At 66.5% G+C, this 109634-nt stretch carries 108 protein-coding genes and 1 riboswitch (1 of these 109 running past the window's edge); of the genes, 61 read left to right on the top strand and 47 right to left on the bottom strand.

The window, feature by feature from the left end:
• Positions 1-16, top strand: partial view of a hypothetical protein gene (locus tag ACUXVH_RS27320; protein ID WP_065363527.1) — the end only. 992 nt of this gene lie to the left of the window's left edge; the window shows 16 of its 1008 coding nt (coding positions 993-1008); its start codon lies beyond the left edge, outside the window; it ends in the stop codon at positions 14-16.
• A gap of 258 nt (positions 17-274) precedes the next feature.
• Here the strand turns inward: ACUXVH_RS27320 and ACUXVH_RS27315 are convergent, their stop codons facing one another.
• From ACUXVH_RS27315 to ACUXVH_RS27290, 6 genes are all read right to left on the bottom strand, one after another.
• Positions 275-1075 carry an amino acid ABC transporter ATP-binding protein gene (locus ACUXVH_RS27315; protein ID WP_065363528.1) on the bottom strand — a complete coding sequence of 267 codons (801 nt, stop codon included), beginning with the start codon at positions 1073-1075 and terminating at the stop codon, positions 275-277.
• Between the two features lie 16 nt (positions 1076-1091).
• The gene (locus ACUXVH_RS27310) at positions 1092-2333 is read right to left on the bottom strand and encodes an NAD(P)/FAD-dependent oxidoreductase (protein ID WP_065363529.1); all 1242 of its coding nucleotides are present in this window, start codon (positions 2331-2333) and stop codon (positions 1092-1094) included.
• Positions 2334-2379: 46 nt separating this feature from the next.
• Positions 2380-3090, bottom strand: coding sequence for an ABC transporter permease (locus ACUXVH_RS27305; RefSeq protein WP_065363530.1), 711 nt, complete (start codon positions 3088-3090; stop codon positions 2380-2382).
• Positions 3087-3806 carry an ABC transporter permease gene (locus ACUXVH_RS27300; protein ID WP_011060497.1) on the bottom strand — a complete coding sequence of 240 codons (720 nt, stop codon included), beginning with the start codon at positions 3804-3806 and terminating at the stop codon, positions 3087-3089. The genes ACUXVH_RS27305 and ACUXVH_RS27300 overlap by 4 nt, the downstream gene beginning before the upstream one ends.
• 86 nt (positions 3807-3892) lie before the next feature.
• Positions 3893-4645: a transporter substrate-binding domain-containing protein gene (locus ACUXVH_RS27295; RefSeq protein ID WP_065363531.1), complete on the bottom strand. Its 753-nt coding sequence runs from the start codon at positions 4643-4645 to the stop codon at positions 3893-3895.
• A 16-nt stretch (positions 4646-4661) separates the two neighbouring features.
• Positions 4662-5537 (bottom strand): MurR/RpiR family transcriptional regulator, encoded by an 876-nt coding sequence (locus ACUXVH_RS27290; protein ID WP_047285528.1) that lies wholly within the window; start codon positions 5535-5537, stop codon positions 4662-4664.
• 131 nt (positions 5538-5668) lie between these two features.
• Between ACUXVH_RS27290 and ACUXVH_RS27285 the strand changes: the two genes are divergently transcribed.
• The 4 genes from ACUXVH_RS27285 (at position 5669) to nahK (ending at position 12122) form a co-directional block, all read left to right on the top strand.
• Positions 5669-6715, top strand: a complete 1047-nt coding sequence (locus tag ACUXVH_RS27285) for an Ldh family oxidoreductase (RefSeq protein WP_065363532.1) — start codon at positions 5669-5671, stop codon at positions 6713-6715.
• A gap of 224 nt (positions 6716-6939) precedes the next feature.
• Positions 6940-8124: a porin gene (locus ACUXVH_RS27280; protein ID WP_123397573.1), complete on the top strand. Its 1185-nt coding sequence runs from the start codon at positions 6940-6942 to the stop codon at positions 8122-8124.
• A gap of 262 nt (positions 8125-8386) precedes the next feature.
• Positions 8387-9550 (top strand): nitric oxide-sensing protein NosP, encoded by a 1164-nt coding sequence (gene nosP / locus ACUXVH_RS27275; protein WP_065363534.1) that lies wholly within the window; start codon positions 8387-8389, stop codon positions 9548-9550.
• Positions 9480-12122: a hybrid sensor histidine kinase/response regulator NahK/ErcS' gene (nahK, locus tag ACUXVH_RS27270; protein ID WP_065363535.1), complete on the top strand. Its 2643-nt coding sequence runs from the start codon at positions 9480-9482 to the stop codon at positions 12120-12122. The genes nosP and nahK overlap by 71 nt, the downstream gene beginning before the upstream one ends.
• A 185-nt stretch (positions 12123-12307) precedes the next feature.
• Here the strand turns inward: nahK and ACUXVH_RS27265 are convergent, their stop codons facing one another.
• From ACUXVH_RS27265 to ACUXVH_RS27240, 6 genes are all read right to left on the bottom strand, one after another.
• Entirely contained in the window at positions 12308-12973 is a 666-nt protein-coding gene (locus ACUXVH_RS27265) for a response regulator transcription factor (RefSeq protein WP_011060504.1), read from the bottom strand.
• 54 nt (positions 12974-13027) lie between these two features.
• Positions 13028-13570 carry a PQQ-dependent catabolism-associated CXXCW motif protein gene (locus ACUXVH_RS27260; RefSeq protein WP_015635004.1) on the bottom strand — a complete coding sequence of 181 codons (543 nt, stop codon included), beginning with the start codon at positions 13568-13570 and terminating at the stop codon, positions 13028-13030.
• A gap of 232 nt (positions 13571-13802) precedes the next feature.
• The gene (locus ACUXVH_RS27255) at positions 13803-14594 is read right to left on the bottom strand and encodes an ABC transporter permease (protein WP_065363536.1); all 792 of its coding nucleotides are present in this window, start codon (positions 14592-14594) and stop codon (positions 13803-13805) included.
• Complete coding sequence (locus ACUXVH_RS27250; RefSeq protein ID WP_016962686.1) at positions 14591-15349, bottom strand: ABC transporter ATP-binding protein; 759 nt, start codon at positions 15347-15349, stop codon at positions 14591-14593. The genes ACUXVH_RS27255 and ACUXVH_RS27250 overlap by 4 nt, the downstream gene beginning before the upstream one ends.
• Positions 15346-16320: a YVTN family beta-propeller repeat protein gene (locus ACUXVH_RS27245; RefSeq protein ID WP_065363537.1), complete on the bottom strand. Its 975-nt coding sequence runs from the start codon at positions 16318-16320 to the stop codon at positions 15346-15348. The genes ACUXVH_RS27250 and ACUXVH_RS27245 overlap by 4 nt, the downstream gene beginning before the upstream one ends.
• Positions 16321-16350: 30 nt before the next feature.
• A complete protein-coding gene (locus ACUXVH_RS27240; RefSeq protein ID WP_065363538.1) occupies positions 16351-17535 on the bottom strand; it encodes an ABC transporter substrate-binding protein in 1185 nt (394 codons plus the stop codon).
• 119 nt (positions 17536-17654) lie between these two features.
• Here ACUXVH_RS27240 and ACUXVH_RS27235 point away from each other — a divergent pair, with 119 nt between their 5' ends.
• From ACUXVH_RS27235 to ACUXVH_RS27215, 5 genes are all read left to right on the top strand, one after another.
• Positions 17655-17813 carry a hypothetical protein gene (locus ACUXVH_RS27235; RefSeq protein WP_015635009.1) on the top strand — a complete coding sequence of 53 codons (159 nt, stop codon included), beginning with the start codon at positions 17655-17657 and terminating at the stop codon, positions 17811-17813.
• 2 nt (positions 17814-17815) lie between these two features.
• Positions 17816-19087: a sensor histidine kinase gene (locus ACUXVH_RS27230; RefSeq protein WP_065363539.1), complete on the top strand. Its 1272-nt coding sequence runs from the start codon at positions 17816-17818 to the stop codon at positions 19085-19087.
• Complete coding sequence (locus ACUXVH_RS27225; RefSeq protein WP_065363540.1) at positions 19087-19725, top strand: response regulator; 639 nt, start codon at positions 19087-19089, stop codon at positions 19723-19725. Before ACUXVH_RS27230 ends, ACUXVH_RS27225 begins: the two co-directional genes overlap by 1 nt.
• A 42-nt stretch (positions 19726-19767) precedes the next feature.
• Positions 19768-20004, top strand: coding sequence for a ribbon-helix-helix domain-containing protein (locus tag ACUXVH_RS27220; protein WP_041752124.1), 237 nt, complete (start codon positions 19768-19770; stop codon positions 20002-20004).
• 101 nt (positions 20005-20105) lie between these two features.
• On the top strand, positions 20106-20330 hold the full coding sequence (locus ACUXVH_RS27215) for a type II toxin-antitoxin system RelE/ParE family toxin (RefSeq protein WP_230493603.1): 225 nt from the start codon (positions 20106-20108) through the stop codon (positions 20328-20330).
• A gap of 850 nt (positions 20331-21180) precedes the next feature.
• Here ACUXVH_RS27215 and ACUXVH_RS27210 read toward each other — a convergent pair.
• Positions 21181-21840 (bottom strand): pentapeptide repeat-containing protein, encoded by a 660-nt coding sequence (locus ACUXVH_RS27210; RefSeq protein WP_445496381.1) that lies wholly within the window; start codon positions 21838-21840, stop codon positions 21181-21183.
• Between the two features lie 78 nt (positions 21841-21918).
• Positions 21919-23814 carry a quinoprotein ethanol dehydrogenase gene (exaA, locus tag ACUXVH_RS27205; RefSeq protein WP_019093085.1) on the bottom strand — a complete coding sequence of 632 codons (1896 nt, stop codon included), beginning with the start codon at positions 23812-23814 and terminating at the stop codon, positions 21919-21921.
• A gap of 253 nt (positions 23815-24067) precedes the next feature.
• Between exaA and pedF the strand changes: the two genes are divergently transcribed.
• From pedF to ACUXVH_RS27155, 10 genes are all read left to right on the top strand, one after another.
• Positions 24068-24529 (top strand): cytochrome c-550 PedF, encoded by a 462-nt coding sequence (gene pedF, locus ACUXVH_RS27200; protein WP_011060515.1) that lies wholly within the window; start codon positions 24068-24070, stop codon positions 24527-24529.
• Between the two features lie 5 nt (positions 24530-24534).
• Positions 24535-25410, top strand: a complete 876-nt coding sequence (locus ACUXVH_RS27195; RefSeq protein ID WP_011060516.1) for a substrate-binding periplasmic protein — start codon at positions 24535-24537, stop codon at positions 25408-25410.
• Positions 25411-25418: 8 nt separating this feature from the next.
• On the top strand, positions 25419-26189 hold the full coding sequence (locus ACUXVH_RS27190) for a quinoprotein dehydrogenase-associated SoxYZ-like carrier (protein WP_065363542.1): 771 nt from the start codon (positions 25419-25421) through the stop codon (positions 26187-26189).
• Between the two features lie 35 nt (positions 26190-26224).
• Positions 26225-27154, top strand: coding sequence for a quinoprotein relay system zinc metallohydrolase 1 (locus tag ACUXVH_RS27185; RefSeq protein WP_065363543.1), 930 nt, complete (start codon positions 26225-26227; stop codon positions 27152-27154).
• A 232-nt stretch (positions 27155-27386) separates the two neighbouring features.
• A complete protein-coding gene (pedH, locus tag ACUXVH_RS27180; RefSeq protein WP_011060519.1) occupies positions 27387-29162 on the top strand; it encodes a PQQ-dependent alcohol dehydrogenase PedH in 1776 nt (591 codons plus the stop codon).
• Positions 29163-29478: 316 nt separating this feature from the next.
• Positions 29479-30999 (top strand): acetaldehyde dehydrogenase ExaC, encoded by a 1521-nt coding sequence (exaC, locus tag ACUXVH_RS27175; protein ID WP_015635021.1) that lies wholly within the window; start codon positions 29479-29481, stop codon positions 30997-30999.
• 275 nt (positions 31000-31274) lie between these two features.
• On the top strand, positions 31275-31346 hold the full coding sequence (gene pqqA, locus ACUXVH_RS27170) for a pyrroloquinoline quinone precursor peptide PqqA (RefSeq protein ID WP_011060521.1): 72 nt from the start codon (positions 31275-31277) through the stop codon (positions 31344-31346).
• 61 nt (positions 31347-31407) lie between these two features.
• Complete coding sequence (gene pqqB / locus ACUXVH_RS27165; protein ID WP_065363544.1) at positions 31408-32322, top strand: pyrroloquinoline quinone biosynthesis protein PqqB; 915 nt, start codon at positions 31408-31410, stop codon at positions 32320-32322.
• A 387-nt stretch (positions 32323-32709) separates the two neighbouring features.
• A complete protein-coding gene (gene ercA / locus ACUXVH_RS27160) occupies positions 32710-33873 on the top strand; it encodes an alcohol dehydrogenase-like regulatory protein ErcA (protein ID WP_011060523.1) in 1164 nt (387 codons plus the stop codon).
• Positions 33857-35584 carry a PAS domain-containing hybrid sensor histidine kinase/response regulator gene (locus tag ACUXVH_RS27155; protein WP_065363545.1) on the top strand — a complete coding sequence of 576 codons (1728 nt, stop codon included), beginning with the start codon at positions 33857-33859 and terminating at the stop codon, positions 35582-35584. The genes ercA and ACUXVH_RS27155 overlap by 17 nt, the downstream gene beginning before the upstream one ends.
• 44 nt (positions 35585-35628) lie before the next feature.
• Here the strand turns inward: ACUXVH_RS27155 and ACUXVH_RS27150 are convergent, their stop codons facing one another.
• Complete coding sequence (locus tag ACUXVH_RS27150; protein ID WP_065363546.1) at positions 35629-36177, bottom strand: YniB family protein; 549 nt, start codon at positions 36175-36177, stop codon at positions 35629-35631.
• A 164-nt stretch (positions 36178-36341) separates the two neighbouring features.
• Between ACUXVH_RS27150 and ACUXVH_RS27145 the strand changes: the two genes are divergently transcribed.
• The 4 genes from ACUXVH_RS27145 (at position 36342) to ACUXVH_RS27130 (ending at position 41264) form a co-directional block, all read left to right on the top strand.
• Positions 36342-37010, top strand: a complete 669-nt coding sequence (locus ACUXVH_RS27145) for an ABC transporter ATP-binding protein (protein WP_445496374.1) — start codon at positions 36342-36344, stop codon at positions 37008-37010.
• Between the two features lies 1 nt (position 37011).
• Complete coding sequence (locus tag ACUXVH_RS27140; protein WP_065364700.1) at positions 37012-39492, top strand: ABC transporter permease; 2481 nt, start codon at positions 37012-37014, stop codon at positions 39490-39492.
• Positions 39482-40567 (top strand): lipocalin-like domain-containing protein, encoded by a 1086-nt coding sequence (locus ACUXVH_RS27135; RefSeq protein WP_019093658.1) that lies wholly within the window; start codon positions 39482-39484, stop codon positions 40565-40567. The genes ACUXVH_RS27140 and ACUXVH_RS27135 overlap by 11 nt, the downstream gene beginning before the upstream one ends.
• A gap of 109 nt (positions 40568-40676) precedes the next feature.
• Positions 40677-41264 (top strand): hypothetical protein, encoded by a 588-nt coding sequence (locus ACUXVH_RS27130; protein ID WP_026020035.1) that lies wholly within the window; start codon positions 40677-40679, stop codon positions 41262-41264.
• Between the two features lie 269 nt (positions 41265-41533).
• On the opposite strand, the gene ACUXVH_RS27125 is transcribed toward ACUXVH_RS27130, so the two are convergent.
• Positions 41534-41920 carry a hypothetical protein gene (locus ACUXVH_RS27125; protein WP_065363547.1) on the bottom strand — a complete coding sequence of 129 codons (387 nt, stop codon included), beginning with the start codon at positions 41918-41920 and terminating at the stop codon, positions 41534-41536.
• 184 nt (positions 41921-42104) lie between these two features.
• Here ACUXVH_RS27125 and ACUXVH_RS27120 point away from each other — a divergent pair, with 184 nt between their 5' ends.
• Positions 42105-42470 carry a hypothetical protein gene (locus ACUXVH_RS27120; RefSeq protein ID WP_065363548.1) on the top strand — a complete coding sequence of 122 codons (366 nt, stop codon included), beginning with the start codon at positions 42105-42107 and terminating at the stop codon, positions 42468-42470.
• A gap of 12 nt (positions 42471-42482) precedes the next feature.
• Here ACUXVH_RS27120 and ACUXVH_RS27115 read toward each other — a convergent pair whose 3' ends face one another.
• From ACUXVH_RS27115 to ACUXVH_RS27105, 3 genes are all read right to left on the bottom strand, one after another.
• Entirely contained in the window at positions 42483-43904 is a 1422-nt protein-coding gene (locus ACUXVH_RS27115) for an FAD-binding oxidoreductase (protein WP_065363549.1), read from the bottom strand.
• A 140-nt stretch (positions 43905-44044) separates the two neighbouring features.
• Positions 44045-45439, bottom strand: a complete 1395-nt coding sequence (gene hglS / locus ACUXVH_RS27110; RefSeq protein WP_176707081.1) for a 2-oxoadipate dioxygenase/decarboxylase HglS — start codon at positions 45437-45439, stop codon at positions 44045-44047.
• A 135-nt stretch (positions 45440-45574) separates the two neighbouring features.
• Complete coding sequence (locus ACUXVH_RS27105; RefSeq protein WP_065363551.1) at positions 45575-46501, bottom strand: alpha/beta fold hydrolase; 927 nt, start codon at positions 46499-46501, stop codon at positions 45575-45577.
• A gap of 236 nt (positions 46502-46737) precedes the next feature.
• On the opposite strand from ACUXVH_RS27105, the gene ACUXVH_RS27100 reads away from it, so the two are divergent.
• Entirely contained in the window at positions 46738-47820 is a 1083-nt protein-coding gene (locus ACUXVH_RS27100) for a diguanylate cyclase (protein WP_050783808.1), read from the top strand.
• A 96-nt stretch (positions 47821-47916) separates the two neighbouring features.
• Here the strand turns inward: ACUXVH_RS27100 and ACUXVH_RS27095 are convergent, their stop codons facing one another.
• From ACUXVH_RS27095 to ACUXVH_RS27050, 10 genes are all read right to left on the bottom strand, one after another.
• Positions 47917-48834 carry an ABC transporter substrate-binding protein gene (locus tag ACUXVH_RS27095; protein ID WP_065363552.1) on the bottom strand — a complete coding sequence of 306 codons (918 nt, stop codon included), beginning with the start codon at positions 48832-48834 and terminating at the stop codon, positions 47917-47919.
• Positions 48827-49579: a (2Fe-2S) ferredoxin domain-containing protein gene (locus ACUXVH_RS27090; protein ID WP_065363553.1), complete on the bottom strand. Its 753-nt coding sequence runs from the start codon at positions 49577-49579 to the stop codon at positions 48827-48829. Before ACUXVH_RS27090 ends, ACUXVH_RS27095 begins: the two co-directional genes overlap by 8 nt.
• An 11-nt stretch (positions 49580-49590) precedes the next feature.
• The gene (locus ACUXVH_RS27085; RefSeq protein WP_065363554.1) at positions 49591-51516 is read right to left on the bottom strand and encodes a TonB-dependent receptor plug domain-containing protein; all 1926 of its coding nucleotides are present in this window, start codon (positions 51514-51516) and stop codon (positions 49591-49593) included.
• Positions 51517-51668: 152 nt separating this feature from the next.
• Positions 51669-51872: riboswitch (cobalamin riboswitch) on the bottom strand.
• A gap of 216 nt (positions 51873-52088) precedes the next feature.
• A complete protein-coding gene (locus ACUXVH_RS27080) occupies positions 52089-53162 on the bottom strand; it encodes an arginine N-succinyltransferase (protein WP_011060539.1) in 1074 nt (357 codons plus the stop codon).
• Positions 53163-53211: 49 nt separating this feature from the next.
• A complete protein-coding gene (locus ACUXVH_RS27075; protein ID WP_011060540.1) occupies positions 53212-54228 on the bottom strand; it encodes an arginine N-succinyltransferase in 1017 nt (338 codons plus the stop codon).
• A 172-nt stretch (positions 54229-54400) separates the two neighbouring features.
• Positions 54401-55750, bottom strand: a complete 1350-nt coding sequence (locus ACUXVH_RS27070) for an APC family permease (RefSeq protein WP_011060541.1) — start codon at positions 55748-55750, stop codon at positions 54401-54403.
• A gap of 215 nt (positions 55751-55965) precedes the next feature.
• Positions 55966-56718: an N-formylglutamate amidohydrolase gene (locus tag ACUXVH_RS27065; RefSeq protein WP_011060542.1), complete on the bottom strand. Its 753-nt coding sequence runs from the start codon at positions 56716-56718 to the stop codon at positions 55966-55968.
• Positions 56702-58057 carry a glutamine synthetase family protein gene (locus ACUXVH_RS27060; RefSeq protein WP_015635040.1) on the bottom strand — a complete coding sequence of 452 codons (1356 nt, stop codon included), beginning with the start codon at positions 58055-58057 and terminating at the stop codon, positions 56702-56704. The genes ACUXVH_RS27065 and ACUXVH_RS27060 overlap by 17 nt, the downstream gene beginning before the upstream one ends.
• Positions 58054-58698, bottom strand: a complete 645-nt coding sequence (locus tag ACUXVH_RS27055) for an isochorismatase family cysteine hydrolase (RefSeq protein ID WP_011060544.1) — start codon at positions 58696-58698, stop codon at positions 58054-58056. The genes ACUXVH_RS27060 and ACUXVH_RS27055 overlap by 4 nt, the downstream gene beginning before the upstream one ends.
• A gap of 2 nt (positions 58699-58700) precedes the next feature.
• Positions 58701-59555, bottom strand: coding sequence for a MurR/RpiR family transcriptional regulator (locus tag ACUXVH_RS27050; protein ID WP_011060545.1), 855 nt, complete (start codon positions 59553-59555; stop codon positions 58701-58703).
• 354 nt (positions 59556-59909) lie between these two features.
• Between ACUXVH_RS27050 and ACUXVH_RS27045 the strand changes: the two genes are divergently transcribed.
• Entirely contained in the window at positions 59910-60485 is a 576-nt protein-coding gene (locus tag ACUXVH_RS27045) for a histidine phosphatase family protein (protein ID WP_065363555.1), read from the top strand.
• 191 nt (positions 60486-60676) lie between these two features.
• Entirely contained in the window at positions 60677-61438 is a 762-nt protein-coding gene (gene cobF, locus ACUXVH_RS27040; protein WP_015635042.1) for a precorrin-6A synthase (deacetylating), read from the top strand.
• A gap of 134 nt (positions 61439-61572) precedes the next feature.
• Here cobF and ftrA read toward each other — a convergent pair whose 3' ends face one another.
• Positions 61573-62562 (bottom strand): transcriptional regulator FtrA, encoded by a 990-nt coding sequence (gene ftrA, locus ACUXVH_RS27035; protein WP_065363556.1) that lies wholly within the window; start codon positions 62560-62562, stop codon positions 61573-61575.
• Between the two features lie 103 nt (positions 62563-62665).
• Between ftrA and ACUXVH_RS27030 the strand changes: the two genes are divergently transcribed.
• The 5 genes from ACUXVH_RS27030 to ACUXVH_RS27010 all read left to right on the top strand — a co-directional run bounded on the left by ACUXVH_RS27030 (position 62666) and on the right by ACUXVH_RS27010 (position 66643).
• Positions 62666-63100, top strand: coding sequence for a rhodanese-like domain-containing protein (locus ACUXVH_RS27030; RefSeq protein ID WP_011060549.1), 435 nt, complete (start codon positions 62666-62668; stop codon positions 63098-63100).
• Positions 63101-63375: 275 nt separating this feature from the next.
• Complete coding sequence (locus tag ACUXVH_RS27025) at positions 63376-64155, top strand: ABC transporter substrate-binding protein (protein WP_011060550.1); 780 nt, start codon at positions 63376-63378, stop codon at positions 64153-64155.
• Between the two features lie 103 nt (positions 64156-64258).
• Entirely contained in the window at positions 64259-65371 is a 1113-nt protein-coding gene (locus ACUXVH_RS27020) for a succinylglutamate desuccinylase/aspartoacylase family protein (RefSeq protein ID WP_065363557.1), read from the top strand.
• Positions 65372-65489: 118 nt separating this feature from the next.
• Positions 65490-65864, top strand: coding sequence for a hypothetical protein (locus tag ACUXVH_RS27015; protein WP_026020012.1), 375 nt, complete (start codon positions 65490-65492; stop codon positions 65862-65864).
• Between the two features lie 62 nt (positions 65865-65926).
• Positions 65927-66643, top strand: coding sequence for an alpha/beta hydrolase (locus ACUXVH_RS27010; RefSeq protein WP_053150529.1), 717 nt, complete (start codon positions 65927-65929; stop codon positions 66641-66643).
• Between the two features lie 13 nt (positions 66644-66656).
• On the opposite strand, the gene ACUXVH_RS27005 is transcribed toward ACUXVH_RS27010, so the two are convergent.
• Both ACUXVH_RS27005 and ACUXVH_RS27000 read right to left on the bottom strand, forming a co-directional pair.
• Positions 66657-67235 carry a hypothetical protein gene (locus ACUXVH_RS27005; protein ID WP_065363558.1) on the bottom strand — a complete coding sequence of 193 codons (579 nt, stop codon included), beginning with the start codon at positions 67233-67235 and terminating at the stop codon, positions 66657-66659.
• 154 nt (positions 67236-67389) lie between these two features.
• Positions 67390-68175 (bottom strand): hypothetical protein, encoded by a 786-nt coding sequence (locus tag ACUXVH_RS27000; RefSeq protein WP_065363559.1) that lies wholly within the window; start codon positions 68173-68175, stop codon positions 67390-67392.
• Between the two features lie 422 nt (positions 68176-68597).
• On the opposite strand from ACUXVH_RS27000, the gene folE reads away from it, so the two are divergent.
• From folE to ACUXVH_RS26985, 3 genes are read left to right on the top strand one after another with little or no spacing between them, the layout of a single operon-like run.
• Entirely contained in the window at positions 68598-69158 is a 561-nt protein-coding gene (gene folE, locus ACUXVH_RS26995; RefSeq protein WP_015635048.1) for a GTP cyclohydrolase I FolE, read from the top strand.
• Positions 69159-69686 (top strand): chalcone isomerase family protein, encoded by a 528-nt coding sequence (locus tag ACUXVH_RS26990; protein WP_065363560.1) that lies wholly within the window; start codon positions 69159-69161, stop codon positions 69684-69686.
• A gap of 24 nt (positions 69687-69710) precedes the next feature.
• Positions 69711-70238, top strand: coding sequence for a DUF3833 domain-containing protein (locus ACUXVH_RS26985; RefSeq protein WP_065363561.1), 528 nt, complete (start codon positions 69711-69713; stop codon positions 70236-70238).
• An 18-nt stretch (positions 70239-70256) separates the two neighbouring features.
• On the opposite strand, the gene ACUXVH_RS26980 is transcribed toward ACUXVH_RS26985, so the two are convergent.
• Positions 70257-70712, bottom strand: a complete 456-nt coding sequence (locus ACUXVH_RS26980; RefSeq protein WP_065364701.1) for a thiol-disulfide oxidoreductase DCC family protein — start codon at positions 70710-70712, stop codon at positions 70257-70259.
• Positions 70713-70890: 178 nt separating this feature from the next.
• Here ACUXVH_RS26980 and ACUXVH_RS26975 point away from each other — a divergent pair, with 178 nt between their 5' ends.
• Positions 70891-72189, top strand: a complete 1299-nt coding sequence (locus tag ACUXVH_RS26975) for an Nramp family divalent metal transporter (RefSeq protein ID WP_370505844.1) — start codon at positions 70891-70893, stop codon at positions 72187-72189.
• A gap of 74 nt (positions 72190-72263) precedes the next feature.
• Here the strand turns inward: ACUXVH_RS26975 and ACUXVH_RS26970 are convergent, their stop codons facing one another.
• Positions 72264-73208: a LysR family transcriptional regulator gene (locus ACUXVH_RS26970; protein ID WP_011060561.1), complete on the bottom strand. Its 945-nt coding sequence runs from the start codon at positions 73206-73208 to the stop codon at positions 72264-72266.
• A gap of 113 nt (positions 73209-73321) precedes the next feature.
• Between ACUXVH_RS26970 and ACUXVH_RS26965 the strand changes: the two genes are divergently transcribed.
• Together ACUXVH_RS26965 and ACUXVH_RS26960 are read left to right on the top strand one after the other, a co-directional pair.
• Positions 73322-73825 carry a DMT family transporter gene (locus ACUXVH_RS26965; RefSeq protein ID WP_011060562.1) on the top strand — a complete coding sequence of 168 codons (504 nt, stop codon included), beginning with the start codon at positions 73322-73324 and terminating at the stop codon, positions 73823-73825.
• 2 nt (positions 73826-73827) lie between these two features.
• Positions 73828-74280 (top strand): DMT family transporter, encoded by a 453-nt coding sequence (locus ACUXVH_RS26960; RefSeq protein WP_041117272.1) that lies wholly within the window; start codon positions 73828-73830, stop codon positions 74278-74280.
• A gap of 7 nt (positions 74281-74287) precedes the next feature.
• Here the strand turns inward: ACUXVH_RS26960 and ACUXVH_RS26955 are convergent, their stop codons facing one another.
• The 4 genes from ACUXVH_RS26955 to glcD are packed head-to-tail and all read right to left on the bottom strand — an operon-like array spanning position 74288 to position 78503.
• Positions 74288-74695, bottom strand: coding sequence for a heme-binding protein (locus tag ACUXVH_RS26955; protein WP_065363563.1), 408 nt, complete (start codon positions 74693-74695; stop codon positions 74288-74290).
• Between the two features lie 23 nt (positions 74696-74718).
• Complete coding sequence (gene glcF / locus ACUXVH_RS26950) at positions 74719-75936, bottom strand: glycolate oxidase subunit GlcF (RefSeq protein WP_445496359.1); 1218 nt, start codon at positions 75934-75936, stop codon at positions 74719-74721.
• A 3-nt stretch (positions 75937-75939) separates the two neighbouring features.
• On the bottom strand, positions 75940-77004 hold the full coding sequence (glcE, locus tag ACUXVH_RS26945) for a glycolate oxidase subunit GlcE (protein WP_065363565.1): 1065 nt from the start codon (positions 77002-77004) through the stop codon (positions 75940-75942).
• The gene (gene glcD / locus ACUXVH_RS26940; protein ID WP_065363566.1) at positions 77004-78503 is read right to left on the bottom strand and encodes a glycolate oxidase subunit GlcD; all 1500 of its coding nucleotides are present in this window, start codon (positions 78501-78503) and stop codon (positions 77004-77006) included. The genes glcE and glcD overlap by 1 nt, the downstream gene beginning before the upstream one ends.
• Before the next feature lie 231 nt (positions 78504-78734).
• On the opposite strand from glcD, the gene glcC reads away from it, so the two are divergent.
• Together glcC and ACUXVH_RS26930 are read left to right on the top strand one after the other, a co-directional pair.
• Complete coding sequence (gene glcC / locus ACUXVH_RS26935; RefSeq protein WP_065363567.1) at positions 78735-79502, top strand: transcriptional regulator GlcC; 768 nt, start codon at positions 78735-78737, stop codon at positions 79500-79502.
• A gap of 132 nt (positions 79503-79634) precedes the next feature.
• The gene (locus tag ACUXVH_RS26930; RefSeq protein WP_015635060.1) at positions 79635-79805 is read left to right on the top strand and encodes a hypothetical protein; all 171 of its coding nucleotides are present in this window, start codon (positions 79635-79637) and stop codon (positions 79803-79805) included.
• A 49-nt stretch (positions 79806-79854) separates the two neighbouring features.
• On the opposite strand, the gene ACUXVH_RS26925 is transcribed toward ACUXVH_RS26930, so the two are convergent.
• Entirely contained in the window at positions 79855-80082 is a 228-nt protein-coding gene (locus ACUXVH_RS26925) for a DUF6555 family protein (protein ID WP_011060569.1), read from the bottom strand.
• Between the two features lie 224 nt (positions 80083-80306).
• Between ACUXVH_RS26925 and ACUXVH_RS26920 the strand changes: the two genes are divergently transcribed.
• The 3 genes from ACUXVH_RS26920 to ACUXVH_RS26910 all read left to right on the top strand — a co-directional run bounded on the left by ACUXVH_RS26920 (position 80307) and on the right by ACUXVH_RS26910 (position 82662).
• Positions 80307-81080 carry an AraC family transcriptional regulator gene (locus ACUXVH_RS26920; protein ID WP_041117284.1) on the top strand — a complete coding sequence of 258 codons (774 nt, stop codon included), beginning with the start codon at positions 80307-80309 and terminating at the stop codon, positions 81078-81080.
• A gap of 410 nt (positions 81081-81490) precedes the next feature.
• The gene (locus ACUXVH_RS26915) at positions 81491-81664 is read left to right on the top strand and encodes a DUF1427 family protein (protein WP_015635062.1); all 174 of its coding nucleotides are present in this window, start codon (positions 81491-81493) and stop codon (positions 81662-81664) included.
• A 41-nt stretch (positions 81665-81705) separates the two neighbouring features.
• Positions 81706-82662, top strand: coding sequence for a quinone oxidoreductase family protein (locus ACUXVH_RS26910; RefSeq protein WP_053157584.1), 957 nt, complete (start codon positions 81706-81708; stop codon positions 82660-82662).
• Positions 82663-83039: 377 nt separating this feature from the next.
• Here the strand turns inward: ACUXVH_RS26910 and ACUXVH_RS26905 are convergent, their stop codons facing one another.
• Positions 83040-84068: a purine-nucleoside phosphorylase gene (locus ACUXVH_RS26905; RefSeq protein WP_065363568.1), complete on the bottom strand. Its 1029-nt coding sequence runs from the start codon at positions 84066-84068 to the stop codon at positions 83040-83042.
• An 87-nt stretch (positions 84069-84155) separates the two neighbouring features.
• On the bottom strand, positions 84156-85112 hold the full coding sequence (locus tag ACUXVH_RS26900; protein ID WP_015635066.1) for a nucleoside-specific channel-forming protein Tsx: 957 nt from the start codon (positions 85110-85112) through the stop codon (positions 84156-84158).
• A 262-nt stretch (positions 85113-85374) separates the two neighbouring features.
• Between ACUXVH_RS26900 and ACUXVH_RS26895 the strand changes: the two genes are divergently transcribed.
• Genes ACUXVH_RS26895 through mnmH form a run of 3 tightly spaced genes read left to right on the top strand, consistent with a single transcriptional unit; the run spans position 85375 to position 87948 of the window.
• Positions 85375-85776 carry a nuclear transport factor 2 family protein gene (locus tag ACUXVH_RS26895; RefSeq protein ID WP_225368747.1) on the top strand — a complete coding sequence of 134 codons (402 nt, stop codon included), beginning with the start codon at positions 85375-85377 and terminating at the stop codon, positions 85774-85776.
• Positions 85777-85819: 43 nt separating this feature from the next.
• The gene (gene selD, locus ACUXVH_RS26890; protein WP_065363569.1) at positions 85820-86854 is read left to right on the top strand and encodes a selenide, water dikinase SelD; all 1035 of its coding nucleotides are present in this window, start codon (positions 85820-85822) and stop codon (positions 86852-86854) included.
• Complete coding sequence (gene mnmH / locus ACUXVH_RS26885; protein ID WP_065363570.1) at positions 86854-87948, top strand: tRNA 2-selenouridine(34) synthase MnmH; 1095 nt, start codon at positions 86854-86856, stop codon at positions 87946-87948. The genes selD and mnmH overlap by 1 nt, the downstream gene beginning before the upstream one ends.
• A gap of 168 nt (positions 87949-88116) precedes the next feature.
• Here mnmH and ACUXVH_RS26880 read toward each other — a convergent pair whose 3' ends face one another.
• Both ACUXVH_RS26880 and ACUXVH_RS26875 read right to left on the bottom strand, forming a co-directional pair.
• Positions 88117-89172 carry a permease gene (locus tag ACUXVH_RS26880; RefSeq protein WP_019094201.1) on the bottom strand — a complete coding sequence of 352 codons (1056 nt, stop codon included), beginning with the start codon at positions 89170-89172 and terminating at the stop codon, positions 88117-88119.
• A gap of 367 nt (positions 89173-89539) precedes the next feature.
• Positions 89540-90316: an IclR family transcriptional regulator gene (locus ACUXVH_RS26875; RefSeq protein WP_011060579.1), complete on the bottom strand. Its 777-nt coding sequence runs from the start codon at positions 90314-90316 to the stop codon at positions 89540-89542.
• A 171-nt stretch (positions 90317-90487) separates the two neighbouring features.
• Here ACUXVH_RS26875 and ACUXVH_RS26870 point away from each other — a divergent pair, with 171 nt between their 5' ends.
• Genes ACUXVH_RS26870 through ACUXVH_RS26855 form a run of 4 tightly spaced genes read left to right on the top strand, consistent with a single transcriptional unit; the run spans position 90488 to position 94004 of the window.
• Positions 90488-91258 (top strand): ABC transporter substrate-binding protein, encoded by a 771-nt coding sequence (locus tag ACUXVH_RS26870; protein WP_015635071.1) that lies wholly within the window; start codon positions 90488-90490, stop codon positions 91256-91258.
• A gap of 60 nt (positions 91259-91318) precedes the next feature.
• Positions 91319-91975, top strand: coding sequence for an amino acid ABC transporter permease (locus ACUXVH_RS26865; RefSeq protein WP_011060581.1), 657 nt, complete (start codon positions 91319-91321; stop codon positions 91973-91975).
• Entirely contained in the window at positions 91972-92718 is a 747-nt protein-coding gene (locus ACUXVH_RS26860; protein WP_011060582.1) for an amino acid ABC transporter ATP-binding protein, read from the top strand. The genes ACUXVH_RS26865 and ACUXVH_RS26860 overlap by 4 nt, the downstream gene beginning before the upstream one ends.
• Positions 92715-94004: an NAD(P)/FAD-dependent oxidoreductase gene (locus ACUXVH_RS26855; RefSeq protein WP_065363571.1), complete on the top strand. Its 1290-nt coding sequence runs from the start codon at positions 92715-92717 to the stop codon at positions 94002-94004. The genes ACUXVH_RS26860 and ACUXVH_RS26855 overlap by 4 nt, the downstream gene beginning before the upstream one ends.
• Here the strand turns inward: ACUXVH_RS26855 and ACUXVH_RS26850 are convergent, their stop codons facing one another.
• Positions 94005-94679, bottom strand: coding sequence for a histidine phosphatase family protein (locus tag ACUXVH_RS26850; RefSeq protein ID WP_176707082.1), 675 nt, complete (start codon positions 94677-94679; stop codon positions 94005-94007).
• A gap of 227 nt (positions 94680-94906) precedes the next feature.
• On the opposite strand from ACUXVH_RS26850, the gene ACUXVH_RS26845 reads away from it, so the two are divergent.
• The 7 genes from ACUXVH_RS26845 to ACUXVH_RS26815 all read left to right on the top strand — a co-directional run bounded on the left by ACUXVH_RS26845 (position 94907) and on the right by ACUXVH_RS26815 (position 102762).
• The gene (locus ACUXVH_RS26845; protein WP_011060585.1) at positions 94907-95611 is read left to right on the top strand and encodes a glutathione binding-like protein; all 705 of its coding nucleotides are present in this window, start codon (positions 94907-94909) and stop codon (positions 95609-95611) included.
• Positions 95612-95828: 217 nt separating this feature from the next.
• Positions 95829-96731: a PhzF family phenazine biosynthesis protein gene (locus ACUXVH_RS26840; protein WP_065363573.1), complete on the top strand. Its 903-nt coding sequence runs from the start codon at positions 95829-95831 to the stop codon at positions 96729-96731.
• A complete protein-coding gene (locus tag ACUXVH_RS26835; protein WP_065363574.1) occupies positions 96728-97324 on the top strand; it encodes a hypothetical protein in 597 nt (198 codons plus the stop codon). Before ACUXVH_RS26840 ends, ACUXVH_RS26835 begins: the two co-directional genes overlap by 4 nt.
• A gap of 286 nt (positions 97325-97610) precedes the next feature.
• Positions 97611-98585 carry a porphobilinogen synthase gene (gene hemB / locus ACUXVH_RS26830; protein WP_015635078.1) on the top strand — a complete coding sequence of 325 codons (975 nt, stop codon included), beginning with the start codon at positions 97611-97613 and terminating at the stop codon, positions 98583-98585.
• 110 nt (positions 98586-98695) lie between these two features.
• Positions 98696-99217: a sigma-70 family RNA polymerase sigma factor gene (locus ACUXVH_RS26825; RefSeq protein ID WP_015635079.1), complete on the top strand. Its 522-nt coding sequence runs from the start codon at positions 98696-98698 to the stop codon at positions 99215-99217.
• Positions 99214-100185, top strand: a complete 972-nt coding sequence (locus ACUXVH_RS26820; protein ID WP_065363575.1) for a FecR family protein — start codon at positions 99214-99216, stop codon at positions 100183-100185. The genes ACUXVH_RS26825 and ACUXVH_RS26820 overlap by 4 nt, the downstream gene beginning before the upstream one ends.
• Before the next feature lie 102 nt (positions 100186-100287).
• The gene (locus ACUXVH_RS26815; RefSeq protein ID WP_445496348.1) at positions 100288-102762 is read left to right on the top strand and encodes a TonB-dependent siderophore receptor; all 2475 of its coding nucleotides are present in this window, start codon (positions 100288-100290) and stop codon (positions 102760-102762) included.
• Here the strand turns inward: ACUXVH_RS26815 and ACUXVH_RS26810 are convergent.
• The gene (locus tag ACUXVH_RS26810; protein WP_065363576.1) at positions 102759-103709 is read right to left on the bottom strand and encodes a LysR substrate-binding domain-containing protein; all 951 of its coding nucleotides are present in this window, start codon (positions 103707-103709) and stop codon (positions 102759-102761) included. The genes ACUXVH_RS26815 and ACUXVH_RS26810 overlap by 4 nt on opposite strands.
• Before the next feature lie 161 nt (positions 103710-103870).
• Between ACUXVH_RS26810 and ACUXVH_RS26805 the strand changes: the two genes are divergently transcribed.
• A complete protein-coding gene (locus ACUXVH_RS26805; RefSeq protein WP_065363577.1) occupies positions 103871-104728 on the top strand; it encodes an SDR family NAD(P)-dependent oxidoreductase in 858 nt (285 codons plus the stop codon).
• On the opposite strand, the gene ACUXVH_RS26800 is transcribed toward ACUXVH_RS26805, so the two are convergent.
• Positions 104715-106265 carry an FAD-dependent oxidoreductase gene (locus tag ACUXVH_RS26800; RefSeq protein WP_019094190.1) on the bottom strand — a complete coding sequence of 517 codons (1551 nt, stop codon included), beginning with the start codon at positions 106263-106265 and terminating at the stop codon, positions 104715-104717. The genes ACUXVH_RS26805 and ACUXVH_RS26800 overlap by 14 nt on opposite strands.
• Positions 106266-106316: 51 nt before the next feature.
• Entirely contained in the window at positions 106317-106931 is a 615-nt protein-coding gene (locus ACUXVH_RS26795; protein ID WP_011060595.1) for a LysE family translocator, read from the bottom strand.
• 332 nt (positions 106932-107263) lie between these two features.
• Here ACUXVH_RS26795 and ACUXVH_RS26790 point away from each other — a divergent pair, with 332 nt between their 5' ends.
• Positions 107264-108355, top strand: coding sequence for a DUF1615 domain-containing protein (locus tag ACUXVH_RS26790; protein WP_065363578.1), 1092 nt, complete (start codon positions 107264-107266; stop codon positions 108353-108355).
• Between the two features lie 413 nt (positions 108356-108768).
• Positions 108769-109311 (top strand): ATP phosphoribosyltransferase regulatory subunit, encoded by a 543-nt coding sequence (locus ACUXVH_RS26785; RefSeq protein WP_041117318.1) that lies wholly within the window; start codon positions 108769-108771, stop codon positions 109309-109311.
• Positions 109312-109634 lie beyond the last annotated feature (323 nt).

Raw genomic sequence — 109634 nt, 5'->3', positions numbered from 1 at the left:
GTGCGAGATAATCTAGATTGTCAACGGCTTCAACGCCAATAACACGCGCTAGTCTCTAGAAGTTTAGGTAAGCCAGCCTGAACCTAGCGGCTTGCTGCGTTAATGATTACTTCATGAGAGCCAAATAGCGGGTCTGATTTTTGCTGGAACTGAATCAGTGAAGAGTCCGCTGTTGGTCGATAGTAGCGACTTAACTGAGTCACTATTGCCACAGCAACGAATACCTTCCCCTAAGACTAAACAGGCGCCGAACGATACACGGCGCCTCCCCACCTCAATGCACAATCTGCGCAAGAAACGCCTTAGCCCGCGCACTTTTCGGCGCGCCAAAAAACGCCTCCGGCGGCGCATCTTCCACAATCCGCCCACCATCGAGAAACAACACCCGCTCCGCCACCTGCCGCGCAAACCCCATCTCATGGGTCACACACAACATGGTCATGCCGCTGCCGGCGAGCTTCACCATCACATCCAACACCTCACTCACCATCTCCGGGTCCAGCGCCGAGGTCGGTTCATCGAACAACATGATCTTCGGCTCCATGCACAACGCCCGTGCAATCGCCACGCGCTGTTGCTGTCCGCCTGAAAGCTGGCTCGGGTACTTATCCGCCTGGTTCTCAATCCCCACCTTGGCCAAAAACCCTCGCGCCAGTTCTTCAGCCTTTTTCCGCGACAACCCGCGCACGGTCATCGGTGCCAGGGTGCAGTTGTCCAGCACGCTCATGTGCGGGAACAGGTTGAAGTGCTGGAACACCATGCCCACTTGGCTGCGCACCTGGGCGGCTTCGCGGGTGTTTTGCGAGAGGTCGGTGCGGTCCACCAGGATCCGGCCTTTTTCGGCAATCTCCAGGCGGTTGATGCAGCGGATCAGGGTGGATTTACCCGAGCCGGAAGGCCCGCAGAGGACGATGCGTTCGCCCTGACGCACTTTGAGGTCGATGTCGTGCAGGACGTGGAAGGCGCCGTAGAACTTGTTCAGCCCGGCAATATCGATCACCACTTCACGCGGATCGACGGCGGGGTGAACGGGCGCTTGGGAGGCGGCGGGAAGCGGGGCGGTCTGGGTCTGCATGGCGGTTCTCCGTCGGTCAGTTGAAGCGCTCGGCGCGGTAGGGGGTGGGGTCGGTGAAGGGCGTTTCGCCGGTGACCATCTGCGCCAGCAGGTGGCCGCTCACCGGGCCCAGGGTCAGGCCGTGGTGGGCGTGGCCGAAGTTGAACCACAGGCCGGGGTGGCGCGGGGCCGGGCCGATCACTGGGCACATGTCCGGCAGGCACGGGCGGCGGCCCAGCCAGGGTTCGGCGTCGAGGCGTTCGCCCAGGGGGTAGAAGTTCCGGGCCAGGGCTTCGCAGCGGCGCAGTTGGATTTCGTTGATCGGGTCGTCGCAGTCGGCGAATTCGATGCCGGTGGTCAGGCGGATACCGCCCACCATCGGCGCCAGGACGTAGCCGCCCACCGGGTCGAGGATCGGGTGTTGCAAGCGGGTGCCGGGCAGGGCGGCGTAGTGCATGTGGTAGCCGCGCTTGATCGCCAGGGGAATGCGGTAGCCCAGGGGCTCGAAGATGCCGCTGGCTTGCGGGCCCAGCGCCACCACCACTTCCTGGGCGGTGATGGGGCCGAGTTCGCTGTGCACCTGCCAGCCGCCTTCGATCTGGGTCAGGCTCAGGGCATCACCGATGACGAATTGGCCGCCGCGCTGCTTGAACAGTTCGGCGTAGCCGCGGGTCAGGCCGCCGGGGTCGCTGACGGTCTTTGGGTCGAGCCAGTGCAGGCCGCCCACTACGTCTTGGTGCAGGCCGGGTTCCAGGGCCAGCAGTGCAGTGCGGTCCAGTACCCGGTAGTTGAGCTGGTAGTCGCGCAGGTCGGCGGCGGCGCGTTGGGCGAAGTCGAAGGCCTCCTGGTCGTTGAAGGCTTCGAGCCAGCCGCCGTCGGCGATCAGCTCCAGCATGTTGGCCGGGCGGGCCAGGGCCAGGTGTTCGCTCACGCAACGTTCGATCAGCGGCAGCATGGCGCGGGTGGCGGCGGCCAGGCCCTTGGGCGAGGAGTGGCGCCAGTATTGCAGCAGCCAGGGGCCGGCCTTGGGCAGGTGACGCAGGCTGTAGCGCACGTCCGATTGCTGGTTGAGGCCGTAGCGCACCAGCTTGGTCACCTCCCGGGGGAAGGCGTAGGGAATCACGCTGGCGCGTTCGATCAACCCGGCGTTGCCGTGGCTGGTGCCGTTGCCCGGGGGCTGGCGGTCCAGCAGCACTACTTGGCGGCCGCGGGCCTGCAGGTGCAGGGCGCTGCTGACGCCGACGATTCCGGCGCCCAGAACGAGGGTTTGGCAATGCATGTTTCAGTCCTTATGACAGGGGCCGCGGGGCGGCCCGCTAAAGGGTTCAGTTCAGGTGCCGGCCCAGGCGGCCTTCCAGGTATTTGAGGCTGCGCCGCACCACTTCGACGATCAGCAGGTACAGCACCGCAGCCCACAGGTAGATCTGGAAATCGAAGCTGCGGGAGAAGGCCAGCTTGGTCACCCCCATCAGGTCGTAGATGGTCACCAGGGAGGCGATGGCGCTGGCCTTGATCATCAAAATCAGCTCGTTGCCCAGAGGCCCGATGGCGATCAGCAGCGACTGCGGCAGGATCACTTTGCGAAACGCGGTCCAGCGCGACAGGCTCAGGGCCTTGCAGGCTTCGCGCTGGCCCTGGGCCACGGCCAGCAGGCTGCCGCGCAGGATCTCCGCCTGGTAGGCGGCGGTGTTCAGGGTGAAGGCCAGCAGGGTGCAGAACCACGCGTCGCGGAAGAACCACCACAGGCCCACGTCCTGCCAGAAGCCTTTGAACGAACCCAGGCCGTAATACAGCATGAACAGCTGGGCCAGCAGCGGCGAGCCACGGAAGAAGTACACATAAGCCCCGGTGAGGCGCCGCAGGAAACGATTGCTGGACAGCCGCCCGAGGGCGATCAGCAGGCCGAGCACGGCGCCCAGGCTGAAGGAAATCGCCACCAGCTTGGCGGTCACCAGCAGGCCGTCGATAAAGCGCGGGCCGTAGCGTTCCAGCAGTTCCTGGTTGAGGAACAGGTTCAGCAGGTCATCCAGGTTCATGGCTGCAGGCTCCGTTGCGCACGGTTGAAGCGCCGTTCAAGAAAGCTGAACAGGTGCCCCGACAGCGCCGAGAAGAACAGGTAGCCAAAGCAGGCCACGCTGTAGAACAGCATGGGTTCCTTGGTCACGCTGACCGCGAGGTTGGTCTGGCGCATCAGGTCCACCAGGGAAATGGTCGACACCAGGGAGGTGTCCTTGAGCAGCGACAGCCAGTTGTTGGAAAGCCCCGGCAGAGCGATGCGCGTCAGTTGCGGCAGCAGTACCCGGTTGAAGGTGGTGCGCCGCGACAGGCTCAGGGCGCGGGCGGCTTCGTACTGGCCCTTGGGCAGGGTCTTGAACGCGGCCAGCCAGATCTCGCTGGAGAAGGCGGCGAACACCAGGCTGAAGGCGATCATCGCGGCGACGAAAGTGTTGATCGCCACTTCACCGGGGTAGCCCAGGGCGCCGAGGATTTTCTGCGCGGCAATCTGGCAGCCGTAGTAGATGATCAGCAGGGTCAAGAGCTCCGGCAGGCCGCGAAACACCGTGGAAAAGGTCGTGGCCCAGGCCCGCGCCCAGCGGTTTTTCGAGCGCGCGGCCAGGGCTACGGCCAGGCCCAGGGGCAGGCCGATGGGCACGCAGGCCAGCGCCAGGGCGATGGTCACCAGGGCCCCGGCAAGCAGGGCCGAGCCCCAGCCGCCGCTGGCGAAGGACAGGAGTGACAGCTGTTCGAACATGCGCGAACCCTCTGGAAAAATGAACCGTGCAGGGCGCCGCCGCGCTCAAGGGAACGCGGGGCAAGGGCAGCGGCAAAGGCGGGCGGTCAGTAGATGTCGAAGGCGAAGTAGCGGCTGGAGATCTGCTTGTAGGTGCCGTCGGCAACGATCTCGTCCAGGGCCTTGTTCAGGCGTTCGCGCAGGGCGTTGTCTTCCTTGCGCACGGCGATCGAGGCGTCGGCGGTGGTGCCGTTGACGTCGCCGATGATCTTGCAGCAGTCCTTGCCGGTGCTTTCAGCCCAGGCCAGCAGCGGGAACTTGTCGGCGATCACCCCGTCCACGCGACCGGCGGCCAGGTCGCTGTTGGCTTCGTCCAGGGTCGGGTAGAACTTCACGTCGGCGCCGGCCGGGCCGTAGTGGTCCTCGGCGTAGATGGCCTGGGTCGAGGAGGCCTGGGCGCCCACGGTGCGGCCCTTGAAGTTGGTCTGGGCGTCGGTGATGTCCGAGTCCTTGGGCACCGCCACCGACAGCGGGGTGCGGTAGTAGTGGTTACTGAAGGCGATCTTCTTCTTGCGTTCGTCGGTGGCGATCATCGAGGCCACCACGGCGTCGTATTTCTTCGCCAGCAGCGCCGGGATGATGCCTTCCCAGTCCTGGGCGACGATCTGGCATTCGACCTTCATCTGTTTGCACAGGGCGTTAGCGATGTCCACGTCGAAGCCGTGCAGCTGGTTGTTGGAGTCCACGTAGTTGAAGGGCGGGTAGGCGCCTTCGGTGGCGATCTTCAGGGTTTCGGCCTGGGCCGTGGAGGCGGCGATGACCAGGGCGCAAGCGCCGGCGAAGCGGAGGACGTTGTTCATGGAGCACCTCGGTTATTTATTGTTTTGGTCGGGCGGACGATGTGTAGCCAACAAACTCGTTATGCAGGGCAGCGGTGGCTTCCAGGCGTTTTTCCACCTCGGGTCCCAGGTGCTTGCACACCTCGTTGACCAACAGGTGCACCAGCGACAGCATGGCCGCGGTGGACTCCCAGAACAGGTTGAATTCAGTGGGCACGCGGAACACCTCGTCGGCGTTCTGCTCGGCCCAGTCGCAGAAGGTGTCGGTGACCAGGGTCACCGGAATCCCGGCCTCGCGGGCCTTGTGGCACAGGGTCAGGGCGTGGCGCGAGTAGCGCCGGGCCTCGAACACCACCAGGGCGCAGTCCTCGGCGGGGCTCAGCAGTACGTCGGCGAAATGCCCGGCGGCGCCGTCCACCAGGTGCACGCCATCACGCAGGTATTGCAGCAGGTGGACCATGGAGGCGGCGATGCCGCGCTCGGTCTGGAACCCCGCCACGTACACCCGGCGCCGGCTGGCCAGGCGCTGGACCACGGTCTGCCAGGCCGGGGTCAGGCTGTATTCGTAGACCTTGACCAGCGCCGCCACTTCCAGCTCGAAGCTGCGGGGCAGGCCCTGGGCCGCCGGGTTGGGCTGCTGGCGAAATTCCTGCAGGCGGTCGCCCACCAGCCACGGGCCTTCGCCGAGGTCGTTCTTCAGGTCGTTTTTCAGATCCTTGAAATGGCTGTAGCCGATGGCGCGGCAGAAACGGCCGACGCTGGATTCGCTGACGCCGAGTTTTTCGGCGATGTCGGCGGCGGTCTGGAAGGGCAGTTCATAGAGGTTGGCCAGCATGTAGCTGGCAATCGCCCGGCCCGACGCGGTGGCGCTGGACAGGCTGCTTTCAAGGCGTTGCTTGATGGGTTGGCTCATGGTTGTTTTCATTCTTGTGGGCCGTTGACAATGGAAAATGAATGTTTTCTGTCATGAAGTCAACATTTGACAGTTAACTGGCGTGACGCGATAGTCAGGCACCTTCCAATAACAATTCCAATGGAGCTGCAATGACCGAAGCGAACCAGGCGACCCTGGCGCAGGCACCCGTCGAGTACCTCGACCTGCCTGCCTTGACCGACTTGCTGCAACGCATTTTTCTTCGCCACGGCACCTCTGCCGAAGTGGCCCGGGTGCTGGCCGACAACTGCGCCCGCGCCGAGCGCGACGGTTCCCACAGCCACGGGGTGTTCCGCATTCCCGGTTACCTGTCGTCCCTGGCCAGTGGCTGGGTGAATGGGCAGGCGCTGCCGCAAGTGGAGGATGTGGCCCCCGGCGTGGTGGCGGTGGACGCCGCAGGCGGCTTTGCCCAGCCGGCCCTGGCGGCGGCCCGCGAGCTGCTGCTGAGCAAGGCCCGCAGCGCCGGAATCGCGGTGCTGGCGATTCGCAATTCCCACCATTTCGCCGCCCTGTGGCCGGATGTCGAGCCCTTCGCCGAAGAAGGCCTGGTGGCCCTGAGCCTGGTCAACAGCATGACCTGCGTGGTGCCCCACGGCGCCCAGCGCCCGCTGTTCGGCACCAACCCGATTGCCTTCGCCGCACCCCGCGAAGGCGCCGAGCCCATCGTCTTCGACCTGGCCACCAGCGCCATTGCCCACGGCGATGTGCAGATCGCCAAGCGCCAGGGCCAGCCACTGCCGCCGGGCATGGGGGTGGACCGCGATGGCCAGCCCACTTGCGATCCGGCAGCGATTCTCGACGGTGGCGCCTTGCTGCCCTTTGGCGGGCACAAGGGCTCGGCGCTGTCGATGATGGTGGAGCTGCTGGCGGCGGCGCTGACCGGTGGCAATTTCTCCTTCGAATTCGACTGGTCGCAACACCCCGGGGCGCAGACGCCCTGGACCGGGCAACTGCTGATCGTCATCGACCCCAGCCACCTGGGCGGCGGGCGTTTTGCCCAGCGCAGCGGCGAGCTGGTGCGGCAGATGCAGGCCGTGGGCCTGGAGCGCATGCCCGGCGACCGGCGCTACCGCACCCGGGCCAAGTCCCTGCAAGAAGGCATTCCCCTGGCCGCCGCCGAACTGGCGCGGCTGCGGACCCTGGCGGGCGACGACTGAACGGGCGACGACTAAGGACTTCATCCCTTCGCACCCGGGTCCATGAGCCCTTGGTGCTACTCCCGGTAGTGGGCCCGGTAGCGGGCCGGTCGTGGATCGGATTTGCCGGTCCCTGCCAGCCCCTCCAAAGCATGCTGAATTTGCCCCCAAGGCAGCCTATGGGCGGCCTTGGCGCGTTTCGATAATCGCCTCCGACATTTCGTCCCCCGTTTGCGGAGCGCGCCATGCATAACAATAAGAACTGCCAGTACCCTCTGATTCCGGCCCTGCTTGTCGGCCTGTCGACCCTTGGCCTGGGCTCTGTCGCCGAAGCCGAGATCATGCTGTACGACAAGGACCAGACCACCTTTTCCACCGACGGCTACATCAACGCCTTCTACGTCAACAGCAAGGTCGACCGCGCCGGCGACCAGTACGACCGCCGTCAGGCGCGGGTGAAGATGGGCTTTCTGCCCAACTACCTGGGTTTCAACATGGGCAAGCAGGTGGACGACCTCAAGCTCGGCGCCCGGGCCTCGTTCTGGGTCACCATCAACGACAGCGAGACCAACGGCACCGACACCGCCATCGACGTGCGCCAGTTCTACGGCACCGTGGCCAACCCGGAGTGGGGCGAGGTGCTGATCGGCAAGGACTTCGGCCTGTTCGCCCGTTCCAACATCCTGCTCGATGAAATGCTCGCCGGGTACGGCCAGGTCAGCGACAGCCTGGGGCTGGTGGACGGCGGCGGGGTGTCGTTCGGCAACATCGGCAGCGGTTATCCCTATCCCTTTCCGTCGTCGCAGATCACTTACCGCAGCCCGGTGATGGACGGCCTGCGGGTGGCGGTGGGCATCCTCGATCCGGTGGACACCAACGACAGCAGCGCCCTGGGCAAGGCCTACCAGAAGAACCCGCGCACCGAGAGCGAGGTCACCTACCAGTTCGACCTGGGCGGGGCCAAGTTCTACAGCTGGCTCAACGGCAGCTACCAGACCTCCGACAACACCGACCCCAACGTGCAGTCGGTGACCTCCAAGGGCCTGGGCTATGGCCTGCAGGCCAAGATCGGCGGCCTGTCCCTGACCGGTTCCGGGTTCCAGGCCAAGGGCATCAACCCGTTCTTCACCAACAATGCCGGCGAGGCCACCCTGCGCAATGTCGACAGCAAGGGCTACCTGCTGCAGGGCTCGTACAAGGTGGGCAAGAACCGCCTGGCGCTGTCCTACGGCAAGACAAAGGACGATGGCAACGGCGTGGTCGGCAGCGGCGCCGACTACCAGACCCGGGGCGTGGCGCTGTTCCACGACATCAACGACAACCTCAAGCTGGTGGCCGAGTACAACCAGTTCGAGATCGACGGCCACCACACCACCGCGCAGAACGAAAACACCGACACCTTCGCCGTGGGTGCCGTACTGACCTGGTAACCCCAGCGCCGGCCCTGGCGTGCGCATCGCGCCAAGGCCGGCGCCCCGTATTCCCCACCTGTTTTCCGCATTGGTGCATTTCCCGTAGGAGCCGGCTTGCCGGCGAAGAGGCCCTCAAGCCCTGCACCAGCCAGGCCGACGCCTTCGCTGGCAAGCCAGCGCCTACGCCCATGGAACCGGCTACCCGCTACCCAAGTAGCATTCGTGCCCCGGGGCCGGCTTCGTACACTCATTGCTCAGACAACCCGCGCCGGAGGCGACGATGCAGCAAGCCCAGAGCGAGGGCGTGGTCAGCGCCATGTCCCAGGCCGTCGATCCGCAGCAGGTGGCCCAGGACCTGGCCAGGCAGTTGCTGCATCCGCACCTGGGCTTCGTGCTGTTCTTCTGTTCCGCCGAATACCCCCTGCACACCCTGGGCCCGGCCTTGCAGCAGAGCTTCGGCGGCATCCCCCTGGTGGGCTGCACCAGCGCCGGGGAAATCACCCCCCTGGGCTACGGACGCAATTGCGTGACCGCCATCGGCTTCGATCACCGGCATTTTTCCATCGCCGCCGAACTGATCGACCAGATGGAACACTTCAGCCTGATCGACGCCCAGCAGATGGTCGAACGCCTGGTGGGCCGCTGCCGCAGCAACACCCTGGCGCCGATCAAGGGCAACAGCTTCGCCCTGACCCTGCTGGACGGCCTGTCGAGCCGCGAGGAAATGGTCCTGGCCGCCCTCAGCGCGGCCCTGGGGGACATTCCGCATTTCGGCGGTTCGGCCGGCGATGACAACTACCTGACCCACACCCACGTGTATTACGGCGGCGAGTTCCACAGCGGCGCGGCGGTGGTGGTGCTGGTCAACACCTGGCTGGATTTCGAGGTGTTCACCACCCACCACATCCAGCCCCGGGAAGAAAAACTGGTGGTCACCGGTGCCGACAGTACCTTGCGCCGGGTCTATGAACTGAACGCCGAGCCCGCCGCTGAGGAGTACGCGCGGCTGATCGGCGTGCCCCTGGCGCAGCTCGACCATCGGGTGTTCGCCGCTCACCCGCTGGCGGTGCGGATCAACCAGCACTATTACGTGCGCGCGGTGCAGCAGGTGCACCCGGACCTGAGTCTGAGTTTCTACTGCGCGGTGGAAAACGGCATCGTCCTCACCGCCATGACCCCCGGCCCCTTGCTGCCCAACCTGCAACAGCTGTTCGACGGCTTGCAGCAACGCCTCGGCGGGTTGCTGCTGACCATTGGCTGCGACTGTTTTTTGCGCCGCCTGGAGCTGGAGGGGCAGGGCAGCCTGGAGCAGATCGGGGCCTTTTTGCGGGAACAGCGGGTGATGGGTTTCAACACCTACGGAGAACAGTTCAATGGCATGCACATCAACCAGACCTTCACCGGGGTCGCCATTGCCCGCAGTCGAACTCCGGCCCGCCGCTGAGCTGCAAGCGCAGCTCGATGACCTGCAGCGCGAGAACCGCAAGCTGCGGCGGATCAACAGCGCGCTGATCGAACGGGTCGAGTCCGGCATCACCCGTGGCAACGACCCTTACGCGGCGTTCCAGCATTCGGTGGTGCTGGCCGAGCAGGTGCGCGAACGCACCGACGCCCTGAACCAGGCCATGGCCGAGCTCAAGGCCGGCAACCATTTGCTCAGCGAAGCGCGGCTGCGGGCCGAGACGGCACACCAGCACCTGATCGATGCCATCGAGAGCATTTCCGACGCCTTCGTGCTGTTCGACCAGGAGCAGCGCATCGTCCTGTTCAACAGCCGCTTCCGTGCCTTCTGGAGCCACAGCCGGGTGCGGATCATGGCCGGCATGCGCCTCTCGGAAGTGCGCAGGTTGCTGACCAGCACCGGGTTGTTCAGCGAAGAACCGCGCAGTGGCGGTGACGAGCAGTTGCTGTATCGCCTGCATAACGGCCGTTGGCTGCAGGTCAGCGAGCGGCCGACCCGGGAAGGCGGGCGGGTGATCCTGTTCACCGATATCACCGAGGTCAAGCACAGCGAAACCCTGCGCCGGGAACAGGCGGTGGCGCAAAAGTCCCACCTGCTGCAACGGGCGGTGGACAACCTGTCCCAGGGCGTGGCCATGGTCAGCGCCGAGGGCGTGCTGGAGTTGTGGAACCGGCGCTTCCTGGAACTCAGCGGGCTGGCCCCGGTGGCCGCGCATCGCTTGTTTGCCGAGGTCATCGGCGACAGCGAACTGCGCCTGCTGAGCCCCGACAGCCGCGACGCCAACGGCCGGCCGATCCACGAATGCGAGCAACGCCTGAGCGATGGCCGGGTGCTGGAGATCCGCACCCATCCGCTGCCTACCGGTGGTTTCGTCAACACTTTCACCGACATCACCGAGCGCTACCAGCACGCCGAGGCCCTGAGCGAAAGCGAACGCTGGATCCGCCTGATCACCGACCATGTGCCGGCGCTGATCGCCTACCTCAATGCCGATCTGGTGTATGAGTTCACCAACAAGGTCTACGAGGAATGGTACTGCTGGCCCCGCGGCGTGATGCTCGGCCAGAGCCTGCGCGAGGTGCACAGCGAGCAGCACTACCAGCGCCTGGAAAGCTATGTGGAACGGGCCCTGGCCGGGGAGAGCGTGACCTTCGAATTCGCCGAGACCAACATCAACAATCAGGAGCGCTACATGCTGCGCTCCTACGTGCCCAACCGCCTGGCCAATGGCGAGGTGGTGGGGATCTTCGTGCTGATCCGCGACATCACCGAGCGCCGGCGCACCGCCGAGGCCCTGCATCAGGCCTACCAGAACCTGGAGCTGCGGGTGCGCGAACGCACCGCCGAGCTGACCACCCTCAACCAGCAGCTGCTGCGCGAGATCGAAGAGCGCAGCCGGATGGAATCACGCTTGCGCGAAGCCAAGGCCGAGGCCGAGCGGGCCAACCTGTCGAAGACCAAGTTCCTCGCCGCGGTCAGCCATGACCTGCTGCAACCCCTGAACGCCGCGCGGCTGTTCACCAGCGCCTTGCTGGAGCGCCGCGATCCCCAGGCCAGCAGCGCCCTGGTGCGCAATGTCAGCAACTCCCTGGAAGACGTGGAAAACCTGCTGGGCACCCTGGTGGACATTTCCAAGCTCGATGCCGGGGTGATCAAGGCCGATATCGCGCCCTTTGCCTTGAGCGAACTGCTGGAAAACCTCGCCGCCGAGTACGCCCAGGTGGCCCGCAGCGAAGGCCTGGAACTGCACTTCGTGGCCTGCTCGGCGCTGGTGCGCAGCGACATCCAGCTGCTGGCGCGGATTCTGCGCAACCTGTTGAGCAACGCCATCCGCTACACCCGCCAGGGCCGGGTGGTGCTGGGCTGTCGGCGCCAGGGGCGCTGGCTGTCGATCCAAGTCTGGGACAGCGGCATGGGTATCGCCGCCGAACGCCTGGAGGAAATCTTCCAGGAGTTCAAGCGTGGCGAAGAACAGCGCCCGGACCAGGATCGCGGCCTGGGCCTGGGGCTGGCCATCGTCGAGAAGATTGCCGGGATTCTCGGGCACCGCATTGGCGTGCGCTCCTGGCCGGGGCGTGGTTCGGTGTTCAGCGTGCAGGTGCCGATCAGCGCCAGCGCGCCCTTGCCAGCGCCGCGCCCGGAGCTGGGCGACGCCCTGCTGGAGCGTTTGCAGGGGGCGCGGATCTGGGTGCTGGATAACGACGCGGCGATCTGCGCCGGCATGCGCACCTTGCTTGAAGGCTGGGGCTGCCAGGTGATCACCGCCTTGTCCGAAGAAGACCTGGCGCGCCAGGTGGACGACTACCGTGCCGAGGCAGACCTGCTGATTGCCGACTACCACCTGGACCAGCAACAGAACGGCATCGATGCGGTAGCGCGAATCAACGCCCGTCGCGCCCTGGCGATCCCGGCGATGATGATCACTGCCAACTACAGCAACGAGCTCAAACAGCAACTGCGCGAACTGGGCCACACCCTGATGCACAAACCGGTGCGCCCGATGAAACTCAAGACCGCCATCAGCCACCTGCTGGGCCCAACGCGGCACTCCTGACAACCGTAGGCGCTGGCTTGCCAGCGAAGGGGCCCGCAAGACCGCTTTCGCCGGCAAGCCGGCTCCTACAGGTCCACGCCACAGTCTCTACCAATCGTAGGAGCTGGCTTGCCAGCGAAGGGGCCCGCAAGATCGCCTTCGCCGGCAAGCCGGCTCCTACAGGGTCGGTGCACGATCAGCGCAATTCAACGGCGCAGGTAGGCGCCGAAATCGATGTCCCCGGCACTGAGGATCGCCTGCACCCGGTTGTGCACGTTGAGCTTGCGCAGAATTGCCGAGACGTGGGCCTTCACCGTGGTTTCGGCAATGTCCAGGGTGTAGGCGATCTGCTTGTTGGATTCGCCCTTGGTCATGCGTTCCAGCACCAACAGCTGTTTGCGGGTCAGGGCCTGGAGCAGTTCCGGGGGGAAGCTCGGGGTTTCGCTGCTGCGCCGCCCTGGCTGGCTTTTCTGGGTGCGGATGATGTCCGGCGGCAGGTACACGTTGCCGTTGAGGATCTGTTCGATGGCCTCGGTCATCTGCGAGCGCGCCGAGGATTTGGTGATGAAGCCGACGGCGCCGTAGGTGATGGCCTGGAGCACGATCTGCTTGTCCTGCTCGGCGGAAACGATCACCACCGGAATGGTTGGCGCTTCGTTGCGCAGGGTGATCAGGCCGTTGAGGCCGTGCATGCCGGGCATGTTCAGGTCCAGCAGGATCAGGTCCAGGTCGTCGTGTTCCTGGGTCAGGGCCAGGGCGCTGTCCAGGTCGGCGGTTTCCATCACCTCGCTGCCGGGAAATCCGTCGCTGATGACGTTGTGGATGGCTTCGCGAAACAGTGGGTGATCGTCGGCTATCAGAATTTTATACATGGCCTTTCACCTCGTTATTGTGGTTATGGGGGCGGCAACGCCGTGCTGCGGCGCTCAGGGAAAGGGTTGCGGCCGGGCTGCCTCCACGGGCAGGCCGGCGGCCTCCCAGGCATCCAGGCCGTCGCGGTACCAGTAGATGTTCTTATAGCCCAGGGCTGCCGCGCGTTTTACCGCGTTCCAGCTCAGCCAGCAATCGGCACGGCAATAGAACACCAGGGCGCGCTGCGGGTCGGCGTGGCTCAGCCGTTGCAGGTTGCCGGCGAAATAGGCCTGCCACTCGGGGCTCAGTTCGCCGTCGCCGGTGTTGGCCAGCCAGTGGCTGCCGGGGAGGTTGGCGTGGGGCTCGCTGTCGATGAAGCGGCCTTGCAGCCATTGCCGACGGTAGACGTCGATCAGCAGGGGCGCCGGTTGCTCCTTGAGCAGCTCTTGCAGGCCCGGGGTGTCGATGATCCGGCCCTGGTCGATCTGCAGCGGGGTCGGGCTGCGGTACAGGCTGGTGCGATAGCCCTCGGTGGAAAACAGCGGAGTCTCGGCATGGGCCATTCCCAGAGTCAGGCTCAGGGACAGCAGGGCCAGGGTCTGCAGGGCACGGGGCATAAGGGATTTGTCCTTCTTGTTATAGGCCCATTACATGCCAGGGCAGGGCCTTTTGTGAATGCGACCATCGACAGCAAAAGCAGTACCAAAGTCGTAGATCGCCCATGGGCAAGCGCTGTGTAGGAGCCGGCTTGCCGGCGAAAGGGGCCTGGGGTCTGGCGTTGGGATTGCGGGCCTCTTCGCTGGCAAGCCAGCTCCTACGTTGGGTGGAGGTGGGTGGCAGGATGGTGGCTCAGGTGCTTTTGCGCAGGGCGGCGTGCTGGGGGTTGAAGGTCAGCACCGCCAGCAGGGAGAACACCAGGGTCAGGCCCAGGCACACGGCCAGGGCCAGCAGGTTGAGGCGTTGATACAGGGCGAAGCGCACCAGTTCCACGGCGTGGGTGAAGGGGTTGAGGGCGCACAGCCAGTACAGCCAGGGGCTGGCTTCGAGCATCTTCCACAGCGGGTACAGCGCCGAGGACAGGAAGAACAGCGGGAAGATCACGAAGTTCATCACCCCGGCAAAGTTCTCCAACTGGCGGATGGCGTTGGACAGCAGCAGCCCCAGCGCGCTGAGCATCAGGGCCACCAGGAGCAAGGCAGGTAGGGCGCTGAGCTGCCCCATGGCCGGCGGTTGCACGCCATACAGCCAGGCCACGGCGAGGAAGGCGTAGACCTGCAGCAGCGAGATCAGCGAGGTGGCCAGCAGCTTGCTGGCCAGCAGGAAGGCCCGGGGCAGGGGGCTGGTGAGCAGCACGCGCATGCTGCCCATTTCCCGGTCGTAGACCATCGACAGCGAGCCCTGCATGCCGTTGAACAGCAGGATCATGCAGGCCAGCCCCGGGACGATGTAGACCTCGTAGGGAATGTAGGTGCTGTAGGGCTCGATGATGGCGATGCCCAGGGCCGCGCGAAAGCCGGCGGCGAACACCAGCAGCCACAGTAGCGGGCGCACCAGGGCGCTGAGAAAGCGTGTGCGCTGCAGCACGAAGCGCAGCCATTCGCGCAGCACGATGCCGCGCAGGCATTGCCAGTAGGCGTTCATGCGAGCGGTTCTCCGATCGGGGCCGGGCGTGGCTGGGGATTCTGGGTCAGGCGGGCGAAGGCTGTGCCCAGGTCGCCGCCCTGCTGCTGGCTGATGGTGCCGGCCACGCCACTGGCCACCAGGCGCCCCTGATGCAGGATCAGCAACTGGTCGTCGGCCTGCACCTCATCCAGCAGGTGGGTGGTCCAGAGCACGCTCAGACGCTGTTCCTGGCACAGCTGGCGAATGTGCCGGTTGAGCGCCAGGCGGCTGGCGGGGTCGAGGCCGGCGCTGGCTTCATCGAGCAGCAGCAGGCGCGGTTCATGCAGCAGGGCGCGGGCGATCTCCACCCGTCGGCGGTGGCCGCCATTGAGGGCGCGCACGCTATCCCGGCGCCGTTCGCTCAAGCCCTGGCGCGCCAGTTCGGCGTCGATCCGCGCCTGCCCCTGGCGCCGTGACAGGCCATGCAGCGCGGCGTGGTAGTGCAGGTTCTGCTCCACGCTCAGGTCCAGGTCCAGGGTGCTTTGCTGGAACACCACGCCGAGCTGGCGCAGGGCGGCCCGGGCGGCGTTGCGCAGCGAGCAGCCGCCGACGCGGATGTCGCCCTGCTGCAGGTCGTAGAGCCTTGTGAGCAGGGCGATCAGGGTCGACTTGCCGGCGCCGTTGGGCCCCAGCAGCGCGGCAAAGCGCCCGGGAGCCAGGCTCAGGCTGACCTGATCGAGGGCCTGGCGCGGGCCATAGGCGAAGCTCAGCTGGCTGACCTCCAGGGCGTTCATGGGGTCACCACCACGCCCCAGGGATAGCGCCCGACCTTCACCGACTTGAGCACCTTGAGGCTGTTCACATCGATCACCGAAACATCGCCGCTGACCCCGTTGGTGGCCAGCAACTGGCTCTGGTCCGGGGTGAATGCCAGCTGCCAGACCCGCCGCCCCACCAGCAGGTAGTCGAGGATCTCGTAGGTCTTGGCGTCGATCACCGCCACGTGGTTGGCCGGGCCCAGGGCGACGAAGGCGTACTTGCCGTCGGCGCTGAGCTTGATGCCCACCGGCTGCACCTTGTCCGGGTGCACGCCCTTGATCTTGAAGTTCAGGGTCTTGAGCACCTGGCGCGTGGCCACGTCGAGGATGGTCACGGTGCCGCCGATTTCCGCCGAGGCCCAGAGCCTTGAGCCGTCCTGGTTGAACTCGACGAAGCGCGGGCGCTGGTCCACCAGGGTGCTGTCGGCCAGGGTCTGGGTGCTGGTGTCGATCCAGTGCAGCATGTTGGTGGTTTCACTGGTGTTCACCGCCCACTTGCCGTCGGGGCTCACCGCCATGCCTTCGGGCTCGACCCCGACGTTGATCTGGCCGAGGACCTTGGCGGTCTCGGTGTCGATCACCGTGACCAGCGCATCGTCCTCGTTGGACACGTACAGCCAGCGGTTGTTGGGGTGCAGGGCGAACTGCTCGGGGTCCTTGCCGGACGGCAGCTCCTTGATGATCTTGCGGGTGGCCACGTCCATCACCTGGACCCGGTCCGAATCGCTGGCGCAGATGTACAGCAGCTTATTGTCATGGGACAGCAGCAACCCGCGCGGGCGCTGGCCCACCGGCAGGGTCTGGGTGACTTGCAGGGTCTGCAGGTCGATCAGGCTCAGGCTGTTGTCCTTTTCATTGGAGACCCAGGCCGTGGCGGCCATGGCGTGCCCGGCGGCGAGCAGCAGGGCCGCGCACAGGGCGGAGCGGCAGAGAAGGGGGCGGCGCATGGCGGATTCCTTGTTGTTGTGGTTATCGGATCAGGGGTAGCGGCAGGTCACTTCGGGGCGGTCGTAGCCCAGGCTGTCCATTTCGTTGAAGGGGTGCAGGAAGCCGTCCTGGGGCGAGGTGCTGACCAGGGCCCGGGGCTGCACCAGGGGAATCGGCTGGCGCAGTTCGCCGTTCCATGGCCGGTAGCTGAGCTTGCGGCCCTTGAACCCGTCCAGGGGCAACTGGTCGCTGAGCAGCAGTGCCTGCAGGGCCCTAGGGTCGGCCTGGCGCAGTTTGCTCACCGCGCTGGCGACGCTGCGCACGGCCATCCAGGCGGCGAAGTCGCGGTCGTTCATCCAGCGTCCGGCCTGGGCTTCGAAGCGCTTTTGCAGTTGCGCGGCGCCGAAGGTCTCGACGCTCTTGTGCCAGCCGGTGGGGGTCAGGCCCTGGGTGCCGGCCACCGGGCGCGGGTACCAGGTCTGGTAGGGCAGGTATTCGCCGAAGTCGCCGCGCTCGTCGGCCACCAGCACCACGTCGTATTCGGCGGTCTGGGTGAACAGCGGCATGTCGGCCTGGGCGCTGCGGCGCTGGTCGTTGTCGAAGGTCCAGTCTTTCTCGGCGACCAGCTTCACGCCGAAGCGCTGGGTGGCCCGGCGCAGGGCATCGGCGTAGGCCCGGTCATCCTCAGTCTGGCCGACGACGAGCAAGGCCCGCTGCCATTTGCGCAGCACCATGAACTGCACCAGGGCGTCGGTCAGCATCGCCCGGCCGGGCAGGCTGTGCAGCACGTTGCCCAGGCACTGGCTGCTGCGCAGGCGGTCGTCGGGGCTGCCGGCGTTGAACAAGAGGCTGTCGGGCAGGGCCGCGGACAACTCGCGCAGGCTGGCCGCCGGGGCATTCACCACGAACAGCCGCAGGCCCTGGTCATGCTGGGCCTTGGCGGCTTGCAGCAGCGCCTCGGGGCTGTCGACGCTGGCGCTGTCGAGCTGGAACTGCTGCTTGAGAAAGCGTCCGGTGCTGTTGCTGTCGACAATCGCCAGCTGCGCGCCCTGCAGCCCGGCGTCGGCAGGCTCGGGAATGATGTTGGACAGCAGCGGGCCGGGGTCGGGGCGATAGCCCAGGTAGCCGATGCGCACCTGTAACGGTTCCTCGCCGGCCTGGCTCGCGGCCAGGGGCAACAGGACCGAGGCCAGGGCCAGCAGGCAGGTCGGGATAAGCGAGGCAGGCTGGTGCATAAGGCACTCCACGGCAGGTGGCGCCAGCATAGGAAGAGTACCGGGGCGGGGAAATATGCAGAAAGTAGCGCCCGGGCAGTACCAAGGTAGTAACCCGGCGCGGGTGCGGCGGTCTTAGCATGGTTGCAGCGGCCCCGACCCTGGAGAACACCGTCATGCGCATCCTCAAATTGCTGCTGTTGCCGTTACTGCTGATCCTCAGCCTGATCGGCGTCGACCGTCTGCACGGCCCGCGCCCGGTGCTGCCCCAAGCGCTGCCGTTGGTGCCGGGGCGCTAGGCATGTCGGCACTTTGGCGGATCAACCTGTGGGTCACGGCATTCTTTGCCGTGGTGACCCTGGCCTGCGCCGCCTTGCTGCTGCACCAGGCGGTGGCCGATGTCGAGCGTGAGTTGCAGTCCGCCGAGGCGGTGGTGGAATACCTCAGCGACAGCGCCGCGCGCAACCCGGCGGGCCTGCAACCGCACCTGACCCAGAGCCTGCGCCATGTACGGGTGCACTGGCTGGCGGCGGACGAGGCGGCCCGCATGCCGGAAGAGGCCGGGCTGGACGCCTGGCTCGGCCGCCAGCTGTTCAGCGAGCGCCGCCACAGCGCCCGCGAGCTGGACCTGGGCGACGGCCGCCGAGTGCTGATCGCCGTGGACGCGCGCGATGAGATCGACGAAGTCTGGGATTCCCTGCAACAGCTGTTGAGCCTGTGCGGCCTGGCCCTGTTCCTGAGCCTGCTGACCATCCGCTGGGCGGTGCGCCGTGGCATGGGCCTGCTGGATGACCTGCTGCGGGCCTTGCAGCAGGTGTCCGGCGGGCAACTGGCGGTGCGCCTGCGCGAAGCCGGCCTGCCGGAAGCGCGGCAACTGGCCGGGCACTTCAACCGCATGACCGCGACCCTGGAACAGACCCGCGCCGACAACGCGCAACTGACCCAGGCCTTGCTGGCGGTGCAGGAGCGCGAGCGCACCTACCTGGCGCAGACCCTGCACGACGACCTCGGGCAATACCTGGCGGGCATCCGCGCCCAGGTCTGCCTGCTGCGCATGGTCAGCAACCAGCCCACGGTGGTGGAGCACACGGCCCAGGCCCTGGAGCTCAACTGCGAGCGCTTGCAGCAAGGCTTTCGCGCCCTGGTGCAGGACCTGTACCCGGTGGTGCTGCAGCACCTGCCGCTGGCCGAAGCCTTCGGTTTGCTGGTGAGCCAATGGCAGGACAGCCAGGGCATCGACTGCCAATTGCGGGTCGGCGCCGACCTGCCAGCGTTGCCCAGCGCCAGCAAGACCCACCTCTACCGCCTGCTGCAAGAAGCGCTGACCAATGTCGCCCGGCACGCCGACGCCAGCCAGGTACGGGTGCGCCTGCAACGCAGCGCCCGGGGCCTGCGCCTGCTGGTGCGCGACAACGGTTGCGGCGCGCGCCAGCCCCAGCGCCCCGGCGTCGGCCTGCACTCGATGGCCGAGCGGGCCCGCAGCCTGGGCGGCGAACTGCACATCCTCAGCCGTCCCGGCGCCGGTTGGGCACTGGCCTTGAACATGCCCCTGAACATGCCCATGGAGGCCTGATGAACATCTTGTTGGTGGATGACCACGCCGTGGTCCGCCAGGGTTACGCCAGCCTGCTGCGCGCGGTATTGCCGGCGATGCAGGTGCGCGAAGCGGCCAGCGGCGAAGAGGCCCAGGCCCGGGTCGCCGAAGAAGTGCCGCAGCTGGTGATCATGGATTTCGGCCTGCCGGGCATCAGCGGCCTGGAGACCACCCGCCGCCTGCGCCAGCGCCTGCCGCAGCTGCGGGTGCTGTTTTTCAGCATGCACGACGAACTGCCCCTGGTGCGCCAGGCCCTGGAGGCGGGAGCCTCGGGCTACCTGACCAAGAACTCCGCGCCCCAGGTGCTGATCGAAGCGGTGCACCGTGTGCTGGCCGGGCACGCCTACATCGAACAGCCCCTGGCCACCCAACTGGCCTGCACCCCGGCGCAGAACAGCAGCGACCCGCGTTTGCAGAGCATGACCCAGCGCGAGCTGGAGATCTTCGTGATGCTGGCCAAGGGCACCCCGGCGCGGGTGATTGCCGAGCAGCTGTGCATCAGCGCCAAGACTGTGTCCAACCACCTGACCTTGCTCAAGAGCAAGCTGCAGGTCAGCTCCCATGCGGAGTTGGTGCATTTGGGGATTGATATGGGGGTGGTGCGGGTGGCGGGGTGAGGGGGTATGGTTTGGCAAATTTTGTCAAAAGCGGACAAAGCCATGAGCACCATGAACATCTCCCTGCCGGACGCTCTCAAGTCCTTTGTCGATGATCAAGTCAGCCAGCGCGGCTACAGCACCAGCAGTGAATATGTGTGTGAGCTGATTCGCAAGGATCAGGATCGGCAACATCTGCGTGGCCTGTTGTTGGCCGGTGCTCAATCGGCGCCGGGCACTGCTGTGCAGGGTGACTATTTCGAATCCCTGCGTGCCAGGGTTCACAAGGCGCGAGGATGAAAGCCAAGCCGGTCATGCCACGTGCCCTTGCCAGCCATGACGTGGGAGGCGCTATCAGCGACTAGCTTGACCAACAGGCCGAGCAGGCTGCGCTCGGTTTTATCGATGCTTTGGAAAAGGCCTATCTTCATATCGGCCGCCATCCGGCCTTGGGTATGTCTCGCTACGCCCACGAGCTGGATCTGCCGGGGGTGCTTTGCTTGCCGCTGAAGCGCTGTCCCTATCTGGTGTTCTACGTTGAACGCGATGACTACATCGACGTATGGCGGGTTTTGCATGGTATGCGGGACTTTCCTGAGTGGTTGGCTGAAGGTGTTTTCCGGTAGTGGTGGGGGATGTTGGGGGCTTTTTGTGGTGAGGGGGTGGGGTGTATATCCGTTGCTGTGGGTGTGGCTGCTGGTGGTTTCGTCTTGATGGTTTGGGGTTTGGGTACATATCCATTGCTGCGGTAACGGCCACTTAGGGTTTCGCCCTTACGGCGACTCACTTTTTTCAAACGCCGGAGTGCCGGCCCAGCAAAAAGTAAGCAAAAACGCTTGCCCCTCCATGGGCCCCTCGCTGAGGCTCGGTGTTCCCTCGCTTCGGCATTGCTCCGGGTGGCGGCTAGCTCGGCATCCCTGCCGAGCTGCCCCCTACGCAACGCCTACGCTCGGCCTGCTGGGAAGGGGCCTGAAGATCAAGATCAAGAGCAAAAGCCAAGCGCGTTTTACGCGCTGTTCGTAGGAGCCGGCTTGCCGGCGAAGAGGCCCGTGAGTCATGCAGCGTCTGGGCGGACGTCTTCGCTGGCAAGCCAGCTCCTACAGGAGGTGGTGGGAGGGACGCCCCATTCCATCTTCAGGCCGGCCGCAACGCCGCCGTCAGATTTTGCTTTTGCTTTTGCTTTTGATCTGCTTGCCCCCTTAGACACGATGGCCGAACGCAGGCATTGAGCCGTGGGTAACCCGGCAGGGATGCCGGGTTAGCCGCCACCCGGCCATGGATGGCCGGTGGCGGCGGCCCACGGAGCAATGCCGGAGTGAGGGCATGCCGAGCCTAGGCGAGGCACCGAGTGGAGGGGCAGAAGCGTTTTGCTCACCTTTTGTCTGGGCCGGCATTCCGGATTTTCAAAAGTGAGTCGCTGTAAGAGCGAAACCCTAAGTGGCCGTGACCGCAGCAACGGATATGTACACATCCCCCTCACTTATCCCAACTCCCCGGACACCCCACACACCCCTCCATATTGGCATCCTGAAAATTCCCATAGTGCTGCCGCGCCCCGCGCAGGTCGGCTCCTTCCAGATTGCTCTCGCCAAACTTCGCCTCCTGCAGATTGGCATCGCTCAGATCGGCCCCTTGCAGATCCGCCTTGCTCAACCAGGCCATCTCCAGGTCCGCCGCCCGCAGTTTGGCCTGGTGCAGCTTGGCCCCGGACAGGCGGGCAAATTGCAGGTAGGCCGCGCTGAGGTCGGCTTTTTCGAATTGCGCGCCCTGGGCAAACAGGCCCCAGCCCTGGATCGCCATCAGCTTGGCGTCGGTGAAGTCCGCCAGCCGCAGGTTGCTCTGTTGCAGGCTGGCGCGGGTCAGGTTGGTGCCTTGCAGGCGGGCCTTTTCCAGGTTGGCCAGGTCCAGCTGGGCGTGGCGCAGGTCGGCGCCGGAGAGGTCGGCGCCGGCCAGGTTCATCTTGCGCAGGTCCTGGTTGGCGAGGTTAGCGCCACGCAGGTTGGCGCCGGGGCATTGGCTGGATTCGGCGATCAGGCAGCCGTTGACGGTCAGCGGTACATCGTTGCCGTCGTCGTCGACATTCATTGCCAAGGCGGGGGAGAGGCTCAGCAGCAGGGCCAGTGGCAGGTAGTTCATGGTGCGGTTCTCCAGGCGGGAGTGAAGGCGGGTGTGGCGAGGGAGCGGGCTCCCTCGCCACAGACAAGGCGGGGATGATCAGCGTTGGGCGGTCTTGTTATCCCAGCTCGGGATCTTGAACACCCAGAACGAGCCGCCTTGGGCCACCGGCTTGGTCAGTTCGGCCATGTCGCCGCCCCACAGCGGCACCGCGCCGCCGTAGCCCACGGTCACGCCGATGTACTGCTCGCCATCCTGTTCCCAGGTGATGGGCGGCGAGACGATGCCGCTGCCGGTCTGGAATTTCCACAGCTCCTTGCCGGTCTTGGCGTCGAAGGCCTTGAAGAAGCCGTCGCCGGTGCCGGTGAACACCAGGTTGCCCTTGGTCGCCAGGACGCCAGCCCACAGCGGCAGGTGTTCCTTGTGCTCCCAGACCAGCTTGCCGGTGGTCGGGTCCATGGCGCGCAGGGTGCCGACGTGGTCGTCGTACATGCGCTTGATACGGAACCCCATGCCCAGGTAGGCCGAGCCTTTCTTGTAGTTCACTTCCTCGGTCCAGTACTCCTCCTTCCACTGGTTGCCGGGGATGTAGAACAGCCCGGTGTCCTGGCTGTAGGCCATGGGGTTCCAGTTCTTGCCACCCAGGAACGGCGGCGAGACTTCCACCGGCTTGCCCTTGGTTTCACCCGGCAGCGGCTTGGCCGGACGCTGGCCTTCGTTTTCCACCGGGCGCCCGGTCTTGAGGTCGATGTGGCTGGCCCAGGTGATGTTGTCGACGAAGGGGAACGCGTTCTGCAATTTGCCGTTGTTGCGGTCCACCACGTAGAAGAAGCCGTTGCGGTCGGCGTGGCCGGTGGCCTTGACCACCTTGCCGTCCTTGCCCTTGTAGTCGAACAGCACCAGTTCGTTGTTGCCGGAGAAGTCCCAGGCGTCGTTCGGCGTGTGCTGGTAGAACCATTTCACTTCGCCGGTGCTCGGGTCGACGCCGACCTGGCCCGAGGTGTACAGGCTGTCGTAGTCGTGGGGGTTGCCGTCTTTGGCGGTGCGCGCCCAGGTGTTCCACGGCCCGGGGTTGCCGGCGCCGACGATGATGGTGTTGGTTTCGGCATCGAAGCTGGCGCTCTGCCAAGGGGCGCCGCCGCCGTGGCTCCAGGCTTCGACCTTGCCGGTTTCGGTGGTCTTGTCGTCGGGCCAGGACGGCGCCTTGACGTCGCCGGTGGGGGTGCTGTCCTTGCCGTTCAGGCGGCCCATGTGGCCTTCGACGAAGGGCCGCATCCACACCTCTTCGCCGGTCTCCGGGTCGCGGGCGAACAGCTGGCCGACCACGCCGAATTCATCGCCCGAGCTGCCGTGGATCAGCAGCACCTTGCCGCTGGTCTTGTCCTTGATCAGCACCGGGGCGCCGGTCATGGTGTAGCCGGCGCTGTGGTCGCCGAACTTCTTGTTCCACACCACCTTGCCGGTGTTCTTGTCCAGGGCGATGACCCGGGCATCGAGGGTGCCGAAGTAGATCTTGTCGCCGTAGATCGCCGCGCCGCGGTTGACCACGTCGCAGCATGGGCGAATGTTGTCCGGCAGGCGGTGGTTGTAGGTCCACAGGCGCTTGCCGGTCTTGGCGTCCAGGGCGAACACCCGGGAGTAGGAGCCGGTGACGTAGACCACGCCGTCGCTGACGATGGCCTGGGATTCCTGGCCGCGTTGCTTCTCGTCGCCGAAGGAATAGGACCAGGCCGGGGTCAGCTTGAACACGTTCTTGTCGTTGACCTGGGCCAGGGGGCTCCAGCGCTGGGCGTTGGTGCCCATGCCGTACTGCAGCACGTCCTTGGTGGTCAGGTGGTCGTTGGCGATGTCTTCCCAGGTCACGTTCTTGCTGGCAGGTGCCGCCGGGGCGGTGGCCGCTGTGGCCGCCGCGCCCAGGGACAGGCTGCCGGCCAGCAGCAGGGCCTGGACGGCAAGGCTCAGGGGGGAGAGGGCGGGTAGCGATCTTATTGTCATGGTTGCGGTTCCCAGTGGAGGTTTTGGCCTGACTAGGGTCTGCCGCGCGAGGCGCTTTGAGATACGGAAAAAGTCCCGCCCTTGCCGGGAATAGTTCCCGGGCGGCACCTGATTTAGGCCCGCGCCACAAGCCCTACTACCAAGGGAGTAGGGCGCGGCCACCAAAGCAGCATACGGCCGCCCGCCGGCTGTTTCTAAGATGGCGCCATGGCCTCTGTAGCGAGGTCTTGCGTGCAATCTTGAGGGCATAACAATGACAACAAAACGCAACGCCTTGCTCGCGGTAGGGCTGCTGACCGGTGCCTTGGCCACCGGTGCCGTATGGGCCCATGGCAACGTGGTGCCCCAGGCGGTGGAGACCAAGGGCCTGACGCCGATCAAGGATGCCGGGGTGAGCGTCGATGGTGACGGCTGGGCCGCGGTCAACCCGTACCGCACCTCGCCCGAGCACGACAAGGCGGTGGAAATCGGCGCTTCGGCCTACAACCAGAACTGCGCCGCCTGCCATGGCCTGGAAGCCAAGTCCGGCGGTATCGCTCCAGACCTGCGCATGCTCGACGCCGGCGAAGCCGGGGATGAATGGTTCGTCGAACGGGTGCGCCACGGCGCGGTGCGCGATGGCCGGGTGTACATGCCGAAGATGGCCGACTACCTGAGCCAGGAAGCCCTGTGGGCGGTGCGCACCTACCTGGACAGCGTGCGCGTCGAGGAGTGATCGCCATGGGCCGCTTCGCCCTGTTCCTGGCTGGCCTGCTGCTGTGTTGCGCCACGGCCCAGGCCGAGGTGCGCAACTACGACACGATGATCGCCTCCGGTGAACTGAAGGTGGCGGTGTACCAGGATTTTGCTCCCTACAGCTTCGAGGACCAGGGCCAGCCCCGGGGCGTCGACGTCGAGCTGGCGCAAGCCCTGGCCGAGGCCCTGGGGGTGCGCTTGCAACTGATCTGGGCGCCCCCCGGGGAGAAACTCGACGACGATTTGCGCGACTACATCTGGCGTGGCAGCCCGCTGCGCCACCAGCAGTTGGCCGACCTGATGATGCGCGTGCCCTACGACCACGACTACGCGCAAAAGCGCAACGAACTGGGGGAGCTGGCCAACGATCACGTGGTGATGTTCGGCCCCTATCAGGAGGAGCGCTGGCAGGTGGCATTCGACCGCCGCCGGCTGGATTCGGTGGCCAGTGTCGCGGTGTTCCAGGAGCACCCCATTGGCGTCGAAGTGGACAGCGTGCCGTCGTTCTACCTGACCTCGGTGTTCAACGGCATGCTCAGTGCCAAGACCCACCATTACCCCAGCGTGCAACAGGCGTTCGGCGCCTTGCGGGCCGGGCAGGTGGACGCGGTGATGGCCATGCGCGGCGAGATCGACTGGCAGTTGCATCAGGCCGCTGATCCGCAGTTGGCCCTGGCGGAAAACGCCTACCCGAACATGGGCAAGCAGGTGTGGGAGATCGGCATGGCGGTGCATGAAAGCAACCGCCAGCTGGCCTATGCCGTGGAAGAGGCCCTGGAAGGGCTGATCCGCGACGGTCGCCTGCAGGCGCTGTACGCCCGTTATGGCCTGCGTTACGAGGTCCCACAGATGTATCAATAGGAGCTGCGATGAACTGGCGAGCGACCTGTCTGCTGGCGTGCTGGCTGCCCTTGGCGACCCCGGTGCTGGCCGCCGATCCGCAGGCCCCGGGCCCGGACCCGGTGCCTTCGGTGATGTGGGCCTTCTACCACAAGCAATTGCTGGGGGACGCGGCGTTCGTCTTCGATGACCGGGTCAAGCTGCTGGCGCCGCCCTTTGCCGAGGATGCGCGGCAGGTGCCCCTGGAGATCGACGCCCGGGCCTTTGGAGGCGAGGTGGTACGCATCCTTGCCTGGGCCGAGCTCAACCCCTTGCCGCGCATCGTCGATTTCGAACCGGGGGAGCGAGTGCTGCCCTGGCTGTCGATCCGCATCCGTATCGAGCAGGCCACGCCGCTGCGCGCCGCGGTGCTGACCCGCGATGGCCTGTGGCACGTGGGCTCGACCCTGATCGATGCCGCGGGCGGCGGCTGTACCGCCCCCAGCGTGGTGCGCACCCAGCCCGGCTGGGAAGAGCACATCGGCGAGGTGCTGGGCGGGCGTTATCCCCGTGGGGATGCCAGCCGCCTGCGCCTGCAAATCTCCCACCCGATGGACAACGGCCTGGTCAGCGGCATCCCTGAGTTTTTCCTCAACCACGCCGAACTGCGCGACCAGAACGACCAGCGCCTGGCCAGCCTCGAACTGTTCCCGGCGGTCAGCGAAAACCCCAACCTGGGGTTCGATATCCAGGGGCCGGGGCAGACCCGCTTGCTGTTGCGCGACAACAGCGGCAACCAGTTCGAGGCCAGGCTGCCCTGACCGCATCCTTTGACCCACCCGAGCCGAGGCGCGCCATGCGTTGGATCCTGCTGTTGCTGCTGTGCCTGGGCCTGCCGGCCCGGGCCGACCTGGACTATCCACTCAAGCCCCGGCAGATCGCCGCGGGCACCTGGCTGCTGGAAGGCAGCACCGACAATTTCGCCAAGGCCAATGGCGGCAACATCGTCAACACCGGCTTCATCGTCACCGACAGCGGGGTGGTGGTGATCGACAGCGGGCCGTCGAAACGCTACGGCGAAGCCTTGCGCCGGGCGATTGCCGCCACCACCGACAAACCGGTCATCCAACTGCTGCTGACCCACCATCACCCCGACCATGTGCTGGGCAACCAGGCTTTTGGCGACGTGCCCATCGGCGCCCTGGCCGGCACCGGCGACCTGCTGCGCCAGCAGGGCGAGGCCATGGCCGAGAACATGTACCGCATGGTCGGCGACTGGATGCGCGGCACCGAGGTGGTGCTGCCGACCCAGGTGCTTGAGCCCGGGGTGCTTGAGGTGGGCGGGCATCGCTTGCGCTTGCTGGGCCTGAGTGGGCACACCGGCGCTGATCTGGCGATTCTCGATGAGAACACCGGGGTGCTGTTTGCCGGTGACCTGGTGTTCTACGAGCGCGCGCTGACCACCCCCAACAGCCCGGGGCTCGGGGCCTGGCTCAAGGACCTGGACACCTTGCAGGCCTTGCCGTGGAAACTGATCGTGCCAGGCCATGGCCCGGTGGCCAGCGATACGGCGCCCTTTGCCCAGATGCGGGACTACCTGGGCTGGCTGGACGGGTTGATGCGCGACGGCGCCGCCCAGGGCGACGACATGGCGGAGATGATCCGCCGCCCGATCCCCGAGCGTTTTGCCGGCATCAGCCTGACCCGCTATGAGCTGATCCGCAGCGTCAGCCACCTGTACCCGCGTTACGAACGCCAGCGCCTGCAGCGTATCGACGGCCTGTAGGAGCCGGCTGGCCGTCGAAGGCGGTCTTGCTGGGCCTCTTCGCTGGCAAGCCAGCTCCTACGGTAGGCAGGGAGATCGCGTGGGGCTTTGTAGGCGTCGGCGGCCGCTCCTGTACCAAGGAACTAGAAAACTCCGCACTGCGGGCAATTGTTGGCAGGCAGGCCGGGACCAAGAATTCCCGGCAGACCGGGAAAATTTCCCGGGAACAACAATAACCGCCGAGGTAGCCGTCATGACCCAACCCCCACGTCGTCCCTTTTTCGCCGTGAGCCTGGTGCTCAGCGCCATGCTGCTGTCCAGCGCGGCCCTGGCCGCCGTCACCGATGAAGAGATCCTCCAGGACCCGAAGAACCCGCAGCAGATCGTCACCAACGGCCTGGGCGTCCAGGGCCAGCGCTACAGCCCGCTGGATATCCTCAACGTCGATAACGTCAAGGAGCTGCGGCCGGTCTGGGCCTTCTCCTTCGGCGGCGAGAAGCAGCGCGGCCAGCAGGCCCAGCCGCTGATCAAGGACGGGGTGATGTACATGACCGGTTCCTACTCGCGGGTGTTCGCGGTGGACGCGCGCACCGGCAAGAAGCTCTGGCAGTACGACGCGCGCCTGCCGGACGACATCCGCCCGTGCTGCGACGTGATCAACCGCGGCGTGGCGTTGTACGGCGACCTGGTGTTCTTCGGCACCCTGGACGCCAAGCTGGTGGCCCTGAACAAGGACACCGGCAAGGTGGTGTGGAGCAAGAAGGTCGCCGATCACAAAGAGGGTTACTCCATCAGCGCGGCGCCGATGATGGTCAATGGCAAGCTGATCACCGGGGTCGCCGGCGGCGAGTTCGGCGTGGTCGGCAAGATCCAGGCCTACGACCCGAAAAACGGCGAGCTGCTGTGGATGCGCCCCACCGTGGAAGGCCACATGGGCTACGTGTACAAGGACGGCAAGGCCATCGAGAACGGCATTTCCGGTGGCGAGGCGGGCAAGACCTGGCCGGGCGATCTGTGGAAGACCGGCGGCGCGGCGCCGTGGCTCGGCGGCTACTACGACCCGGAAACCAACCTGCTGCTGTTCGGCACCGGCAACCCGGCGCCGTGGAACTCCCACCTGCGCCCTGGCGACAACCTGTATTCCTCGTCGCGCCTGGCCCTGAACCCGGACGACGGCACCATCAAGTGGCACTTCCAGAGCACCCCCCACGACGGCTGGGACTTCGACGGCGTCAACGAGCTGATCTCCTTCAACTACAAGGAAGGCGGCAAGGAGATCAAGGCCGCCGCCACTGCCGACCGCAACGGCTTCTTCTACGTGCTCGATCGCACCAACGGCAAGTTCATCCGCGGCTTCCCCTTTGTCGACAAGATCACCTGGGCCACCGGCCTGGATAAGAACGGCCGGCCGATCTACAACGAGGCCAGCCGCCCTGGCGCCCCGGGTAGCGAAGCCAAGGGCAGCTCGGTGTTCGTCGCCCCGGCCTTCCTCGGCGCCAAGAACTGGATGCCCATGGCCTACAACCGCGACACCGGGCTGTTCTATGTGCCGTCCAACGAATGGGGCATGGACATCTGGAACGAAGGCATCGCCTACAAGAAGGGCGCGGCGTTCCTCGGCGCGGGCTTCACCATCAAGCCGCTGAACGAGGATTACATCGGCGTGCTGCGGGCCATCGACCCGATCAGCGGCAAGGAAGTCTGGCGCCACAAGAACTTCGCGCCGCTGTGGGGCGGGGTGCTGACCACCAAGGGCAACCTGGTGTTCACCGGCACGCCTGAGGGCTTCCTCCAGGCGTTCAACGCCAAGACCGGCGAGAAGGTCTGGGAATTCCAGACCGGCTCCGGGGTCCTGGGCTCGCCCGTGACCTGGGAAATGGACGGCGAGCAGTACGTCTCGGTGCTCTCCGGCTGGGGCGGCGCGGTGCCGCTGTGGGGCGGCGAGGTGGCCAAGCGGGTCAAGGACTTCAACCAGGGCGGCATGCTCTGGACCTTCAAGCTGCCCAAGGACCTGGTGAGCAAACGCTGATCGTAAGCGCCAGCTTGCTGGCGAAGGCGCCCGCACGACCGCTTTCGCCGGCAAGCCGGCTCCTACAAAGCCCTCACAATATCCCTGCCGACCGTAGGAGCCACCGCAATGTCCCTGCCGACCGTAGGAGCCAGCTTGCTGGCGAAGAGGCCCGCAAGAGCGCCTTCATCGGCAAGCCGGCTCCCGCACAGGGCAATCAACCTACGACCAAATGACGAGAGCCCCCCTGCCAACGATGCATTCGTCCGGCACGCGGGGCTCTCTACCATCGAGCCATCGCCTGTCGTGGACAGGCATCGACCAGCAGAGGCCCAGCATGATCTACGCACAACCCGGAACCCCAGGCGCCGTCGTGTCCTTCAAGCCACGCTACGGCAATTTCATCGGTGGCCAGTTCGTGCCGCCGGTGGACGGCCAGTACTTCAGCAACACCTCGCCGGTCAACGGTGAGGTGATCGCCGAATTCCCGCGCTCCACTGCCGCGGACATCGACAAGGCCCTGGACGCCGCCCATGCCGCCGCCGATGCCTGGGGCAAGACCAGCGCCCAGGACCGTTCGCTGGTGCTGCTGAAGATCGCCGACCGCATCGAGCAGAACCTGGAGATCCTCGCGGTCAGCGAAACCTGGGACAACGGCAAGGCCGTGCGCGAAACCCTCAACGCCGACGTGCCCCTGGCCGCCGATCATTTCCGCTACTTCGCCGGTTGCATCCGTGCCCAGGAAGGCGGCGCCGCAGAGATCAACGAACTGACCACCGCCTACCATTTCCACGAACCCCTGGGCGTGGTGGGGCAGATCATCCCGTGGAACTTCCCGCTGCTGATGGCCGCCTGGAAGCTGGCCCCGGCCCTGGCCGCCGGCAACTGCGTGGTGCTCAAGCCCGCCGAGCAGACCCCGCTGTCGATCATGGTCTTCGCCGAGCTGATCGCCGACCTGCTGCCGGCCGGGGTGCTGAACATCGTCCAGGGCTTTGGCCGCGAAGCCGGCGAGGCCCTGGCCACCAGCAAGCGCATCGCCAAGATCGCCTTCACCGGCTCGACCCCGGTGGGCTCGCACATCATGAAATGCGCCGCCGAGAACATCATTCCGTCCACCGTGGAGCTGGGCGGAAAGTCGCCGAACATCTTCTTCGAAGACATCATGCAGGCCGAGCCCAAGTTCATCGAAAAGGCCGCCGAAGGCCTGGTGCTGGCGTTCTTCAACCAGGGTGAAGTCTGCACCTGCCCATCCCGGGCCCTGGTTCAGGAGTCGATCTACGAGCCGTTCATGGCCGAGGTGATGAAGAAGATCGTTAAGATCAAGCGCGGCAACCCGCTGGACACCGAGACCATGGTCGGCGCCCAGGCGTCGCAGCAGCAGTACGAGAAGATCCTCTCCTACCTGCAGATCGCCCAGGAAGAGGGCGCCGAGCTGCTCACCGGTGGCGCCGCCGAGCTGTTGGAAGGTGACCTGGCCAGCGGCTATTACATCCAGCCGACCCTGCTCAAGGGCCACAACAAGATGCGCGTGTTCCAGGAAGAGATCTTCGGCCCGGTGGTGGGCGTGACCACCTTCAAGGACGAAGCCGAGGCCCTGGCGATCGCCAACGACAGCGAGTTCGGCCTGGGCGCCGGGCTGTGGACCCGCGACATCAACCGCGCCTACCGCATGGGCCGGGCGATCAAGGCCGGCCGCGTGTGGACCAACTGCTACCACCTGTACCCGGCCCACGCCGCGTTCGGTGGCTACAAGAAATCCGGGGTGGGCCGCGAGACCCACAAGATGATGCTCGACCACTACCAGCAGACCAAGAACCTGCTGGTGAGCTACGACATCAATCCCCTGGGCTTCTTCTAAGGGCAACAACAGGCGCGGTGGTTGGGTGCCGCCGCGCTTGTGCGGGACGGACACGGGGAGGGCTCATGGGTGGGCACCTCCCCGTGTGCGTTGTGGGCGCAGCACCGCCAACCCTGCAGGAGCCAGCTTGCTGGCGAAGAGGCCCGCAAGACCACCGTCAATCCACCCCTACCAACGCACCCGCCGGTTCGTCCCAAAGTAGCATTCGGCCCCCGCGCTCCCCGTGCATTAATGCCTTTACCGGAATCCCCCGGCACAACAAGAGGCTTGACCCCATGTGGCATAAACCCGCGTACACCGACCTGCGTATCGGCTTTGAAGTGACCATGTACTTCGCCAACCGCTGAGCCGTCCCGCTCCGGCCGGTACTGGTGTCGGCCGGAGCCTTTTGCCCTTCAGGAGCACCTCATGCATATCCGCATTCTCGGTTCCGCGGCGGGGGGCGGTTTTCCCCAGTGGAACTGCAACTGCCGCAACTGCGCCGGCGTGCGCGACGGCAGCCTGCGCGCCCGGCGCCGCACCCAGTCGTCCATCGCCCTGAGCGACCAGGGCAGCGAGTGGATCCTGTGCAACGCCTCCCCGGACATTCGCCAGCAGCTGGAGTCCTTTCCGGTGCTGCAACCGGCCCGACAGCTTCGGGACACCGCCCTGGCCGGGGTGATCCTGCTGGACAGCCAGATCGACCATTGCACCGGCCTGCTCAGCCTGCGCGAAGGCTGCCCGCATCAGGTCTGGTGCACCGAGATGGTCCACCAGGACCTGTGCAGCGGCTTCCCCCTGTTCAACATGCTCAGCCACTGGAACGGCGGCTTGCAGTGGCAGCCCATCCACCTCGACGGCCGGGAATTCAGCCTGCCGGCCTGCCCGGACATCACGCTGCGGGCGATTGCCCTGCGCAGCAGCGCGCCGCCGTATTCGCCCCATCGCGGCAACCCGCACCCGGGGGACAATATCGGCCTGTTCATCGAGGACCGGCGCAGCGGCGCCAGCCTGTTCTATGCCCCGGGTCTGGGGCAGGTGGATGAGGCCCTGCTGGCGTGGATGGAGCGCGCCGACTGCCTGCTGGTGGATGGCACCTTGTGGCGCGACGACGAGATGCGCCTGTGTGAAGTGGGCGACAAGCTGGGCAGCGAGATGGGCCATCTGGCGCAAAGCGGCCCCGGCGGCATGCTTGAGGTGCTGGAGCGCTTTCCTCGGGCGCGCAAGGTGCTGATCCACATCAACAACACCAACCCGATCCTCGACGAGGACTCCGCCGAGCGCGCCGAACTGACCCGCCGCGGCATCGAAGTGGCGCATGACGGCATGGACATCCATCTCTGACGCCACCCGGTCCCTGTAGCCGCTGCCGAGCCCGCGAGGCTGCGCAAAGGCCCGCAGGGCCTTGCCTGACCATCTCCCGCCAAACCCGCAGCGACCTCAAGAGCGCCGCGGCCCTTCGTGCCGTTCGCAGCCTGCGGCAGCGGCTACACCAACCTCGGATCGACACTGGCCCTGTAGCCGCTGCTGAGCCCTGGCGATCACCCGCCAAACCCGCAGCGGCCTCAAGAAAGCTGCGGCTCTTCGTGCCGTTCGCAGCCTGCGGCAGCGGCTACATGGCCTGTAGCCGCTGCCGAGGCTGCGAAGTCCGCCGATGGTCGGATTGCTTTCAGCAACGGATGCTTTAGGCTGGCGTTCTTCTCCAGAACAATAAGAAAACAGGCTTCCCCCATGGGCCAGAATCTCAGTCTGCTGCGCAAGTTCGTCTCTCCGGAAATCATCTTTGGCGCCGGTTGCCGGCACAACGTCGGCAACTATGCGAAGACCTTCGGTGCGCGCAAGGTGCTGGTGGTCACCGACCCCGGGGTGATCGCCGCCGGCTGGGTCGCCGATGTCGAGGCCAGCCTGCTGGCCCAGGGCGTCGAGTACTGCCTGTACAGCGCGGTGTCGCCCAACCCGCGGGTGGAGGAGGTGATGCACGGCGCGCAGATCTACCGGGAAAACGCCTGCGATGTGATCGTCGCGGTCGGTGGCGGCAGCCCCATGGATTGCGGCAAGGGCATCGGCATCGTCGCCGCCCACGGGCGCAGCATCCTCGAGTTCGAGGGGGTGGACACCATCCGCATGCCCAGCCCCCCGCTGATCATGATCCCGACCACCGCGGGCACCTCGGCGGATGTCTCGCAGTTCGTGATCATCTCCAACCAGCAGGAGCGGATGAAGTTCTCCATCGTCAGCAAGGCGGTGGTCCCTGATGTGTCGCTGATCGACCCGGAAACCACCCAGGGCATGGACCCGTTCCTGTCCGCCTGCACCGGCATCGACGCCCTGGTGCATGCCATCGAGGCTTTCGTTTCCACCGGCCACGGGCCGCTGACCGATCCCCACGCCCTGGAAGCCATGCGCCTGATCAACGGCAACCTGGTGCAGATGATCGCCAACCCCTCGGACATCGCCCTGCGCGAGAAGATCATGCTCGGCAGCATGCAGGCCGGGCTGGCGTTCTCCAACGCGATCCTCGGCGCGGTGCATGCCATGTCCCACAGCCTGGGGGGCTTTCTCGACCTGCCTCACGGGCTGTGCAACGCGGTGCTGGTGGAGCATGTGGTGGCCTTCAACTACAGCGCGGCGCCGGAGCGCTTCAAGGTGATTGCCGAGACTTTCGGCATCGACTGCCGCGGGCTCAACCAGCGGCAGATCTGCGGGCGCCTGGTGGAGCACCTGATCGCCCTCAAGCGCGCCATCGGCTTCCACGAGACCCTGGGCCTGCATGGGGTCAGCAGCAGCGATATTCCGTTCCTCTCGCAGCACGCAATGGGCGACCCATGCATCCTCACCAACCCTCGTGAATCCAGCCAGCGTGATGTCGAGGTGGTCTATGGCGAGGCCCTCTGACGAACAGCAACGAGCCCTGGCCGGGCTCCTGGGGCTGGGCAACCACTCGGCGCGCAAGAGCCATTACCCGGAACTGGCGGCACGCCTGGAAGACCTGGAAACCGAGCGCAACCGCTACAAGTGGCTGTTCGAGAACGCGGTGCACGGCATCTTCCAGGCCAGCCTGCAGGCCGGCATGCGTGCCGCCAACCCGGCCCTGGCGCGCATGCTGGGGTATCAGGACCCCCAGGAAGTGCTGTTTTCCCTGGCCGACCTGGCGGGCAATCTGTTCGTGGGCGGCGCCGCGGAACTGGCGGCCATCGGCGAGCAGTTACAGAACCAGCGCAGCCTGCTGGGTTACGAGACCCAGCTGCGGCGCAAGGACGGCAGCAGCATCGACGTGCTGATGAACCTGTTGCTCAAGCCCGACCAGGACGGGCTGGTGGAAGGGTTCGTCGCCGACATCACCGAGCGCAAGCTGGCCCAGCAGCACCTGGAACAGCTCAACGACCAGCTGGAGCAGCGGGTGGCGGCGCGCACCGATGAGTTGCTGGACGCCAACCGCAACCTGCAGCAGCAGATCGCCCGGCGCGAGCGCATCGAGCGCGACCTGCGCGAGGCCCGGGACGCCGCCGAGGCGGCCAACCGCAGCAAGGACAAGTACCTGGCCGCCGCCAGCCACGACCTGCTGCAACCTCTGAATGCCGCACGCCTGCTGATTTCCACCCTGCGCGAGCGCAGCCTGCCGGCCCCGGAGCAACTGCTGGTGGAACGCACCCACCAGGCCCTGGAAGGCGCCGAGGACCTGCTCACCGACCTGCTGGATATTTCCAGGCTCGATCAGGCGGCGGTGAAGCCGGACCTGGCCACCTACCGCCTGGATGAAATGCTCGCGCCCCTGGTTTCCGAGTTCCAGTCGGTGGCCGAGGCGGCGGGGCTGGGGCTGCGGGTGCGCTTCGGTGACTTTGCCCTGTTCACCGACTTGCGGCTGATGACGCGGATCCTGCGCAACTTCCTCAGCAATGCCTGCCGCTACACCGAGCGCGGCAGCATCCTGCTGGCGGCGCGCCGTCGCGGCGACCAGTTGCGGCTGGAGGTGTGGGACACCGGGCGCGGCATTGCCGCCGACCGCCTGGAGTCGATTTTCCTTGAATTCAACCAGCTGGATGTAGGCCGCGCCGCCGACCGCAAAGGGGTGGGCCTGGGGCTGGCGATTGTCGAGCGCATCGCCAAGATCCTCGGCTATCGGGTGCAGGTAGCGTCGCGGCCGGGGCACGGTTCGCGGTTCAGCATCGAGGTACCACTGGCGGCCCGGGTGCCCTTGCCCTTGAGCCAGCAGGCGCCGCAGCCGGGCACCGGCAACCCGCTGCCGGGGCGGCGCCTGCTGGTGCTGGACAACGAGTTGAGCATTCTTGAAAGCATGGCCGCGCTGCTCGGCCAGTGGGGCTGCGAGGTGCTGACCGCCACCGATCAGGCCGCCGCCCTGGAGGTGCTGCAGGGCCGGGCGCCGGAGTTGATCCTGGCGGACTTTCACCTGGATCACGGGGTCACCGGCTGCCAGGTGGTCAGGCGCTTGCGCGAGCATTTCCAACAACCGCTGCCGGCGGTGATCATCACCGCCGACCGCAGCGACCAGTGCCGCCGCGCCTTGCAGCAACTGGGCGCGCCGCTGCTCAACAAACCGGTGAAGCCGGGCAAGTTGCGGGCCGTGCTCAGCCAGTTGCTGGGCTAGTGGTGGCAAGGGGGGGCGGCCAAATCGATGCGCCGGCGCGGAGCTCAGATGATGCGCAGCATCCACAGCAGGCCCAGGTAGACCGCTGCACCGCCCAGGGGCCAGACCAAAAGCAGGCGGGTCTGGCTGAAGAACGGTGGCGCGGCCTCCACCAGGGTCGAGTCCTCCAGCTGTTGCAGGGTCTTGGCGGGTACGCCTTCCTCGACCGGGGCGTTGATCTGGGCCTCGATCAGCGGTTCTACTTCCTCGACCTTGCGCATCAGCATCCGGCCTGAGGTGAACAGGGCGGCGCCGACGAAGATCAGCAGGTAGATCAGCAGAAACTTCCAGTGCACGGAGTTGCTCAGGCGGATGAAGTCGGGGGTCGGGCTGTTGTCCCAGAGCCAGTTCAGGGGGCGGGTGTTTTCCCAGACCATGAGGGTGAACTGCTCGATCGGGCGGTTGATGGTGCGCGCCATGGCGGTGTAGCTGTCCAGGCGCCAGTGGAGCATTTTCAGGGTCGAGAAAAAGGTCGAGATCAAGGCACCGGTAAACAACAGTGCGCCTGCGGCGATGTACAGCCGGTACTGCAATTGGGCCCTGGTGTAGGTCATGGGTGCTTCCTGCAATGAACAAAAGGGCCGCAATACTATATTCCGTGGCCGCTGGGCGATAGGGGCGCGCCCTGGCTCATCGGTTGCCGCGTTGCAGGTTTGCGCTGGTGCCATGGGCGACACGGGTTATCCTTGAGCCCCCTTCAGGTCGGACGAGTCAGCCCATGCTGGAAGTACAAGGAGTGTTCAAGAGCTATGCCACCCCCCAGGGGCCGCTGGCGGTGCTGCAGGGTGTCGATTTGCACCTGGGGAAGGGCAGCAGCCTGGCGCTGATGGGCGAATCCGGCAGCGGCAAGAGCACCTTGCTGCATCTGGTGGCCGGGCTGGACCAGGTGGATGGCGGCAGCATTCGCATCGGCGCCCAGCGCCTGGAGCGCATGAGCGAAAGCCAGTTGGCCAACTGGCGCCGCACCGAAGTCGGCCTGGTGTTCCAGCAGTTCAACCTGATCGGCAGCTTGCGGGTCGAGGACAACCTGGGCTTCCAGGCGCGCCTGGCCGGGCGCTTCGATCCGCGCTGGCAGGCGCAGTTGGTGGAACGCCTGGGCCTGGGGGACTTGCTGCGCCGCTACCCCGAGCAGCTGTCCGGCGGCCAGCAGCAGCGGGTCGCTTTGGGCCGGGCCCTGGCGTCGAGGCCCGGGCTGTTGCTGGCCGATGAGCCCACCGGCAGCCTCGATGAAACCACCAGTGACCAGGTGCTGGATTTGCTGCTGGAATTGCTGGCCGACAGCCCCACCAGTTTGCTGATGGTGACCCACAGCCAGCGCGTGGCCAGCCGTTTGCAACACACCGTGGTCCTGCAGCGTGGCCGCCTGGCCGCAGCGGGCGGGGCCTGAGATGCGGGTGCTGCGTGGCACCTTGCAGGCGCTGTTGAGCCACTGGCGCCAGCACCCGGTGCAGTTCTTCAGTGTGCTCACCGGTTTGTGGCTGGCCACCAGCCTGCTGACCGGGGTCCTGGCCCTCAACAGCCAGGCCCGGGACAGCTATGTCCGGGCCAGCCAGTTGATTGGCGGTGAACCCCAGGCCAGCCTGGGCACGGCCACTGGCGCAAGCTTTGCCCAGCAATGGTTCGTCGACCTGCGCCGGGCCGGCTGGCCGGTGTCGCCGGTGCTGCAAGGGCGGGTGCAGTTGCAGGGCTTCGAGGCGCTGCGCCTGCAACTGATGGGCATCGAGCCTTTGTCCTTGCCCGCCGGTTCCGCAGTGGCCGGCAAGCCACTGGCGATGCAGCAGGTGGTGGAATTCTTCAGCCCGCCGGGGCGTACCTGGGTTGCCCCAGAGACCCTGGCCAGCCTCGGCTACCGCGAGGGCCAGCAGCCCCGGGCCAGCAATGGCCGGCTGCTGCCGCCGTTGCAGGTGCAGGCGGACATGGCCCCGGGGCTGCTGCTGATGGACATCGGCTTTGCCCAGCAGGTACTGGACCAGCCGGGGCAACTGAGCCGCCTGCTGCTGCCCCGGGACTTTGCCGCCCGCGCGCCGCCCTTGCCGGCCGAGCTGGCGGGGCAACTGGTGCTGCATTCGGGCGAATCGGAAAACACCCTGGCGCGCCTGACCGAGAGCTTTCACCTGAACCTGGATGCCTTGGGTTTCCTGTCCTTCGTGGTCGGGCTGTTCATCGTGCATGCCGCCATCGGCCTGGCCCTGGAGCAGCGTCGTGGCCTGCTGCGGACCTTGCGCGCCTGCGGGGTCAGTGCGCGGCTGCTGATCTTCAGCCTGATTCTGGAACTGGGGGCCCTGGCGCTGCTGGGTGGAGTGGCGGGGGTCATCAGCGGCTACCTGCTGGCCGGGCTGCTGCTGCCGGACGTGGCCGCCAGCCTGCGCGGCTTGTACGGCGCCGAGGTGGCGGGGCAGTTGAGCCTCAGCCCCGGGTGGTGGTTCAGCGGTATCGGCCTGAGCCTCTTGGGGGCCTTGCTGGCCGGCGCCGCCAGCCTGCTGCGGGCGGCGCGCCTGCCGCTGCTGGCCCTGGCCACCCCCCAGGCCTGGCATCAGGCCCATGCCCGCTGGCTGCGCCGCCAGGGTGCGGTGGCCGTAGTGGCGCTGCTGCTGGCCCTGGCGGCGTGGCAGTGGGGCGACAGCCTGGCCAGCGGCTTTGTGCTGATGGCGGCCTTGCTGCTGGCGGCGGCCCTGGGCCTGCCGGTGCTGCTCGATGCGGTGCTCGGGACCTTGCTCGGGCGCCGGCGTGGGGTGCTGGGGCAGTGGTTTCTTGCCGATTGCCGCCAGCAACTGCCGGCCCTGAGCCTGGCCCTGATGGCGCTGCTGCTGGCGCTGGCGGCGAATATCGGCGCCGGCAGCATGACGGCAGGGTTTCGCGAAACCTTCAACGACTGGCTGGAGCAACGCCTGAGCGCCGAGTTGTATGTCAATCCGCAGAGCCCGGAGCAGGCCCGGCAGTTGCTGGACTGGTTGCCGCAACAGGCCCAGGTGGCCGCTGTGCTGCCCAGCTGGCAGGTGGCGTTGCAGGTGCAGGGTTGGCCGGCGGACCTGTATGGGGTGATCGACCATCCCAGCTACCGCCAGCACTGGCCGCTCCTGGAAAGCGACGGCGCCGAGCCCTGGGCACAACTGGCGAGCCAGGACACCCTGATGCTCAGTGAACAGCTGGCCCGACGCCTGAAGGTGCGCCCCGGCGACCGCCTGAGCCTGCCGGTGCCCGCCGGGCAGTGGGCGCCCCGGGTGGTGGGGATCTACGCCGACTATGGCAACCCCAAGGGCCACCTGCTGGTGAATGCCGGGCACTTGCTGGCGCATTGGCCAGCGCTGACGCCGAGCCGCTTCAACCTGCGCCTGGCGCCGGGAGCGATGCCCGGGCTGGTCGGCGCCTTGCAACAGCAGTTCGCCCTGGACGACAGCCGGATCATCGATCAGGCCCGGCTCAAGGGCTGGTCGCAGCAGGTCTTCGAACGCACCTTCGCCGCCACCGCCGCCCTCAACAGCCTGACCCTGGGGGTGTCCGGGGTGGCGCTGTTCATCAGCCTGCTGACCCAGAGCCAGAGCCGGCTGGGCCAGCTGGCGCCGCTCTGGGCCCTGGGGGTGGGGCGGCGTCAACTGATGCTGCTGAACCTCGGGCAGACCTGGCTGCTGGCCTTGCTCACCCTGGTCCTGGCGCTGCCGCTGGGCATCCTCCTGGCCTGGTGCCTGGACAGCGTGATCAATGTCCAGGCCTTTGGTTGGCGCCTGCCGTTGCGGGTGTTCCCCGGGCAGCTTCTGCAACTTTTGGGCCTGGCCATGCTGGCGACTCTGTTGGCATCGGCCTGGCCGCTGCTGCGTTTGTACCGCGCGCAACCGGCGGACCTGTTGAGGACTTTTGCCCATGAAGACTGATGTGTTGGGCCGGGCCCTGGCGGGGTTGCTGCTGGCGCTGCTGGCCGGTTGTGAACAGCCCGCCGAGCCGCCCCAGGGTTTTGCCGGCCTGGGCAGCGAGGCCGCGGCCTTCACCCCGGTGTTGCCGGGGCGCAGTTTCAGCTTTCCTGCCGACCACGGTGCCCATGACGGGTTTCGCATCGAGTGGTGGTACCTCACGGCAGACCTGAGCGACGCCCAGGGCCGCCGCTTCGGCGTGCAGTGGACGCTGTTTCGCAGTGCCCTGCGGGCCGCTCCCGAACAGCCGGGCTGGGGCGCGCCGCTGGTGTGGCTGGGCCATGCAGCGGCCACGTCGGCCCAGAGCCACCACGCCGCCGAGCGCTATGCCCGGGGTGGCGTCGGCCAGGCCGGGGTGATCGCGCAGCCGTTCCAGGCCTGGATCGACGACTGGCAGTTGAGCACCCTGAACAGCGCCGGCGACCCCCTGGCGCGGATGCAGGTGCAGGCCGCGGGGCCGGGGTTCGCCTATCGCCTGCAGCTTTCCAGCAGCCGGCCGCTGGTGCTGCAGGGCGAGGGCGGCTACAGCCGCAAGTCCGACCAGGGGCAGGCCTCCTACTACTACAGCCAGCCGTTCTTCCAGGCCGCGGGGGAGTTGCAGATCGATGGCCAGCGCTATCAGGTCAGCGGCCCGGCCTGGCTCGACCGGGAATGGAGCAGCCAGCCCCTGGGCGCGGACCAGAGCGGCTGGGACTGGTTCTCTCTGCACCTGGACAGCGGCGAGCGGCTGATGCTGTTCCGGGTCCGCGAGCGGGACAAGGCGCCCTATATCACCGGCACCTGGATCAGCACCGATGGCCACACCCAGAGCCTGGGCAAGGAGCAGATCCAGTTGCTGCCGCTGGCCCAGTCCAGGGTCCAGGGCCGCAGCCTGCCCACCACCTGGCAACTGAAGATCCCCGCCAAGGGCCTGGATATCACCACCCGGGCCCTGAACCCCCAGGCCTGGATGAACCTGAGCATTCCCTACTGGGAAGGGCCGCTGCAATTCGCTGGCAGCCACAGTGGCAGCGGCTACCTGGAGATGACCGGTTATTGAGGGCGCCGCGACGCTTGCACCCATCCCCCCGGTGAAAGCTGGCAGGGCGTCTATGCTCAAGGGCCTGACTGAAAGTCAGTGTGTTTCTCAACCACAAGGAATGTTCATGATGAAAACCCTCAATACCCTGGCCCGCGCCATCGCCCTGGCCACTGTGCTGGGCACCGCCAGCCTTGCCGCACACGCCGCCGATATCCCGCTGTCCGGGGCCATCGAGGCCGACCAGGTGGTGACCAAGGTCCTGTCGGTGGACGCCGCCAAGCACCAGGTGGTGCTCGAAGGCGCCGGGGGCAAGCCGGTGCATGTGCAATTGAGCGATCAGGCCAAGGACCTGGGCCACCTCAAGGTCGGCGATCAGGTCAAGGTCACGGTCACCCACTCGGTGGTGGCGGTGCTCGACACCGACGTTGAAAAGGGCAAGCCCGATTCCAGTGAAGCCAGCGGCGTGGTCCGCGCTACCGCAGACAACCCCAACCCCGGCGGCGCGGCCTATCGCCAGGTGCAGGTGCAGTTGAAGATCACCGCCATCGACTTGAAGAAAAACCAGCTGACCTTCGAAGGCCCGGCGGGCAACAAGAAAGTGGTGAGCGTGGAGAAACCCGAAGTCCAGCAGCGCCTCAAGGACCTCAAGGTGGGCCAGAGCGTGCTGGTGACCTACACCGACATCCTGCAGGTCAGCACTGCCCACGAAGGCTGAGGGGGCAGGACTGAGCGGGGGAGGCAATGGGCAATCGGGTTAACTGCACTGTGCAGTTTTATTCAGAATCTGCCCACGGACTTTCCCCGCCAGTTGCACTAGAATGCCAACCGTTCGCCCGGTGCAAGGGCTCTTTACCGGTGCAAGGATTGCCAAGGCCAGAGCACTGGGCGAACACCTTTCCCTGTCGCGTCCTGCGACTTTCCCGCTTTACATCACCCTGAATCGACCCTGGCTGGATGCTCCGGCGCGAGCCTGCCGTGCTCCCTCTACAGTGCCACCGGACTCAAGCTGACCTGGCGTGCAAGCAGGCTGACGAAGCCGCCTGGCTGCGCGTGGCCACCCTGCAGCGACAGCAGGACGATGTTCGGACCTATGGCCAGCGCCGCGACAGCCTCGTCTTCCCGGGGCAGCAACTGCCCGGTGACCCGCAGCCCCGCCTGTTCCCGGCTGATGCGTGGCCTGTCCTGGGTCGCGGCCCACAGGTTGTGATCCCAGACAAAATCGTCCTCCAGGCTCAACTCCACCTCATGCACCTGGCCCATTTGTGGCGGCGTGCCCAGCCATTGGCCCCGGCCTTCGCCGAACGCACTGCTGAAATTGACCCACAGGCTATGGTCGGCTTCTACATGGAGGGTGTTGAGGGTGATACGCATGGCCAATCCTTTCCTTGGTACTGCGGGTTCAAGAGGCGTCCAGCCGGCTTTCCGGGGGGGCGGCCGGCCTGGATGGCAAGCGGCCACTGCGCTTGTTATTGCACACTGCGCGGGCCTTCAACAGAATGCGCGATTGCCCGACCGGGACAGGTCGAGGGCGGTGAATGATAGCGGAGATCCTGGATTGATCTGGTTAAAACGTTTGCTCATGTCGGTGGGCGTACTGGCTCTGGTATTGCTGGCGGTGGTCGTGTTCAAGAACGGCTTCTCCACGACGCCGGCCCATGTATTGGCCGAGCACCCTGATGCGCGGTGGCAGGGGGGGCCCGATGGTGGGCATTACATTGAGATCACCCGCTCCGAGCCGCCTTATTTCTTTGTGCAGGTGCGTCATGAAAGTGGCGGCTTGTGGGATGAGGGCTGGCTCAAGTACGAGGACGGCGACGCCAGCGCCCTGACCACCGACAAGGTGCTGGCCTTCGACGGTGACGGAGTGATTTACCTGCAGCAACGCAAGGTATTGGCGCCACTGCGCTCCGCGGCCCATTGATGGCCCCCGGCCTTAAGGTTGGGCAGCCCCATCCCCTGTGGCCCCCAGCCCATAGGCATCCCACAACTTGTTGCGGAACTTGTTCTGCGGATCGACCCGGGCCTTCAGCGCCAGGAACTCCCCGGCCCGTGGATAGGCCGCGCGAAACTGCTGGGCCGTGGCGTGGATCTGGTACGGCAGGTAGTAGCTGCCGCCGCGCTTGATGGCGCTGTCCACCAGGGCGCGGGTCCATACGCCGACTTTTTCCCGTTCCTCTGGCGCGGTGCTCTGCTGGTAGTACAGCACCAGGGCGAAGACCTCGGTCTTGGCCCAGGCCAGCAGGGTGCCCGGGTCGGCCTTGGCGTGGCGGATCGACAGGTTGATCACGTTGACCTTGTGCGCCCGCAGGGTCGCGCCCATCTCCTGGACGAAGCTTTCCAGCTGGTCGGGGGGCACGAAGTATTCCTGCAGCACGTAGGTGCGCTTGGCCCGGGAGTCGGGTTCCAGTTCACGCACATCGAGGCTGGCTTCGTGGTTGCGCCAGGACACTTGCGGTTTTTTCAGCACCAGGGGGTCGATCACTTCCTGGCGCAGGGTCTTGCCGCCGGGCCACTGGCTCACCACTTTCAGGGCCTTCTGTTCTTTCCAGTAGTTCTGGTCCAGGGGCGTGAGGCGTTCCTTGACCGTGACCGGCAGGTCGGTCTGGCTGTAGGAAACCGCGCGCAGGGTCTGGTACTGGTCGGGGTAGAGCACGGCGTTGTGCAGGATGACCTTGGGGTTGTTCTGGATCCGGGCCTGGAAGTAGGGGCGGTAGTCCCCCAGGGGCATCTCGTCGACGCTGCGCAGCAGGCGCACGTTGTCGCTCAGTTGCAGGGTGGCTTGGACGATCACCCCCAGGCCGCCGTAGCCGCCGATGGCGCCGTAGAACAGGTCGCGGTTGTGCTGCGGGCTGGCGTCCACCACTTGGCCGTCGGCCAGCACCAGCTTGATGGATTTCACCGAGCTCACCAGCGGGCCGTAGCCGATGTAGCGGCCATGGGCGTTGACGCTCAGGGCGCCGCCGACGGTGAAGTTGGCGTAGCTCTGCATGATGCTCACGGACAGGTCGTGGGGGTCGATGTAGTCCTGCACGGCGCGCCAGGTGATGCCCGGCTGCACGGTGATTTCCTTGCGTTCCTTGGAGAAGTCGAGCACCCGGTTGAAGCCGCGCATGTCGATCTGCAGGGCGTGCTCGGTGGCGGTCTGGCCGCCCATGCTGTAGCGCCCGCCGCCAATGGCGATGGGGCCGGGGTGCCCGGCCACCAGCTGGACGATCTGCTCCAGGCGGGTGGGGCGCACCACCTGGTCTACCACTATGGGGTTGAGCTGGGTGATGTCGTTGACGGTTTCTGCGGCGTGGGTGGTGAGTGCGCCGCCGAGTGCCGCGCATAAAAACAGGCCGATCGCGAATCTCATTCGCTGTGTCCATCCCTGGTGGTGGCGCGCCGCTGATGGGGGCGCAAGTGGCGGCAGAATAACGCCGCGACGGGTCCATGACCATGGGGGCAGCGCACCGGCTGCAAGGCCGGCATCGGCCCGCGGGCCTGCCCTGCGCCTTAGAGCGCCGGCAGGCCCAGGGTGGCGGCGCAGTGCTCCAGGGAGCGCTGCTGGGTCTGGGCGTAGAGCTGCAGTTCGTCGAGGGTGGGGCGGCCCAGGGCGGCTTCGAACGCCTGGCGGTTGGATTGCCCGGCGTAGTGGCTCTGGCTGTCGTCCCCCAGGTTGGACTGGAAGATCCCGGCGGCGCTGACCGGCAGGAAATCTTCATACACCAGGGGTTCGGCGCTCAGGTGCCCGGCCGCCAGCAGCGCTGCCAGGGTGGTGGGCCGCTGGGGCTGGTTGCGCGCGGCCAGCCCGGTTTCGCTGACGAAGTAGCGAAAGTAGGCCAGGCCCTGTTCGCGCATGGCCGGGTGGCTGTCGGGAAATTCCCTGAAGTGCTCTTGCATCAGTTGGTTGTAGCGTTGGGCATTGGCTTCGTTGGGGAAGTCGCCCAGGGCGTCGCGGGCGGCGTTCAGCAGGCGGTCGTAGAGCTCGCGGCCCTTGGGGGTCAGCGCCGCGCCGCGCTGTTCGATCTCGCCGAAACGCGCGCTGTGGCTGCCCTGGCTCTGGGCCTGGTCGGTGAAGGCCACGGATTCCTCCAGGGCCTTGAAGCTGGTCTGGCGCAGCAGGATCGGGCATTCCCGGCGCGGTGGGCCTTCGATCACCGCCTTGGGGGTGATGCCGCGGGCAGGCATCAGCCGTTGCACTTCATCGATGTCCAGGGTGCGCGGGGTCAGGTGGTTGATGTGCGGGCCCTTGAAGGCCACCACGTCGGCGATCAGCCGGTGCTGGGCGCTGAGGCTGGCGTACTGGGCGGCGGTCACCGTGGCGTGGTGGTGCCAGCGGAAGGTTTCCAGGGCCTGGCGGATAAAGTGCTCGGCGTCTTCGGCGTCCAGGCCTCCGGCAGCCTCGGCCTGCTGGATCAGTTCCAGCACCTGGGGGGTGAAGATCTGGCGCCGGGCCAGGACCTGTTCGGCAAAGCTGCGCAGCTCCGGGTTGTCGATCAGCTCCAGGCGCAGCAGCGAGGTGAAGACCCGGAACGGGCTGACTTGCAGGGCCGCTTCGTGCACCGCGCGAAAGGCCGTGGAATGCACCGGCACCCCGGCGGGGGTCAGGTCGTAGTAGCCCACCGGCTGCATGCCCATCACCGCGAACAGCCGGGCCAGGGTCGCCAGCTCGGCGGCGCTGCCGACGCGGATCGCGCCGTGGCGCTCCAGGTCCAGGCGCTGCAGTTCACCGCTGCTCTGCAGGTGCCGGGCAAGTGCCGGCTGCCGCTCCAGGACCTGGGCGTTGACTTCGGCCACCAGCTCCATCAGGGCGCCGTAGAGCGGCACCTCCTCGCGGTACATGTCCGACATCGCCCGGGAAAATCCCTGGCGGATCAGGTCCGGGCTGACGAAGTGCTGGTTGCTCATGAACAGGCTTCCCGTGGCAGAGGGGCGAGGCGTGAAAGGGCGGATCGGCCTCGATTCTGCTGGGCCTGCCCGAGGCTGACAAACGAAGTTTCCTCTGAACTTCATTCTGCAAATGAATGCATGAGCGGGCCGCTGTCAGTGCCGCTGGCGTTCCAGGAACTGCTGGTACAGCCGGGCACTGCGCACCGGGCGTTCGACCATGGGCATATGCCCGATGCCCTCCCAGAGTTGCACCTGGGCCTGGGGCAGGCCCTTGGCCCAGACCTGGGCGCTGCTGGGGTGCAGCAGGCGGTCCTCGCGGCCCCAGAGCAGCAGGGTCGGGGCCTGGATCTTCGCCAGCTCGGGCTCCATGGGCGGGCTGGCCTGGAGCTCGGCGAAGATCCGCGCCAGTTGCCCGCGGCGCGCCTGATAGCGTTCGGCGATGGCCGCCAGCACTGCTTCGGGTACCCAGGGCGGGGCGGCCATGGTCAGGTTGTAGAAGTGCTGGAAGTCGGCGCGGGAGCGGACCAGGAAGGGGTTCTTGCCCTGTTCCAGCAGGTGCTGCAGGTCGCTGGTCTCGGGGGCTTCGACGCCGGCCGGGTCGAACAGCGCCAGGCCGCTGATCCGTTGCGGGGCATGGGCGGCCAGCCAGGCGGCGATATAGCCGCCCATGGAGTTGCCGATCACCTGCACCCGCTGGATGCCGCAGGCGTCGAGCAAGCGCAAAAGGCGCTGGGCCTGGGCCGGAACGCGGTAGTCCTGGTGGGCGGCATAGGCGGTTTCGCCATGGCCGCCCAGGTCCGGGATCAGCAACCGGTAGTCGCGGTTGAAGTGCCGGGCAAAACGCAGCCAGATGCTCTTGTCCGCGCTCAGGCCGTGCAGCAGCAGGATCACCGGCGCCTGGGCCGGGCCGCCCTGGTAGGTCATCAGGGTCTCTTCGCCGATCTGCACCGGGACTTTCTGCAGCCGGTACAGGCGTGCTTCCAGGGCCACGCTGGCGTCGTACAGCAGGTGGCCGATGCGCGGGTAGGTGCGGTAGCACCAGAGTGCGGCAAGGAGCAGCAGGACCAGGATCACCAGCATCGGCGGCCTCCAGGGGCAGGGTGGAACGGCTCAGGGGCGGCGCGCGCCGTGCTCGCCACTGCGAAGTCGGTTATCGGCCGCCCCTCAGTTATAGCCAAATATTCCCCACCTGCTGGCGCTGGCAGGCCGAAACTGGGCGTTGGCAGTGATGGCGCTTTGAAACGCGACTGATAGACTTTCACCGGTTGCTTGCCACCCGCTCGTTCCACCTTTACCCATTGCTGATCGGAGGCGACTTGCTCCCTGCGCAGGACACCAGAGGGAAGGGACTGTCATTGGCCAGGAGGCTTTATCGGTCACGGACCCTGGGCCTGGCCCTGGGGTTTTTCTGCGTGGCCGCGGGGATGGCGCCCCTGCAACCGGCGCCCTGGGTCTGGGGCTTCATGCTGTTCAATGCATTTGCCTGGCCGCACCTGGCCTACCAATGGGCGCGGCTGGCCCGGGTGCCGTTTCGTGCCGAGTACCGCAACCTGCTGGTGGATTCGCTGCTGGGGGGCTTCTGGGTCGGCGCCATGCACTTCAATCCGCTGCCGCTGGCCACCACCCTGGGGATGATGGCCATGAACAACATGGCCCTGGGCGGGTTACGTTTCTTCCTCGCCGGCAGTGCGGCCCAAGTGCTGGGCATGGGCGTTGCCCTGTGGCTGTTCGGGCCGGCGTTTGTCGCCCAGACCACCCCCGAGCAGGTGTATGCCTGCCTGCCGATGCTGACCCTGTACCCGCTGGCCCTGGGCTACATCTGCTATCAGCAGGCGGTGACCCTGGGCCGGCACAAGCGCGAGCTGCTGGCCCTGAGCCGCACCGACAGCCTGACCGGGCTGCTCAACCATGGCGCCTGGAAGGACCAGTTGGAGATCGAGTTCCAACGCTGCAAGCGCCAGGCCCATGGTGGCGCCATCGCCCTGATCGACATCGACCACTTCAAGGCCATCAATGACACCTACGGCCATGTGGCCGGGGATGTGGTGCTGCGCCAGTTGAGCAAGCTGCTGCGCCAGAACCTGCGGGTCAGCGACCAGGCCGGACGTTATGGCGGCGACGAGTTCTGCGTGATCCTGCCGGACGTGCCCCTGGCTCATGCCGCCGAACTGATGGAGGCCCTGCGCGGTCGTTTTGGGGCCCTGGGCTATGAACAGAGCCCGGCGCTGCAGGTCAGCCTGAGCATCGGCCTGGCGGCCTTCAACCCCCTGCACGACGACGCCATGGGCTGGCTCAACGATGCCGACCAGGCCCTGTATGCGGCCAAGACCTGCGGCCGCAACAACGTCACCTGCCACCCGCCGGAGCAGCCGTCCAGGCGTTTGCTCAACTCCCTGTAGCCGCTGTTCCTTGTGTCCCGCGAAGGCGTCTGTGGGTACGCCGAGGGATCGGGGGTGTTCCCTTCGCCGGCAAGCCGGCTCCTACGGGGGTGGGGGTCAGTCGTGGGTGGGGTGCAGGCGCCGGGCCAGTTCCAGGGCGGTGCGGCCGCTGGCGATGCCCGGCACCAGTCGGGCGAAGGGGATGTCGATCAGTCGGTCTTCGCGCACCGCGCGCAATCGCGACAGCACAGGGTCGCTGTGCAGCAGCTGGCGTTTGCGCCGGGCGGGCGACCACAGGGCGTCGGCCAGGAGCATGGCGTCGGGGTCGTTGGCCAGCAGGGTCTCGCTGTCCACGGTCAGGCGCGGGCGGTCGATGGCGGCAAAGCTGTTGCGCGCACCGGCCGCTTGCAGCAGCACGCCGACAAACCCGCGCTGGCCCTGGCTGGCCAGGCCGTTGACTTCGCTGTCCAGGTAGAACACCGAAGGCGTCGGGCGCTCGTGGTACAGGGCCGCGGCGGCCTCCAGGTCGGCATCCATCTGGCCCACCAGTTGCTGCGCGCGGGCCTCCTGGCGCAGCAGCCGGCCCAGGGTCAGCAGGTCGCGGCGGATATGCCCGAAGTAGTCCTGGTCATGCCCGGCGCAGGCCGATTCCAGCAGGTAGCTGCCCACACCTATGGCTTCCAGGCGTTGCCGGGAGCTGAAGTTTTCCGGGAAGGCCGAGGCGAAGCCGCCCACCACCAGGTCGGGTTTCAGGCTGTAGAGCACTTCTGCCGACGGGTACTGGCGAGCGATGACCGGCACGCCGTGGTAAAGCCCTTCGGCCTGGGCCTGGCCATCGTCGTCCAGATAGGCGACGCCGATCATCGACGGCCCGGCACCCAGGGCCAGCAGCAGGTCGGCGCTGTGCTGGTTGAGGGCGACGATGCGCTGGGGCGGGCCATCCACCGTCCAGGTCCGGCCACAGTTCTGGTAGCTGTGTGCCAGGGCTGGCAGGGCCGCCAGCCACAGCAGCAGGCCGAGCAGTCTGCTAGGCATCCGCCGTTCCTCCGTAGGGCGCGGGAATCCGTAGATCCGCCACCGGTTCGCCCTGGACCAGGTGCTGCTGCACCAGGCGCAGCACCTCGCCGTCATCGCGCACCCGGTACCAGCAGCCGTCCGGGTGCACGGTGAGTACCGGCCCCAGGTTGCACGGGAACTGGCAGGCGGTGCGGGTCAGCAGCACGCCACCGGGCGTCTCCATGTGCTCCAGGCGCAGCAGTTCGCGGCGCAGGATCTTCCACAGCGCCAGGGCGCCGCGCCGCACGCAGCGCGGGCCGGTGCACAGGAACACCTGGCGGGCATGGGGCGGCACCCGCGACCAGTCCGGGTCGCTCTGCACCGCGTTGACGTTGTCGCAGGCCAGGTGGCGCTCGCGCTGGCCGATGCTGGCGCAGGCCAGGGCCGCGTCCAGCCCGCGCCGGCCCAGGGCCTGGGCGGTGATCCACAGCCGCGGTGCCTGGGGGTGGGCCTGGGCCAGGCGCCCCAGCTCATCGCGCAGCCAGTCCAGGTAGGCACTGTCGGAGCTGGGTTCCAGGTCCACCACCAGCAGCTTCGCGCCGTCCTCGGGCAGGGCTTCGCCCAGCGCCGCCCAGAGGCTGTCGAAGCCGTCCAGGGTGTCGATCACCCGGGTGTCGGCGCCGTCGCCGCGCAGGGCCTGGAGCTCCTTGCGAAAGGCTTCGCCGAGGGCGCCGCCGTGCAGGCCGGGGCCGACGAACAGCACCCGTTGATAGTTCTCATGCATGTCGGTCGGCCTCAGAAGCGGTAGGTGTAGCGCACTTCGGTGGTGAAGGGGCGCCCCAGGTTGTCCACCGAGGGCGAGGTGCTGGTCATGCTGGTGCTGTAGTCGCGGTCGAACAGGTTCTCCACCAGCAGGCTCAGGCGGTGCTGCTGGGCCGTATCCAGGTAGCGATAGGCATCGACGTCGACCACCGAATAGTGGCCGTAGTCGACGTTCTTCGGGCTGTCGATCTGGCCGATGTAGCGGACCGCGCCACCCACGCCCCACATCCGGTCCGGGGCTTCGAAGCCCAGCCGCGAACGGGCGAAGAAACCGGGGATGTTGCTCAGGGTCACGCCGTTGCGCGACTCCACCAGGTTGCGGGTCATGTCCGCCTGCAGGGTCCATTGCGGGCTGAACTGCCAGCGCCCGTCGAGTTCGATGCCGCGCACCTTGATCCGGCCCTGGCCGTTGCTCCAGACATCGTTGGCGTCGAGGGTGATCAGGTCGTCGATCTTGCGGTGGAAGGCGCTGACGCTGGCGTTGAATTCGCCGGCCAGCAGGCTGCCCTTGTAGTCCAGGCCGAGCTCGGCATTGAGGCTCTTTTCCGGCTTGAGGTCGGGGTTGCCTTTTTCGTAGTCCTCGTTGGCGTACAGCTGCTCGGCGTTGGGCAGCTTGAAGGCGCTGCCGTACTGGCCGCGCAGTTGCCAGTGGGGCGTCAGGTCGTAGAGCGAGGTGAGCATGCCCACGGTGGCGCTTTCGCCGCCGCTGATTTTCTCGTGGCGCACGCCCAGGCTCGGGTGCCAGTCGGGCAGGGCGTCGAACACCGGGCGCAGCTGGGTGTACAGGGCATTGGCCTGGGCCTGCTTGTTGTCGATCTTGAGCACGTCGTCCTGGCCCTTGAACCACTGGTTGTCGGTGCCCAATACCAGCACGTGGCCGCCGTCCAGCTCGGCCTTGCCCTCGGCCTGCAGGCCCCAGTCGGTGAAGCCCCAGTAGTCGTTGTGGTTGCGCACCTTGAGGCTGGCGTCGTCGAGGCTGTCGATCCTGGTGTAGCGGGTGTCCCAGTCGTTGACATGGCCCTTGACGAAGTAGCTGAAGCCTTCGCCCAGGCGCTGCTCGAAGGTCGCGGTGGCGATCTGCTGGATGCGGTCGTTGGTGGTTTTCCGGTTGTTCACCGGGCGGGCGAAATCCAGGTTGGCGTCGCTGTACTGGTAGAACAGTTCCAGCCGCGAAGCGTCGCCAAGGCCCTGGATCGCCTTGGCGCCGAAGGTGGTCACTTCATAGCTGCGTTTCTTGTCCCGGGTGTTGGCGTTGTAGGCGCTGTTGCGAAATGGCTGGTAGCCATCGGAGACGTTGTGGCTGACATAGGCCAACAGCCCCAGCTCGCCCAGGCCGTTGCTGAGGATTTGCTCGGTGCGGGCGTCGCCGCTCCTGCCCATGAAACTGTCCAGGCCCAGGTTGACCTCGCCGGAGACGTCGCGGGTCTGCGGGCTGCGGGTGACGATGTTGATCACCCCGGACACCGCTTGTGTACCGAACAGCAGGCTCTGGCCACCCTTGAGCACCTCGATGCGCTCGATGGCGTTGGCCGGCAGGGTATCCAGGTACAGGCCGCCGTACAGGCGGTTGTTCAGGCGCACGCCTTCCAGCAGGATCAGGGTGTCGTCGTTGCGCCCGCCCAGCAGGGAATAGGTGCCGTAGTCGAAGGGGCCATTCTTGGGCGCCACATACAGCCCCGGCACGTACATCTGCAGGACCCGGGTGATGTCGCTGCTGGGGCCGGCGCGTTCGATCTGCTGGCGGTCGATGATCTCCACCTTGCTGCCGTACCGGGCCATTTCGGCCACCGTGGTGGACTCCACCGAGGGGGCGGAAACAAATTGCCGGTCCAGCGTCAGGGGGCTGTCGTCCGCCAGCAGCAGGGGGCTGAACAGGCAGCCGAGCAGGGCGCCGCTCATGGTGCGGCCAGGTGCACGCCAGTCGCGTGCAAGGAAAGCGTCAGGTGTTGTCATTGTTGGTCTTCTCGAAAGTGTCTTCGGGAAGCACGCAGGAGAGGGTATCGGCCACGGGCACGCGACCATACCGGCCCATGCCCGCCCACCGCAGGATTGCCAAACAGACGTCACAGGCCGGTCTCCGGGCTTGCGAGTCTGGCGGCATTCGCCTTCCCATACCTTGGGTACAGTGGCCTGTTGAATGCAGCACTCGCTTACCGTTGCGGGGGCAGCACCGGACTTGCCCGAAAAGGGGCGCACCGGTTTCCCGTTTCACCTCCTGCACGGCGGCAGGAGGCACCTGAAACTGGGCGGCATATGAACATCCGCCCCGGCGTTCGTCAACGTTGCGCCTGCCGCCAGGTGTTACCGGATTCATCGCCCTGACGCCTCTGTAGCCGCTGCCGAGCCCGCGAGGCTGCGCAAAGGCCCGCAGGGCCTTGCTTGGCAGTCTCATGTCGAGCACCTCAGCGGTCTTGAGATTTCGCGCCCCTGCGGGCCGTTCTTTCGAACGCGGCCCGAGCCTGCGGCAGCGGCTACAGGAGCAGGGCGCTTTGCGGGGCCAGGTGCCGCTGTGCGTGCAGGGCCGTGCGTGACTCGCAGGCCAGCAGCGGCACCGCCCGTACCGAGTCGCCCGGCTGCAGTTGCAGGCGCTTGGCGGTCAGCCGGTCCACCAGTAGGCAACCCGAAACCAGGCGCCCGGGGGCGGCGGTGATGCGGCAGCTTTCCAGGCGCCGGTTGTGAATCAGCCACACCGGCGCCTGTGCATCCGGAGTGCCCACCAGCAGGGGCAGGGTCTGGCTTTCGCGCACGCTGCGGATCTTCGCCACCTCGGCCTCGATCAGCGGCCCGCCATCGAAGATGTCGATGCAGCCCTGATGGCTGAAGCCTTCGTCGCGCAGGATGCTCACCGCCTGTTCGGTGCTGGCGTGGGCCTGGCCGATGGCGGCCTGCGCCTGGGGGCTGAGCAGGCAGGTGTACAGCGGCTGGCGCGGCATCAGTTCGGCGATGAAGGATTTGCTGCCGTGGCTGGACAGGCGATTGGCCTGCTGGAAACCCATCTTGAAGAAGTGCCGCCCCAGGCTGTCCCAGAACGGCGAGCGGCCCTGGCTGTCGAGCTGGCCGCGCAGTTCGGCCACCAGCTTGTCGCCGAACAGCCGGGGGAATTCGGCGACAAACAGCAGGCGCGCGGTGGACAGCAGGCGGCCGGTGTAGCCCTGGCGGTGATCGCGGCGCAGGAACAGCGAGCACAGCAGCGACTGCCCGGTCATCTCGTTGCACAGGAACAGGGTCGGGATGTGCTTTTCGATGCCCAGCACCGGGGCGCTGCCGTGGGTGGTGCCGACCCGGTAGTTGTAGCAGGGCTCGCGCAGGCCGATGGCGCCGCTCAGGCCGCAGACCCCGATCACCTGCTGCTCGTCATCTTCCATGACGAACAGGTAGTCGGCATCGGCCCGCTCCACCTGGTTGGCGAAGGCTCGCTGCGCCCAGCGCACCCGATGGGCCAGGCGCTCGGGGTCGGTGGACAGGTTGTTCAGTTCGCGACAGCTGCCTTCGAGCAGGCTCAAGACCGCCGGCAGATCGGTGACGCGGATCGGACGGACGATCATTGGCGGGCTCCTGGCAATGACGCCGGGCAGGGGGGCAACAGGGGCCGGTTCATAAGGCAACGCTCCGTACCGGCTCGCCCGGCGCCAGTTGCAGGGCCTGGAACATGGCCGGGTCGAGGCCGATTTCAGCGCCCGGGGCGGTGTCCAGCGCCGCGACTATGGCGCGAAAGCCCTGCAGCCGCTCGTTGCTCAGCAACCACTGCTGGCCCTGGCCGCTCTGGGGGCTGGGGTAACTGGTGGCGACCCGGCTCTGGGCGATCGAGCGCAGTTGGTGGCTGCGCCCCTGAAGTGTCGGCCCGGCATCGAACAGGTCGACGTACTGGGTCGGCGCGAAGCCTTCGTCGATCAGGATCTGGCAGGCCTCCCGGGCATCCGGGTGAACCTGGCCGATGCAGTCCTGGGCCGCCTGCGCCAGCATCGGGATGTACAGCGGGTACTGGGGCATCAGTTCGGCGAGAAAGCCGCGGCCCTGCAGGGCGCACAGGCGCTCGGCCTCGACATAGGGCAGGTCGAAGAAGTGCTGGCCCACGGCTTGCCAGAACGGCGACTCGCCGTTGGCGTCGCTGTAGCCGACGATCTCGCTGATGCAGCTGTCGGCGAAGCGCTGGGGGTGGGCGGCGATGAACAGCAACCGCCCGCGGGAGGTGAGCTGGGCCAGTGGCGTGCCGCCCAGCGGCGGGTCGACATGGAAGCTGCGCAGCAGGGTCTGTTCGCTGAGGTCGTGGCACAGCGACAGGGTGGGCACCCCGTGCTGGATGTTCAGCTCCCGGGAACTGCTGATGAACGGGCGGTTGCGCAGGCTGTAGAACGGGCTGGCAAAACCGGCAGTGGCGAGGATGTCCGAGCAGCCGCGCAACTGGCCGCTGTCGAGGTCCTCGAGCACCAGGAAATAGTTCTCCGGGCCCTGGCTGGCCTCGCTCTTGGCGAAGGAGGCCTGGGAATCGAGGATCTTGTCCCGCAGGCAGGTTTCGTCATCCACCAGGGAGGTCACGCCCAGCAGGCGTTCGCGGGCCAGGCGCCGCAGTTGGGGCAGATCGGATAACGCCACCGGACGCAAGGCCAGCATGGGTGTACTCCTGTATCAAGGGCCGCTTGCCCCGGGGGGCAGGCACTGGCCAGACATCACTGTCGGTTACCACGCAGTTCCATGGCCGCGGCATCCGGCGGCCAGTCCCCGGGCCGCTCTTGCTGGCAGCGCCGGGGTTGGCGCGACGCCCTGGGGCGCCGCGCGGGTGCAACTAGTGCTTGAGCGGGTCGGGCAGGGCGGCACCGCTGCCCAGCTTGTTCAGCAGGAACAGGTAGACCAGCCCGGCAAGGATCCAGATGGCGCCGAGTTTCTGCGCATCCACGCCCATGTTGTACATGATGGCGCTGACGATCACGAAGCCGATCACCGGGCAGATCAGGTGGCGCACCACCTGGCCGGACTTCTGCCGGCGCCAGTAGAAATTGATCACGGTGATGTGCAGCAGCATGAAGCCGCTCAGGGCGCCGAAGTTGACCAGGGAGGTCAGGGTGTCCACCGAGTTGATGAACAGGTAGCAGATCAGCAGCGACAGCACCGCCACCAGGTAGATGCTGATGTGCGGGGTGTTGTGCTTGGGGTGGACCTTGGCCAGCACCTTGGGCAGCTTGCCGTCGCGGGCCATGCCGAACAGCAGGCGCGATACCGCGGCCTGCGAGGTGATGGCCACCGCCACGCCCCAGGCCAGCGCCGTGGCCACTCCGGTGAGGGTCGCCAGCCAGCTGCCGGCGGCCAGTTCGGCGATTTCATAGAAGGCGGTGTCGGCGGACTTGAAGCCCATGCCGGCGGCCAGGTCGGTGGCGATCCAGGTCTGTACCACGAAGATCGCGCCCATCACCACCAGGGTGATCAGCGCGGCGCGGCCGACGCTGCGGCCCGGGTCGCCCTTGACCTCTTCGGCGAGCGTGGAGATGGCATCGAAGCCGAGGAACGACAGCACCGCAATCGAGACGCCCTGCATCAGCATGCCGAAGTGGAAGTTCTCCGGGTTGTACAGCGGCGCCAGGGTCAGTTGGCCGTTGCCGGCGCCACCGTGCAGGGCATTCCAGGCGTAGAACAGGAAGATCCCCAGGACCGCCAGTTGCGCCAGCAGGAACAGGATGTTCATCCGCGCGGTGAAGGTGATGCCGCGCAGGTTGACGAAGGTGGCGCTGACCAGGAACGCCAGGATGAAGCCGACCTTGGGCACTTCCGGGTACAGGTGGTTGAGCGCCATGGCCGCGTAGACGTAGAGCAGCGGCGGGATCAGCAGGTAGTCCAGGAGCATCAGCCAGCCGGCAAGAAAGCCCACATGGGGGTTGAGGCCGCGCTGGGCGTAGGAATACACCGAACCGGCGATGGGAAAGGCGCGGGCCATGGCGCCGTAGCTCAGGGCGGTGAAGACCATCGCCACCATGCCGATGATGTAGGCCAGGGGCACCATGCCCGGGGCTTCCTGGTTGACGTAGCCGTAGACCCCGAACGGGGCGATGGGAATCATGAAAATCATCCCGTAGACCACCAGGTCACGCAGGCTCAGCCCGCGCTTGAGTTCCTGTTTGTAGCCGAATTCTTCAATCTCCATGAAGCCGTTCTCCTTGAGCCTGTGTAAGTGGGTAAAGGCGGGGCCCTGCGGGTCGTCATTGACACCTCGGGCCGCGCTTTCGTGTTTGAACCTGGCAGGGTTTAAAGACACACCACAGCGGTTTTTCTAGTTGTTGTACCGGTCCTGCAAACAGCGTTTTGGCGCGCCGGGTGAGTCCTTCGGGGCGCGCCGGTGAAACCTTCCTCTCGCCGCGGCTACAGCAGCGGCGCCAGTGTATCGCTCCAGTGCTGCACCGCTTCAGGGGTACGCAGCAGATCGTTGCGCACCTCGATCAATACCGACGCCAGGCCACGGGCGTCGCCGTGCACCGGCACGGTCATGTCGCTCAACGGATCGATCTCGTAGGGCTGGTTGCCCGCCACCTTGATCGGCAGCCTCCACAGCCCTTCGAGGATCCGCGCCGCGTAGTCGGTGGCGCTGCCATACAGCACGCCGATTTCCAGCGCGCGCGGCTGCCCGTAGTAGACCGGGGTGAAGCTGTGGATCCCCACCACCCGCACTTCACGGCCCTGGGCCAGGCGCCGGTCGATGATCCTTTGCAGGCGCTGGTGAAACGGCGTGAACAGCTGCTGGCGGCGGTACTCGCGAGTGGCCTCGTCCAGCTGCTGGTTGCCCGGCACCTGATAGATCTCGCTTTGCAGCGGGATGCTGTCGGGGGCGTGGCGCGGTCGGTTGAGGTCGATCAGCAGGCGCGAGTAATTGGCCGCGATCAGGGTCGCGCCCAGGGCCTGGGACAGGCTTTGGGCCAGTTCCAGGGCGCCCGGGTCCCAGGCGATGTGTTCGCGGGCCGCCAGCGGGTCCAGGCCCAGGTCGTGCAGGGCCGGTGGAATGTAGTGGCTGGCGTGTTCGCACACCAGAATCAGCGGGTGCTCGGAGTCTTCACGGATCAGGCGGTAGGCCGGCTCGGTGTAGAACCCCAGCTCGGCGGATTTAGTACAGGTGTCCATAGTGCTCACAGAGTTGGGCAGCGGTCAGGTGCTCGGTCAGGGACACTTCCTTTTGTTTGACGGCGAAGTAGGTGGCCAGCAGGTCCTGGGGCAGGAACTGCAGCAGTTCAGTGTTGCCGCGCAGGCATTCCAGGGCCTGGGGCAGGGAGCCCGGCAGCGGCACGATGCCACTGGCCAGGCGTTGCTCGGCGCTCAGGTCCGAGGGGGCCTTGTCGGTCACCGCATTGAGCACCCGTTGCTGTTCGAGGCCCAGGCGCCCGGCCATCAGGATGACCGCCATGGCCAGGTGCGGCGAGGCGGTGGCATCCAGGGCGCGGAATTCCAGGTTGTACTGCGGCGCCACCGGCTTGCCGCCCAGGCTCAGGGTCGGGCAGATGCGCAGCGAGGCTTCGCGGTTGCGCAGGCCCAGGCAGGCGTAGGAGGCGCTCCAGTGATGAGGCTGCAGGCGCTGGTAGGAAATCGGCGTCGGCGCGGTGAAGGCGCACAGCGCCGGCAGGTGCCTGAGCACCCCGGCGGCCCAGTGCTGGCCCAGGCTCGACAGGTCGTCGCCACTCACCGCGTGGGGGTCGTAGAGCAGTGGCTCGCCGTCCAGGTTTTGCAGGCTCAGGTGCAGGTGCACCCCGTTGCACACCGCGTCGTCGGCAGTCTTGGGCGCGAAGCTGACCCGGTGCCCCAGTTGCCGGGCGATTTCCCGGGTGATCTCGCGCACGTTCACCGCCCGGTCGGCAGCGGCCAGGCCCTGGGTCGGCCGGCAGGTGATCTCGTACTGCTGCTTGCCGTATTCGGGGAGGAACATTTCCGGTTCGGCGCCGGCGGCCCGCAACGCCGCCAGCAGCCAGCCACCGAAGGCCGCGCCCTGGCGCTGGGCTTCCAGGGAGAAGGCCAGGTGTTCGCGCTGGCCGGTGCCGGTGTCGAGGTTGAATTCATGCTCGAAGGCCGCGGTGATCTGGATGCCCAGCTCGCGGTAGCGCTCGATTTCCTTGCGCAGCAGGGTGCGCGGGCAGGCCGCCCAGGGCGTGCCGTCGGTCTCGCAGATGTCGGCGTGGATGAAATCCAGCGGCGCCGCGCTGGCATCCGGCCCGGCGCCGACACTGACCCGGCTGTCCAGGTCGGGGATCAGCCGCAGGTCGCCATAGGCGCCCCAGGGGTTGTCCTCGGCGATCAGGTCCTGGGGCGTCAGCGCGCTGTTGGCCGGCACCCAGCCGCAGCCGCCGACCTTGTAGCGCTCCAGCTCATCGCTGGGAAAGGAGCGGCCACGGGTGACGCCGATCAGGTCGGTGGTGACGATGCTGGTCATGGCCACCGGGGTCAGGGCCTCGATGCCCTGGCCCCGGCTCATCCGCGGATCTCCCGCAGGCGGCCGAGCACGGTGTCGGTGTCGGTGATCCAGCAGTAGCCCTTGATTGCGTTGAGGCAGGCCTGGTGCCGGGTATCGCCGTAGGTGGCGCAGGCATCTTCCACCAGGGTCACCAGGTAGCCGCGGTCGGCGGCGTCGCGCACGGCCATGTCCACGCACTGGTCGGTGACGATCCCGGCGATGATCAGGTGGCGGGTTTCCAGGTTGCGCAGCACGTAGTCGATGTTGGTGGAGTTGAACACCCCGGAGGAGGTCTTGGGCAGCACGATCTCGTTTTCAACCGGTTCGAGTTCGGCAATGATCGCCGCCTGGGGGCTGCCCTTGGGCAGGTGCATGTCCGACAGCTTGTGGTCCAGGGAGCGGTCACGGCCATCGGCGGTCAGGCTTTCGATAATGGTGTGCAGCACGTTCTGCCGCGCCTCGCGCACCGCCGCCAGCAGCCGTTGCTGGTTGGGGATCACGCGCTCTCGTGCGCGCTTGAGAAAGGCCTCGCCCTCGGGCCCTTGCAGGTGCGGATCGAACTGCGGTTCAAGCCACGCCCGCTGCATGTCCACCAGCAGCAGGGCGGTGTGGTCGACGACGAAGGGCAGGTCCCGGGGCGAACGGTGGGGCAGGCTGAACATCCTTATTTTTCCTCCAGCACATGGGTAGCAAATTCCGCCCGCAGGGCATCGATGCCCTCCAGGCGTTGATCAAGATGAGGGCTGCGCGGGGTCAGGCAGGCGACCAGCGCCTCGACCTGGGCCAGCGCCGGCACCAGGGTGTCGAATGGCGACAAGGATTCCACCGGTGCACTGATGACCAGGTCCGCCAGCTCCCGCAGCGGCGAGGCATAGATATCGGTGAACAGCACCACCCGGGCGTTGCGTGCCTTGACCGCACTGGCCACGCGCATGGCCTGGGACTGGTAGCGGCGGTAGTCGAACAGCAGCACCAGGTCCTGGCGCTGGACATCGAACAGGCGGTCCGGCAGTTGGGCGTTGTCGTCAAGGAAGAAACAGCCCGGGCGCATCAGCCGCAGGTGGTTGAACAGGTAGAGGGCGAGGAAGCTGCTGAAGCGGCCGCCGAAGCAGTACACCGAATGCCGGCTGTCCAGCAGCCAGTCCATGAGCACGCGGATGTCTTCGGGCTGGGTCAGGGCCTGGGTGTCCTGCAGTACGCGCTGGCTGTCGGCCAGGTAGCGGCCCCAGGTATCGCCCTGGGCCACTTGCGAACGCGGGCGCAGCAGGGTGCTGGGGGAGCGCAGGCGGTCATCCATGTCACTGAGCAGGGCTTCCTGGAATTCGCCGTAGCCGCTGAAACCGAGCTTCTTCACCAGGCGCACGATGGTCGGATCGCTGACCCCGGCGTGTTCCGCCAGGCGTGACATCGGCCCCAGCCCATTGCGCGGGTAGTGATCGAGCAGGGCCCGCACGACCTTGCGCTCGGAGGGCGTGAGGTCGAGGGCGGGGTCGGTGATCAGGTCTCTGAGAGAGGGCATCGGGGTGCCTTGGAAAGTGATGTCGTTTTTATTTCATAAAATGGCGAAATGGATATTTATGTAATAGACGCTACATGTCTAGTGAATTTTCCTCTGATATCAAATTGCCCTGAAATGGGGCGGTTTCAGGTGGGAATCTGTTGTTGGCGGGGCGGGAAGCCACGGTACGGGACGTAGGGGAGCGATCGCAACAGGGTCTGGCTTACGCCGAGCAGGCCGAATACAGTGGCGCGACCGCACCGGACAGGCACCTGCGTGCTGTTTTGCAATGAACCTTGGAGGCGGTTGCAGCAAAGATGTTGCATCTGCCCGGCCCGTGTAGGTTTGCCAATCGATAACGCCAGAGTAAACACCGTGCAGGCCACCCGTCTGACCCTGATCTGCCATGCCCGCACCGCCGCCCAGAAGCTGGCGCGTTTTCCCCGGGACGAACCCCTGGAGCTGGACTGGCAAGCCCAGGCCCTGAGCCGCGCCGGTGATTTCAAGCGCAGCATCCGGGTGTTGTGCGGGCCCGAGCTGCGTACCCGCCAGAGCGCCCAGCTGTTCAGCGCCGAGCATGAGGTGCAGGACGCCTTGCGCGACTGTGATTTCGGCGCCTGGCAGGGGCTGCGCATCGATGAACTGCAAGAGCGTGAACCCGAGGCGCTGCAGGCCTGGCTCAAGGACCCGCAGCTGGCGCCACCGGGAGGCGAATCCCTGGCCCAGTTGTGCCAGCGCGTGGCGCAATGGCTGGAGGTCATGGCGCAGCGCCCGGGCCACTGGCTGGCGGTGACCCATCCGTTCGTCATCCGCGCCGTGCTGGTGCAGGTGCTGCAGGCGCCGCTGGCGAGCTTCAACCAGATCGACATCGAGCCCCTGTCCCGGCTCGACCTGAGCCACGCCGGCCGCTGGCGCCTGCGCCTGCCCGGCCCCCCGACGCCATCCCGGTAGCCGCTGCCGAGCCCGCGAGGCTGCGCAAAGGCCCCGGGGGCCTTGCCTGGCCATCTCCAGCCGGACATGCAACGGCCCCAGGCCACCTTTCGCCGCGCCGATGCCCGCCGCCCCAGAGGGCTACAGAAGCATTTCTCATCAGGCCAAAGCGCCGCATACTGGCCCGCTGGCAAAACAGCGAGAGCAAGCCCATGAAAACCCTCCTGGTGATCGGCATCGGCGCCGGCAACCCCGACTACATCACGATCCAGGCGATCAAGGCGCTGAACCGCAGCGACGTGGTGTTCCTCATGGACAAGGGGCCGAGCAAGGATTCCCTGATCGACCTGCGGCGCGAGCTGTGCGAGCGCTACCTCACCGAGCGGCCCTTTCGTTACGTCGAGGCGCAGAACCCCGAGCGCGAGCGCGGCGACGTGGACTACCAGGCCAGTGTGCAGACCCTGAACCGCGACAAGCAGCAGGTCTTCGAGCGGCTGATCAACCAGGAACTGGCGGACGGTGAAACCGGCGCTTTTCTGGCCTGGGGCGATCCGGCGCTGTACGACAGCACCCTGCGCATCCTGCAGCAGATCCTGGCCAGCGGTACGGCGTCGTTCGAGTACGAAGTGATCCCCGGCGTCACCAGTGTCCAGGCCCTGACGGCCCGGCACAAAGTGCCGCTGAACCGCATTGGCCGCTCCGTGGAAATCACCACCGGACGCCGCCTGGCAGCGGGGCAGGCCGGTTCCGCCGACAGCCTGGTGGTGATGCTCGACGCCGAGGATTCCTACCGCCACCTGCGCAACCAGGGCCTGGACATCTACTGGGGGGCCTACCTGGGCACCGCGGATGAAATCCTCATCAGCGGCCCCTTGGACCAGGTGGCCGACGAAATCCGCCGTGTGCGCCTGCAGGCCCGGCAGACCCATGGCTGGATCATGGACACCTACCTGCTGCGCAAACCCCAGGACTGACGCCCCGCCGGACCCGCATCGACCGATTGCATCCCGCTCCTGCACGTCTCTTCTGCAGGAGCGGGCTTGCCCGCGAAAGCGTCGGGATGGACGCCGCCGGATCAGCGTCGCCCCCTTCGCCGGCAAGCCGGTTCCTACGACGGGCGCGGTGGTGTGGTGCTTTCCAGGCCGCGGCCGAAGCGTTCGCGGTACACCGACGGCGGTACGCCCACCAGGCCGCGAAAGGCCACGCGAAAGCTCTCCACCGAGCGATAACCGCAGCGCAGGGCAATGCTTTCGGTACTCTCGCTGCCGCTTTCCAGCAGTTCCCTGGCCCGGGCCAGCCGTTCATGCTGCAGCCAGGCCTTGGGCGAGGCGCCAGTGGCGTCGTGGAAACGCCGCAGGAAGGTGCGTTCGCTCATCAGCGCCCGGGCCGCCAGTTCGCTCACGCTCAGCGGTTGATGCAGGCGCTCCCGGGCCCATTGCATGACTCGCGACAGGTCGCTGCGCGGGGTACGGCTGACCGGTGCGGGAATGAACTGCGCCTGGCCGCCGGTGCGTTGCGGCGACATCACCAGGCGCCGGGCCACGCTGTTGGCCACCTGGGTGCCGAAATCCCGGGCCACCAGGTGCAGGCAGGCATCGATACCGGCGGCGCTGCCGGCGGAAGTGATCAGTTGCCCGGCATCGACATAGAGCACATCCGGGTCCACCCGGATATTCGGGTAACCCTCGGCCAGCTCGCGGGCGTAGCGCCAGTGAGTGGTGGCGCTACAACCATCCAGCAGCCCGGTCGCCGCCAGAACGAACACCCCGGAGCAGATCGACAGCAGCCGCGCACCGCGTTGGTGGGCCTGGCGCAGCGCTTCCAGCAACTTCGGCGGCGGCGCCTGCTCGCGGCTGCGCCAGCCGGGAATGATGATGGTCCGCGCCTGCTCCAGCAGCTCCAGGCCCCCGTCGGCCAGCACCTGGATCCCGCCCAGGGCACGCATCGGGCCGGGGTCCACGGCGGCGATGGTTTGCCGGTACCAGGGGAAATCGAACTCCGGCCGGGCCAGGCCGAAAATCTCCACGGCAATGCCGAACTCGAAGGTGCAAAGGCCGTCGTAGGCGAGAATCGCCACCAGTCCAGGGTGATTGTGCATTTGGCGGAAAGTTACCAGTCAGTGTCCGGGTCGCCACTTTAGCGTGGTGGGGCAGGGCCTATAAAGTCCTTCCCACCTTAATCGCAAGCTTCTGGAGACGCCCATGACCAGCCTGGTCCGCAGCACTGCCGCCGCCCCTTCGGCCATTGCCCTGATGCATTTTTGCAACCGCCTGACCTTTGAAACCGACTGTTCCGACGTCCACAGCAGCCAGGAGGCCGGTGAAGTGGATTTTGTCCTGGTGGATGTGCGTGGCCCCGAAGCCTTTGCCCGTGGCCATGTCCCCGGGGCGATCAATCTGCCCGGGCGCTTGCTCACCGCCGAACACCTGGCCGGTTATCCTCGCGACACCCTGTTCGTGGTGTATTGCGCCGGCCCTCACTGCAATGGCGCGAACAAGGCGGCGGTCAAGCTGGCGGCCCTGGAATACTCGGTCAAGGAGATGATCGGCGGTGTCACCGGCTGGCTCGATGAGGGCTTCCAGCTCAGCACCGGGCAACCGCGCCGCGAGGGAGCGGATCTGTCCTGCGCCTGCTGAAGGGCTGACTCCGCTAGTAGCGGCCTTGGGCTGCGGCTAGCGGGGATGTGTCGGTAAAAATGGCCCGTTCTGAGGCGAACGTCGGGATTTTCAGGGGCAAACGCATCATGCCGGGGCGAGGGAGGAGGCAGAGGATCGCGGGCGCATATTTTTTATAAGTATTTGTCGCATAAACACAATTTGCATCCCGGGAGCCGCTCTAGACTGCTGGCCACTTCGATTTGCCCCCCCAATCGAAACCAGCCAATAAAAGCCTCCGTCTCCTGGAGTTATAAATGAACAAGTTTGCGCTGTTCGGTGCCCTGGCACTGTCGCTGTTTTCCTTCACCGCTTCGGCCGACGAGGCCAAGCCGATCCGTATCGGTATCGAAGCCGGCTACCCACCGTTCTCGATGAAGACCCCCGACGGCAAGCTCACCGGTTTCGATGTCGACCTGGGCAACGCCCTGTGCGAGCAGATGCAGGCCAAGTGCACCTGGGTCGAGCAGGAGTTCGACGGCCTGATCCCGGCGCTGAAGGTGAAGAAGATCGACGCCATCCTGTCGTCCATGACCATCACCGACGACCGCAAGAAGAACGTCGATTTCACCATCAAGTACTACCACACCCCGGCGCGCTTCGTGATGAAGGCCGGCACCAGCATCAAGGACCCGCTGACCGAGCTCAAGGGCAAGAAGGTCGGTGTGCTGCGGGCCAGTACCCATGACCGCTTCGCCACCGAAGTGCTGGTGCCGGCGGGCATCGACCTGGTGCGCTACGGCTCCCAGCAGGAAGCCAACCTGGACATGGTCTCCGGCCGCGTCGACGCGCTGCTGGCGGATTCGGTGAACCTCGACGATGGCTTCCTGAAAACCGACGCCGGCAAGGGCTTCGCCTTCGTGGGCCCTGAGTACAACGATCCGAAATACTTCGGCGGCGGTGCCGGCATTGCCGTGCGCAAGGGGGATCAGGAACTGGCCGGGAAATTCAACAAGGCCATCACCGAGATCCGTGCCAACGGCAAGTACAAGCAAGTGCAGGACAAGTACTTCGATTTCGACGTCTACGGCGAGTAAGCCCGGGCGTTGAAAAAGGTGGTTGCCGGGGGCCGGCAGCCACCTTTTTTGTGCGCCACTGTTTTATTCTGCGCCACGCCTTTTTCTGATCTCCGGAGTTGCCATGCAACGCATCGACCATTCCTTGCTCTGGGGCCACCTGGGCACCCAGCGCCAGCTCAGTGTGTTCCGCTTTGGCAGCGGCCCGCGCAAGGTGTACATCCAGGCCAGCCTGCACGCCGACGAACTGCCCGGCATGCGCACTGCCTGGGAGCTCAAGCAGCGCCTGGCGCAGCTGGAGAGCCAGGGGCGCCTGCAGGCTGTGGTCGAGCTGGTGCCGGTGGCCAATCCCATCGGCCTCGACCAGCAGGTGCAGGGCAGCCACCTGGGGCGTTTCGAGCTGGGCAGCGGCAAGAATTTCAATCGCGCCTTCGTCGAGCTCAGCGGCCCGGTGGGCGACTTGATCGGCAAGCAACTGGGGGACGACGCCACGGCCAATATCGCCCTGATCCGCCGGGCCATGGTCCAGGTGCTGGATGAGCTGCCAGCGGCTGATTCGCAGCTGCAAGCCCTGCATCGCTTGCTGTTGCGCCATGCCTGCGACGCCGACATCACCCTCGACCTGCATTGCGATTTCGAAGCGGCGATCCACCTCTATGCCTTGCCCCAGCACTGGCCTCGCTGGCAGTCCCTGGCGGCGCGGCTCAAGGCCGGGGTGGCGCTGTTGTGCGAAGACTCCGGCGGCAGCTCTTTCGATGAATCCTGTTCCGCGCCCTGGCTGCGCCTGGCCCGGGACTTTCCGCGGGCGGCGATTCCCCCGGCAAACCTGGCCGCCACCCTGGAGCTGGGCAGCATGGGCGACACCCGGGTGCAGCAGGCCCGGGCCAACTGCGAAGCCATCCTGGGGTTTCTCGCCGAACAGGGGCTGATCAGCGGCGAGTGGCCGGCCGCTCCGCAGCAGTGCTGTGAAGGCATGCCCTTCGAAGGCACTCAGTACCTGTTCGCCCCCCACCATGGCGTGGTCAGTTTCCTGCGCGATGCCGGAGAGTGGGTGGAGCGTGGCGATGCGTTGTTCGAAGTGGTGGACCCCTTGAGCGATCGCGTCAGCACCGTGTGTGCCGGCACCAGCGGCGTGCTCTTTGCCCTGGACCGTGGGCGCTACACCCAGCCGGGCATCTGGCTGGCCAAGGTGGCCGGCCGCGAGGCGATTCGTGAAGGCAAGCTGATCAACGACTGAACCGCCCCCGCAGGGGTCGATCGGGCGTTGGCTGGCCAGCGCAAGCTGCAGCGCGCCCACCCCTTGATCCGGCGTCACGCCCTGCGCCGGCCAGCCGGCTCCTATGACAGATGTGCCCATGCCCCGAGTGTCGCTGTGCATCCGCCTGCTGTTCGCCCTGTGTCTGCTGGCGGCGACGTTCAATCACCTGCGCGCCGCCTTCGAGCATGGCCTGCTCTGGGATTATGGCTACGGCGCCGCCACGCCCCTGGCCAGCCGGGCCTTCTGGGGCTCCCTGACGCTGTTCGATCCGCTGGCGGCGCTGCTGCTGTTGGTGCGCCCGCGCTGGGGCCTGCTGCTGACCCTGGCAATCATCCTGCTGGATGTGCTGCACAACAGCCTCTACGTGGCGGCCCATGGCCAGTGGCTGGAGACCTTCTACCTGTCCCAGGTGGGGTTTGCGCTGGCGGTGCTGCTGTGCTTGCCGCTGGCCTGGCGGGGGCTGGGCAGATGAACGCTCGGGACTGGCAGTGCTAGGCTCTGGCGACCCGTTTTTACCCCTTCAAGGAGCTACACATGATCCGCTACCTGGCGCTGTTGGCGCTGCTGGCCGCGCCTTGGGTGCAGGCCGCCGATGTACTGCACGATGACCTGCCGCTCAAGTACCTGGAGCAGGCCCCGGCCGAGCCGCGCAACCAGCCGCTGGTGATTTTCCTGCATGGCTACGGCAGCAACGAGGCCGACCTGTTCGGCCTTCGCCAGCGCCTGCCGGCGAGCTACACCTATGTGTCGGTGCGGGCACCGCAGACCCTGGAGGAGGGCAGCTACCAGTGGTTCCACCGCAAGGGCCAGGGCCCCTACGACGGTGTGACCAGCGAGCTGGCCAGCGGCGCCGAGCTGATCGGCCAGTTTGTCCGCGCGGCGCTGGCCAAGTACCAGACCCAGCCGGACAAGGTGGTGCTGGTGGGGTTCAGCCAGGGCGCGGTGATGGCCTATGAAGTGGGCCTGCGACATCCGCAGTCGGTGCGGGGCATCGCCGCCTTGAGCGGGAAGATCCTGCCGGTGCTGGCAGCGCAGGTGAAGAACAACCCGAGCCTGCAGCGCCTGGGCATCTTCATCGGCCATGGCACCCTTGACCAGCGCCTGCCCTACAGCGATGCGGTGGATGCCCAGCGCTTGCTGCAGGGGTTGTCACTGCAACCGCAGTTCCATGCCTACCCGGGCCTGGGGCACAGCATCAGCGAAGCGGAGATCGACGACCTCAAGGGCTGGCTGCAGGGGCTCAACCCCTGAGCCGGCACGGGGTCTACTGACCGAGGATCTGCTTCATCAGCGCGGTGTGGCCGGCCTTGTCGGTGGCCCGGGAAATTATCTGGATCACCGCCATGCGTGTGCCGGAGCCGGCAATCAGGGTGGAGTTCAGGGTCAGGCCGCCGCCCATGGTGGCGGTGCTGTCGATCTGGCGCACGCCAAGGCCCTTGAGGGTCATGTTCTTTTCGCTTTGCTTGCTGAAATCCGGCAGCGCCGCGGCCTGTTGCGCGAGAAAGCCGCTGACCGCGTCATCGAGAAAGGCGGCGTCGTTGTCCTGGACCTTGGCCCCATGGGGAATGGTGTTCTGCGCCGCGATCACCACGGTACGGGTGGTGGAGTTGGAATACAGGGTGCCGCTGGCGCCCTCGGTGCCATTGGCCTCGCTGCCGGCCGGCAGTACCGAAGCGCTGAACCCCTTGGGCAGGGTGAAGGCGAGCTTGCCGTCGAGGACTGCGACCTTCTCCCCCGAGTCCTGCCTGGCCGCGGATTTGCTGGCGGCGACCGCGTTCAGCGCGCCCAGGCCCGCTACGGTGGCGAACACCAGGACCAGGGCTTTTCTAGCGAAAGATGACATGCGCAATCTCCGGGCAGTGATCAAAGGCGCGCATCATCCCACGGCCGTTGCGGCCTGCTCCACAAGGATTTTTCAGCGCGGCTCCGATGACGGCCAGCCAAGGCTTGTAGGAGCTGGCTGGCCAGCGAAAACTTCCGCCAGCCCGGTGCAAGACTCAAGGGCCCCTGTGCCGGCCAGCCGGCTCCTGCACAGTGGCTCGCAACAGCCGCTTGCTCAGCCCCAGGACCAGCATCGACGCTGCCAGCGCCACCGCGAAGGCGAGCATGCCCAGCGGGGGCAGGGCCAGTGCCAGGGCCAGGCAGAAGGCGGCGAAGGCGTACAGGCCGGTGGTCAGGGAGCGCAGCAGGACAGTGGTGAAGGCCACGCCACGACTCTGATGGGAGAACACCGCAAGGACGCTGCCAAGCACCGGGAACACCGCGAGCATGCCGCTCCAGCGTTCGCCAACGGTGCTGGCCAACAGGGTCACGGCCAGGGTCAGCAGGGCACCGGCGAGCATCCGGTAGGGCAGTTTGTCGGAGCGCGGCCCCGGGCTGGGGGGCAGTTCGCCCACCGGCGGAAACAGCCGTGGGGCCAGGAGCAGGGCGCTGGCGGCGCAGAGGCTGGAAAAACCCAGGGATGGCGGCACCTGGGCGATGACCGTGGCCAGCAAGGCCCACACCAGGGTCGCAATGGCCAGGGCCCCGGGCCAGGAGAAGCGCTGCGCGGCATGGGTATAGGCGACGCTGAAGGCGATCATCGCGAACACCGCCGACAGGGCCGCCACCGCGGCATGGGTGGCGAACACCTGGCCCTGCTCCAGGGCCAGGAACAGCAGGATCGGCCCCACCACCACGGGAAATCCCGCCAGCCAGCCAGCGACATTCGGGCCCCAGCGCTTGCTCGCCAGGGAGATCAACCACAGAAATCCGGGAACGGTCAGCAGTTTCAACAGCAGCATGGGCGCACTCGGCGGATGAACGGTGCGCCACGCTAGCATCCAACGAAGCGATTGGCGCGTATCTGCAGGCAGGGAAGTGGCCGGGAGTGAAGTGCAGGGTCGTTTTTTCTTGTACAGATAGAAAGTATTGAATCGATTAAAGGCTTATTTGTACAAGTATTTGGGCTTAAAAGGCATTTTTTTCCTATAAAAATTGTACAAAAATTAAATTGTCGTATAGGTTTTTAAGGTGTGGGATGTGCCGATAGCTGCTCAGTTTTTCAAGGGGCGGCGGTCGCTGCCCACGCTTTTTGGGCTCCGAGGTCAGGCCCGGGTGGAACCGGGGCTGGGTCAGTTAGGTGGTCGACCACCTCGGAGGCCTTTTTTCCTTGGCACGTGCAAGGAAATTGCCCGCCCTGCCAGCCTTTCGGAAGCCATGCGCCATGCACGATCCTCTCTCCCAGCACTTTCACGGCATTTTGCAGGGGTTGGGTGAAGACCCGACCCGCGAGGGCTTGCGGGACACCCCGCAGCGAGCCTCAAAAGCCTTGCGTTATCTGTGCCATGGTTACGAAACCAGCCTCGAAGAACTGGTCAACGGTGCGTTGTTCAGCTCCACCAGCGACGAGATGGTGATGGTCCAGAACATCGAGTTGTATTCCCTGTGCGAGCACCATTTGCTGCCGTTCATTGGTCAGGCTCATGTGGCTTACATCCCCACCGGCAAAGTGCTGGGCCTGTCCAAGGTGGCGCGGATCGTCGACATGTATGCACGACGCCTGCAGATCCAGGAGAACCTCACGCGGCAGATTGCCGAGGCGATCCAGGAAGTGACCCGGGCGGCCGGGGTGGCGGTGGTCATCGAAGCGCGGCACATGTGCATGATGATGCGCGGGGTCGAGAAGCAGAACTCGCTGATGAACACCTCGGTAATGCTGGGGGCCTTTCGCGAGTCGGCCAGCACCCGCCAGGAGTTTCTTCAGCTGTTGCGCAGGCAGCCTTGAATGAAACGCAGGCGGCGAGTGGGCGTGGCCCGGTTGCTGTGGCTGCTGGTGGTGCTCAGCGCTACGGCCAATGCCGGTTGGCAAGAGTCGTTGCCCAATGCGCGGCTGCTGGGCAGCGGCGAGTTCAGCTGGTTCGGCTTCAAGGTCTACCACGCGCGGCTCTGGGGCACGACGTTGCCATTGACGGCCGATCGCCCCTTCGCCCTGGAACTGACCTACCGGCGCACGATCAGCCGCGACGATCTGGTGCAGACCAGCCTCGACGAGATCCAGCGCCTGTCCGGCAGCGCGGTGAGCCCGGCGCAACTCAAGGACTGGCAGGCGCAGATGCAGCGCGCCTTCGTCGATGTCGAACCGGGCCAGCGCATCACCGGGGTGTTCCTGCCCGGGCGCGGGGTGCAGTTCTTTGTCGACCAGCGCTTGCAGTACAGGGTCGAGGACGAAGCCTTCGCCCGAGCGTTTTTCGCCATCTGGCTCGACCCGCGCACGCGCAATCCGCAGTTGCGCGCACAACTGCTGGGCCAATAGCGGGCGCAGCACAGGAGATATTCCATGCTCAAGCAATACTTGCTAGTGCTGTGCCTCGGCCTGGTCGCATGCAGCGACACCGACGTCAAGCAGTACCGTGACCAGGAGCCCGAGCTGGAACTGCGGCAGTTCTTCAAGGGTCGTGTCGAGGCCTGGGGCCTGTTCCAGAAGCGCTCCGGCGAGGTGATCAAGCGTTTTCATGTGCAGATCGACAGCCGCAGCGAAGGCGAGAAATTCATCATGCACGAAGACTTCACCTACAGCGACGGCACCCGCCAGACCCGGGTCTGGACCCTGGTCCCCGCGGGGCCCGGCCTGTGGCGCGGGACCGCCGACGATGTGGTCGGCGAGGCCCGGGGTGAGGTCGCCGGCAATGCCCTGCGCTGGCGCTACGTGCTCAACCTGCCGGTGGATGGCAAGACCTACCAGGTGCACTTCGACGACTGGATGTACCTGTTGGACGAAAACACTCTGGCCAATCGTTCCTACATGACCAAGTTCGGCTTCGAGCTCGGGCAGGTGACGCTGTTCTTCCGGCGTCAGCCCGGCTGATCGGGCCGGGTCGGGGCCTCAGGACGGGTCGTCGAGAAAGCGCCCCTGGTGATCCGGGCTTGGCAGTAAACAGACGTCGAGACGGCCGAACAACCGATAGCGATTGCGCGCAATAAGGTCGTAGACCCAATCCCGCAGCGGCCGGGGAACCCCGCGCAACAGCCGCAGCCAGCGCCAGGGCGCCGGCAATTGCGCCATCAGGCGGATAAACGCATCGGAGCGCTGGGACAGCCGGGCTTCCTCGATCAGCAGCACGCTGTCGAACTGTTCGGTGGGCAGGCCGAACCAGGCCAGCAGCGCCTGGCCCTGGGGCGATTGCACCGAGGCCAGCTTGATCCGCCGCTGGCTGTCGTGGCGGATGACGAAGCGCACCGAGGCATTGCACAGCTTGCACACGCCATCGAACAGCAGCACCCGGTCGCCGGGTTGCAGGAAAGGGGGCAGAGGTTCGGGGGGCGTCGCAGTGCTGTTCACAGGGCTACCTTGGGCCAGAAAATACTCACTGCCGAAGGTTTCGGCGCAGGGCACAACCTGCGCAGCATACTCGCCTTGGCGGGGTAAATTCAGGCTTGGGTGCCCGCATTGAAACGTCTAAGCTGGGCCCCTGCGCCAATCCGCCTGGGAAATATCCGTGAAATTCAGCTTGCCGAAAATCGCCACCGCGCCCTTTTGCCCGCCGGAGGTGGCGGGTTCCGTCGCCGTCGACCCCGGCGCTTCCCTGTGGCGCCGCCTGCTGCGCTTTGCCGGCCCCGGGCTGCTGATTTCCATCGGCTACATGGACCCCGGCAACTGGGCCACGGCCATCGAGGCCGGCTCGCGCTACGGCTACAACCTGCTGTTCGTGGTGCTGCTGGCGAGCCTGGCGGGGATGGCGGTGCAGTGCCTGTGTTCCCGCCTGGGGATCGCCACCGGGCGCGACCTGGCCCAGCTCTGCCGCGAGCGCTACAGCACCCGTTCGGCGCGCACCCAGTGGCTGCTGGCAGAGGTTTCGATCATCGCCACCGACCTGGCCGAAGTGCTGGGCTGCGCCCTGGCGTTCCACCTGCTGCTGGGGGTGTCCCTGAGCACCGGGATCGTCATAACCGCCTTCGACACCCTGCTGGTGCTGGTCCTGCAGAACCGCGGCTTCCGCCGGCTGGAGGCGATCATGCTGGCGCTGGTGGCGACCATTGGCGTGTGCTTCTTCATCGAGCTGCTGCTGATCAAGCCCTACTGGCCGGACGTGGCCCGGGGCTTTGTACCCTCGCTCTCGGCCATCGGCGACGCCGCGCCGCTGTACCTGGCCATCGGCATCCTCGGCGCCACGGTCATGCCCCACAACCTCTACCTGCACACCTCCGTCGTGCAAACCCGGCTGGTGGGCAACGACCGCGCCAGCCGCGCCGACGCCATCAAGCTGGCGCGGATCGACACCATCGGCTCGCTGGCCCTGGCGCTGCTGGTGAACGCGGCGATCCTGATCCTCGCCGCCGCGGCCTTCCACAACACCGGCCACAGCGATGTGGTGGAGATCCAGGACGCCTACCACCTGCTCGACCCGCTGGTGGGCGGGGCCCTGGCCAGCGTGCTGTTCGGCGTGGCGCTGCTGGCTTCGGGGCAGAGCTCGACCTTCACCGGGACCATTGCCGGGCAAGTGATCATGGAGGGTTACCTGAACCTGCGGATTCCCTGCTGGCAGCGGCGCCTGATCACCCGTGGGCTGGCCCTGATCCCGGCGTTCATCGGCGTCTGGCTGCTGGGTGACGGCGCCGTGGGCCAGTTGCTGGTGCTGAGCCAGGTGGTGCTCAGCCTGCAACTGCCGTTCGCCCTGTACCCGCTGATCCGCATGACCAACGACCGGCGCCTGATGGGCGAGTTCGTCAACCGCTGGCCGACCCGGATCCTCGCCTGGAGCCTGTTCGCCATCATCGGCGCGGCCAATGCCTGGCTGATCCTGCAAATGGCCCTGTAGGAGCCGGCTTGCCGGCGAAGGGGCCTTCGGATCCTGCCCAAACCTTGCTGCCGCCTTCGCTGGCAAGCCAGCTCCTACGGGGCGGGGCGGCGGTCCCAGTAGGGCTCGGGGCCGAATTTCTCGACGAAGAAGTCGATCACCGTGCGCACTTTCACTGACAGCCGTCGGCTGCCGGGCCAGAGGGCGGCGATCTGTTGCGGTTCGAGGCTGGTGGCCACGTCGAAGTCTTCGAACAGCGCCACCAGCCGGCCCTGGTGCAGGGCTTCGCCAATCAGCCAGGAAGGGAACATCACCAGCCCCAGGCCCTGTTCGGCGGCCTGGGTCAGGGTGTCGGCGTGGTTGCCGGTCAGCGGGCCCTTGACGCTGTAGGGCGTCCAGTCTGCCCGGCCCTGGCGGAAGAACCAGCGCTGCTGGCCGGTCTCGCCCTTGTAGGCCAGGCACTGGTGCCGCTGCAGTTGCTCCGGATGCTGCGGGGTGCCGTGCCGGGCCAGGTACGCCGGGCTGGCCGCTACCCGGTAGCGCTGCGGGGCCAGCAGGCGCGCCTGCATCGAGGAGTCTTCCAGGGTGCCGATGCGAAACAGCAGGTCAGTGCCGTCCTGCAAGGGGTCGATGTAGCGGTCGGTCTGCTGGATATCCAGCTGCAGCTTCGGGTAGCGCCCGTGCAGTTCACCGAGCCAGGGCGACAGGTGGCGCTGGCCAAAGACCACCGGGGCGTTGATCCGCACCAGCCCGGCCGGTTCGTCCTGCTGTTCCTGCAACGCCTGTTCGGCTTCCTCCCACTGCGCCAGCACCCGCCGCGCGTGGTGCCCCAGCAGGCGCCCGGCCTCGGTGGGGCTGACGGCGCGGGTGTGGCGGTAGAGCAACTGCTGGCCCAGGGCCTGTTCCATCAGTTGGATCTGCCGTGAAATGGACGAGGGCGCCAGCCCCTCGCGGCGCGCCACGGCAGAAAAACTGCCCTGGTCGAGCACGGCGATAAACAGGCGCAGGGCCTTGAAACCGAGGTCGTTGAAGCCGTGCATGGGTCGATCCCGCTGTGCGTTTTGCGCAAAAGTGTTGTCGGCATGCTCCCATTTATCGCAAAGCTTGCGCAATCGATAATGCCGGCCATTCCTTGATGTCGAGCAGGTGTTGCATGTCCTCTGAAACGATAGAAGTACCGCTGCCCAACCCGGTGGCGAGCGCTGTACCCGCTGCCGGCTGGCAGCGTCTGATGCTGTTGCCGCTGGTGATCCTGGCGGGCATGGGCCTGTCGGTGGAGGCCGGTCTGCTGGGCCCGCTGGGGAGCCAGGTGGGCCATTTGTGGGCGACCCTGAGCATCTTCGGCGTGGGCACGGCGCTGCTGTTGCTGCTGCTGTTGTTCAGCGGTCCGCAGCCCGGCCCGGCCTTCAGCCAGTTGCCGCGCTGGCAGTTGCTGGGCGGGGTGCTGGGGCCGATCTACGTGGTGGTGCTGACGTTGGCCACGCCCCATATCGGCATTGCCATGACCATGATCGCGATCCTTTCCGGGCAGGTGGGCAAAAGCGTGCTGATCGACCATTTCGGCTGGTTCGGCAGCGCCCGCAAGCCGGTCAATGCCGAACGCTGGCTGGCCCTGGCGCTGATTGTGCTGGCCCTGATCCTGATTGCCCGAGGTTGAAGATGAATCTGTTTCTATTGCTGGTTGTGGTGGTGGCCGCCGGTGCGGTGCTGAGTGTGCAGGCGGCGATCAATGGCCGCCTGGGGGAAAGCGTCGGTGTGTTGCGCAGCAGCCTGCTGACCTTTGCCGTGGGTGCCCTGATCACCGGGCTGCTGATCGTGTTTTTCCAGCCGCCCCAGGCCATGAGCCTGCTGCAGGCGCCGAAATGGCAACTGACCGGTGCGCTGTTCGGCGTGGTCTACATGCTGGTGATGGTGGGAGCCGTGCCCCGGGTCGGCACTGCGGTGGCCACGGTGGCGGTGATTCTCGGGCAGTTGGGCATGGGCATGCTGATCGACAACTTCGGCTGGTTCGGCAACCCGGCCATCGAACTGTCGCCCAGCCGCCTGCTGGCGATGCTGTGCCTGACCCTGGCGCTGCTGTTCATGTACCGCAGCAGCGTGCGCCGCGCCTGAACCCGCTTCAATCGCCCTCCAGGCACGCGGCGCCAGCCAGTGCCACCTGGGCGTCTTCACCGGCCTTGACCCCGGAAACCCCCACCGCGCCGACCACCTGGCCGCCGACGCGGATCGGCACGCCGCCTTCCAGGGAGGTGAGCAGCGGCGCCGAGAGAAAGGCGCTGCGCCCGCCATTGACCATGTCCTCGTAGGCCTTGGTTTCGCGCCGGCCGAGGGCCGCGGTGCGGGCCTTTTCGGTGGCGATATAGGCACTGATCGGCGCGCAGCCGTCGAGGCGTTCCAGGGCCAGGGGATGGCCGCCGTCGTCGACCACGGCGATGCTCACCGCCCACCGGTGGCGCTGGGCCTCGGCGCGGGCGGCGGCGAGGATGCGGCGGGCTTCGTCTTGACCCAGTACGGCTTTGTGCTGCATGGCGAGCTCCAGGGGCGTGAGGTTCAGGGCAGGGCGGCTTCCAGCACTTCGATCCAGTGCCGTACCGGGGTCCGGCCGGCGCCGTCGAGGTGGCTCTGGCAGCCGATATTGGCGGTGGCAATGAGGTCCGGCTGGCCGCTTTCCAGGGCCTGCAGCTTGTCGTCCCGCAGTTGCCGCGCCAGCGCCGGCTGGGTCAGCGAATAGGTGCCCGCCGAACCGCAACACAGGTGGCTGTCGGGCACCGCGGTGAGGTGAAAGCCCAGGCGTTGCAGCAGGCGTTCCACGGCGCCGCCGAGCTTCTGCGCGTGCTGCAGGGTGCAGGGGCAGTGGAAGGCCAGGCGCTGGTCGCTGTGGGCGCCGAGCTGTTCCAGGGGTTCGTCCCGCAGCACTTCCACCAGGTCCCGGGCCAGGGCACTGACGCGCTGGGCCTTGCTGCGGTAGGCCGGATCATGGGCCAGCAGGTGCTGGTAATCCTTGATGAAGGCGCCGCAGCCGCTGGCGGTCTGGACGATGGCTTCGGCCCCCAGTTGCAGGTGCGGCCACCAGGCGTCGATATTGCGCCGGGCGCGCTGCAGACCGGCTTGCTGGGCATCCAGGTGATAGTCCACCGCGCCGCAGCAGCCGACCTCGCTGACCGGTTGCACGCTGATGCCCAGGCGATCCAGGACCCGCGCTGCGGCGGCGTTGGTATTGGGTGACAGCCCCGGCTGCACGCAGCCTTCGAGCAGCAGCACGCGCCGTGCATGGCGCAGGGGCGGACGCGGTTTGGCGGTGGGCACCTGGCGCGGCAGCTTGTCCTGCAGGGCCTGGGGCAGCAGCGGGCGCAGGCGGCTGCCGCCATGGATCAGGGCCTTGAACAGCTGCGGGTTGGCGCTCAGCGCCCGCAGGCCGCGGCGCAACAATTGCTGGCCGGCGGGCCGGGGCAGGGCGGCATCCACCGCGGCGCGGCCGATGTCCAGCAGGTTGTGGTAGTCGACCCCGGAAGGGCAGGTGCTTTCGCAGTTGCGGCACGACAGGCAGCGGTCCAGGTGCTGCTGCGTCTGGGCGGTGGCCGGGGCGCCTTCGAGCACCTGCTTGATCAGGTAGATGCGCCCCCGCGGGCCGTCCAGCTCATCGCCCTGCAACTGGTAGGTGGGGCAGGTGGCGTTGCAGAAGCCGCAATGCACGCAACTGCGCAGGATGCGCTCGGCTTCGGCGGCCCGGGGCAGTTGCCGGGCCTCGGGGCTGAGGGTGGTCTGCATGGTCTAGAGCTCCACGTAGAGTCGGCCGGGGTTGAAGATCCCTTGCGGGTCCAGCTGGGCCTTGAGGCGCTGGTGGTAGTGCAGCAGGGTCGGCGCCAGGGGCTGGAACGGGCTGTCCAGCAGGCCGTGGCTGTAGCAACTGGCGTGGCCGCCAACGGCGCTGACAACGGCGCGGATGTCGGCGGCCGTGGCATCGGTCTTCAGCCAGCGCTGGGCGCCGCCCCAGTCCAGCAGTTGTTCGCCGGGCAGGGGCAGCAGCGGGGTGTTGTGCGGCACCGAGAGGCGCCACAGCGGCAGGCCGGGGTTGAAGAAGTCCAGTTGCTGCTCGTTGAGCTGGCTCCAGTAGCACGGGTCCAGGGGCTCGCCGCCGAGCCGGTCATGGGCCGCCGCCACCGAGCCTTCACCGCCCTCCAGGCGCAGGTGCAGGCGTTCGCCGTGATGGCAGGCGGCGCTGATGGGCAAGGGCTGCTGGCCCCATTCGGCAAGCTGGGCGAGGGCCCGCTGGCGGTCCATTTCCAGGCTCAGGCTCATGCATTGCCGGGGCTTGGGCAGGACCTTCAGCGAGACCTCGGTGACCAGCCCCAGGCAGCCGTAGCTGCCGGCCATCAGCCGTGACAGGTCATAGCCGGCGACGTTCTTCATCACCTCGCCGCCAAACCGCAGGTGTTGGCCGCTGCCGCTGATGACCCGGGTGCCGAGGACGAAATCGCGCACCGCCCCGGCCCAGGGCCGGCGCGGCCCGGACAGGCCGCTGGCGAGCATGCCGCCCAGGGTCGCGCCCGCGCCGAAGGACGGCGGTTCGCAGGGCAGCATCTGCCCGGCGGCGTCCAGGGTGGCGTGCAGCTCGGCGAGCGGCGTACCGGCCCGGGCGCTGATCACCAGCTCCGTGGGGTCGTAGCTGACGATGCCGCGATGGCTGCGGGTATCGAGTATTTCCCCGGCACTCTCGCGGCCGAGAAAGGCCTTGCTGTTGGAACCCTGGATGCGCAGCGCGGTGTTGCTCGCCAAGGCATCGCGCACCTGTTCCAGCAAGGTCTCGGCGGCGTCGAAATCGCTGGCCACGTTCATCAGAATCGCTCCAGTTCGGGGAAGGGCAGTTGCCCGTGGTGGATGTGCATGGCGCCAAATTCGGCGCAGCGGTGCAGGGTCGGGATGTTCTTCCCCGGGTTGAGCAGGCCGCTGGGGTCGAAGGCCGCCTTGATGGCGTGGAACAGGGTCAGCTCGTGGTGGTTGAACTGGGCGCACATCTGGTTGATTTTCTCCCGGCCCACCCCGTGTTCGCCGGTGATGCTGCCGCCCACTGCCACGCACAGTTCGAGGATCTTTCCCCCCAGGGCCTCGGCCCGCTCAAGCTCGCCGGGCTGGTTGGCGTCGAACAGGATCAAGGGGTGCATGTTGCCGTCGCCGGCATGGAACACGTTGGCCACCCGCAGCTGGTGTTCGTCGGCCAGGCGGGCGATGCCCCGCAGCACCCCCGGCAGCTCGCGGCGGGGAATGGTGCCGTCCATGCAGTAGTAGTCCGGGGACAAGCGCCCCACCGCCGGGAAGGCGTTCTTGCGCCCGGCCCAGAAACGCACGCGCTCGGCCTCGTCCCGGGCCAGGCGCACCTCGCTGGCGCCGGCCCGTTCCAGCACCTGGCGCACCCGCTTGCAATCGTCGTGGACATCGGCTTCCACGCCGTCCAGCTCGCACAGCAGGATGGCCTCGGCGTCCACCGGGTAGCCGGCATGGATGAAATCCTCCGCGGCGCGGATCGCCAGGTTGTCCATCATCTCCAGGCCGCCGGGGATGATGCCCGCGGCAATGATGTCGGCCACGGCGCGGCCGGCGGCTTCCACCGACTCGAAGGCCGCCAGCAGCACCTTGGCGATCTGCGGCTTGGGCAGCAGCTTGACCGTGACTTCGGTGATCACCCCCAGCAGGCCTTCGGAGCCGGTGAACAGCGCCAGCAGGTCGAAGCCCGGCGCGTCCAGGGCCTCGCTGCCCAGGGTCAGGGGCTGGCCCTCGACGCTGAGCATCTGGACCTTGAGCAGGTTGTGCACGGTCAGGCCGTATTTCAGACAATGCACGCCGCCGGCGTTTTCCGCGACATTGCCGCCAATCGAACAGGCGATCTGCGAAGAGGGGTCGGGAGCGTAGTACAGGCCCCAAGGCGCGGCGGCCTGGGAGATCGCCAGGTTGCGCACCCCGGGCTGGAGCCGGGCGCAACGGGCGGCGGGGTCGATCTGGAGGATTTCCTTGAAGCGCGCCATCACCAGCAGCAGGCCCTTTTCCAGGGGCAGGGCGCCACCGGACAGGCCCGTGCCGGCGCCCCGGGCCACCACCGGCACCCGATGGGCGTGGCAGATCTGCAGGATGCGCTGCACCTGGTCCAGGTGCCGGGGCAGGGCCACCAGCATCGGCGTGCTGCGGTAGGCGCTCAGGCCATCGCATTCGTAGGGTTTGAGCTGTTGCTCCTGGTCCAGCAGCTCCAGCTCCGGTAGCTGCTGGCGCAGGGCCTGGATCAGGGCCTGGCGGTCGACGTCGGGCAGGGCGCCATCGAGGCGTTCGTCGTAGAGAATCGTCATGGCGGCTAAGGACCTTGTGTGGTTTTTATCAGGTCGCGAATGCTGTACGGCTGCCTTGCATGATTGGCCCGGCGGGCTTTAGTGTCCATGTGCGTTGGCAGTGGTCGAACCACTTTGTTTTCCAGGGCAGGCCGGGGTTTTTCCGAAAGATCAGGTTTTTCAAAAGCTTGGCGGGCACGCAGGAATAGCCGGACAAATGGCACAGGGCTGGTCATACCAGTGGGAGGAAGCATGCAGGACACGCAAGCGGGGCGTCGGCCCCAGGTGGCGGACCTGGTCTGCGCACGGATCGAGCGGCTGATCGTCGACGGGGTATTCAAGACCGGCCAGTTGCTGCCCTCGGAACGGCGCCTGACGGCCAAGCTCGGGGTTTCGCGCACGGCCCTGCGCGAGGGCCTGAAACTGCTGCGGGCGCGGGGCATCATCGACACGCGACAGGGCCGCGGCTCCCAGGTGGCGCAACTGTCGGCTCCGGCGGCGCAGTCGCCGCTGATGCATCTGTTCAGCTCCCAGCCCCGCACCCTCTACGACCTGCTGGAAGTGCGCAGCCTGCTTGAAGGCGAGTCGGCGCGGCTGGCGGCCCTGCGCGGCACCGAAGCGGATTTCGTGCTGATCGAGCGCGCCTACCAGGCCCTGCTGCAGGCCCATGAACAGGCCCTGGAGTCCGCCGCCCTGGCGCGCCTGGACCACGCCTTTCACCTGGCGATCTGCGAGGCCTCGCACAACCCGGTGCTGGTACAGACCCTGGGCTCGCTCACCGACCTGCTGCTGAATTCGGTGTTCGCCTCGGTCAACAACCTCTATCACCGCCCGGCGCCCAAGCGCCAGATCGACCGCCAGCATGCGCGGCTGTACAACGCAGTCACCGGGCGCCTGCCGGAACAGGCGCGCAAGGCGGCGGTGGCGCATATCCAGGGCATTGCCCGCAACCTCAGGGACATCGAGGACGAAGAACAGCGGCTGGTGCGCGCTACCTTGCGTTTGCAGGGCTGGGAGTGAGGGGCCGACCATCAGTCGCGTGCGCCCTGGCCGGGCGGTGCCTTGGCCTAACCTGTGGGGACTCGGCCCGAGCGGGGCGCTCGGTGAAGCACCCGCCCAAAGGCCCGAGCCTTGAACCCTAGGAGCCATGCCATGTCCACGCAAACCTGTGCCTGCCCGGCCTGTACCTGCAAGCTGGGCGCCCATGCCATCGTCCGTCACGGCAAGCACTACTGCTGCCAGGCGTGCGCCGACCATCACGCCCACGGCGAGCCTTGCGCTTCCACCGAAGGCTGCAAATGCGCCAAGGGCGCCCACGGCTGAGAGGGGTTCGGCGGGTGGGGCCGTGCGGCTCCACCCGCGTTGCTGCGTCCTAGACCGAAGGGCGCCAGGTGACGTTTTCGATACCGAACTTTTCGGCCATGGGCTTGCTGGTCTTCTTCACCCGTTCGCGGCCGAAACGTCCTATCCGACCCACTCCAGCGTCGCAACTGGCCCAGTGCCAGGCCTCGGCGTTGTCCATCTTTTCCTGGCGGATGATGAAGGACTTGGGGGCGCCGTGGAGGGTGTATTCGATGACGAAAAGTTTTGCGTTGTTCATAAAGCCTTTGTTCCTCCCTGTGATCTTTTAGTGATCCTGGCGCGGCGGAAAAATTCACTCTGATTGTCCGTCCGGGCTACCGACGGTCATGGGCCGCCAGCCGCTCTATCCGAATGGATTCCCGAGCGGCGCCCAGGCCTTCATCCGGATGGGCGCGGCAGCGGTTGGCGGCGCCCCGGGCGGCTGGTTACCATGGGCGCCCGCCGACCTGCCGCGACCTTGCCATGGCCCTAGCCGCACCCCCCGACCTCAGCGACCCCGCGATCCCGGTGCAACCCCTGGCCCGCACCTATCCGCGGGGCTTGTTCATCGAGCCCCATGAACACGATTGGGGCCAGTTGCTCTATGCCATGAGCGGGGTGATGTGGGTCGAGACGCCCCATGAAGCCCTGGTGGTGCCGCCCCAGCGCGCGGTGTGGTTGCCGCCGGGGGTGAGCCACGGGATTCGCGTGGTCAGCGACCTGCAGATGCGCAACATCTACTTGCGCCCGTCCCTGGCGGCGACCCTGGACCCCAGCGTCCAGGTGCTGCAGGTGGACAACCTGCTGCGCGAATTGATCGTGCGCCTGGTGGAACTCGACCCGCCGCAGCCGGAGTACTACGAGGCGCTGGTGGGGCTGGCCCTGCTGGAACTGCGCCGGGCTCGCCGCTCGCAATTGAAGATAGCCCTGCCGGACGCTTCCGACCGGCGCCTGGGTAGCCTGTGCCAGGCGGTGATGGCGGCGCCGTCCCTGGCCATCTCCTTTGAACAGCACGCCGATGCGGCGGGGGCCAGCGTGCGCACCCTGGCGCGGCTGTTCAAGGAGCAGTTGGGCGTGGGCTTTGCCGAATGGCGGCGCCAGGTGCAACTGGCCACCGCTGCCGCGGAACTGATCCAGGGTGTACCGGTGAGCCGCATTGCCCGGGAGCTGGGTTATTCCCCCAGCAGCTTCAGCGACATGTTCCGCCGGGAACTGGGTGTCGCGCCTTCCCAGTACGCCAGCGCCAGCCAGGTGTAGCCGCTGCCACAGGCTCGGGCCGCGTTCGGACGAACGGCTCCACAGCAGACGCGGCAATCTCAAAGCCGCCATAGGTTCGTCGGGATATCGCCAAGCAAGGCCCTTCGGTCCTTTTCGCAGCTTCGCAGGCTCAGCAGCGGCTACAGGGAGTGCCTGGCGTCGTGTAGCCGCTGCCGCAGGCTCGGGCCGCGTTCGGACGAACGCTCTGGGCGGCACTCCGTCGCAGGAGACGTGAAGATCCGGAGAGCGCCGGATGTGCATCAGGCGGACGCCAGCCGAGCGACCGCCAGGGTTTCGGCCTTGGCCGAAATCCTGAAGCACTTGGCCGATGCCGCGGGACCGTGCCACCTAGACTGTGCCGCACACGCCACTTCACCCCGGCATGAGCCGCACGGCCTCTGGAGCGCAGCATGAACTACCTGATTTCCCTGGCCGCCGGCCTGTTGGTCGGCCTGCTTTACGGCGCCTTGCAGGTGCGTTCTCCGGCGCCACCGGCAATTGCCCTGGTTGGCCTCTTGGGCATGCTCGGCGGTGAGCAGTTGTGGCCCCTGGGGCGCCAGTTGCTCGGCAGCTGGCTGTCCTGAACACGCATTTTTCCTTTCTCCCCCGACTCATGGAACCGACGATGAAAGCACTGCAATTTTCCGCCACCGGCGACCTCGCGGCCCTGCACGTAGTGGACCTGCCCACCCCGGTACCGGGTGCTGGCCAGGTGCTGGTGCGCATCAAGGCCGCGGGCCTCAACCCCAGTGATGTGAAGAACGTCCTCGGGCGCTTTCCCTACACCACACTGCCGCGGGTGCCCGGGCGGGACTTTGCCGGGGTGGTGGAGCAGGGGCCGGCGCAACTGCTGGGCCAGGAAGTCTGGGGCACCGGCAAGGAGCTGGGCTTCTTCGCCGACGGCAGCCATGCCCAGTACGTGGTGCTGTCCGCCCAGGGCGTGGCCCGCAAGCCACGGCACCTGAGCTTTGCCCAGGCCGCAAGCCTCGGGGTGCCCTACACCACGGCCTGGGATGCCCTGGAGCGCAGTGGCGTAGCTCGTGGCACCCGGCTGCTGGTGATCGGCGGCGGCGCGGTGGCCTCGGCGGCCCTGGCCCTGGCCAAGGTGCGCGGGGCCCGGGTGCTGGCGGCGGCGCGCCGGGTGGAGCAGGTCCAGGCGCTTGAAGCCCAGGGCTACCCGACCCTGCACCTGCAACAGCCGGAAACCCTGGCGGCCCAGGTGGCCGAAGTCTATGCCGGCGGTGCCGAGGTGATCTTCGACACCACCGGCTTCTGGCTGCCGGCCTCGGTGCCGGCCCTGGCCACCTTTGGCCGCATCGCCATCATCGCCGCCCCGGTGGACGGCCATGTGCAACTGCCGGCCCTGGCGCTGTACCGCAAGGGTGGCTCGGTGGTGGGGATCAACTCGCTGTTGTATGGCGTAGAGGCGTGCGCGGCGATGCTGGAGCAGTTCGGCCGCTATTTCGATGAAGGCCTGCTGCCGCTGCCGGAAGGCCTGGTGGAATCGCCGCTGGAGCGGGGGCTGGAGCGTTATGCCGAAGTGAACCAGGGGCGCGGCGAAAAAATCATCCTCATCCCCTGAGCGCAGCAGCCATCCCTGCGTAGGAGCCCGCTTGCTGGCGAAGGGGCCTTGAGATCGCTTTCGCCGGCAAGCCGGCTCCTACGGGGGATGCGTGCGCCGTGTGTTCTGTGTAGGAGCCCGCTTGCTGGCGAAGGGGCCCTTGAGATCGCCTTCGCCGGCAAGCCGGCTCCTACGGGGGATGCGTGCGCTGCGTGTTCTGTGTAGGAGCCAGCTTGCTGGCGAAGAGGGCCCAGAGATCGCCTTCGCCGGCAAGCCGGCTCCTACGGGGGATGCGTGCGCTGTGTGTCCTGTGTAGGAGCCAGCTTGCTGGCGAAGAGGGCCTTGAGACCTCCATCGCCGGCAAGCGGAACGCCGCCTGGCCGCTCCCGGGAGAGAAATCAGGTCTCGGGCACGCCCTTTTCCCAGGCCGACCAGTTGCCGAGGATGTCCTGCACCAGGGGGTTGCCCGCCCGGTAGAGGTTTTCCAGGGCCGGGACAAAGCCGCCCTGGTCGGCGTACTTGAGCAGGTTGTCCACTTCGCTGGCCTCCGGGGCCGGGCGGTCGAAGTCGGAACCGGCGCGCACCACCGCCAGGCGCTGAATGTCCAGCAGGCCCTCGCGGCTGGCCCGCAGCAAGGCTTCGTAGGTGGAGTTGTCTTCCTGCTGGGTGGTGCAATAGGTGCCTTTGTTGTCGGTCAGCAAGCGGGTCCAGACCTCCGCGCGTTCGCTCAGGCGGGTGCCGGAAAACCAGGTGTTGCCCGCCAGGGTGTCGCAGCGGGTCACCACCGGTGGCTGGTTGGCCGGGGCCTTGGGGTATTTCAGGCGCCAGGCCACCGACTCCTTGCTCTCGCTCAGGGCCACGTTGCGGCTCAGGGCGAAGGCCTTGGCCTGGAGCTTGGGGTTCAGCTCGAAGACTTCGGTCTTGTAGTCCAGGGGCGGTTTTTCGTTGGGCCCCTTGGTGTTGATCCCCAGGTAGCCGGTGGGCCAGCCCTCGGGCGCATCCCGGGAGTCGATTTCCCACTGGGTGCCGAACTCCACCAGGTAATGGGCCCAGGCGGCGGTGCCGATGGTGCCGTGCTGGGGGCTGATGCCGGCGATCCCGGCAATCAGGAAATAGCTCGTGCGCAGGTCGAATTTGGGCGACAGCGCCAGGGCCAGGGTCGACGCCGCGGCATTGGTCTGGCCCATGCCCGTGGTCAACAGGCACACCTCCCGGTCGTTGCAGCGAATCACCGGATACTCCGCCGCCAGCCCCGGCACGCGGATCTCGCGCTTGAGCTCCAGGCGCTCGATCCAGTGCTGCGCTTCCGGCGCGAACATGCTGATCAGCACCACCTTGGGCTTGATCGGTGCCTCACTGGCCCAGGCGCCGCTAGCCACCAGTGCACTCAAGCCCAGTCCCCACGAAATCTTTTGAATCCCACGCATACAACCTCCATGACTGCCGTTAACCGGCGCTTATCCTGCCTGATCCAGGTTGCAACTCATCGCAACCGCTCTTGTCTTGCCGCTGCTTTAAAACTGATAGCCAACCCCGGCGTAATAGCCCCAGCCATTGGAGCGGGCACGGAACTCGCCATCACCGAAATTCAGCACGCTGCCATCCTCCCAGTTGCCGCCGTTGTGGAAGTAGCGGCCCACCAGGGTGAAGCGCAGGTGGGTGAAGGAATAGAGCAGCACGTTGGTGGCCACCGTGGCATTGGCGGTGCGGGCCGGGTTGTCCTTGTGCAGGTCGGAGCCGAAATCGAAATTGGTGAAGCCGATGTAGGTCAGCGAGGCGCCGTTGCTGAAGCTGTCGATGGGCACGATGTATTTCAGCTGGGCGCGGTAGCCGTCCCAGGAGTATTCGTTGCTGGCGCCGTAGTTTTCCCACTGGTAGCGGCCGTAGAAGTTGGCCGAGAGGTTGACCCGCGAATGGGTGTCGATGTCGGTGCCCAGGCCGCTGTACAGGGTGTTGGCGCGGTTGGCGGTGCGGCTGCCGTGGTCGTAGATCCAGTCGAAGGCCACGTACCACTCCTTGAATGGGCCGATGGCCAGGCTGCGGCCGGCCAGGTAGTCGATGGAGATTCGCGGCTCGTGCTCCATGAACAGCGGCGAGCCGTGGTCCCAGATGCCCTTGTCGTGGCTGTTGCCGATGTCGAGGATCTTCGGCAGGTCGATGTAGCCGTACAGCTCGAAGGGGCCCTTGCGCCCGAAGTATTCGTATTCCAGGTAGATGTCGTCTGCCGGGCGCGGGCCGAAGCTGATGTCCTTGCTGCCGATGAGCATCAGGTCCTGGTTGTACCAGTCGGAGAGGTAGGCGCCCTGTTTGGCCGGTTGTACATCGGCGCTCAGGCTTTCGCCCTGGGCCGAGTCGTCCGCCGGGGCGGCGGGGGGCTGGGCGAAGGCGCTGGGTAGACCCGTAACGCCGGCCAGCCACAACGAAACAGCCAGGGTACGGCAGGACGCATGGCGTCGCAGAGGGTTGAGCATGGAAAGTCCCTGTTCTTGCAGTGTGAAGTCCCTTGTGCTCGACACTTCGAAAGAAGGCGGCGAACACCCACAAAATTACAACTCGCAAACGTTTGCATATGGCGTACCAACTTGAAACAGCGGCTTGCGACAAAGGCGTGAATGGCCGCGGGATTGGCGCTTGGGGCGGGGTGCGTGCCGATGGCGGGGAGGGCCGGACGCTGCAGGCCTGGGCAATGCCCGGCCCCCAGGCCCGGCGCTGGTGCAGGCGCGCAATGCTAGAGTGCGCCACTTACCCGCCACCACCTCGGGAGTGATCATGGAGCTGTCCGACCACCTGCTGATGCTTGAACGCCAGTTGCAACAGGCCGAAGTGCGTGCCGATCGCCAGGCGCTGGAGGCCTTGCTGGCCGATGACTTTCTTGAATTCGGCGTCAGCGGCGGGCGCTGGGACAAGGCCCAGGTGCTGGCCAGCCTGCCGCAGCAGGTGTTCATCGAACGGCGCATCAGCGAGTTCGCCGTGCAGTGCCTGGGGGCCGAGCTGGCCCAGGTCACCTACCTGTGCCATAACGCCGCAGCGCCCGGGCGGGCGGCCAGCAGTGCCTGGCGCAGCTCGCTGTGGCGCTGCCAGGAGGGGCGCTGGCAGATGCTGTTCCATCAGGGCACGCCGCGGCCAAGTGCCTGAGGGCTCTGCTAGAATCCCGGTCCCAGACTTGACGAGGTGCCCCATGAGCGAGCCGATTCGCCTGACCCAGTACAGCCACGGAGCCGGCTGCGGCTGCAAGATTTCGCCCCAGGTACTGGAGGTGATCCTGGCCGGCAGCGGGGCGCAGAACCTCGACCCCAAGCTCTGGGTCGGCAATGCCTCGCGCGATGACGCGGCGGTGTACGCCATCGATGAAGAGCGCGGCGTGGTCTCCACCACCGACTTCTTCATGCCCATCGTCGACGACCCCTTCGACTTCGGCCGCATCGCCGCCACCAACGCCATCAGCGACATCTACGCCATGGGCGGCGACCCGCTGATGGCGATTGCCATTCTCGGCTGGCCGGTGAACGTGCTGGCCCCGGAAATCGCCCGGGAGGTGATCCGCGGCGGCCGTGCCGTGTGCGACGCCGCGGGCATTCCTCTTGCGGGCGGGCACTCCATCGATGCGCCGGAGCCGATCTTCGGCCTGGCGGTCACCGGGCTGGTGGAAAAACGCTTCATGAAGCGCAACGACACCGCCACGGCCGGTTGCCTGCTGTACCTGACCAAGCCCCTGGGGATCGGCGTGCTTACCACCGCCGAGAAAAAGGGCAAGCTGCGCAGCGCCGACATCGGCCTGGCCCGGGACTGGATGTGCACCCTGAACAAGCCCGGCAGCCGTTTCGGCAAGCTCGAAGGGGTGACCGCGATGACCGACGTCACCGGTTTCGGCCTGCTCGGGCACCTGGTGGAAATGGCCGACGGCAGTGGCCTGACCGCGCGCATTCACTACGACCGCGTACCGCGCCTGCCGGGGGTCGAATACTACCTGGACCAGGGCTGTGTGCCCGGTGGCACCTTGCGCAACTACAGCAGCTACGCCGACAAGGTCGGGCGAGTGCAGGAACTGCACAAGCGCGTGCTCTGCGACCCGCAGACCAGTGGCGGGCTGCTGGTGGCGGTAACCCCGCAAGGCAATGGCGAATTCCTGGCCCTGGCGGCGGAACTGGGCCTGGAACTGGCGCCGATTGGCGAGCTGGTAGAGCGACAGAGCCACGCGGTCGAGGTGTTCTGATGTCTCTGGACTGCACCGACTACCGCGAGATCTTCCTCAATGACCGGCCGATGATGGACACCCGCGCGCCGATCGAATTCACCAAGGGCGCCTTTCCCGGGGTGCTCAACTTGCCCCTGATGACCGACCAGGAGCGCCAACGGGTCGGCACCTGCTACAAGCAGCAGGGCCAGCAGGCGGCGATTGTCCTGGGGCATCAACTGGTGTCCGGCGCGATCAAGGAGCAGCGCGTCCAGGCCTGGGCCGATTTCGCCCGAGCCCATCCCGACGGCCTGCTGTACTGCTTCCGTGGCGGCCTGCGCTCGCAGATCGTCCAGCAGTGGCTCAGGGAAGCGGGCATTGACTACCCGCGGGTTGGTGGCGGTTACAAGGCCATGCGTACCTTCCTTCTGGACACCACCGAACAGGCCCTGCAGCAGTGCGATTTCGTCCTCCTGGGGGGCATGACCGGCACCGGCAAGACCCAAGTGCTGGGCCAGCTGGACAACGCCCTGGACCTGGAAGGCCACGCCAACCACCGCGGCTCCAGCTTCGGCCGCCGCGCCACCGGCCAGCCGAGCAACATCGACTTCGAAAATCGCCTGGCGGTGGACCTGCTGAAAAAGCGTGAGCGCGGCGTGCAGAGCTTTGTCCTGGAAGACGAGAACCGCATGATCGGCAGTTGCGCCTTGCCGCTGCCGCTGTACCAGAGCATGCAGGGCTTGCCCATGGTCTGGCTGGAGGACCGCCTCGACAGCCGGGTGCAGCGCATCCTTGACGACTACGTGGTCAACCTCAGCGCCGAGTTCGTGGCCGTGCATGGCGAACAGGGCTTCGCGCTGTTCGCCGAGCGCCTGCTGGAAAGCCTGAACAAGATCCACAAGCGCCTCGGTGGCGAGCGTCACCAGCGCCTGTTCCTGCTGATGGAAGCCGCGCTGGCGGAACAGGCCCGCAGCGGCGACGTGGAACGGCACCGGGCCTGGATCGAAGGCTTGCTGGGTGAATACTACGACCCGATGTACGCCTTCCAGCGCGAGAGCAAGGGCGCGCGGATCGAGTTCAGCGGCGACCACGGCGCCGTGCTCGATTACCTGCGCCAGCGCTCACCGCGCTGATTCGTTCGCCGACAAGCCGGCTCCTACAGGGCAGCTCCCACCAACCGTAGGAGCTGGCTTGCCAGCGAAGGGGCCCGCGAGATCGCCTTCGCCGGCAAGCCGGCTCCTACATGGGCAGCTCCCCACCGACCGTAGGAGCTGGCTTGCCAGCGAAAGGGCCCTCCAGCCCTACAACAACGCCGCACCAATCAACCCGCAGACAATCCCCACCAGCATGGTCAGCACGGCCACGGTCACCAGTACCCGGGCATCGAAATCCTTGCGCAGCATCAGCAGCGACGGCAGGCTGATGCTCGGCAGGGTCATCAGCAGGGCCACCGCCGACCCGGTGCCCAGGCCCAGGGTCATCATGGTCTGGACGATGGGAATCTCTGCCGCCGTGGGGATCACGAACAGGGTCCCGGCGATCGCCAGCGGCACCAGCCACCACAGGCTGTCACCCATGGCACCGTCGATATGCGGAAACAGCCAGACCCGCGCCGCGCCCAGCACCAGTACCGCCAGTACGTAGATCGGAATGGTGCTCCAGAACAGTTGCCACAGGGTTTTGCCCCAGCGGCTGAGGAACGGCTGGTCGTTCACCGTGCTGGCTTCCACCACCGCATCCACCGCGGCTTCGGGCAGTTGCTCGGGGCCGGCGACACGCTGCGCCACCAGGGACACGCCCAGCACCAGGACAATCCCCGCCACCAGGCGCAGGGCGGAAAAGCCCCAGCCCAGGACAAAGCCCATGAACACCAGGGTGGCCGGGTTGAGCACCGGGTTGGCGATCCAGAACGCCAGGGCCGCACCCACCGAAACCTTCTGCCGGCGCAGGCCAGCAGCCACCGGCGCGGCGCAGCAGGAACACATCATGCCCGGAAGGGCGAACAGCCCGCCGCGCAGGGTCGAGCCGAAGCCGGCACGACCGAACAGGCGCAGCAGCCAATCCCGGGGAATCAGCACCTGCAGCAGGGAACCCAGGATCACCGCCAGCACCGCAGCCTTCCAGATGGCCAGGAAGTACACCTGGGAATAGGCCAGGGCGGCGCTCCAGGGCGAGCTCTGCTGATCGTTGAGGATCGAGGCGCCGATGCTGTGGCTGTCGGCGGCGACAAAGGCCTTGAGGTAGTAGGGCGACCACTTCACGTAATACAGGCCGATGGCGGCGACCAGCAGGAACAGCAGGGGTTTGCACCAGAACGCCCAGCCGCGGTTGGGCTGGGTGGAGGCGAGGTTGGACATGAAAGGTATTCCGCACGAGGACAATAAGCGCGAATTGTAGCCGCTGGCGCCGGCGCGCCGCGAACCGATCTCGTCCGGCCTTGTCTGGCGATCCCCCGTCGGGAGCTCATCGGCCTTGAGAACGTCGCGTCCCTGCGGGCCGTTCGTCCGAACGCGGCCCGAGCCTGCGGCAGCGGCTACACAAATCCTTGATCGGCACTGGCCCTGTAGCCGCTGCCGAGCGTCAGCGAGGCTGCGCAAAGGCCCGCAGGGCCTTGCCTGGCGATCCTCCGTCGGAGCGCTGTCGGCCTTGAGAGCGCCGCGCCCCTTCGGGTCGTTCGTCCGAACGCGGCCCGAGCCTGCGGCAGCGGCTACAGGAGAGCGATTTTCAGAGGGTGCGAATCGAGGTGCGGATGGCCCGGGCGCATTCGATCACCGAGGGCGCGAGCTTGCGTTCGGCTTCTTCCAGGGTCCAGCGGCTGCTGGGCACCACCACGTGCACCGCGGCCACCGGCAAGCCCTTGCCGTCGAGGATGGGCGCGGCTATCGCCATGTCGCCCAGGAACAGTTCTTCCGGGTTCAGGGCATAGCCGCGGCGCTGGGTGGCGTCGATCTCGCGCTGGATCTCGTCCAGGTCGGTGCGGGTGTGCCGGGTGTGGGCCTTGCGGTCGCTGGCCTGGAGGATCTGCAGGGCCTCGGCGGCGGGCAGGGCGCTGAGGTAGGCGCGGCCCGAGCCGGTGCAGTACATCGGGATACGACTGCCGATGGGCATGTGGATGGGGATGAACTTGGGCGCCACGAATCGCGCCACATAGACCATGTCCAGGCCATCGGGCTCGGTGAGGTTGGTGGTTTCCCCGGTGACCTGGGCCAGCTCGGCGAGGAAGGGGTTGGCCACGTCCACCAGGGTGTCGGCGGCCAGGTAGTTGTAGCCGATCTCCATCACCCGCGGGGTCAGCTGGAAGCGCTTGGTCTGCGGGTGCTTACGCACGTAGCCCAGCTGTTCCAGGGTGTGGATCATGCGCTGCGCCGAGCTTTTGTTGATGTCGGCGGCCGTGGCGATTTCCGCCAGGTTCATGGTCCGTTGCGCGGCGTTGAAGGCCCGCAGCACCGCCAGGCCCTTCTCCAGTGACTGGTTGAAAAGGGAGTTGTTGTTATCGCTCATGACCAGTCCTTTCAGGTTATTTTGTGTTTGGAATATCGATATTCGATATTTATAAATCTCTTTACGATTTTTGTAAATTGTTTATAGTCGGGTTCATGCCTCCTGCCTTCCACAACAGAGGCTATCCATCACGGACTTCAAACAATAAAACCGTCCAATGGGAGATTCGCCATGCACACCCGCACTCGCGTCCTTGCACCCGCTGTTTTCGCATTCTGTTGCGCCCTTGGCCTGGGCCTTTCGGCGTCGGCCCAGGCCGAGCCGCTGTACAAGGTCGGGGCCACCGCCACCGGCATTCCCTTCACCTTCCTTGACGTCAAGAGCCAGAGCATCGAGGGCATGATGATCGATGCCGCCCGGGCCGTGGGCAAGGCCGGCGGTTTCGCCGTGGACATCCAGCAGACCACCTTCGCCGCACTGATCCCCTCACTGACCTCGAACAAGATCGACATCATTTCCGCTGCCATGCTGCGCACCCCTGTGCGCGAGAAAGTGGTGCAGTACTCCGACCCGGTGTTCAGCTACGGCGAGGGCCTGATCGTCAAGGCCGACGACGCCAGCGACTACCGCCGCATGGAGGACCTGGCCGGGGAAACCGTCGGCGCCCAGGTCGGCACGGTGTTTATCGACGAGTTGAACAAGCGCGGGATCTTCAAGGAAGTGCGCGGCTACGACTCGATTCCCGATCTGATGCGCGACCTGGCCCTGGGGCGGATCAAGGCCGGTTTCGCCGACCGGCCGATCCTCGCCTACCAACTGGCCCAGGGCACCCAGAACAAGGTGCGGCTGGTCAAGGGCTACCAGCCGGTGGTCATGGGCGATGTCTGCCTGATCGTGCGCAAGGGCGATGCCCAGACCCTGGCCGAGGTCAATCGCGGGATCGCCGCGATCAAGGCCGACGGCACCCTGGACCGCATCATCGAGCACTGGAAGCTCAACTGATCCAGTCGCGGCCCGGCGCCTGGCCCGGGTCCCTTTCCTGCTGATTAAACGGGTCTCTCCATGTTTCTCCAGAACGCTCTGGACTTCCTGCCCATTCTGTTGAAAGGCGCAGTGGTCACCCTGCAGGTCACCGTTGGCTCCTTCGTGCTCAGCTCGCTGATCGGCCTGGTCTTCGCCTTGATGATGGTGTCCAAGGTGCGCTCGGTGGCGTTGTTCGCCATCGGCGTGGTCAACGTCATTCGCGGGCTGCCGATCATCGTCCAGCTGTTTTACATCTACTTCGTGCTGCCGGATTTCGGCATCCAGCTCACCGCCATGCAGGCCGGGGTGATCGGCCTGGGCATCGCCTACTCGGCGTACCAGGCGGAAAACTTCCGCGCCGGTATCCAGGCCATTCACCAGGGGCAGATCGAGGCCGCCGAATCCATCGGCATGCGCGGGCCGATGATCATGCGTCGGGTGGTGCTGCCCCAGGCCCTGCGCATCGCCTTGCCGCCCTATGGCAACACCCTGGTGATGATGCTCAAGGACTCGTCCCTGGTGTCCACCATCACCGTGGCCGAGATGACCCGGGCCGGGCAGTTGATCGCTTCCTCGACCTTCGAGAACATGACCGTCTACACCCTGGTGGCCTTGCTCTACCTGGCCCTGAGCCTGCCGCTGTCCTTTGCCCTGCGCCGCCTGGAAGCGCGCATCAGCACCCGGAGAAAGCCATGATCCAGATCAAGGGCGTACACAAGAGCTTTGGCAACGTGGCGGTGCTCGAAGGCATCGACCTACAGGTGCACAGCGGTGAAGTGGTGTGCCTGATCGGGCCCTCGGGGTCCGGCAAGTCGACCCTGCTGCGCTGCATCAACGGCCTGGAAAGCTACGAGCAGGGCGACATCCTGGTGAGCGGGGCGCGGGTCGACCGGCAGGCCAAGAGCATCCATGAACTGCGTACCCGGGTGGCCATGGTGTTCCAGCGCTTCAACCTGTTTCCCCATCGCACGGCCTTGCAGAACGTCACCGAGGGGCCGATCTACGTCAAGAAACAGGACCCCCGGCAAGCACGCCTGCGGGCCGAGGCGCTGCTGGAAAAGGTCGGCCTGGCCCATCGCATGCACGCCTACCCGGACGAGCTCTCCGGCGGCCAGCAGCAACGGGTGGCCATTGCCCGGGCACTGGCCATGGACCCGGAGGCGATTCTCTTCGACGAACCGACTTCGGCGCTGGACCCGGAACTGGTGGGCGAGGTGCTGGCGGTGATGCGCAAGCTGGCCGACGAGGGCATGACCATGATCGTGGTCACCCATGAAATGGGCTTTGCCCAGGACGTGGCAGACCAGGTGTGCTTCCTCCACAGCGGGCGCATCGTCGAGGCCGGCCCGGCCCGAACCGTGCTCAGTACCCCGAGCCACCCGCGCACCCAGGACTTCCTGCGGCGCTTGCTCAACCAGGGCGCGGAGGTGCAGGCATGAGCGCATCCGAGCCCCTGCGCATGCCGCCCTCGCTGTGGGCGGCCACGGCCATGCCGGCCGAGCACACCCCGGCACTGGCCGAGGACCGGGAGGTCGATGTGGCGATTGTCGGCGCCGGCTACACCGGGTTGGTGAGCGCTCTGCGCCTGGCCCAGAGCGGTGCCAGCGTCTGTGTGCTGGATGCCGGCGAGCCCGGCTGGGGCGCCTCCGGGCGCAACGGTGGGCAGGTGATCCCCGGGCTCAAGTTCGACCCCGAGCAACTGCTGGCCAGGTTCGGCCCGGTACAGGGCGAGGCGCTGGTCGATGCCGTGGGTGGCGCGGCCGATGAAGTGTTCGAGCTGATCAAGGAACACGGCATTCGCTGCGACGCCACCCGCAAGGGCTGGATTCAGCCGGCGTTTTCCGGCGCGGCGATGCACACCCTGGAGCAGCGCGCCGAGCAGTGGCGCCAGCGCGGCGTGGCCGTGGAGTTGCTGGACAAGGCGGCGGTGAGCCAGCGCATCGGCAGCCCGCAGTACCTGGGCGGCTGGGTCGACCCGCGGGCCGGCAGCCTGCACCCGCTGAACTACGCCCGGGGCCTGGCCCGGGTGGCGATGGGGCTGGGGGCGAGCATTCACGGCCAGAGCCGGGTCCGGCAGCTGCAGCGCGATGGCGGGCGCTGGACCCTGGAGACCGACCGCGGCGCCCGGGTGCGTGCCTCGAAGGTACTGCTGGCGACCAATGGCTACACCGACGACTTGTGGCCGGGGTTGCGCCAGACGGTGATCGCCGCCAACAGTTTCATCATCGCCACCCGGCCGCTACCTGCCGAGCTGCGCCAGAGCATCCTGCCGGGCGGCGAGGTGTGTTCCGATGCCCGGCGCCTGCTGCTGTATTTCAAGCAGGACGCTCAGGGGCGCCTGCTGCTGGGTGGGCGCGGGCCGTTTTCCGAGCCGCGCCGGGATGCCGACTGGAACCACCTGGAGCGTTCGTTGCTGAACCTGTTTCCGCAATTGGCGGGCGTCCCCATCGAGTATCGCTGGAGCGGGCGCGTGGCCCTGACCCCGAGTTTTCTGCCGCAGTTGCACGAGCCGGCGCCGGGGCTGTCGATCCTGTTGGGCTACAACGGGCGCGGCATTGCCTTGTCGACCCTGCTGGGCAGGCACCTGGCGGCGCGGCTGACGGGAGCGGGGCAGGGTTTTCCTTTCCCGGTCACGCCGTTGCGGCCGATTCCGCTGCACGGCCTGCAACGCCTCTACCTGGGGGCGGGGATTGCCTGGTACCGGTTGCTCGACGCCCTGGGCTGATCAGCTCGGGCAATCCTGCTCGCCGCCGTCCAGGCCCTGTTTGTAGCTCTGGCTGTGCAGGCTGGCCTTGCCGTTGCGCCAGGTCAGGGTCAGCACGTACAGCGAGTCGAAGTCGCTGGAGGCCCAGTCTTCGGTGATCGGCTGCTGTTGGCCCACGGCTTCTTCGGCGACCTTGTTGATCAGCTCCGGCAGGTAGCCGTGGGACCAGGCGGTGTAGATGATCGAGTTGTGGTAGCGGTCATGCAGCAGCTCGTCCGCCAGGTCGCTGGTGTCATTGGCGGCAAAGTCGATGTTCACCGGCAGGCCGAGCTTGATGGCGCTGGGGCTGATGGTCATCAGCGGGCGGATGTAGCTGTAGGAGTTGTCCAGCTCGCCTTCCTCGACGTTGCGCGTGGGGTCGGCGGCGAACACGTACTGCGCCTTGCCGAATTTCTCCGGCAGCAGCGAGGCCAGGTCGATGGCCCGGTTCAGGCCCTGGCAGTTGAGCTGCCCGAGGCCGCCGGCGGGCTTTTCCGCGTGGCGCAGGAACACCAGGGTCTGGGTGCCGTCCACCGGTTGCGCGCGGCTGGCGCTGGATTCCAGGGACAGGCACAGGGCGCTGCCCAGCAACAGGGCCGGCAACGGCAGGTAGCGACGGTGCTTGAAGTGGCGGGCAAGGCGGCGGGGCAGGTTCATGGTGCGGTCATTCTTCAAGTGCGATGCGTGAGGCTGACAAACCCGTGTTCCCTGTCGTTGCTCATGGCCTGATCGGGCCGTGGCTTATGAGTCCCTGAACGGCTTTTGGTTCGATTGCAGGCAGCTTAAGCACTGCATGTTGCCGATTTAAGAAAACCCGGCGGATAATTCCCCGCCGTTGCCCATCCGTGGCGCCGCCCCCCTTTGATTGAGACTGGAAGCCTGTCATGAGCGATCTTTCCGCCTTTGCCGTCACCCAGAAATGGCCTGCGCAATTCCCTGAGTGGATTCAGTTGTATTCCTTGCCGACCCCCAACGGGGTCAAGGTCTCGATCATGCTCGAAGAGATCGGCCTGCCCTACGAGGCGCACCGGGTCAGCTTCGAGACCCAGGACCAGATGACCCCGGAGTTCCTCAGTGTCAGCCCGAACAACAAGATCCCGGCGATTCTCGACCCCCACGGCCCGGGGGACCAGCCGCTGGCGCTGTTCGAGTCGGGGGCGATCCTGATCTACCTGGCGGACAAGAGCGGGCAACTGCTGGCCCAGGAGTCGGCGGCGCGTTATGAAACCATCCAGTGGCTGATGTTCCAGATGGGCGGCATCGGCCCGATGTTCGGGCAGGTGGGGTTCTTCAACAAGTTTGCCGGCAGGGAGTACGAGGACAAGCGGCCGCTGGAGCGCTACGTGAACGAGGCCAAGCGTCTGCTGGGGGTGCTGGACAAGCACCTGGGGGGGCGCGAGTGGATCATGGGCGAGCGCTATACCATTGCCGATATCGCGACCTTTCCGTGGATTCGCAATCTGATCGGGTTCTATGAGGCGGGTGAATTGGTGGGCATCGACAACTTCCCCGAGGTCAAGCGAGTGCTGGCCAAATTCGTGGCGCGCCCGGCGGTGATCCGCGGGTTGGAGATTCCCAAGGTTTCTTGACGCACGCACGCCCTGTAGCCGCTGCCGCAGGCTGTGCACGAGCGCGCAGCGGTGGCGGCGATCCCAAGAATGCCAGGGGTGTGTCTGGGGGCGCCCAGCCAGGGCCTGCGTACCGAACGCAGCCCGCTCTTTCGCAGCTTCGCCCTGGCTCGGCAGCGGCTACAGCCAACGTTGTGCCTCATAACGCTGGGCCTTATTAAGAAACAGGAATTTTTGCATGCACCCCTTAAGTTTCAAGCAAGTCGATGTCTTCAGCTCGACTCCCCTCAAAGGCAACCCCTTGGCCGTGGTATTCAACGCCGACGAGCTCAGCACCGAGCGCATGGCCACTTTCGCCAACTGGACCAACCTCAGCGAAACCACCTTTCTGCTCCAGCCCCGCGATCCCCGGGCCGACTACCGCCTGCGGATCTTCACCACCACCCAGGAATTGCCCTTCGCCGGCCACCCGACCCTGGGCAGTTGCCACGCCTGGCTCGAAGCCGGCGGCGTGCCCCGGGGCGAGGAGATCATCCAGGAGTGCGAAGTGGGCCTGGTGCGCATCCGCCGCCAGGGCGATCAGTTGGCCTTTCTCGCGCCGCCGCTGCTCAAGGCCGGCCCGGTGGAGCCCCAGGTGCTGGAGCAGGTGCACCGTGGCCTGCGCCTTACGCCCGGGGACATCGTGCAGGCGCAGTGGGTCGACAACGGCGCCGGCTGGCTGGCGGTGATGCTCGGCGAACGCCAGCAGGTGCTGGACCTGCAACCGGACTACCCGGCGCTGATCGGTCTGGCGGTCGGGGTGATCGCGCCCTGTGACCCCGAGCGTGATGACAGCGACGCGCAGTTCGAGGTACGGGCCTTTATCGCCGGTGATGGCATGCCCGAAGACCCGGCCACCGGCAGCCTCAATGCCGGCATCGCCCAGTGGTTGCTGGGCGCCGGGCTGGCACCGGCTCGCTACCGCGTCAGCCAGGGCCTGAGCATGGGCCGGGCAGGGCGGATTGACGTGGAACAGATCGGCGATGAAATCTGGATCGGCGGCACGGTGCGAACCTGCATTGAGGGGCACCTGCGGCTTCTCCAAACCAGTGAGCAAGCGTGCGGGAATACACCTTCGCCCACTGGACCGAGGTATCCATGAGCGTGCTGGCACCTGGCGATTTTGCAGGCACCGCCACGCACAGGCAGGCACGGCTCCTGTGCGCCTGGGCCCAGGTTGTGTCCTGGAAGGGCTGGATGCTGCGGGCAGGCCTGCTGGGTTTGCTGGCGCTTGATCCACTGCTTTGCATTGCACAAACCACAGCGGTCAAACAACCGCCCGGCCCGGCAACCTTGCCTGGTAATACACCGGGGAGCGAATCCGCGACATCCGCCAGCGTGGCGGCCACGCCAGGGGACAAGGGCGTGGCGGTGAATGCCACGTGCAACCTGCCGCTCAAGCCATCGGCCGGCAAAGTCGTGGAGATATATTGGACCCAGGGCCCGGAAAATCGTCGCGTGGTGGGCCGCGAGGCTGACCATTACGTCGATCTCAATCTGATCGTTCGAACTGTGGGTTACCGGCCTGGCGAGTGTATCGAAGCGACGATTCAGTCCGAAAACGCTGCCGATGAAATTGCCGACCGGATCAAGAAGATCGTGCTCAGGGGAAAGGTTGACGATACCGGCATGGCCTACTTCAAAACGCCTCTGAAGGACTACACCCTCAATTTGCAGGGCAGCGAGCCGCCGTAGTGTGCACACCCGTGCGGGAGCCAGGAGCTGCTGCAAGCGGTCAACCGCCGGATTTGTCGCACGCAGGTTTTTCAATGGCGGCTGCCGCTGTTGCGTCAGATGGTCGCAGGCTGGCCGCGTCGAGTGGCCGATACCCCTTGGATCGCGGGGCCTCAAGGGCATTGTTACGGCTTGGGCAAGACTCTCTTGAGCCGTGCGGGTTTGTACCGGGGCGGCTGCGGGCATAAGCTTTCAGCCTTTTTTCGCCATAGCTCGTGTTGTTTCGCGCTCAGCCTTAGGAAAAATCATGTCCAGCCAGTTCCCAGAAGCCCGTCCGCGTCGCCTGCGTCGCTCCGAACAACTGCGCAGCCTGTTCCAGGAAACCGAATTCACCCTCAACGACCTGGTGCTGCCGATTTTCGTCGAGGAAGAAATCGACGATTTCGTGCCGATCAAGAGCATGCCCGGGGTGATGCGCATTCCCGAATCCAGGTTGGCCGGCGAGATCGAGCGTTACGCCCGCGCCGGGATCAAGTCGGTGATGACCTTCGGCGTCTCCCACCACCTGGACTGCGACGGCAGCGATACCTGGAAGGAAAACGGCCTGGTGTCGCGCATGTCGCGCATCGCCAAGGATGCGGTGCCGGAGATGATCGTGATGTCCGACACCTGCTTCTGCGAATACACCGATCACGGCCACTGCGGGGTCATGCACGGCCATGAAGTGGACAACGACCAGACCCTGCTCAACCTCGGCAAGCAGGCGGTGGCTGCGGCCCGTGCCGGCGCCGATGTGATCGCGCCGTCGGCGGCCATGGACGGTCAGGTCCAGGCCATCCGCCGCGCCCTGGATGCCGCCGGCTTCACCCAGACGCCGATCATGGCCTATTCCACCAAGTTCGCCTCGGCGCTCTATGGCCCGTTCCGTGAAGCCGGCGGCAGCGCGCTCAAGGGCGATCGCAAGAGCTACCAGATGAACCCCATGAACCGCCGCGAAGCGGTGCGCGAGTCCTTGCTGGACGAGCAGGAAGGCGCCGACTCGCTGATGGTCAAGCCCGCCGGGGCCTACCTGGACATCATCCGCGACATCCGCGAGGCTTCGCGCCTGCCGGTGGCGGCGTACCAGGTCAGCGGCGAGTACGCGATGATCAAGTTCGGCGCCCAGGCCGGCGCCATCGACGAGCAGCGAGTGGTGCGCGAAACCCTGGGTTCGATCAAGCGCGCCGGCGCCGATCTGATCTTCACCTACTTCGCCATGGACCTGGCCCTGGCCGGGATCTGATTAGGCCCCGCAGTACTGCCATGAACGTCGCCCGGCGTTCGTGGCTATTGCCAAGACTTCCGCCTCTACATGACAATGCGATTCATTATCAAATATGAATCCTTACTGTCATGCCCGCCGACGACTTATCCCTGCGCTGCGCCGTCACCGACCTCTACACCCATCACCATGGCTGGCTGCAGGGCTGGTTGCGCCAGCGCCTGGGCAACGCCTTCGATGCCGCCGACCTGGCCCAGGACACCTTCGTGCGGGTGCTCAAGGCGCGCAACGCAGTGGAGATCCGTGAGCCGCGGCCCTACCTGTCGCGCATTGCCCGGGGCCTGCTGATCGATCTGTTTCGCCGGCGTTCCCTGGAACAGGCCTACCTCGAAGCCCTGGCGCTGGTGCCCGAGGGCGAGCACCCGTCGCCGGAGGAGCAGAGCGTGCTGTTCCAGGCGCTGATGGAAATCGACCGGCTGCTGGATGGCCTGGGGCCCAAGGTGAAACAGGCTTTCCTGCTGTCCCAGTGCGACGGCCTGACCTACGAGCAGATCGCCGAGCGCCTGCAGATTTCCGTGCGCAGCGTGAGCAACTACATGGCCAAGGCCATGGAGCATTGCTGCCTGATGCAGATGCGGATGCAGCTGTCATGAGTTTCGCCGGCCTGCAACTGAGCGTCGGCGAGCGCCAGGCCATCAGCGGCGCGGCACGCTGGTACGCGCAATTGCGCTCCGGCAGCGCCAGCGAGCAGGAGCAGGCCGCCTGGCGCGAATGGCTGGCCGCCGACCCCTTGCACCGCCAGGCGTGGGAACGCATGCAGCAACTGGGCGAGCAGATGTCGGCGCTGCCCGGCGGCCTGGCCGGTTCCACCTTGCGCGGGGCAGGGCGCTCGCGCCGCGAGCTGATGCGCAACCTGGTGGTGCTGGCCTCGGCCGGTTCCCTGGGCTGGCTGGGCTGGCGCAGCGACAGTGCCCAGCAACTGCTGGCGGACTACCGGACCCAGATCGGCGAGCGCCGGCAAGTGCGCCTGGCGGACGGCACTTCGCTGCTGCTCAATACCAACACCTCGATCAACGTGCAGTTCGACAGTCAGCAACGCAAGGTGCAGCTGTTGTGGGGCGAGATGCTGGTCAGCACCGCTGCCGATCCCTTGCAGCGGCCGTTCCGGGTCTTCACCCGGGACGCCGAGGTGCTGGCCCTGGGCACTCGCTTCGTGCTGCGCAGCGATGAGCGTGAGGAGCAGGTGGCGGTGCTGGAGCACGCGGTGCAGGTCAGCCTGGGCGCAGGCCTTGCGCCGCGTCGGGTCGAGGCCGGCCAGCAACTGGCGTTCAGCGCCGGGGGCTTTGCCGCGCTGCGGCCCAACGATGCCGCGGTGGGTGCCTGGCGCCAGGGCAGCATCATCGCCATCGACCGGCCCCTGGGGGAATTGCTGGCCGACCTGTCGCGCTACCGCCGCGGGGTTGTGCAGTGCGATCCGCAGATTGCCGGGCTGAAGATCTCCGGGGCCTTCCCCATCGATGACACCGACCGCGCCCTGGCGGCGCTGGAAAGCGGTTTCTCCCTGCAGATCAAGCGCTACACCCGCTACTGGGTACGGGTTTCCGATAGCCGCGTGGGTTGAATCCGCGGGGCGAAAAAAAATTCAATGGCCTTTGCATGTTTGCCCCTCCTGGTCCGGCTTATCCCCCAGTGGATTCATTTTCGTTAGCGGGGAAGGCAAAGCATGTCTGATGTTCACAAGTCGAAGTTGGCCCAGGCGATCAAGGTCGGGCTTTGGGGCGCACTGGCGGTCTACGGTGCGGCACTGCTGCCGTTGACCGCAGTGGCGGCCAGCGAACAGACCGCGGTACGCCGCTTCGATATTGCCGCCGGTGACCTGACCGAGGTGCTGAGCCGTTACGCCAGCGCTGCCGGCGCGGCAATTTCCTTCGATGCCCGGCAGACCGCCGGCCTGCGTTCGGCGGGGCTCAAGGGTGAATACGGGGTACAGGAAGGCTTTGCGCGGATTCTCGCCGGCAGCGGCTGGCAGGCCGAGCCCCAGAGCAACGGCAGCTTCGTGCTGCGCCCCGTGCCCCAGGGCAGCGGCGCTCTGGAGCTGGGCACCACCCAGGTGCAGGGCCAGGAGCTGGGGGCCACCACCGAGTACTCCGGTTCCTACACCACCGGCGCGGTCACCATCGGCAAGGGCCAGCACTCGCTCAAGGAAACCCCGCAGTCGGTGACCGTGATCACCCGCAAGATGCTTGATGACCAGAACCTCAACACCATTGACCAGGTGATGGAGAAGACTCCGGGCATCACCCTCTACGACTCGCCCATGGGCGGCAAGTATTTCTACTCCCGGGGCTTTCGCATGACCGGCCAGTACCAGTACGACGGCGTGCCCCTGGACATGGGTAGCAGCTACGTACAGGCCGACAGCTTCAGCAGCGACATGGCCTTCTATGACCGGGTGGAGATCCTGCGCGGCGCTGCCGGCATGCTCAAGGGCGCGGGCGGCACTGCCGGCTCGGTGAACTTCGTGCGCAAGCGCGGCCAGGCCACGCCGCACACCGAACTGACGATGTCCGCCGGCAGCTGGGACAACTACCGGGCCCAGGTGGACACCGGCGGACCGTTGAACGATGCCGGTACCGTCCGCGGCCGGGCGGTGGTGACCCAGCAGACCCGGCAGTACTTCTACGACCTGGGCGATCGCAAGGACCAGGTCTACTACGGCGCCCTGGATTTCGACCTCAGCGACGCCACCACCCTGGGCCTGGGCATGGCCTATGAAGACGTCGACTCGCGCCCGTGCTGGGGCGGCCTGCCGCGCTACAGCGACGGCAGCGACCTCAAGCTGGGCCGTTCCACCTGCCTGAACACCGCCTGGAACAACTCGCGCAGCAAGCGCGCGACCTATTTCGCCGACCTGCGCCAGCAACTCAACGACGACTGGGCGCTGAAGGTGGCCGGGGTCTACACCCGCAATACCCAGGATATCGAGTACGCCTTCCCCAGCGGTTCGGTGCCGGTGGGGGCCAGCCGTTCCAGCACCCTGATGCTGGGCAGCATCTACGACTACGACCAGGTGGACTACGGCTTCGATGCCTATGTCGACGGGCACTTCCAGGCCTTTGGCCAGGAGCACGAGCTGACCTTCGGCGCCAACGCCAGCCGCTCGATCAAGGACGACTTCTACGCCGTGGCCGGCTTGCCCCAGCGGCAGAATGTGCTGGACCCCGATCACCACCTGCCCAAGCCCGACGACAGCTACTACGAAAGCAACTCCACCCGGGGCGGCCCCACTGATCTGCGGATCCAGCAGCAAGGGTTGTATTCCACTGTGCGCCTGAAGCTGGCCGACCCGCTGACCCTGGTCATGGGCAGCCGGGTCAGCTGGTACAAGTCGCAGAACGATTCGGTGGCCTACTGGCGCGATACGCGCACGCCCAGCAGTGCCCGATCCAAGGAAACCGGCGAGGTCACGCCGTTCGCCGGGGTGCTGTACGACCTCAACGACAACCTCACGGCCTACGCCAGCTACTCCAGCATCTTCACCCCCCAGGGCAGCTATCGGACCCTGGACGGCGCCTCCCTCAAGCCGCTGGTGGGCAAGAGCTACGAGCTGGGGATCAAGGGCGAGTGGTTCGATGGCCGCCTCAACAGCGCCTTCAGCCTGTTCCGCACCATCCAGCAGGACGCGCAGCAGGACGACCCGGCCTGCCCGGACAGTACCTGCTCGCTGAACTCGGGCAAGGTCCGCGCCCAGGGCTTTGAAGCGGAGCTCAGCGGTGAGGTGATCGAACGCCTGCAAGTGCTGGCCGGCTACACCTACACCCAGACCAAGACCCTGGAGGATGCCAACAGCGCCAACACCGGCTTGCCGTTCACCACCTACGTGCCGCGCCACCTGCTGCGGGTCTGGGGCGACTATCAGCTGGGAGGTGCCCTGGAGCGCTTCACCGTGGGGGCCGGGGTCAACGCCCAGAGTGACAACTACCGAGTCTCGCCCACCAGCGGCAACCACATCCGCCAGGCCGGCTATGCGATCTGGAACGGCCGCATCGGTTACCGCATCGACGACACCTGGTCCCTGGCGCTGAACGGCAACAACCTGCTGGACAAGCGCTACTACACCACCATCGGCACCGAAGGCTTCGGCAATTTCTACGGTGACCCGCGCAACCTCACCCTGTCGGTCAAGGCCGACTTCTAAGGCCCGGTGGCGGCCGCGCAGACCTTCTGCACGGCCGCTTCAGGCTTTGGGAGCCCGGCGTCGAGCAAGGCCATGAAACGCTGCAGCTGTGGCGAAGGGTTGTCCCGGTGCCAGTTCATGTACAGCCCGATGCTTGGCCCGGGCTGCGTGCCCATGGCCCGCAGCGGGCGGTAGGCGACGCTGCCCTGCAGCACCGCATCGGCCATCGAGCGGGGCACCAGGGCCACGCCGAAACCGCAGCCCACCAGGCCCAGCTGGGTCTGGACCCGGGCCACTTCCTGGACCACCTTCGGGGTGAACCCGGCCGCGCTGCACAGCGCCATCAACTGGTTGTGGTAGCCGCTGCCCAGGGCCTGGGGCGTGAACACGAAGTCGTCGTTGGCCAGCTCCCGCAGGTCCACCTCTGGCGCCTGGGCCTGGGGGTGGTCGTGGGGCAGGGCGATGACGATCGGCTCATCGAGGATCAGGCGCGAGGCTATCTGCCCTTCGGGCAGCGGCAGCTCACGCATGAACGCCAGGTCGATGTCGCCGCCGAGCAAGCCCTTGAGCTGCTCGGCCGAAGGCAGTTCCCGCAGTTCCAGGCGCACCTCGGGCAAGGCCTGGCGAAAGCCCCGCAGGCTGGCGAGCAAGCTCGGGTAGCCGGCCAGTGACAGGCTACTGACGCACAGGCTGCCGGCCAGGCCCTGGGCAATATGGCGCGCCTGCTCGATGCCCTGTTCCAGGGTAGCCAGGGTGCGCCGGGCGCTGTGCAGAAAATCCACCCCGGCCGGGGTCAGGGCCACGCCTCGACGATTGCGCCGCAGCAGGCTGAAACCGAGTTTTTCCTCCAGGCGGGCGATGGCCTGGCTCAGGGGCGGCTGGGCCATGTGCAGGCGCGTGGCGGCCTTGTGAAAGTGCAGTTCTTCGGCGACGGCGATGAACTGGCGCAACAGGCGCGTTTCGATCATGGCGATGCTTCCTGGCTGGGGGCTGTGGGACTGTAAACCCCAAGGCTCATGGTTTCACAGCGAATTCATTGATATCAAAAACCTCTCACAGAACCTGGAATTTAGTATTAAGTCACTGATTTTCATGCTGTTACCCTGGAATTCACACAGGAGGGAAGAGCATGGATTTCAGCGGCAGAACGGCGATTGTCACCGGCGCCGGGCGCGGCCTGGGCTTGAGTTATGCACGGGCTCTGGCCCGTCGTGGTGCCCAGGTGGTGATCAGCGATTGCGGGAGTGACGGCAGCGGCAGCGGGGCGGATGACAGTGTCGCCCATGATGCGGTGCAGGCCTTGCGGGCCAGCGGTGCCAGGGCGCTGGCCGACACCGCGGACCTGGGCACCGAGGCCGGTTGCCAGGGGCTGGTGCAGCGCACCCTGGAGGCCTTTGGCAGCCTGGATATCCTGATTCACAACGCCGGCTGGGTTGGCTACCAGGCGCTGGAGCAGACCGACGCCGGGTTTCTCGAGCGCATGCTGGGGATCAACCTGTATGCGCCCATCTGGCTGGCCAGGTATGCCTGGCCCCATCTGCGGCAGTCCGCCGCACCGCGGCTGCTGTTGACCACCTCCGACCGTGCGCTGTACCCGGAATATGCCCAGCCGGGGCTGCTGGCCTACTGCGCGGGCAAGATGGCCCAGGTCGGGATCATGAATGCCCTGGGCCAGGAAGGGGCGGAGCACGGGATCCGGGTCAACGCGGTGTCGCCGGTGGCCAAGACCCGCATGTGGGGCGTCAGCGAGGAGCCGCCGGAACTCAAGCCGGACTGGGTGACGCCGGGGGTGCTGTTTCTGGTCAGCAAGCAGTGCCAGGACAGCGGCTACATCCTGCGGGCCAGCAATGGCCAGTTCAGTGCCTGGCGCCCCCAGGAGGCCCCCGGTGTGGATTACCCCCGGGACCTGAAGCGGATCGCGGCGGCCACGCCGGAGCAGTTCGCCCGGCGCTGGGGGCAGATCAAGCAGCCTTTCATCGGGGCTTGAGGGAGGGGGCGGCGCTCTGCGGGGAGATCTCCCGTTCGCGGAAGTAGCGCTCCAGCACGCGCGGGTCGGCCGAGCGCTCGGCCAGGGCCACGTAGGTGTCCGGGCGCAGCAGGTAGAAGGCGTTGCGCGCCAGCCCCGCGGCGGCATGGGCCGGGCGCCAGTCGAAGGTGCGCAACGGCACCTGGTGCGCGGTGCACCAGTCGCGCAGAGCGTCACTGGTGACGCCGTAGACATGCACCTGCCAGCCCAGGTACTCCAGGCTGTCGAAGTTGTCGTGTTCACCATCGCGCACCCAGGGCAGGCGGTCGCCGCCGTGCACCGGGCCGACGCCGCCGGCGCTCAGGGGCATGCCGCGGTAGTTCAGGGTGATCTGCGACACGGTACGGAAGAGAAACTCCCGGGCGCTGTCGAAGGCGGCGATCTTCGGCAGCAGCAGGGGCGCCAGGCGGGTGCGCGCCAGGTAGGCCACCGGGCCGTCGGCGGTGGCGAAGCTGAACACCCGGTCGGTGGTGGCCACCAGGCGCCGGGCGAACTCCATGCGTTCGGTGGCGTAGGTTTCCAGCAGGCGCTCGGCACTCTTGCCGCTCAGTACCGCTGCCAGTTTCCAGGCCAGGTTGATGGCGTCGCCGATCCCGGTGTTCATGCCCTGGCCGCCGGCCGGGCTGTGCACGTGGGCGGCGTCCCCGAGGAGGAACACCCGGCCGGTGCGAAACTGCTCGGCCACCCGGTGATGCACCTTGTAGGTGGAGAACCAGTTGACCTGGGCCACCTCGACCTTGAGCTGGCGCATGGCGCGCTGGCTGACATCCTCGAAGCGCAGGTTCTCCGGGTGCTCGGCACGCTCGTCGCGCACCGTGCCGATCAGCCGTGCGCGGCCGCTCTGGGCCAGGGGGAACACCGCGAGAAAGTCGGCGTCGTCCAGGTCCACGTGCAACTGGCCGTCGATGCTCGGGCCGCTGGCCTGCACATCCGCGACGTAGAACACCTGCTGGTAGGTGCCGCCGGGAAAGCCGGTGCCCAGGGTCTTGCGCACCGTGGAGCGGGCGCCGTCGCAGCCGGCCAGGTAGAAGGCCTGGCAGTGTTCTTCGCGCCCGTCGGGGCCGCGCAGGCGGGCGTTGATCAGGTGGCCGTGGTCGGTGAAGGCCAGCAGCTCGGTGTTGCGTTCGACCTCCACCCCCTGCAGCGCCAGGCGTTCGATCAGCAGTTGCTCGTGTTCGTCCTGAGGAAAGATCTGCAGGAAGGGGTAGGGCGTCAGGTCTTCGCCGATGGCGTTGAACGGCAGGTGGGCGGCGCGCTCGCCCTTGACCCAGAGGTTCACCGCCGGCACATGGTGGCCGCGCTCGACGATGGCCCGGGTCAGGTCCAGCTGGCGGTACAGCTCAAGGGTTCGCGCCTGCACCGCCAGGGCCCGGGAGGTAGTGCCCGGGCCCGGGGTCTTGTCGATGATCCGCACCTTGACCCCCTGCCGGCGCAGCCAGAGCGCCAGGACCAGGCCGGTGGGGCCGGCGCCGATGATCAGTACGTCGCTGCAATTCATGGGCTTGCCCTCGGTAGACGATCAAGGTCATGCAGGCGGCTGCCGCCGGGCTCAGCGCTGGGCGAAGGCCAGGTTCAGGCCGAGCCCGGCGAAGCTTGCGGCAAAACTGCGGCGCAGCCAGTTCTGCACCTGGGGCGATTCGATCACCGCGGTGCGGAACAGGTTGGCCAGCAGGCCATAGAGCACGAACACGAAGAAGGTCATGGCCATGAACACGCCGCTCAGGAGCAGCATCTGCGGGATCGGGTCGCTGCCGTCATGGGCGATGAACTGGGGCAGGAAGGCCAGGAAGAAGAGGGTCAGCTTGGGGTTGAGGATATTCAGCAGGCAGGCCTTGAGCATCAGCGCGCCGGGGCCATGGCTGACGGCGTTGCTGTCCACGGCGAAGGCCGAGCGGTCGCGCCAGGTGGCGTAGGCCAGGTACAGCAGGTAGGCGACGCCGGCGAACTTCAGGCCCTGGAAGGCCAGCGCGCTGGAGTGCAGGATGGCCGACAGGCCGAGGATCGAGGCCAGCAGGTGCGGGACAATCCCGGCGGTGCAGCCGATGGCGGTGAACAGGCTGGCGCGCTTGCCGGCCACCAGGGCGGTGGAAATGGTCAGGATCACGCCGCTGCCGGGAATCAGCACGACGATCAGGCTGGTGATCAGGAAATCCAGGGTCAACATCCGGGCATCACTCCATTGAGGGCAGGCGCGGGGTCAGGGCTGGGCGCCACACCGAGGTCGGGGGTCATCAAAATACACCCAGCCACACCGCCAATAGAAGGATTCTAGCCTGTAGCCGCTGCTGAGCCCGCGAAGCTGCGCAAAGGTCCGCAGGACCTTGCCTGGCGATCTCCCGCCGATCGCGCAGAGGCCTCAGGGGCGCGGCGTCTGCTACGCAGCCTGCGGCAGCGGCTACAAGGGCCGCGGCGGGAACAGCGCTCGCATTCCTTGGTCGAACGCCCCAGCCGCTGCTTTACTTGCACGGCCCTCGCCCAGCCATCTCGCGGAGCCCCATGATTTCCTCTCGTCTTCTCAGTTGCTTCCTGGGCCTGTCGCTGCTGGCCGGTTGCGCCAGCCAGCGCGGCCCCCAGGCACCAACACTGACCGCCGAACAGACCCAGGCCCGGATCCTGCGCCTGCTGCCGGCCCAGGTGGCGGACCGCCCGGGCTGGGCCCGGGACATCCAGGTGGCCTTCAGCGCCCAGGGCCTTGAGCCGAGCCAGAGCAACCTGTGCGCGGTGCTGGCGGTGACCGAGCAGGAGTCCACCTTCCAGGTCGACCCGACGGTGCCGGGCCTGGGGCGCATCGCCCGGCAAGAGATCGACCGCCGCGCGGCCAAGGTGCATGTGCCGGCGCTGCTGGTCAGCGCCGCCCTGCAAGTGCGCGGCCCGGACGGCCAGTCCTACAGCCAGCGCCTGGCCAGTGCCCGCAGCGAGAAGGAATTGAGTGCGATCTTCGATGACTTCATCGGCATGGTGCCCCTGGGCAAGACCCTGTTCGGCGGCTTCAACCCGGTGCACACCGGTGGGCCGATGCAGGTCAGCATCGAGTTCGCCCAGCAGCATGCCCAGGGCTATCCCTACCCGGTGCAGGACTCCATCCGTCATGAGGTCTTCAGCCGCCGCGGCGGCCTGTATTTCGGCATCGCCCACCTGTTGGGCTACCCGGTGGACTACCCGCAGCCGTTGTACCGTTTCGCCGATTTCAACGCCGGCTGGTACGCCAGCCGCAACGCGGCGTTCCAGAGCGCGGTGAGCCGTGCCAGCGGGATCAGGCTGGCGCTGGATGGCGACCTGATCCGCTACGGCTCGGTCATGCCCGGCAGCACCGAGCTGGCGGTGCGCACCCTGGGCAAGCAGCTGGGGCTGCGTAACCCGCAGATCCGCGCCCAGCTGGAGAAGGGCGACCGCCAGGACTTCGAAGAAACCGAGCTGTACCGTCAGGTGTTCGCCCTGGCCGATCGCACGGCGGGCAAGCCCGTACCGCGCCAGCAACTGCCCGGTATCGAACTCAAGAGCCCGAAGATCACCCGCCAGCTGACCACCGCCTGGTTCGCCAAACGGGTGGACGAACGCTACCAGCGCTGCCTGCAACGCCCGCTGTAGGAGCTGGCTTGCCAGCGAAGGCGGCCGCCAGGGCGATGCAGGGCCTCTTCGCCGGCAAGCCGGCTTCCACAGGGGGCACTGTTGTGCGGGGCGCAGGTGCTTGCTTGTCAGGCCCGGGGGCGGCGTGGCAGGATGCGCCATGAATTTTTTCCGGCTCGTCTCCCGCCCTCATCACCATCGACCTCATCTCCGGGGCCGTGGTCGCTTGTGCGCGTCGAGCCGTCAGTCATCGAGCAATCGCGATCACTGACCTTCGATGAAAAAAACCAAGGCGCCCCACAAGGCGCCTTTTTTATTGCCTGTCAAAAAACCAGAGGAATGACCCATGACCATGTTACGTGGCACTCGAATGATCACCGGCGAACAAGCCGCTACCCTGCGCACCCTGGAAGGACGCTTCCGGAGCTGGCTTCATCGAAGCGGGCGCTGAAGAAGTCATTGTCCCGGCGCTGTGGGGCCAGGACACCTTTATCGAGAAGGCTGGCGGCAGCGAAGTCATCGGCCAGATGTGGGCCTTCAACGACAAGGCCGGGCGGCCTTGCTGCCTGATCCCGGAAGCCACCGCGCTGTTCCAGGAAACCGCCGGCGAGCTGCTGGCGGGGCGCGAGCAGGCGGCCTTCTTCTACGTTGCCCGCTGCTATCGCTACGAGCGGCCGCAAGCCGGGCGCTACCGCGAGTTCACCCAGTTGGGCCTGGAGATTCTCGGCCCCGATCCGCAGCGCGCCCTGGAGCAGGCGCGGGCACTGTGCGTGGGCTTTCTCGACGCCTTGGGCCTGGAATACCAGCTCAACCTCGGGGTCAAGCGCGGCCTGACCTACTACCTCAATGGCGAGGGTTTCGAAGTGCGCTGCCCGCGCCTGGGGGCGCAGCAGCAAGTGGTGGGGGCAGGCGCCTATCGCCAGGGAGCCGGCTTCGGCATTGGCCTGGAGCGCCTGCAACTGGCGCTGCAAGCCTGACCGCCTGCGTGCGGTAGGAGCTGGCTTGCCAGCGAAGGCGTTCGCCAGGGCGGTGCAAGGCTTGCGGGCCTCTTCGCCGGCAAGCCGGCTCCTACGGGGTGGGGCTCCGGGATGTGCCTGCTTGCTGTAGGAGCTGGCTTGCCAGCGAAGGCGTTCGCCAGGGCGGTGCAAGGCTTGAGGGCCTCTTCGCCGGCAAGCCGGCTCCTACGGGGTGGGGCTCTGGGATGTGCCTGCTTGCTGTAGGACCTGGCTTGCCAGCGAAGGCGTTCGCCAGGGCGGTGCAAGGCTTGCGGGCCTCTTCGCCGGCAAGCCGGCTCCTACGG

It is taken from the genome of Pseudomonas sp. 8(2025), assembly GCF_052665325.1.
The sequence above is the reverse complement of the archived record's forward strand: the minus strand, read 5'-3'. Positions and strand labels throughout refer to the sequence as shown.

Bases quoted from the DNA above. Each gene is read 5' to 3' on its own strand.
- ACUXVH_RS26900 (WP_015635066.1), bottom strand. From the start codon at position 85,112: ATGCTCAACCCTCTGCGACGCCATGCGTCCTGCCGTACCCTGGCTGTT.
- ACUXVH_RS26835 (WP_065363574.1), top strand. From the start codon at position 96,728: ATGAGCGTGCTGGCACCTGGCGATTTTGCAGGCACCGCCACGCACAGG.
- ACUXVH_RS26795 (WP_011060595.1), bottom strand. From the start codon at position 106,931: ATGTTGACCCTGGATTTCCTGATCACCAGCCTGATCGTCGTGCTGATT.
- ACUXVH_RS26855 (WP_065363571.1), top strand. From the start codon at position 92,715: ATGAGCGCATCCGAGCCCCTGCGCATGCCGCCCTCGCTGTGGGCGGCC.
- pedH (WP_011060519.1), top strand. From the start codon at position 27,387: ATGACCCAACCCCCACGTCGTCCCTTTTTCGCCGTGAGCCTGGTGCTC.
- ACUXVH_RS26820 (WP_065363575.1), top strand. From the start codon at position 99,214: ATGAGTTTCGCCGGCCTGCAACTGAGCGTCGGCGAGCGCCAGGCCATC.
- ACUXVH_RS27235 (WP_015635009.1), top strand. From the start codon at position 17,655: ATGGTTGCAGCGGCCCCGACCCTGGAGAACACCGTCATGCGCATCCTC.
- ACUXVH_RS27265 (WP_011060504.1), bottom strand. From the start codon at position 12,973: ATGTATAAAATTCTGATAGCCGACGATCACCCACTGTTTCGCGAAGCC.
- ACUXVH_RS27055 (WP_011060544.1), bottom strand. From the start codon at position 58,698: ATGTTCAGCCTGCCCCACCGTTCGCCCCGGGACCTGCCCTTCGTCGTC.
- ACUXVH_RS27085 (WP_065363554.1), bottom strand. From the start codon at position 51,516: ATGAGCGGCGCCCTGCTCGGCTGCCTGTTCAGCCCCCTGCTGCTGGCG.
- exaA (WP_019093085.1), bottom strand. From the start codon at position 23,814: ATGACAATAAGATCGCTACCCGCCCTCTCCCCCCTGAGCCTTGCCGTC.
- ftrA (WP_065363556.1), bottom strand. From the start codon at position 62,562: ATGCACAATCACCCTGGACTGGTGGCGATTCTCGCCTACGACGGCCTT.
- ACUXVH_RS27010 (WP_053150529.1), top strand. From the start codon at position 65,927: ATGATCCGCTACCTGGCGCTGTTGGCGCTGCTGGCCGCGCCTTGGGTG.
- ACUXVH_RS27245 (WP_065363537.1), bottom strand. From the start codon at position 16,320: ATGCGCCGCCCCCTTCTCTGCCGCTCCGCCCTGTGCGCGGCCCTGCTG.
- ACUXVH_RS27130 (WP_026020035.1), top strand. From the start codon at position 40,677: ATGAAAACCCTCAATACCCTGGCCCGCGCCATCGCCCTGGCCACTGTG.
- hglS (WP_176707081.1), bottom strand. From the start codon at position 45,439: ATGAGCAACCAGCACTTCGTCAGCCCGGACCTGATCCGCCAGGGATTT.
- ACUXVH_RS26800 (WP_019094190.1), bottom strand. From the start codon at position 106,265: ATGAATTGCAGCGACGTACTGATCATCGGCGCCGGCCCCACCGGCCTG.
- ACUXVH_RS27080 (WP_011060539.1), bottom strand. From the start codon at position 53,162: ATGATCGTCCGTCCGATCCGCGTCACCGATCTGCCGGCGGTCTTGAGC.
- ACUXVH_RS27230 (WP_065363539.1), top strand. From the start codon at position 17,816: ATGTCGGCACTTTGGCGGATCAACCTGTGGGTCACGGCATTCTTTGCC.
- ACUXVH_RS27260 (WP_015635004.1), bottom strand. From the start codon at position 13,570: ATGCCCCGTGCCCTGCAGACCCTGGCCCTGCTGTCCCTGAGCCTGACT.
- glcC (WP_065363567.1), top strand. From the start codon at position 78,735: ATGCAGGACACGCAAGCGGGGCGTCGGCCCCAGGTGGCGGACCTGGTC.
- ACUXVH_RS27280 (WP_123397573.1), top strand. From the start codon at position 6,940: ATGCATAACAATAAGAACTGCCAGTACCCTCTGATTCCGGCCCTGCTT.
- glcE (WP_065363565.1), bottom strand. From the start codon at position 77,004: ATGAACGTGGCCAGCGATTTCGACGCCGCCGAGACCTTGCTGGAACAG.
- ACUXVH_RS27240 (WP_065363538.1), bottom strand. From the start codon at position 17,535: ATGCACCAGCCTGCCTCGCTTATCCCGACCTGCCTGCTGGCCCTGGCC.
- ACUXVH_RS26860 (WP_011060582.1), top strand. From the start codon at position 91,972: ATGATCCAGATCAAGGGCGTACACAAGAGCTTTGGCAACGTGGCGGTG.
- ACUXVH_RS27050 (WP_011060545.1), bottom strand. From the start codon at position 59,555: ATGCCCTCTCTCAGAGACCTGATCACCGACCCCGCCCTCGACCTCACG.
- ACUXVH_RS27210 (WP_445496381.1), bottom strand. From the start codon at position 21,840: ATGAACTACCTGCCACTGGCCCTGCTGCTGAGCCTCTCCCCCGCCTTG.
- ACUXVH_RS26930 (WP_015635060.1), top strand. From the start codon at position 79,635: ATGTCCACGCAAACCTGTGCCTGCCCGGCCTGTACCTGCAAGCTGGGC.
- cobF (WP_015635042.1), top strand. From the start codon at position 60,677: ATGAAAACCCTCCTGGTGATCGGCATCGGCGCCGGCAACCCCGACTAC.
- ACUXVH_RS27190 (WP_065363542.1), top strand. From the start codon at position 25,419: ATGAACTGGCGAGCGACCTGTCTGCTGGCGTGCTGGCTGCCCTTGGCG.
- selD (WP_065363569.1), top strand. From the start codon at position 85,820: ATGAGCGAGCCGATTCGCCTGACCCAGTACAGCCACGGAGCCGGCTGC.
- ACUXVH_RS26870 (WP_015635071.1), top strand. From the start codon at position 90,488: ATGCACACCCGCACTCGCGTCCTTGCACCCGCTGTTTTCGCATTCTGT.
- ACUXVH_RS27315 (WP_065363528.1), bottom strand. From the start codon at position 1,075: ATGCAGACCCAGACCGCCCCGCTTCCCGCCGCCTCCCAAGCGCCCGTT.
- ACUXVH_RS26790 (WP_065363578.1), top strand. From the start codon at position 107,264: ATGATTTCCTCTCGTCTTCTCAGTTGCTTCCTGGGCCTGTCGCTGCTG.
- ACUXVH_RS27155 (WP_065363545.1), top strand. From the start codon at position 33,857: ATGGCGAGGCCCTCTGACGAACAGCAACGAGCCCTGGCCGGGCTCCTG.
- ACUXVH_RS26955 (WP_065363563.1), bottom strand. From the start codon at position 74,695: ATGCAGCACAAAGCCGTACTGGGTCAAGACGAAGCCCGCCGCATCCTC.
- ACUXVH_RS27030 (WP_011060549.1), top strand. From the start codon at position 62,666: ATGACCAGCCTGGTCCGCAGCACTGCCGCCGCCCCTTCGGCCATTGCC.
- mnmH (WP_065363570.1), top strand. From the start codon at position 86,854: ATGTCTCTGGACTGCACCGACTACCGCGAGATCTTCCTCAATGACCGG.
- ACUXVH_RS27225 (WP_065363540.1), top strand. From the start codon at position 19,087: ATGAACATCTTGTTGGTGGATGACCACGCCGTGGTCCGCCAGGGTTAC.
- ACUXVH_RS26970 (WP_011060561.1), bottom strand. From the start codon at position 73,208: ATGCACGGCTTCAACGACCTCGGTTTCAAGGCCCTGCGCCTGTTTATC.
- ACUXVH_RS27105 (WP_065363551.1), bottom strand. From the start codon at position 46,501: ATGCTGGTGATCCTGGTCCTGCTGCTCCTTGCCGCACTCTGGTGCTAC.
- ACUXVH_RS26845 (WP_011060585.1), top strand. From the start codon at position 94,907: ATGAGCGATCTTTCCGCCTTTGCCGTCACCCAGAAATGGCCTGCGCAA.
- ACUXVH_RS27250 (WP_016962686.1), bottom strand. From the start codon at position 15,349: ATGAACGCCCTGGAGGTCAGCCAGCTGAGCTTCGCCTATGGCCCGCGC.
- ACUXVH_RS26960 (WP_041117272.1), top strand. From the start codon at position 73,828: ATGAATCTGTTTCTATTGCTGGTTGTGGTGGTGGCCGCCGGTGCGGTG.
- ACUXVH_RS27150 (WP_065363546.1), bottom strand. From the start codon at position 36,177: ATGACCTACACCAGGGCCCAATTGCAGTACCGGCTGTACATCGCCGCA.
- nosP (WP_065363534.1), top strand. From the start codon at position 8,387: ATGCAGCAAGCCCAGAGCGAGGGCGTGGTCAGCGCCATGTCCCAGGCC.
- exaC (WP_015635021.1), top strand. From the start codon at position 29,479: ATGATCTACGCACAACCCGGAACCCCAGGCGCCGTCGTGTCCTTCAAG.
- ACUXVH_RS27000 (WP_065363559.1), bottom strand. From the start codon at position 68,175: ATGCTGCTGTTGAAACTGCTGACCGTTCCCGGATTTCTGTGGTTGATC.
- ACUXVH_RS27145 (WP_445496374.1), top strand. From the start codon at position 36,342: ATGCTGGAAGTACAAGGAGTGTTCAAGAGCTATGCCACCCCCCAGGGG.
- pqqB (WP_065363544.1), top strand. From the start codon at position 31,408: ATGCATATCCGCATTCTCGGTTCCGCGGCGGGGGGCGGTTTTCCCCAG.
- ACUXVH_RS26925 (WP_011060569.1), bottom strand. From the start codon at position 80,082: ATGAACAACGCAAAACTTTTCGTCATCGAATACACCCTCCACGGCGCC.
- ACUXVH_RS26880 (WP_019094201.1), bottom strand. From the start codon at position 89,172: ATGTCCAACCTCGCCTCCACCCAGCCCAACCGCGGCTGGGCGTTCTGG.
- ACUXVH_RS27005 (WP_065363558.1), bottom strand. From the start codon at position 67,235: ATGTCATCTTTCGCTAGAAAAGCCCTGGTCCTGGTGTTCGCCACCGTA.
- ACUXVH_RS27125 (WP_065363547.1), bottom strand. From the start codon at position 41,920: ATGCGTATCACCCTCAACACCCTCCATGTAGAAGCCGACCATAGCCTG.
- ACUXVH_RS27065 (WP_011060542.1), bottom strand. From the start codon at position 56,718: ATGGACACCTGTACTAAATCCGCCGAGCTGGGGTTCTACACCGAGCCG.
- ACUXVH_RS26920 (WP_041117284.1), top strand. From the start codon at position 80,307: ATGGCCCTAGCCGCACCCCCCGACCTCAGCGACCCCGCGATCCCGGTG.
- ACUXVH_RS26840 (WP_065363573.1), top strand. From the start codon at position 95,829: ATGCACCCCTTAAGTTTCAAGCAAGTCGATGTCTTCAGCTCGACTCCC.
- ACUXVH_RS27255 (WP_065363536.1), bottom strand. From the start codon at position 14,594: ATGAACGCCTACTGGCAATGCCTGCGCGGCATCGTGCTGCGCGAATGG.
- pedF (WP_011060515.1), top strand. From the start codon at position 24,068: ATGACAACAAAACGCAACGCCTTGCTCGCGGTAGGGCTGCTGACCGGT.
- ACUXVH_RS26815 (WP_445496348.1), top strand. From the start codon at position 100,288: ATGTCTGATGTTCACAAGTCGAAGTTGGCCCAGGCGATCAAGGTCGGG.
- nahK (WP_065363535.1), top strand. From the start codon at position 9,480: ATGGCATGCACATCAACCAGACCTTCACCGGGGTCGCCATTGCCCGCA.
- ACUXVH_RS27115 (WP_065363549.1), bottom strand. From the start codon at position 43,904: ATGAGATTCGCGATCGGCCTGTTTTTATGCGCGGCACTCGGCGGCGCA.
- folE (WP_015635048.1), top strand. From the start codon at position 68,598: ATGCACGATCCTCTCTCCCAGCACTTTCACGGCATTTTGCAGGGGTTG.
- ACUXVH_RS27020 (WP_065363557.1), top strand. From the start codon at position 64,259: ATGCAACGCATCGACCATTCCTTGCTCTGGGGCCACCTGGGCACCCAG.
- ACUXVH_RS26985 (WP_065363561.1), top strand. From the start codon at position 69,711: ATGCTCAAGCAATACTTGCTAGTGCTGTGCCTCGGCCTGGTCGCATGC.
- ACUXVH_RS27295 (WP_065363531.1), bottom strand. From the start codon at position 4,645: ATGAACAACGTCCTCCGCTTCGCCGGCGCTTGCGCCCTGGTCATCGCC.
- hemB (WP_015635078.1), top strand. From the start codon at position 97,611: ATGTCCAGCCAGTTCCCAGAAGCCCGTCCGCGTCGCCTGCGTCGCTCC.
- ACUXVH_RS27025 (WP_011060550.1), top strand. From the start codon at position 63,376: ATGAACAAGTTTGCGCTGTTCGGTGCCCTGGCACTGTCGCTGTTTTCC.
- ACUXVH_RS26865 (WP_011060581.1), top strand. From the start codon at position 91,319: ATGTTTCTCCAGAACGCTCTGGACTTCCTGCCCATTCTGTTGAAAGGC.
- ACUXVH_RS27060 (WP_015635040.1), bottom strand. From the start codon at position 58,057: ATGAGCCGGGGCCAGGGCATCGAGGCCCTGACCCCGGTGGCCATGACC.
- ACUXVH_RS26965 (WP_011060562.1), top strand. From the start codon at position 73,322: ATGTCCTCTGAAACGATAGAAGTACCGCTGCCCAACCCGGTGGCGAGC.
- glcF (WP_445496359.1), bottom strand. From the start codon at position 75,936: ATGCAGACCACCCTCAGCCCCGAGGCCCGGCAACTGCCCCGGGCCGCC.
- ACUXVH_RS27220 (WP_041752124.1), top strand. From the start codon at position 19,768: ATGAGCACCATGAACATCTCCCTGCCGGACGCTCTCAAGTCCTTTGTC.
- ACUXVH_RS27285 (WP_065363532.1), top strand. From the start codon at position 5,669: ATGACCGAAGCGAACCAGGCGACCCTGGCGCAGGCACCCGTCGAGTAC.
- ACUXVH_RS26910 (WP_053157584.1), top strand. From the start codon at position 81,706: ATGAAAGCACTGCAATTTTCCGCCACCGGCGACCTCGCGGCCCTGCAC.
- ACUXVH_RS27015 (WP_026020012.1), top strand. From the start codon at position 65,490: ATGCCCCGAGTGTCGCTGTGCATCCGCCTGCTGTTCGCCCTGTGTCTG.
- ercA (WP_011060523.1), top strand. From the start codon at position 32,710: ATGGGCCAGAATCTCAGTCTGCTGCGCAAGTTCGTCTCTCCGGAAATC.
- ACUXVH_RS27140 (WP_065364700.1), top strand. From the start codon at position 37,012: ATGCGGGTGCTGCGTGGCACCTTGCAGGCGCTGTTGAGCCACTGGCGC.
- ACUXVH_RS26805 (WP_065363577.1), top strand. From the start codon at position 103,871: ATGGATTTCAGCGGCAGAACGGCGATTGTCACCGGCGCCGGGCGCGGC.
- ACUXVH_RS27075 (WP_011060540.1), bottom strand. From the start codon at position 54,228: ATGCTGGCCTTGCGTCCGGTGGCGTTATCCGATCTGCCCCAACTGCGG.
- ACUXVH_RS26850 (WP_176707082.1), bottom strand. From the start codon at position 94,679: ATGAACCTGCCCCGCCGCCTTGCCCGCCACTTCAAGCACCGTCGCTAC.
- ACUXVH_RS26825 (WP_015635079.1), top strand. From the start codon at position 98,696: ATGCCCGCCGACGACTTATCCCTGCGCTGCGCCGTCACCGACCTCTAC.
- ACUXVH_RS27310 (WP_065363529.1), bottom strand. From the start codon at position 2,333: ATGCATTGCCAAACCCTCGTTCTGGGCGCCGGAATCGTCGGCGTCAGC.
- ACUXVH_RS26905 (WP_065363568.1), bottom strand. From the start codon at position 84,068: ATGCGTGGGATTCAAAAGATTTCGTGGGGACTGGGCTTGAGTGCACTG.
- ACUXVH_RS26810 (WP_065363576.1), bottom strand. From the start codon at position 103,709: ATGATCGAAACGCGCCTGTTGCGCCAGTTCATCGCCGTCGCCGAAGAA.
- ACUXVH_RS27070 (WP_011060541.1), bottom strand. From the start codon at position 55,750: ATGGAGATTGAAGAATTCGGCTACAAACAGGAACTCAAGCGCGGGCTG.
- ACUXVH_RS27300 (WP_011060497.1), bottom strand. From the start codon at position 3,806: ATGTTCGAACAGCTGTCACTCCTGTCCTTCGCCAGCGGCGGCTGGGGC.
- glcD (WP_065363566.1), bottom strand. From the start codon at position 78,503: ATGACGATTCTCTACGACGAACGCCTCGATGGCGCCCTGCCCGACGTC.
- ACUXVH_RS27185 (WP_065363543.1), top strand. From the start codon at position 26,225: ATGCGTTGGATCCTGCTGTTGCTGCTGTGCCTGGGCCTGCCGGCCCGG.
- ACUXVH_RS27135 (WP_019093658.1), top strand. From the start codon at position 39,482: ATGAAGACTGATGTGTTGGGCCGGGCCCTGGCGGGGTTGCTGCTGGCG.
- ACUXVH_RS26990 (WP_065363560.1), top strand. From the start codon at position 69,159: ATGAAACGCAGGCGGCGAGTGGGCGTGGCCCGGTTGCTGTGGCTGCTG.
- ACUXVH_RS27195 (WP_011060516.1), top strand. From the start codon at position 24,535: ATGGGCCGCTTCGCCCTGTTCCTGGCTGGCCTGCTGCTGTGTTGCGCC.
- ACUXVH_RS27090 (WP_065363553.1), bottom strand. From the start codon at position 49,579: ATGCATGAGAACTATCAACGGGTGCTGTTCGTCGGCCCCGGCCTGCAC.
- ACUXVH_RS26875 (WP_011060579.1), bottom strand. From the start codon at position 90,316: ATGAGCGATAACAACAACTCCCTTTTCAACCAGTCACTGGAGAAGGGC.
- ACUXVH_RS27290 (WP_047285528.1), bottom strand. From the start codon at position 5,537: ATGAGCCAACCCATCAAGCAACGCCTTGAAAGCAGCCTGTCCAGCGCC.
- ACUXVH_RS26915 (WP_015635062.1), top strand. From the start codon at position 81,491: ATGAACTACCTGATTTCCCTGGCCGCCGGCCTGTTGGTCGGCCTGCTT.
- ACUXVH_RS27095 (WP_065363552.1), bottom strand. From the start codon at position 48,834: ATGCCTAGCAGACTGCTCGGCCTGCTGCTGTGGCTGGCGGCCCTGCCA.
- ACUXVH_RS27305 (WP_065363530.1), bottom strand. From the start codon at position 3,090: ATGAACCTGGATGACCTGCTGAACCTGTTCCTCAACCAGGAACTGCTG.